The following is a 112491-nucleotide window of genomic DNA, read 5'->3' as shown; positions in this document are numbered from 1 at the left end:
AATCGTAACCTCGAATGCCAGCGCATCCTCATGGAACCGTTCGGCCGCAACACCGCGCCGGCCGTGGCGCTGACCGCGATGATGCTGGTCAATGAAGGCCGTGACGAACTGATGCTGGTGCTACCGGCCGACCACGTGCTGGAAGACCAGAAAGCCCTGCAACGCGCCCTCGCCCTCGCCACCGTCGCTGCCGAAAACGGCGAAATGGTGCTGTTCGGCGTACCGGCGACCAAACCGGAAACCGGTTACGGCTACATCAAATCCACCGGCGATTCGCTGCTGCCGGAAGGCGTCAGCCGCGTCTCGCACTTCGTCGAAAAACCTGACGTCAAACGCGCCACCGAATACGTGCAGTCCGGCGGTTACTACTGGAACAGCGGCATGTTCCTGTTCCGCGCCAGCCGCTTCCTCGAAGAGCTGAAAAAGCATGACCCGGACATCTACGACACCTGCTTGCTGACCCTCGAACGCAGCCAGCAGGACAACGACACCGTGACCTTCGACGAAGCCACCTTCGCCTGCTGCCCGGACAATTCCATCGACTACTCCGTCATGGAAAAAACCCAGCGCGCCTGCGTCGTGCCGTTGACCGCCGGCTGGAGCGATGTCGGTTGCTGGTCGTCGTTGTGGGAAGTCAACGAGAAAGACGCCAATGGCAACGTCAGCAAAGGCGATGTGGTGATTCAGGACAGCAAGAACTGCATGATCCACGGCAACGGCAAACTGGTGTCGGTGATCGGTCTGGAAAACATCGTTGTGGTCGAAACCAAAGACGCCATGATGATTGCCCACAAGGACTCGGTCCAAGGCGTCAAGCAGATGGTCAACACGCTCAACGAGCAGGGCCGCAGCGAAACCCAGAACCACTGCGAGGTCTATCGTCCGTGGGGCTCATATGACTCGGTGGACATGGGCGGGCGTTTCCAGGTCAAGCACATCTCGGTAAAACCGGGCGCGTGCCTGTCGCTGCAGATGCACCACCACCGCGCCGAACACTGGATCGTGGTCAGCGGCACCGCTGAAGTGACCTGCGATGAAAACGTGTTCCTGCTCTGCGAAAACCAGTCGACCTACATCCCGATCGCCTCGGTACACCGCCTGCGCAACCCGGGCAAGATCCCGCTGGAAATCATCGAAGTGCAGTCGGGTTCGTATTTGGGTGAAGACGATATCGAGCGCTTCGAAGATATCTACGGTCGCTCCACCCCGATCGAGCGCGGCGTGTCGGTTAAAACCATCGCGCAGTAACTGATCGATAAAACAAGAAGCCCCCGTCCAGCCCGTTGCGTCCCCTATCCGCAGCGGGTTGGGTGGGGGCTTTTTTTGTCCTGATTCTGTGTCGCCTGAAAGGGCCTCTTCGCGAGCAGGCTCGCTCCCACACTTGAAATGCATTCCCCTGTGGGAGCGGGCCTGCTCGCGAAGAGGCCCGATCAGACACCGCAAGTCCCGATGCCCATCGCCAACCTCACCTGCGCTTAGGTAGGATGACCCTCTCTCTCCTCGAGGTTGTGCGCATGTTCATCGGCATTCTGCTGGTCATCACCTGGCTAATCCTGCTGTTGCGCTATCCGGCCAAGGCCTTGCCGGTTTCGGTGGCGGCGGCGATTGGCCTGGGCTTTGTGGCCATGTGGGTGGTGTGGCTGGACAACCGCGAGATCAAGCAACTGGCGCGCCTTGAGATGCGCATCGCCTACGTTCCAGAACAATGCCCGGCTGATCGTCCGCTGCAACTGAAAATGAAAAACGGCAACGACGTGCCCCTGACCGAACTGCGCTGGCGCATTGCAGCCTATGCGCCGGGTGACACGGTCAATCTGGCCGACAACCAATACACCGCCCCGCGCTATCGCGGTCCCGGCGAATTGCAGGCCGGTGGCGAGTGGGAAGACTGCCTGCCGATGCCGCCGCTGCGTCCCGGTTATCGCCCGCAAACCCTGGAGTTTCGCGCCGAGCGCTTGCAGGGTAGCTTCTCCGACTGATCCCCTTCCCCATTCTGTTGCACAAGGAATGCGCCATGCCCGTTGCGTTGATTACCGGTTGTTCCAGCGGCATCGGCCGCGCCCTCGCCGATGCGTTCAAAGCCGCCGGTTACGAAGTCTGGGCCAGTGCGCGCAAGGCTGAAGACGTGGCGCTGCTGGCATCAGCCGGGTTCACCGCCGTGCAACTCGACGTCAACGACAGTGCGGCGCTGGAGCAACTTGGCGAGCGGATCAACCAGCAACACGGCGGCCTCGATGTGCTGATCAACAACGCCGGTTATGGCGCCATGGGGCCGTTGCTCGATGGCGGTGTACCGGCAATGCAACGGCAGTTCGAGACCAATGTATTTTCGATTGTCGGTGTCACGCGGGCGCTGTTTCCGGTGCTGCGTCGGGCAAAAGGTCTGGTGGTGAATATCGGCAGTGTGTCCGGCGTGCTGGTCACACCGTTTGCCGGCGCCTATTGCGCTTCAAAAGCGGCGGTGCATGCCTTGAGCGACGCACTGCGCATGGAACTGGCGCCGTTCGGCATTCGCGTGATGGAAGTGCAACCGGGGGCGATCCAGTCGAGTTTTGCCAAGAACGCCGGGCATGAAGCCGAGCAGTTGATCAATGAACAATCACCGTGGTTTCCACTGCGCGAAGGCATCCGGGCAAGGGCCAAGGCGTCGCAGGACAAGCCGACCCCGGCCAGTGAGTTTGCGGCTGTGTTGCTCAAGGCTGTGCAGCAGAGCAAACCGCCACGGCTGATCCGGATTGGTAATGGCAGCCGGGCGTTGCCGTTGCTGGCGACGTTGTTGCCCAAGGGTTTGCTGGAATCGACGTTGATGAAGCGGTTTGGATTGCGCGCAAAGCTCTGAGACCGGGTTGACGCTTTCGCGAGCAGGCTCGCTCCCACAGGGGATCTTCTGCATGACAGAGAACCCATGTGGGAGCGAGCCTGCTCGCGAAGAGGCCAGATCAGCCAACGCTCAGCCCCAGCCCTTCATGAAATCAATGAACGCCCGCACCTTCAGCGGCAAATGCCGGGTGTCCGGGTACAGTGCATACACCCCCTGCTGCGCAAACCGGTAATCCACCAGCAAACGCTGTAACCGCCCGGCCTCCAGATCATCCTGAATCAACCATTGCGGCAGTATCGCCACGCCTTGCCCGGTCAATGCAAAGGCCCGCAGCGTCGCCGAGTTATCCGCAACGATCGCGGTGGTTCCCGGTTTTGGCTGATAGAAATGCTCTTTACCGGCCGGATCGCTCACGGTCATTTCCGGCACCCGCCCATGCCCTAACGTCGGCATCGATTCCAGGGTTGCCAACGTGGCAACCGGTGCAAAGCGTGCGACCAACTCCGGCGCCGCCACGGCAAACACCTCGAACGTCGACAACTGCACCGCACGCAGATTGGAGTCGTGCATGCGCCCCAGCCGAATCGCCATGTCAAAGCGCTCGGAAATCAGATCGGCATGGGTCGAAGACGTCGACAAATGAATGTTCAACTGCGGTTGCTGCTGGCGAAACACCTCAAGCGCCGGCACCACCTGAGCCAAGGCAAACTCGACCGTCGTGGTGATACGCAGTGTGCCCTTGAGCTGTGCGTGCTCCGAACGCGCCTCTTCGATCGCCAGCCGCGCCTCATCCAGCGTGCGCAGGCAGCGGCGATAAAAGCGCTCACCGGCATCGGTCAGCGCTAGTTGTCGAGTGTTGCGCGTAAGCAAGGTCACGCCCAATTCCTCCTCCAGGCGCTTGAGGTTGAAGCTGACCACGGCGCGCGTCTGCCCCAACGTGTCGGCTGCGGCCGTGAGGGATCCTGCCTCGACCACGGCTTTGAAGGTGTCAAAACGATCCAGGCTGACCATATCCCCGGCGCTCCTTGTCAAAATAATTTTGACAAACTAGCAGCCAAACCAGCGTTTTCCTATGACCAGAAGCGCCCTACCCTGCACGTCTCATTACAGGGAAGCTGCCATGGCTTATCGCTCGAAAGTCGCGCTGGTGTATTTGTTGGGCTTTGCGCTCGACCTGCTGAACATGTTCGTCGCCAGCATTGCCTACCCCGACATCGCGCAACAATTGCACGCCTCGGTGACGCAATTGGCGTGGATCAGCAACGCCTACATGCTCGGCCTGACACTGATCATTCCGCTGAGCGTGTGGCTGGCGACACGGGTCGGTGAGCGGCGACTGATTCTTGCTTCGCTGTTGTTGTTCGGGATTGGCTCGGCACTGGTGGCGCAGGCGGGATCGATTGAAAGCCTGATTGCCTGGCGACTGCTGCAAGGCCTCGGTGGCGGACTGCTGCTGCCGGTGGGCCAGGCCTTGGCGTATCGACAATTCCCCGCGACGCAACGCGCGCACTTCACCGGTGTGGTGTTGCTGGTGGCGCTGCTGGTGCCGGCACTGTCACCGGCGGCCGGTGGACTGATCGTTCAGGCCCTGTCGTGGCGCTGGATTTTCTACTTGAATCTTCCGGTGACGCTGCTGGCATTCGGGCTGGGCCTGCTCTGGCTGAAAGCCGATCAACCGTTGACTGAACGCCCGCCGCTGGACGCGCGCGGCCTGCTGCTGGCAGCCTCGGCGCTAAGTTTAGTGTTGATCGCCATCAGTCTGTTGAGCGACGCCGACACCCGAACCCTCGGCATCTTTGCCCTGCTGCTGAGCCTTGTAATCCTGGGCATTTACCTTCGCGATGGCTGGCGCAAACCCGGCGCGATCCTCGATCTGCAACTGTTCAAGAATCCGTCACTGCGCTTGGCAATGCTGATCTACCTGTGCGTGCCGGGGGTGTTCACCGGCACCCACATGATTGCCGTGTTGTACCTGCACAACCTCGGTACCGGCGCGGCGCAAACCGGCGCGCTGATGCTGCCGTGGGCAATCGGTTCGGGGGTGGCGATCACGCTCGGCAAACGCTGCTTCAACCGCCTCGGCCCCAAACCATTACTGAGCGCCGGCATGCTCCTGCAATGCCTGGGCATCGTTTTGCTGATGCGCATCGAACAACCGGCGAGCACACCGCTGATCGTCGCCTATGCCCTGATGGGGTTGGGCGGCAGCCTGTGCAGCGTCACCGCGCAGACCTTGGCGTTTGTCGGCATCGCGCCAGAAAAAATGGGCCACTCCAGCGCCCTGTGGAACATCAATCGCCAACTCGGTTTCTGTCTCGCGGCGGCACTGCTCAGTTCGCTGTTGGGCGCGTTGGGTGGTAACGGTTTCCATGAGTGCTTTATCGCCGCCGCGCTGCTGACCCTGTTGCCAATGGTCGCCGTCCTGCGTTTCAACTCGACCCACGTGCTCGCGCTATTGAACCCACCTGCCCTTGAGGAAAAAACTGCATGAACGACGCCACGCCCTACCTGGACGAAGTGATCCAGGCGCACGAAGCCATCGAACGATGGTTTGCCGTAGAAGAAGAGAACGCCGCGCTGCAGCACTTGCTGGGGCGTTTTTCGCCACGTTTTTCCATGGTGACGCCGTCAGGCCGAGCGCTGGATGTCGACGCCTTGCGCCTGCTGTTTCGAGCCGCCGGGGGACAGAAGAAAGGTTTCCGAATCCAGCTCAGTGAATTACGTGTGATTGCCTTGCATCAGCGCGGCGCGACCGTGAGTTACCGCGAACAGCAGAGCGATGCGAGCGGTGTGAAAACGGATCGGCGTGCGACCGTGGTGTTTGAAAAGCTCGAATCCGGGCGGGTGTTGTGGCTGCATTTGCAGGAGACGTTTTGCGCTGAGTGATTGCGCGGTAGTCTCCTGAAATACCGAGTCGCCCTCATTCGCGAGCAAGCTCGCTCCCACATTTGGAATGCATGACCTCTGTGGGAGCGAGCCTGCTCGCGAATGGGAGCGACACGGTCTGTCAGTTGTCCACAGCGCTCTGATTCACCACCACCGTGCAAGTAATCCCCGCCGCCAAAAGAACACCCTCCGGCACTTCATCAATATGAATCCGCACCGGCACCCGTTGCGCCAACCGCACCCAATTGAACGTCGGGTTCACATCGGCAATCAGCTCGCGGCTTTCCGGGTTGTCGCGGTCATAGATGCCGCGCGAGATGCTCTCCACGTGGCCCTTCAAGACTTCGCCGCTCATCAACTGCATGTCGGCCTTATCGCCGACTTTCACGTGGGGCAGTTTGGTCTCTTCGAAGAAGCCGTAGACCCAGAACGAGTTCATGTCGACCACGGCCATTTTCGCCTCGCCGATGCGCGCGTAATCACCGCGATGCACATTGAGGTTGGTCACGTAACCGTCGACCGCCGCACGCACTTCGGTGCGTTTCAGGTTGAGTTCGGCGGCTTCCAGTTGCGCTTGCGCATGTTGGTAATCGGCCAGCGCGGCGTCGGCGATGTTGCTGGCGTCGTCGCGGTTTTCCTTGGAGATCACCAGGTTGTCGAGATCGGCGCGGCGATGGGCGTTGACCTTGCGCATCTCCCACGTTGACTTGCGCGAGGCGACCAGCGACTGCGCTTGTTTGACCGCGATGCGGTAGTGCTCGGGGTCGATCTGCATGAGCAAATCGCCCTTCTTGACCAATTGGTTGTCGCGCACCGGCACGTCAATCACTTCGCCGGTGACGTCGGCGGCGACATTGATGATGTCGGCACGCACGCGACCGTCGCGGGTCCACGGCGTGTTCATGTAGTGCTGCCACAACGTGCGGCCGATCCACAGCGCCAGGGCCAGCACCAGCAGGGTCGCGAGCAGGCTGAAAAACTTTTTCATCAGATCGTTCTCAACGGTAGACAGTCAGCGCCATGGCGCCGAACAGACAGGTAAACAGACTCAGACGCAGCAGCGCCGGGTGCCAGAAAAAGCGGTACAGATCAAACCCGGACAGGAATCGATCCACCGCCCAGGCCAGTGCCGCAGCGATGAAAAACATCAGGGTCATGGTCGGCATGTACACGCCGTGGAAAGCGATTTCACGAGGCATGGGCAAGTCCTTCGGGCTTGGCGATGGCGAACGCGGCAAGCGGTGATTGCGGGTCGAGCAGCGAAGTGCGGATGAAGTGCAGATAGCTCTTCACCCGACGCAATGCGGAGGTATCGAAGTGCGGCGCGAACGGTTCATCGGTGGCAGCGACACGGCTGATTGCATGATCGACCGCGACCAGTGCGCGCTCGAGATTGCTGGAGTTCGGTTGCAGAAACAGCCGCACCAACGCGCGGCCCATCACGCGGATTGCCTGGCGCCACGGCTGTGATTCGGCATAGGCCGGGTGTACCGGCAAAATCGCCTGTTCCTTGCGCAACTCGATGATCGCGTGGCCCACTTCAAGCACCACGAACATCCAGCGCAACAAGTTCTTCTGCACCTTCGGCTGACCGGCCGCGAGACCGTAGGCCTGATGCAGCAAATCGCGGGTGCGGCTCTCGAAACTTGAGGCCAGGCCTTTGAGTTTGCCGCTGATCGCATAAACCACTTGCCCGCGCAGATCCTGCTCCAGCCGTTTCCACAACCAGCGACTGTTCGGCGGCAGAATAATCGCCCCCGCCGCCGCGCAGACCAGCATGCCCATGACCATGGCGATGTAGTCGTTGATAAAGGTGTAGGGGTTGTAGATCGTCAGGTTGTCCGGCACTGAACCGGTGCTGAAAAAGATCAGTAAACCGAGGCCGACACCGGCGTATTGCGGGCGCGAGGTGAGGAACGAGCCAAGCACGATCACCGGCGCGAGCATCACGCACAGCAGCGGGAAACCATCGATCCACGGGAAGATGAAAAACATCTCGACGAAGCCGATCAGCGCACCGAGGAACGTGCCGCAAGCCATTTGAAAAGCCATGCGTTTCGGGTTCGGCGTGGCGGCGGAAAGGCCCACGGTGGCGGCGGCGATCAGGGTCATCGTCGCGCCACTTGGCCATGCCGTGGCGACCCAGTAACTGCCCAGCACAATAAGAATGAACGAGGCGCGAATACCCGATGCAGCGGCTGCCCACCAGTTGGTTTGCGGGGTGAACGGCTCGTCCCAGCGCTCGCGTTCGTGGCGGTGATCAGCCAGGGAAGCGTGGGTCTGTGCATAACTGTGCAGATCATCGACGAACCGATAGAGCAATTCGTAGGCGGTGTGGAAATCCAGTTGCTCGGCATCGCTTGGATCGGTTTCCTGGAAGATGGCTCGCAAGCTTCGAACCCGTGCCGCCAGGCCTTCCTTGTAGATTGCCAGCGCGGTCGCCAAACGGGCGGCGTCGGGGCTGGTCAGGGCGCGACCGCTGAAGCCGTCGAGCACTTCGGCGAGATCCTGCAGGCCCGGTCTGATCGCCGCGACCACATGTTCCTCGCCATTAACGCGCAGGCGTTCGAGCAATTGATGCAGGGCGTTGAACCGGGTGGTGATGCCCATGAACTCGCTGTTCAAACGACTCAGTCGACCATTGCGCCGGCGCATGTGCGGGTCTTCAAACACGGTCACGCTGCGCAGACCTTCGAGGCCTACGGCTTCGGCGATGAAGCGCACGTTGTTGGCCTCGAAAGACTCGGCTTTGCTGCGTCCGCGCAGGCCATCAGTGACGAACAATGCGAACACACCGAAACGCTGATACAAGGCGTTGCGCATGGCGGCGCTGGCGGTTTGCGGGAGGATCGCGGCGCTGATCAGGGTTGAGCAGAGAATTCCCAAAGAGATCTCCAGCACCCGCCAAACGGCAGCCATGAAAGCGCCGTCCGGATGCGCCAAGGCCGGCAAACCAACCATCGCTGCGGTGTAACCGGCGAGAACAAAACCGTAGGCGCGGAAGTTGCGGCAGCGCGCAGCACCGGCAGAGCAGATGCCGACCCAGATCGCCAGCGAGCCAAGGAACAGTTCGGTGTTCTGCGCAAACAATGCGATCAGCGTCACCATCATCGCTGACCCGGCCAAGGTGCCGAGGAAACGATAGAAACTCTTGGCGAACACCTGACCGCTCTGCGGCTGCATGACAATGAACACGGTAATCATCGCCGTGCGTGGTTGCGGCAATTCCAGACGCATGGCCAGCCACAGCGTGAGGAAAGCCGCGATCAACACCTTGAAGATGTAGACCCAGGTCACGCCATCGCTGCGCGCCCAGTCGAAGAAACCGCGGCGCCATTCCAGGGAGTAGAGCCAGCGCAGAGGTGCGGGCAAGGGAGTCATTCAAATGTGCTCAATGAGATTCGGTCTGGTCGCAGAACCTGTGGGAGCGAGCCTGCTCGCGAATGCGTTTTCATATTCAACATCGATGTCGATAGATAAACCGCTTTCGCGAGCAGGCTCGCTCCCACATTGGGTTGTGTGTTCAACGCAGGAGGGTCGGGGTTTTCGGTGCTTGGGTTTTCTCGGCCGTCGGTACATCGTTGCCAGCCCCGAGGCCACCGCCCAACGCGGTCACCAGTTCGGCATGCGCACTCAACCGCGCCGCCTGCACCTGCTGCTGCACTTGCTGTTGCTTGAACAGCAATGTCTGCGCATTGAGCACGTTGAGGTAATCGGTAAGCCCACGCTGATAAGCGATCATCGCGATGTCGTAAGTCTTCTGCGCCGTGGCCACCGACTCGGCGGCAAAACCTTGCTGCTTGTCCATCGACTCACGGCGGATCAACTGGTCGGAGATGTTCTTCAGCGCATTCACCAGCGTCTGGTTGTAATGCGCCACGGCGATGTCATAACCGGCGGAGGCTTCACCCAATTCGGCACGCAGTCGGCCACCGTCGAAGATCGGCAGCGAGATCGCCGGGCCGACGTTGTAGTTGAGTTTCTTGCCGGTCAAAAACTCCAGCGCGCCACCGCCGGTGGCCATGTAGCCAAGGCTGCCGACCAGATCGACGTTGGGATAAAACCCTGCGTGCGCCACATCGATTCCACGAGCCTGCGCCGCCACTTGCCAGCGACTGGCGACCACGTCCGGACGCTGACCGAGCAGTTCGGCGGGCAACGCCGACGGCAGTTTCAACGCCGCACCGAGGGATAAAGTCGGACGCTGCAACTGCGCGGCCTCGCCCGGTCCTTTACCGGCCAATGCGGCGAGCTGATTGCGACTGAGGGCAATCTCTTCATCCAGCGCATCGATTTGCCGATGGGTTTCCGGCAGCGGTGTTTCGGCCTGACTGACTTCGAAATGCGTGCCGATCCCGCCATTCAAACGCTTCTGCGCGAGGTCGAGAATTTGCTGTTGCTGTTTGAGCGTCGCCGCGACGATATCGCGCTGCGCGTAATGCAGCGACAGTTCGATATAGGCGCGCACGATGTTGTTCTGCAATTCCAGCTGCGCCAATCGCGCTTCGGCGGCGCTCATGTGCGCCAGATCCACTGCACGTTCGCTGACGTTGCTTTCGCGGCCCCAGAGGTCGAGGGCGTAGCTGAAACCGAGCGCGGCGTTGTTGTCCCACGTCGTGGTGTTGGCCAACTCGCCCGGGCCGTAGAACTGATCGGTCGGCCAGTTGTGCCGCTTGAGTGTCGACTCGCCATTGATCTGCAATGACTCGGCGGATTCGGCGACACCGGCCATGGCTTTCGCCTGGCGTACTCGCGCGGCGGCCATAGCCATAGTCGGGCTGCCGTGCACAGCGAGGTCGATCCAGCGATTGAGTTGTGGGTCGCCGTAGGCTTGCCACCATTGAGCGGTGGGCCAGTTGGCGTCGCGGGCGGCGTGGGCGATGGCGTCGTCGGTGGCCAGTGTATTGGCCTCCATTGCCTTGCCCCGTGGGGCGATTCCGTCCGTTGAGATGCAGCCGCCAAGACCCAAGGTAAAAGCCAGAACACTGAGCGGCAAAAGCGCTCTGTTGATGCGACGCGGCACAGCTGCGAATTCCTGAGAAGAGGATAAGGCGGGGCTTGTTCTCGGTAGGTGCTGCCGCAGGCTGCGATCTTTTGACCTTGATTCCCTTAAACCAAAATCAAAAGAGATCGCAGCCTGCGGCAGCGCCTACAGGGATCGGCGCAATTCTAGGGAAGGCCCTGTACGGCGATAAGCTGGGATTTCTGTGAATCTTTGTTACGGTTAACGAGATAATCCCTTGGTCGGGGGTCTCGCCCCTGAAACTTCGTGTCACAATTTGCCATCTCCCTTGAGAGCACCCCATGGACACTTTGCAAAACATGCGCGCCTTCAGTTGTGTCGCCGAAGCCGGCAGCTTCACTGCCGCCGCCGTGCAACTCGACACCACCACCGCCAACGTCTCGCGCGCGGTCTCCAACCTGGAAGCCCACCTGCAAACCCGCTTGCTCAACCGCACCACGCGGCGCATTGCCCTCACCGAAGCGGGCAAACGCTACCTGCTGCGCTGCGAGCAGATTCTGGCCTACGTCGAAGAGGCCGAAGCCGAAGCCAGCGACGCCCACGCGCGCCCGGCCGGGCAATTGAAAGTGCACACCATGACCGGTATCGGCCAGCACTTCGTCATCGACGCCATCGCCCGCTACCGCAAAACCCACCCGGACGTCACCTTTGATCTGACCCTGGCCAACCGCGTGCCGGACCTGCTCGACGAGGGCTACGACGTGTCCATCGTGCTCGCCAGCGAATTGCCGGACTCGGGTTTTGTGTCACAACGGCTGGGCATCACCTACAGCATCGTCTGCGCCTCACCGGCCTACGTGAAAGCCAACGGTGCCGCGCAAAAGCCCAGCGACCTGCTCAACCACGCCTGCCTGCGCCTGGTCAGCCCGGTGATTCCCCTGGAAAAATGGGCCTTCGACGGCCCGGAAGGCCAGGAAATGGTCACCATCAACAGCTCGCCGTTTCTGGTGAACTCCGCCGACGCGATGAAAACCGCGATCACCAGCGGCATGGGCGTCGGCGTGTTACCTGTGTATGCGGCGATCGAAGGTTTGCGTAACGGCACACTGGTGCGGGTCATGCCGAACTACCGCTCGCAAGAGCTGAACCTGTATGCGATCTACCCTTCGCGGCAATATCTGGATGCGAAGATCAAGACGTGGGTTGAGTATTTGCGTGGGTCGTTGCCGGAGATATTGGCGGCGCATCAGGCCGAATTGGCCGCTTACGAATTAAGCGGCAGTCTTGCTGGTGTGCGTGTTGCCAACTGAATGAAGCGCTCTGCCGATGTTGCTGAACGGGTGCAATTGGCTTTGGCAGCCCCTCTGACGGTCAATTCTTCTCTACTGTCAACTGTCAACTCTGACAGTTGACAGTGCTCCCCCTCACTCCTAGCTTGAAAACGTCGCCAGACCTTGTCTGGTTCAAGGAACGATCAAGGCCAAGGAGTTCATCATGTTCACCAGGCATCAGTTTCCCATTATCAAGACCTCTCCCAGCATCGGTCGTATGACGGCCCGCATATCGGGTGATCTGGACTTCACCTCGCAAAACTTAGGCTTCGCCTACGACCACTACACCACCGACAACAAACTGCACTTGTCTTTAAACACGGTACAGCTCACTACCGATGCAAATGGAAACGAAATCGAGCGCGGCATTGAAATAGTGTTCCCACCCGACATCTCGAGCGGCACCTATAACTTCGAAGATAAAAAGGTCTGTGCGACTTTTTGGAAGATATGGCAAGTGGAGACCCATATCCGCTTTGAAACCTACAGTGCTGATACAGGTTCCATCACCTTGAGCTTTGATCATGATCAAGAACTGTACAAGGGGAGCTTTCAGTTCAAATCTGCTGGCGCTGAAGGTAAGGAACTGGAGGTCAATGGTGGTACGTTCTCCATCAAAGGGCGGGACAGTATTTCGCTCTGAATCTGCCGCGGCCTGTGGCAGAAGAGCAAAAGCTGACTCTCTTCGCCGCGCAGACTTTTGACCCACGGCTCTCTTCATCGCCCCAACCGTCTCCTAAACAAAACGCCTCACCTCTAGGAGCTGCCGCAGGCTGCGATCTTTTGATCTTGCTGTTTAAAAATCAACGGATCGCAGCCTACGGCAGAGCCTACAAAAACAGGGATTTCGCGGAAGTTTCCAACAGGTTTTGCAGGTTATCCGTCGGAAGTGCGGTGGCTAGGATTTTGGTGTCGCTGACGAATCAGCGACCGGACTTGGTCGTCCGGGTTTAGAATGGCGCACTTTTTCAGCTTGCTTAATGGCGAACTGTGCGTGGGAGGGCTTCGGCCCTGCCGGGTTTCCATTCCCTGGTCGACCAACCCGCGTACAGTTCGCCACCCTACTGCTTGGTCGTAGTACGTGACGAACTCCACATCCCGAATGGAGTTTCACCATGTTCAAACCAACGCCTAATCCGCCCGAAACCGACGACACCACCCCCTACGAATTCCCCGGTTCGAAGAAATTCCACGAAGCCGCCGACCGCGCCCTCGATCACTACCTCAAACCCAACGCCCTCACCCTGGGCTTCCACAAACCCAGCACCATGTTCCAGGTCGCTCCCGATCAGGACAGCGAAAGCCTGCTGGTCCACGCCTGCGAATCACTGGCCCAGGCCAGCGTGATGACCAGCGACATCGCCGCCTACATCGACCTGCCGCAACGGCGCACGATTCTGGCGATTCAGCAGATCATCATGCTCGCCGAACTGGCGGTGAATCGCGTGCTGGATAACCACGAAATCTCCCAATCCCCATCTCATAGCTAAAAGCCCCTCACCCTAACCCTCTCCCGCAGGGAGAGGGGACTGACCGAGGTGTTTTAAGGAGGTACGCCGACGTGAAATACCGAGTCGAATTCAGAATCTGAAAAGCCTAAAAATTGGCTCCCTTTCCCTTGGCAGAGGGCTGGGGTGAGCATCCGCCCCGTCGTCCGCCGACGGACGAAGATTCAACTTTGACGGAATTAATCAAGTCTGAAGAGTTATGGTTGAAGAGCCGACAATAGCCAAATGGCATAGCCCACCTGTCAGATCTGACAGTACCTTTTTATCTATTTCAAGCGAACAATGTCGGTGTAGTCCCTCTGAACTTAAAAGGAGTAAGACATGACCATTACAAAAGACACACTTGAAGGACGTAAAAAGTCAGGCACCGGTTTTGTGAATGCCAGAATCAAAGACTATTTCACGGGCCAATTTGAAGGAAGACCCAACATCTTTGTGAGTGATGGAGAGTTGGTGGCATTAAAGACCACTTATCAAAAATCATCGAGCACTTCATTTACGATTGACTTGTTATTTGCTGCAACAATCAAGAAAGGAAGACATTTCTTCACGGAGGAATTTCCGTGCCCGTTCAGCTTTTCGTATACGGAACACAATCACACCAAAGGCTATACCAGCATTAAAGATGCGGGATTAATTGAGGTAAAAGAGTTCGACATTGCCAAGGGCATTTTCAAAGCCACTTTCAACTTCACCTTTAAGGACTTCGACAATAATAATAAGGAGCACCAGATTCATGATGGTCAGATTGATGTCCAAGGCCTTGAGATTATCGAGGGGTGAAGGCACTGGCCGCTCAGATTGCAAGGCCTGACTCAAGTGGAGGCAAGAGCGGGTATCCGCTAGAGGTTCTTGCCGAACTAACGGTGAACCGCGTGCTGGATAACCAGTAAATCCCACAATCCCCGGCACACAGCTAAAAGCCCCTCACCCTAACCCTCTCCCAAAGGGAGAGGGGACTGACCGTGGTGCTTGGGAGAGATACGCCGACGTGAAATACCGAGTCGAACTCAGATTCTGAATCAGATCAAAAGCCCCTCACCCTAGCCCTCTCCCGGAGGGAGAGGGGACTGACCGTGGTGCTTGGGAGAGTTACGCCGACGTGCGATACCGAGTCGAACTCAGATTCTGAATCAGATCAAAAGCCACCCTAGCCCTCTCCCGGAGGGAGAGGGGACTGACCGTGGTGATTGCGAGAGATACGCCGACGTGAATATCGAGTTGAACGCAAATTTTGAGAGGCCCACCATCGGCTCCCTCGGGAGAGGGCTGGGGTGAGGGGCAGCAAAACGCAAATCAAAAGCCGAACACCCGCTCTTCACCACTCAATAGGCCGAGTGTCAGCTCGCCTGCTTTTGATCTTGATCTTGATCCACGGGCGACGTCGGAAGGCTGAGTGGAGGGATTGATCCGGGCGTGGGAGCGCAGCGACCGTTTGGCGCAGCCAAACACAGCGGGAGTAGGTGCAGCGAAGCAAACCGGAGACGCTGCGCCCGGATCGATCCCGCAGCGAAGGAACCCCGAGCCTCAGCGAGCGGGCCGCACGTAGGAGCAAGCGTTTTTTTGCTTACTTTTTTGAGGCGTTTGTCAAAAAAGTGAGTCGCCGTCAGGGCGAAACCCTAAGCCGCCGTTACCGCAGCAACGGATATACACCCAGCCCCCCAAGAACATGGTCGGCCCAAAGGCCGCCAAGACACCCCAAAACAAAAATGTTAGCGTGCTTGGTATCAAGCCCGAACAAGAGCCAAAAACGATGAAAAAAACTGTCCTGGCCTTCAGCCGCATCACGCCCCCAATGATCGAACGCCTGCAACAGGAATTCGACGTCATCGTCCCCAACCCAAAAGCCGGCGACATCAACGCCCAATTCAATGAAGCCCTGCCCCACGCCCACGGCCTCATCGGCGTCGGTCGCAAACTCGGCCAGGCCCAACTCGAAACCGCCACCAAACTCGAAGTGGTCTCCAGCGTCTCCGTCGGCTACGACAACTACGACCTCGACTACTTCAACCAACGCGGGATCATGCTCACCAACACCCCCGACGTCCTCACCGAAAGCACCGCCGATCTCGCCTTCGCGCTGATCATGAGCAGCGCCCGCCGCGTCGCCGAACTCGACGCCTGGACCAAGGCCGGGCAATGGCAAGCCAGCGTCGGCGCCCCGCTGTTCGGCTGTGACGTCCACGGCAAAACCCTCGGCATCGTCGGCATGGGCAACATCGGTGCCGCTGTCGCCCGCCGTGGCCGTTTCGGCTTCAACATGCCAATCATCTACAGCGGCAACAGCCGCAAAACCGAACTGGAGCAGGAACTCGGCGCGCAATTTCGCAGCCTCGATCAACTGCTCGCCGAGGCCGATTTCGTCTGCCTGGTAGTGCCGCTCAGCGACAAGACCCGCCACCTGATCAGCCATCGCGAACTGGCCCTGATGAAACCCGGCGCGATTCTGGTCAACATCTCCCGTGGCCCGGTGGTCGATGAACCGGCGCTGATCGAAGCCCTGCAAAACAACCGCATACGTGGCGCTGGTCTGGATGTCTACGAAAAAGAACCGCTGGCCGAATCGCCTCTGTTTCAGCTGAAAAACGCCGTGACATTGCCGCACATCGGCTCCGCCACGAACGAAACCCGCGAAGCCATGGCCAATCGCGCTCTGGCCAACCTGCGCAGTGCCCTGCTCGGCGAACGCCCGCAGGATCTGGTCAACCCGCAAGTCTGGCGCGGATAAAAAAATACGGGCAAGTGCAACACTGCACTTGCCCGTTAGTTACTGCCATACACAACTTGAAATTGAACAACAAACCTAATCAAACAACAGCATTATAAGCTCTCACTGGCTTTCGAATTATCGACGAGCACTATGGAGAGCTAAAATCTTGAACACCCTGACTACCGACAAACTTATCCGCTACAGCAAAGTCATATTGATGGCTTACATCAGTTTCTTTGGCCTGCTGGTGATGATCCACAACTTCACCGATTACAATTCAAACTACACTTACGTGGCGCATATCCTGAGCATGGACACCACCACCGCCAGTGAAACCATCAAGTACCGAGCCATCGATTCACCGATGATTCATCACCGGATCTACTGGTTCATCATCACACTGGAAGTCACGTATACCGTGTTGTGCCTGATCGGCACCTATCAGCTCTATCGCAACATCAACGCCCCCGCCGAAGTATTCCACGAGGCGAAGAAATTTTCGATCATGGGCATACTCGCGGCCATCTTCATTTATTACGTGTGCCTGCAAACTGTGGGTGTGGAATGGTTTGACATGGACACTTCGCAATCATGGAATGCCAAGGACTGGGCGCGGCATATCGTTGATTTCATCTTCCCGGTAATGATTTACATCACATTGAAAGTCGAGCGCTGAAGTTCAGCGCTCGTTTATTTCAAGCCAACTTTCCCTGCACCGGTGCCACCCGCGCTTTCGGTTTGCGGAACACCAACACATTACCCAGCATCACTAACACCAACCCGACCAGGGCCGGTGCTGTCCATTGGTAGCCTTCAGCAAACGCCGAGACGTTCAAGGCCACCACCGGGAACAGCACCGTGCAATACGCCGCGCGCTCTGGCCCCATGCGTCCGACCAGCGTCAGATACGCGGTGAAGCCGATGACCGAACCGGGGATCACCAGATACAGCATCGCGCCGACGTAACGCGGACTCCAGTCCATGTCGAACGGAATGCCTTTGACCAGGCACCATACCGACAACATCGCCGCGCCATAGGCCATGCCCCAAGCGTTGGTAGTCAGCGGTCTGAGACCAGCCTTCTGTTGCAGGCTCGACAGCATATTGCCCGCTGAGAAACACAAGGTGCCGCACAAGGCCAGACCAAGTCCCAGCAAGGTTTGCGGGCTGGCCTGATGCCCGGCCAGTTCCGGCCAGAACAGCATGCCCAGGCCAAACAGGCCCAACGCACCGCCCATCAGCACATTGCGCGCGATGCGCTGGCCAAAGAACACCCGCGCATTCAGCGCGTTCCACAGCGTTGCGGTGGAGAACACCACCGCGACCAGACCACTGGGGATCCACTGGCTGGCGGTCAGAAAGCACATGAAGTTGACGCAGAACAGACACAACCCCTGCGCCACGCAAATCAGATGCCCGCGGCGGTTCATCGGTTGCAGCCGACGGCTGAGCAGCAACAGCGCAAACAGCACCAGCGCCGCGAGGCCGAAGCGATAGACGATCGACACCGGAATCGCCACCACGCCCAGTTGCCATTTCAGGGCAATCCAGGTGGTGCCCCAGATCAGCACGGTCAACAAGTACAACGACAGATTCATGGCAAACACTCCTCGATAGGCCTTGAGTGTCTGCCCGAGCCAGGCTTGCGCGCTTGCATAATCTTGCGCTTTTGTCTGGCGGCAGGCTGGCAGCGCGGCGTCTACGGAGTAGGATGCAAGGCGTTGAAGAGAACCGACCATGGCCGCCATCGATACCCTGCAAGTCTTTCAAGCGTTGAACAGCTCGCCGAACGCACGCCTTGTGCACAGCGCCGAGCTCGGTGACGGCTTGTCTGCTGCTTTGTGGACCAACCACCACGATGCGCAGGATTATGAAGCGCCGAGCCACCACACCCTGTCCTGCTACATTGCTGGCGGCACTGGCACATTCCGTCGCGATCAACCCGGTCAAAAAGGCGGGCCGGACAAGTTGTGCATCCTGCCGGCCGATCACGAATCGGGTTGGGTGATCAACGGTGATATCCGTTTGGCCCATCTGTATTTCAGTGCCGAACAATTCGCCCTCGGTTGCGTCACGCTGCTCGATCGCGAACCCCGCGAGATGCAGTTGCGCGAGCAGACCTTTCTCGAAGACCCGCAACAGGCGCAACGCTTCCGGCAGTTGCTGACGCTGAACTGGGACGAGCCTGCCGAGCGTTTGCTGACCAGCAGCCTCGCCCATGAATTGATCAGCCACACCTTGCTCAGTCAGGTTGGCGCGCGTCAGGGTTTGCGTTTGAAGGGCGGACTGGCACCGCATCAACGTCGGCAATTGGTGGATTTTATCGACAACCAGTTAGCCGAGCCGATCAGCCTCGGACAACTGGCCGGATTGTGTGCGCTGTCGGAATACCACTTTGCGCGGATGTTTCGCACCAGTTTCGGCCTGCCGCCGCATCAGTATGTGCTGGCGCGGCGCTTGAGTCGGGCGCGGGAGTTGTTGCGCGGAACGGCGTTGCCGTTGGGCGAGATTGCGCTGGCCTGCGGGTTTGCCAGCGCGAGTCATTTCACTAATCGGTTCAAGCAGGTGTTGGGGGGGACGCCGGGTGAGTATCGGCAGGCGTTTTTGCGTTGAGCCCTTTTTTCCCTCACCCCAGCCCTCTCCCAGAGGGAGAGGGGGCCGATTGGGGGATGCTCAAGCTTTACACCGACCTGAAAGTGCTCTTCTGAATCCATAATCGAATCGATATCTCAGGTCGATGTATCGCTCAAGACACCTCGGTCAGTCCCCTCTCCCTCCGGGAGAGGGCTAGGGTGAGGGGCTTTTGATCTTGCCCTAAAACTCCAACGTGCTGGACAGCGAAACCTGTCGCGAATCGCCCATCGACACAAAGAACCGGCTCGCCGCCGAGGTGTAATACGTGCGATCAAACAGGTTCTTCACATTGAGCTGAAACTTGACCTTCTGCCCTTCGACCTTGGTGTCGTAAGTGGCAAACGCATCGGCCACGGTGTAGCTCGGCAAGTCAAAATCATTCACCGCGTTACCCGCACGCTCTCCGACATAACGCGCCCCGGCGCCGACGCGCAACTGGTCGCCGCCGATCACGCTGCCGAAGTCATACACCGCCGACAACGAGCCGGAATTCTTCGCCACGTTTTGCAGGCCCTTGCCTTTGTAGTCCGGGTCTTCGGTCACTTCGGCATCGGTGTAGGCGTAGCTGCCGATCATGCTCCAGTGATCCGTCAGTTGACCCGTCAGGTCCATTTCCAGACCGCGCGAACGCACCTCACCGGCGGCGCTGTAAATCGTCGTCGGGCCTTCGGAATTGGCCACCAGCACGTTGCGTTTCTTGATGTCGAACAACGCGATGTTGCCGGTGACACGCCCCGGCATGTCGAGCCGCGCGCCCAGTTCCCATGACTTGGCTTCTTCCGGCGCGATGCTGCCGTCGAGCACCGTGCTGCTGCCGCTCAGCGGGGCGATGGTCGAGTTGGGCTTGAACGATTCGGTGTAGCTGCCGTAGAACGACAAGGCGTCGGTGTAGCGATACACCAGACCGGCGCGCGGCACCCATTTCTGCCCGTTGCTGTCGGTATTGGCCTTGAACGGCACGCCTTTGCCGGCGTACTGGTCGTACTCCTGAAAGCGCCCGCCGGCGACCAGAATCCACTGATCGTTGAGGTGAATCGAGTCCTGCATGAACACCGAATCGCTGCGCAATTCATCGGTCTGCGCGCTGTCGGGTGCGCTGACGGTCGTGCCGGCAACTTCACGGCCATATACCGGATTGATGTAACTGAACGTGGTCAGGCTTTTCTGCCGGATCAGGTCCTCGCGGTAGATCTTGCGGTACTCGTCATCAACGCCGAAAACGAGGTCATGCTGCATACCCAGCACGTTGACCTTGCCCTCGAGGCTGGCAGTGGTGAAGCGGTCGGTGCTGATCGCGTTCTGGGTGCCGTCCATGCTGCGGGTCAGCGTACCCTTTTTGGTGTCGATGGCGGTCACGCGGACCTGGCTGGCGTCGTAGGTTTCGCGGTTCCAGCTGTAACCGAAGTGGGCTTTCCAGTCGTCGTTGAGTTCGTGATCGGCTTCAAAGTGATACAGATCCGAGCGCCCTTCCATGTTGTTGAACGGCTCGTCGAGGCGTTCTTTGCGCGAGATGTCCAGCGGGTGATTGGTGCGCGGATCGATCAGCGTGCCACGGTCGAACGGCGTGAGAAATTCGCGGTGTTCGTAGGCGAACAACAGCTTGGTGCTTTCGCCGAACCAGGCCAGCGACGGCGCGATCAGGGTTTCGCGGTGGGTGCCGAAGTTGCGCCAGTAATCTTCGTCTTCGTGATCGAGCACCATGCGATAGGCCAGCCCGGAATCGCCCAACGGACCGGTGCTGTCGAGGGTGCCACCGCTGCCATTTTTGCCGTCGCCATAGGTCGAACCGCGCAAGGTCAGCGCATTGTATTGCGTCAGTTCCGGCTTCTTGCTGACCATGTTGACCACGCCACCCGGGTCTTGAATGCCGTAGAGCAACGAGGCCGGGCCTTTGAGCACTTCAACACGATCGACGGTGGCGTTCATGCCACGGCCCTGCACGATCGGCATGCCGTCACGCATGATCGAGCCGTTGCGGTTGTCACCAAAACCGCGCGTCATTACCGAATCCTGCGTGCTGCCCAAGGTGTTGCCCTGGGTGATGCCGCTGACATTGGCCAGTGCATCGTCGAGATTGCGTGGCGCCTGATCGCGGATGACTTGGGCCGGGATGACGTTGACGGTCTGCGGGACTTCCTGCAGCGAGGCGGAAGAGCGCATCACCGAACTGGTTTCCGGCGGCTGGTAGCTCATCGATTCGTCGCGCACCGAAGTAATGGTTGTGGCGCCGAGGTTCAGTGCGCCGGCGCTAGGCTGCGGCTCAAGTGCCAGCGTGTGGCTGTCGGTACGGCGGAAGCTTAAACCGGAACCTGTGAGCAGGCGTTGCAGTGCTTGTTCAGCGCTCATCTGCCCCATCACCGCTGGAGCGGTGAGGCCGTACGGCGCTTCGTCGGTGTAGACCACACTTTGCCCGGTGACGCGGCTGAAGTCGCTCAAGGCTTGCGGCAGCGGTTTGGCGGCCAGGGAAAAATTGAATTGCTTTTGCGCCTGACTGCTGACGGTTTCAGCGGCCAGAGAAACGCTCATCGGCAACAACGCCAATGCCGAAAAACTTAACGCCGACACGCTCAACCACTGTTTGACCGAACCCGATTTTGCCCTGGACTTCATGACTCAATGACCTGTGTAGAACCGCAACGGATGCGAATGACTCGCAGTTTCAGTCACTACACGGATGGGGCTCGGGTTTACCTCATCAAAATTTGAAAATAATTTTGCAGATGTGTTGTCGGGTCTGACGCCTTCGCGAGCAAGCTCGCTCCCACAGGGGTTTTGTGTCGATCACAGAACCAATGTGGGAGCGAGCTTGCTCGCGAAGAGGCCATCAGCCCTAACGCAAAATAATCAGATGCCCCAACACCTGATGCTGCTCAAACCCCAACACCCCTTGCAAAGAATTCAACACCGCTTGCGGATCCTTGCTCGGAAAACTGCCACTGACCTTGCGCGCCGCCAGTTCATCGTTGAGCAACACAATCCGCCCCGGGTAATAACGCCGCAGATCCTGCACCACATCAGCCAGCGTCGACTTGTAATACGTCAGCCAGCCCTGACGCCAGGCCAATTGCGCTTCGCTGTCCACCGCATGCAGTTTTTCCGCCGCACCATCACCGTAGGCAACTTGCTGGCCGGCCGTAAGAATCTGCTGCTCAGCATCACGATCCGCCGTCACCCCCACGCGCCCGGACAACACCGTGACCTGCGCACCATAGGGCTGCAAACGCACTTCGAATTGCGTGCCGAGCACCCGCGCCTCGCCCTGCTCCGCCGCGACCACAAACGGGTCACCGGTATGGGTGACGCTGAAGAAACCGGCACCTCGGCGCAACTGCACATGTCGCTCGCCACGACTGAAATCCACGGCAATCGCACTGTCGCCATCCAGTGTCACCTGCGATTGATCGGCCAGTGTCACAGTGCGGGTTTCGCCGGGCGCGGAAACGTAATCTGCGCCCAGATCATCGATCCAGCGCTGCGGCTGCCAGCCGGTGCCAAGGCTGACCATCAGCAGCAGACATGCCGCCATTGCCAATGCACCCGACCAACGCAAAAACTGCGGACGGCGCGGGCGGTCCATCGCATTGAGATAGCCTTGCAGAGCAAAGGCTTCTTCATTGGCCAAGGTTCGTGCCGGAGCTTCACTTAACTCCCATACAACTTGAGCCTGCGCATAAGCCTCGGCGTGCGCCGGATCGGCGCGCAGCCATTGGCTGAATGTAAGTTGATCGCCAGCGCTGGGACGATCATGCAACAAGCTCAGCCAGGCAAAAGCCTCTTGCTCCTGAGCAAGCGTCGGGGTGATGGAGTCGGATGGCTTCACGGTGCTTTCCCTGGCAGGCGTGGCGCGGGTTCGCGCAGGCTGGCCTTGCAGGCCTCGAGGGCGCGCATCATATGTTTTTCCACGGCACTTTGGGACAGGCCCATGGCCTTGGCGATTTCCGCGTACTTGCGGCCGTGGATGCGATTGAGCAAAAAGATCTGCCGGGTGCGTTCGGGCAACGCGCGCAACGCCGCTTCGACATGGCGCAGATCATTGCCCGCTTCGAGCGCCGCTTGGGGTTCGCTGCCGTGGCTGTCCGGCGCGTCCGGTTGCCAGCCTTCGTTGACCCGCGTACGGGTGCCTTCGCTGCGCAGATGGTCGATGGCGATGTTGCCGGCGCAGCGTAAAAGATAGGTGCTGAGCTCTTCGACCTGCACCAGCGGCCGGCGCCAGAAACGCAGAAACAAATCCTGCACCAGATCGGCCGCCGTCGCTCGGCATCCGACGCGCCGGTTCACCAGCGCTTCCATTTGCGAACGCTGGGACAGAAACACCTGAAGAAAATGCGCACGCGCACCGCGCGGTTCGTCGTCGCGGGATTCCGGCGGCAGACCGATCAGCACCTCAGCACTGCGCCCATGCGGCGACCGGGCTGGCCAGCAAACTGACCGCGGCCAGCGCCAATGCAAAACGCGGGCGATACGGCAGCAATAACACCAAGGCCAACGCACTGAGCATCAGTACGGCGAACCAGTCGACCAGACCGAAACTCCAGCCGTTGGCAGAAACGGCAGCCCACAGCGACAGACTCAGCATCAACCATCCGGCCAGCGTCAGACCCTGACGGCGGCGCGTGGATGGTTTGTGGCCGAGCAATTCATTATGGTGACGTGGCATCGCCAGGCACAACGCGGTGAACCCGGCGTAGGTGAGCAACAGTGGCAACAGCATCAATTGGCGCCTTGCTCAAGGGTGATCGGCCGAGCCTTTTCGCGCCGTGGCTGTTTAACGCTGACGGTATTGCCGGCGCGCTGCATTTTCCACGCTGCCCAAGCCAGAAACAGACCCGTTGCGAGACACGTCAGATCAACCCCGGCCAACGCCCAATCGCCCTGCATCAGGGCGGCGCCGAGATTCCAGGGGGTGGTCAGTGCATTGACCAGCGGCACCGCGACAAACAATGTGGCGCTCAGGGTGAGTTGCTCAACCCAGGCCTTTCGTCCCGGGCGCAGCAGCGCGTGCAACACACTCAAACCCCAAGCGATAAAGAACGCGTTCACTTCCCAATCTGCGCGCTCGACGAGGCTTACCGGCAACAGACGATTGGCCAGAAAGAACACCGCGACCGCCGACACCAGCCCGGCCATACTGGCGATATTCAGCACTTCCACCAGCCGCAGCTCGAACGGCATCACGCCGCTCTTGGCATGTTTGAGTTGACGCTTGCCGAGCCAGATCACCAGCCCGGTGCCGATCATCGCCGTACCCGCCAGCCCACAGATGAAATACAGCCAGCGCAACACCGGCCCGGCAAAGTGGCCCATGTGCAAACCGTAAAACGCGCCACCCACCGCCATCGCCAGCGGCTGCTCCGGTGTGCTGCCGAGCATCTGCCCGGTCACTCCGTTGAAGGTCACGGCACGGCCGAAATCATGCACCACGCGGTCGCCAGCTCGGGACAGCACCACCGTCGCATTGGCATCCCCCGGATTGCTCACCGACAGACGCGCCGTGCGGCCGCCCGACCATTGCTCGCTGGCCTTGCTCAACAGCGGCGCCATGGCCGCCAATGGCGCAGCGATATCGGCGCGTTCCGGGGTTTTCGAGGCAGGGAAAACTTCGTCATAGAACTTGCGTACGTCGCTGCCGTAAGAAGCGACAATGCTCGCCGGCATGACCATCGACATGAAAATCACCAGGCTGCTGTAGGTGATCATCAAATGAAACGGCAGCACCAGCACACCCACCGCGTTATGCCCGTCGAGCCAGGAACGCTGGCCCTTGCGCGGGCGGAAAGTGAAAAAGTCCTTGAAGATTTTCTTGTGGGTGATGATCCCGGTGATCAGCGCGACAAACATCACCATGGCAGCGATGGTCGATAGCCAACGGCCCCACGGATAAGGCATTTGCAACTGGAAGTGGAAGCGGTAGAAGAACTCGCCGCCCATGCTTTCGCGGCCCTGCACTTCGGCGCCGGTTTGCGCGTCGAGGGTTTTCGACTCGAAGCGCCCGCGCTCACCGGGATTCGCTGGCGCTTGCTGCCAGCGCACGGTCAGGCCAGGGTCACGGGCATCGGGCAAATCAATCAGCCAGCGTGAGGCGCGCGCCGCGTGTTGCTGCAGATAATCCTGGGCCAGCGTCAGGCTGGTCTCGGCACTCACCGAACGCGCGGGGATTTCCGGCTGCATCCAGTGGCTGATTTCATCTTTGAAATAGGCCAGTGTCCCAGTCAGGAAAATCGCGAACAGCAACCAGCCGAACACCAGTCCGGTCCAGGTGTGCAGCCAGGCCATCGCCTGACGAAAGCCCTCTTTCATGCCAGTCCCAAGCCACGCGCCGCGCCGGAAATGGTCGCCAGAATCACGCTCGGCACCAGCAAACCGACCCAGGCCGACCACGCCGTGCGGCAGGCAAAACACCAGAGCACCGCCACCAGATAGACCAGAAAGGAAATGGTCATGCCGGTCACCACCGCTTCGGCACGGCTCAACGGCAGCCACAGCGTCAGCGTGACACTGGCCAGCGCCGCGACCAGATAGCCGCCAAACACCGCGGCCAGCACCCGTGAGGTGACGGCCAGACGATAGGACATGGGAAGTGTGGCGAGTTTGCCTTTCATGTTTCGACCCTGAAACGAAAAACGTCCGACCGATGAGCCGAACCTACAGGCGAGCAATATTAATGATAAATATTCTCATACGCAAAAGCATCTGATTGCCGGACAGTGTAGCTCCACCCTACAATGCGAACAGTTCTTGTTCTCTAACGCATTCTCTACCGCGCCAAAAAAGCGCCCGGAGTCCACCGTTGTCCTCCGCCCATCCCGTCGAATCGCTCTATCAGGCCCATCACGGCTGGCTCACCGGCTGGCTGCGGCGCAAGCTCGGCTGCCCGGACAGCGCGGCGGACCTGGCCCAGGACACCTTCATCAAGGTGCTGACCGCCCGCGAACCGCCGGTGATCATCGAGCCGCGCGCCTTTCTGACGACGTTGGCCAAGCGCGTTCTGTTCAATCATTACCGCCGTCAGGATCTGGAACGCGCCTACCTCGAAACCCTGGCGCAAATGCCGGACATGGTCGCGCCGTCGGAAGAAGACAAAGCGATCATCCTGCAAACCCTGATGGAGCTGGATGAGCTGCTGGACGGTTTGCCGCGTCAGGTCAAACGCGCCTTTTTGCTGGCGCAGGTCGATGGCCTGACCTATCCACAGATCGCCGCCGAACTGGGCATTTCCGTGGCCACAGTCAAACGTCATCTGAACAAAGCGGCCATGCGCTGCTATTTCGCCCTATGAACCGCGCGGCGGATTTTTCCTCCCAAGTGGCTGAGCAGGCTGTGCATTGGTTGATGGAAATGCAGCAAGGCGCGCTCTCCCCGCGCCAGCAACAGGCCTGGCAACAATGGCTGGAGGCGCACAGCGAACACCGCCGGGCGTGGGAGCATATTCAGCGAGTCAATCAGCGTTTGCGCGGTGTGTCTTCGCCACTGGCGCACGCCGCGTTGAACGGGCCGAAGTCCGGCAGTCGTCGTCAGGCGCTGAAACTGCTGTTGATTCTCGGCGCGGGCTCGGCGGTCACTTGGGGCATGCGTGAGCATAATCCATTGCCATCGCTCCTCGCCGATTACCGCAGCCCGATCGGGCAACGGCGCAAGGTGGCGCTTGGTGCCGGCGATCAGTTGCAACTCAACACAGCCAGTGCGGTGGATGTCGACACTTCGGTGCGACTGATTCGCTTGCTCGAAGGCGAAATCCTCCTGACAGCCGCGCAATCCTTTGAGGTGCACACGGCTCAGGGCCTTTTGAAATCTCAGGGCGCACGCCTAAATGTGCGCCAGTTTGCCGATCGCACGCAGGTCGCGCTGTTCGAAGGTCGCGTCGAACTGAGTAGCAATGGACGCGCGCCGATGCTGCTGCCGGTCGCGCGTCAGTTGAGTTTTACTTCGACATCCGTCAGCGAAGCCAAACCGCTGAACGCCAACAGCGGTGCCTGGGCCGACGGCATGCTGGTGGCTGCGCACATGCGCCTGGGCGACTTCCTCGATGAACTCGGCCGCTATCGTCGCGGCCAACTCAACTGCGACAAAAAAGTTGCCGACCTGCTGATCTCCGGGACTTATCCACTAGACGACAGCGAGCGGATTCTCGATCTGCTGGAAATCAGTTTGCCGGTGAAAGTGAAGCGCTTTACCCGCTACTGGGTAACCGTCGAAGCGCGGGTTTGAAAAAACTCAGAAATTGATGAGCCGTTTTTCAGATCTGGCGTGACAGAGAAGGAAAGCCCCCTTGATTCAACCTTCTCAGGATCATCCGACATGCACTCCACCCGCCTCACGCCACTGGCTCGCAGCCTGCGCAATCTTGTCCTCGGCGCCAGTCTGAGTTTCAGTGCCCTGCCCGCCGCAGTGGCTGCCGATGCCAAGGCTTATCACATCGCGCCGTCGTCGCTGGAGAACGCCCTCAACCAGTTTGGTCGTGAAGCAGGCGTGTTGATTTCTTTCGGTTCGCAAGTCACCAGCGGCGTGCAAAGTCGAGGTCTGGAGGGCAGCTACACGCCTGAGCAAGGTTTGAATGCATTGCTCGAAGGCACCGGCCTGCAAGCACGTGCAGAGGGCAACAATGCGTTCAGTCTGCAACCGCTGGCGGATGCCGCGCTGGAACTGGACACTTCGAAAGTCGTCGGCGACTGGCTGGGCGACGCCGCGCAAATCAACGTGTTCGAACATCCCGGCGCCCGCGATGTGATCCGCCGCGAAGAGTTCGAACGCCAGGGCGCCACTCAAGCCCGTGATGTGCTCAACCGTATCCCCGGCGTCAACGCCCCGGAAAACAACGGCACCGGCAGCCACGACATGGCGCTCAACTTCGGCATTCGTGGTTTGAATCCACGCCTGGCCGCGCGCTCGACGGTGTTGATGGACGGCATCCCGGTGCCGTTCGCACCTTACGGCCAGCCACAATTGTCGTTCGCGCCGATCAGCATGGGCAACATGGATGCCGTGGACGTGGTGCGCGGCGGTGGCGCCGTGCGTTATGGCCCGCAGAACGTCGGTGGCGTGGTCAACTTCGTGACCCGGGCGATTCCCGACGAGCCAACGGTCAAGGGCGGTTTCCAGACTGAGACCAGCCCCTCATCGAGCCATGACGGCTTCAAGACCAGCGCCAACCTGCTGGCCGGCGGCACCAACGCCAATGGCCTCGGAGGCGCGCTGCTGTACTCCGGAACCCGTGGCGGTGACTGGCGCGAACATAGCGACACCGAGATCGACGACCTGATCCTCAAGGGCAAATACCAGCTCGACGAGGCCAACAGTTTCAACGCCATGGCCCAGTATTACGAAGGCAAAGCCGACATGCCCGGCGGTTTGAACGTTGCTGATTACGACGCTGATCCGTACCAGTCGACACGGCCGAAAGACCAGTTCTGGGGGCGCCGCACGATGGTCAATTTCGGCTATCGCTATCAGGAAGATCGCCGCGAATTCACCGCCAACACCTTCTTCACCAAGACCCTGCGCAGCGGTTATCTCGATCAGGGCACGTTCCTCTCGCTATCACCGCGCGAGTATTGGGTGCGCGGCCTGGAAACCCGTTTCGCCCAAGGCTTCGACCTCGGCCCGACCAGCCATGAGGTCGGCGTCGGCTACCGCTATATCAACGAGGCCGGCCACGAACTGCGCTATCGCACGCCAATCAGCAGCAACGAATACCCGACCACCAGCAGCCGCAATGACCGCGACACCCGTGGCGGCACCGAAGCCAATGCGTTCTTCGTCGATGACCGCATCGACATCGGCAAATGGACCATCACCCCGGGCGTGCGCTACGAGATGATCGAATCGCAACAGACCAACAACCTGACCAACGTCAAATACAAGGGCGACTACAACACTGCGCTGCCGGCGCTGAACGTGCTCTATCACCTGAGCGACAGCTGGAACCTCTACGCCAACACCGAAGGCTCGTTCGGCAGCGTGCAATACAGTCAGATGCCCAACCGCGTGAGCAGCGGCGAAGTGAAACCGGAAAAGGCGCGCACCTGGGAACTCGGCACCCGCTATGACAACGGCGCATTGCGCGCGGAGATCGGCGCGTTTCTGATCAACTTCGACAACCAGTACGAAAGCAACCAGACCAACGATTCGGTGATTGCCCGTGGCGAAACCCGCCATCAAGGTATCGAGACCAGCGTCAATTACGCACTGGATGATTTAAGTCCTGCGCTCGCCGGTTTCGACGTCTACGCCAGCTACGCCTATGTTGACGCAACCATTCGCGAAGACGGGCCAAACAAGGGCAACCGTGTGCCGTTCTCCTCGAAGCACAAAGGCACGGTTGGCGTCGGTTACACCGAAGGGCCGTGGAAGCTGAATCTGGACAGCAGCTTCCAGAGCGACCAGTTCGCCGACAACGCCAACACCTCGAAGGAAAGTGCTGATGGCAGCACCGGCAAGATCCCGGGTTACATGCTGTTCAGCAGCCGCGCCGGGTATGACTTCGGCCCGCAGTTGTCGGATTTGAACGTGGCGTTGGGCGTGAAGAATATCTTCAACACGCAGTACTTCACGCGCTCGTTTGATGACAATAACAAGGGCAAGTATGTGGGGGAGCCTCGGACAGTGTATGTGCAGACATCCGTTGCGTTCTGAGGATTGAAGAGCCCCTCACCCTAGCCCTCCCGAAACGTCGGACCGCCCGTAGGGAGATGGGACTGATTGGGGGATGCTTGCGAGGTACGCCGACCTGAAGCTGCTGTGCCGAATCCATAATCGACTCGACCTGAAAGTGCTTTGTCGAATCCATAATCGCCCCGGTCTGAAACCGCTTTGCCGAATCCATAATCGACTCGGTCTTTCAGGTCGATATACCACGCCAGACACCTCGGTCGGCCCCCTCTCCCTCCGGGAGAGGGCTGGGGTGAGGGTTCTCGGCTACAGTGAAATATCAAACCCACTTCACAAGGATCGTGAAGCATGCAAACTCGCCCCACCCTCGCCCAGTTCGCCCGCCATCTACGTGTTAATCAAACCGACTGCGAACACCTGCTCTGGCAAAAGCTCCGCTCCCGCCAAATCGCCAATCTGAAATTTCGTCGGCAGTTTCCGTGCCCGCCTTACGTGCTGGATTTTTATTGCGCTGAGCTGAAATTGGCGATTGAGCTGGATGGTAGGCAGCACTTTGAAACGCAGGGACTGATTCATGATCAACGCCGGACGCACTATCAGAATCAAAAGGGTATTGAAGTCGTGCGTTTCACTAATCTGGAGGTGATGCAGCAGATGGACGATGTGCTAGAGCAGATCATAAGAATTGCGGCGAATCGAAAAATGCCCTCACCCTAACCCTCTCCCAGAGGGAGAGGGGACTGATTGGGGGATGCTTCAGAAATACATCGACCTGAAATTATTGAGCTGAATCCATAATCGACTCGGTCAGCGCTCTCCCGGAGAGAGGAGGAACTGATTGGGAGATGCTTGCGAGGCACGCCGACCTGATTCTGCTTTGCCGAATCCATAATCGACTCGGTCTTTCAGGTCGATGTACAGCGCCAGACACCTCGGTCGGCCCCCTCTCCCTCCGGGAGAGGGCTGGGGTGAGGGACCGCTCTCTTATGCCCTGCGCAAAAAAACCCACAAAAAAAGGGACCTGCATTTGCAGGCCCCTTTTCAATGGGTGGCTTATGAAATCAGCGCATCAACTGTTGATCGCTGCCTGTTCATTCTCGTCAAACTCTTCCGCCAACAGTTTGTCATTGGCTTTGCCGGTGAATGGCACCACAGCGGCACGTGGCTTACCTCGCAGTTTGCCGAAAAGGTGCTCCAGGGCGTGCTCGAGTTTTTCGGCGGCACCGTCGATCGCCTGTTCCAGCGAATCGGCCTTGTGGGTCACGGAAATCGGTTGATGGCCTTTTGGCCGCGCTTCCAGTTGGCAGCGCAAGTCATGGGGACCTGGTTTGTCACCGTTCTCGTCACTCAGGTGGACTTCGACACGGGTCAGGTCTTCTTCATAACGGTCGAGCGTGCTCTCAATGGTTGTACGTACCCACTCCTCCAGTCGTTTACTGCCTTGAACATGGTTATCGCTGTTGACTTGGATTTGCATAGTTCATCCCTTATTTCAGCTAGCTCGTGAGAGGCCTTGAGTTGAATTTCCTGACCTCCTGGTTACAACAATCGGCCCGACCGGCGAACATTTCAACCCCTGAAAAAAGATAAATATTCATTCGCAAAAAAAGCCGGACAACCGAGCAAAGCACTGGTAAGGTCGGGAGTTGGGTCGCCTCGCAACCCGGCAAATTTTGCTCACAACTGCCCGTCGTTCAACGGATGCAAACTGCGAAATATCCCCGCCTCCTCGACCAGCCAATCATGCACCGCACGCACGCCCGGATGGCTTAAAGCCCCCGGCGCATACAGCAACACGTAACGTTTGTGATTGGGCACCGACAGGCCGAACGGCACAATCAACGTCCCCCGCTCCAGCTCATCGTTGAGCAACGTACGACGGGCAATCGCCACGCCCATGCCGGCGATCGCCGCTTCGATGGTCAGGTGATTGCGATTGAAGGTATGCCCGCGCCGTACGTCGGCGCCCTCAAAGCCTATCGCATTTAAATAGAACTCCCACTCCGCGTACTCATAACTGCCACGCCACGCAGTGATGTCATGCAGCAACGGAAAATGCATCAGATCCGCCGGTCCGTGCAGTGGCGGTCGTCCGCGTAGCAGGCTGGGCGCACACACCGGGAAAATCTGCTCATCGAGCAAGGCTGTGGATAACAATCCCGGGTAACTGCCGTCGTTCAAATCGATCGCCAGATCAAAGTCGCCTTCGTGCAATGGCACGCTGCTGTCCTCGGCGACCAGTCGTAGCTGAATGTCCGGGTAGCGTTGCTGCAGGCGTGGCAAGCGCGGAGTCAGCCACTTGCTGAGGAACGACGGAATCGAGCGCACGCGCAAAATCCCGCTGATCATCCCGGCGTCCAGTCGACGCAATTCGGCATCGATGCTGCCATACGCCTCGTTGACGGTGATCGCCAGGCGCTGCCCCTCCGCACTCAGCTCCACACCACGCGCACGTCGATGAAACAGACGGAAGCCAAGTCGCTCTTCAAGTTGACGAATTTGCTGACTGACCGCCCCCGGGGTGATGTGCAGTTCTTCGGCACAACGAGTGAACGACAGGTGCCGCGCGGCACAGGAAAATACCTGCAGCCAGACGTACGTCTGGGCATGCAATTGACGACTCATTGTTTAGTCCTGCTAAAGGCTTACTTAGGAAGTTTCGTTAGTCACGTAAGACCGAGGTAGGCAGTATCGCCGACATTGCGCTTGTCCTACAAAAAATGGCAGCGATTCCCACTCCATTGCTTGTAAGGGTTTAGCATGGCTATCAGTGTTTTCGATCTATTCAAAGTCGGCATCGGTCCGTCCAGCTCCCATACCGTGGGCCCGATGCGCGCTGCCGCGACCTTCGCCCAAGCGCTGATTGATCAGCATTTGTTGAACGATGTACGCCGTGTGGAAATCCGTTTATACGGCTCGCTGTCGGCCACCGGCGTCGGTCACGCCACTGACCGCGCCACGGTGATGGGCCTGATGGGCGAATGGCCGGACAGCATCGATCCGGCGACCATCGATCCCCGCATCCAGCAACTGCGCGAGACAGGCCAACTGTCCCTCGCCGGTCAGAGAGAAATTGCCTTCGACTGGCAGCGCGATCTCCTGCTGCTCGACGAGAGCCTGCCCTACCACCCCAACGCCATGTCGCTGACAGCCTTTGGCGAAACTGCCGAGCTGTTCGAGCAAACGTACTACTCGGTGGGCGGCGGTTTCATCATCGAAGCGGCCGAAGCTGAGTCCGGTGTAGCGCCGGCCGGTGACGTGGTGTTGCCGTATGACTTCTCCAGCGCCGCCGAACTGCTGGCACTGTGCAAACAGCACAACCTGCGCGTCTCCGAACTGATGATGGCCAACGAGCGAGCCTGGCGCAGCGACGCGGAAATCCGCCAGGGCCTGCTGCACATCTGGTCGGTGATGCGTGAGTGCGTCGAGCAGGGCCTGCGCCACGAGGGCATCCTGCCCGGCGGTCTGAATGTGCCGCGTCGTGCAGCGAAATTGCATCGCAGCCTGTTGGAAATCGGCAAGCCCAACGTGATCAGTTCGACCCTGTCGGCAATGGAATGGGTCAACCTGTTCGCCCTCGCCGTCAACGAAGAAAACGCTGCCGGCGGGCGCATGGTCACCGCGCCGACCAACGGTGCAGCAGGGATCATCCCGGCGGTTCTGCACTACTACATGAAATTCAATCCGGACGCGTCTGACGATGATGTCGTCAATTTCTTCTTGGGTGCGGCCGCCGTCGGCATTCTGTGTAAGAAAAATGCCTCGATCTCCGGCGCCGAAGTCGGCTGTCAGGGTGAAGTCGGTTCGGCCTGCGCGATGGCCGCTGCTGGCCTGGCCGACGTGCTCGGCGCCACCCCGGAGCAATTGGAAAACGCCGCCGAAATCGGTCTGGAACACAACCTCGGGCTGACCTGTGACCCGGTCGGTGGCCTGGTACAAGTGCCGTGCATCGAGCGCAACGCCATCGCTGCGGTGAAGGCGATCAACGCCACGCAAATGGCCCTGCGCGGCGACGGCAAACACTTCATTTCCCTCGACCGGGTCATCCGCACCATGCGCGATACCGGCGCCGACATGCACGACAAATACAAAGAGACTTCACGGGGCGGCCTGGCCGTGAGCTGGGTGGAATGCTGAGGCGCATTCCCTGACCGCCCCGGCAGACCGCACCCGACGGTCTGCCAACCGTGAGCCCGAGCAAAAATAATAACGAGGCGATACCGATGACCGATGTACGTACACCTGCTGCCGAAAATCCCACTGTAGACCGCATACGCAATGCAGAAACGGCCCACAAGGGCTGGAACAAATTCGACACCACCTGGATGCTCGGCCTGTACGGCACCGCGATCGGTGCCGGCACCTTGTTCTTGCCGATCAATGCCGGCGTCGGCGGTTTCTGGCCGTTGCTGATTCTGGCTGTGCTGGCCTTCCCGATGACGTTTTTTGCCCACCGGGGCCTGACCCGCTTCGTGCTGTCCGGGCGCTCCGGGGACATCACCGAAGTGGTCGAAGAGCACTTCGGCATCGGTGCCGGCAAGCTGATCACGCTCCTGTATTTCTTTGCTATCTTCCCGATCCTGCTGGTGTACAGCGTCGCGCTGACCAACACCCTGAGCAGTTTCCTCGAACACCAGCTGCACATCGCCCCGCCGCCTCGGGCGATCCTCTCGCTGGCGTTGATTCTGGGTCTGATGGCCATTGTCCGTTGTGGCCAGAGCGTGATCGTCAAAGCCATGAGCGTGCTGGTTTATCCGTTTGTTGCCGCGTTGCTGCTGCTCGCGCTTAGTCTGATTCCAAACTGGAACGGCGCGTTCTTCGCCAGCGCCAGCGACGCGATGCCGATGTCTGATTTTCTCAAGACGCTGTGGCTGGCAATCCCGGTGATGGTGTTCTCGTTCAACCATTCGCCGATCATCTCCGCGTTTGCCGTTGATCAAAAACAGCGCTACGGCGAACAGGCCGAACGCAAGAGCAGCGGCATCCTCGCCATGGCTCACGGCATGATGGTCGTCACGGTGATGTTCTTCTGTTTCAGCTGTGTGCTGGCGTTGTCGCCAGCCGATCTCGCAGCGGCGAAAGCGCAGAACATTTCGATCCTGTCGTACCTGGCCAACCACTTCCAGACCCCGGTCATCGCGTACGCCGCGCCGCTGATTGCGCTGGTGGCAATCACTAAATCCTTCCTCGGCCACTACATCGGCGCCAGCGAAGGCTTTCAGGGCATGATCGTGAAAAGTCTGCGCAGCCGTGGCCGGGTGATGTCGGCGAGCTGGCTGAACCGTGCAACCGCCGTGTTCATGATTCTCAGCTGCTGGGCCGTGGCGACTTTCAACCCGAGCATCCTCGGGATGATCGAGGCTTTCGGTGGGCCAGTGATTGCCTGCCTGTTGTTCTTGATGCCGATGTACGCCATCCGCCGCGTGCCAGCCTTGCGCCAGTACTCTGGCCAAGCATCCAACGTGTTTGTCGTGTTGATCGGCCTGATTGCACTGTCAGCGATCATCTACCTGGTTCTGCCCTGAAAACGGGCCATTAAAAAAGGCGAGCCCTGTGGCTCGCCTTTTTTATCCCCGTGTTCATTGTTCGACAATTTTCCCGGCACAGCCCTTGCTACTCCTACCCGAAGCAACAGACCACGGAATGGCCGGTGATCCGGTTGGGCGAACCAACCCGATCACGGCCGGTCAACAACTGCACGTTCAATCAGGCGGTGACGCATCATGGACAATCCATTTCAGATCATTACCGATGCCTTCGCGCCGGACTATCAGATCAACCTGAGCATTCAGGGCCTGGACGGCAGCATCATGCTGACCCTGTCCAACAGCGGGCGAATTGTGGCCAAACGCATGATCAGTGCCGAACAGCGCAACGATCCCGCGCGGCTCAAACGGCTGGTGCAAAGCATCCAATTCGGCATCGCCATCGAACAGGGCCACAGCGCCATGGCGATTCTCGAAGCGATGACCAGTGGCGCCGGGCTGACCCCGCCACCGCCAAGTGTCAACGGCCAGCCCCGACCAGCGGCCGGGCTTTAAAGCTCGCCTTTCTCGACCTCGGGATGCTCGCTGGAACCGGCGCCGAGTTTGCGTTGCGGTTTCTCGATCTTCACCGAAGGAAATTGTGACGAGGCGTAACGCACCACCAGAATCGAGAACGCCAACAGCAGAATGCCGCCGCACAGGTAGATGATGCCCATGTCTGGCGGGTTGTGGTGCGAGACGTTGGAGATCAGCAGGCGGGTCAGCGCGGTGATCGCCACATAGATCAGGAAGCGCACCGGCATGTGGTTGGTCTTGAAGTAAATCCCGACCATCGCGCCCAGTTCGAGATAGATGAACAGCAACAGAATGTCATCGATCTTGATGTGGCCTTCCTCGAGCATCCCGAGGAACTCCATCACCGCCGCCCACGCCGTCACCGCACCGATGGCGAACAGCGCCAGATAGTGGAAGGTTTCGACGAACAGGTTGCCCAGGGACTCGGCCAGTTGATGCACATTTTGCCGCAGTTTCTCGGCCCAGTTGATTTTCACGATGATGTTCCTTAGCTCGAATGCGAGCGGATGATGCGTGTTGGACGTGACGGTTTTCTGCACGTAACGGTTTTCATGCAGAAAAGAGGCCACGCCATCATGGCGAGCCGCCGCCAAACCCGCGCCGTGGCGTTTGGTCGCAGGTGTAAGCTTTACGCTGAACCTGTGGGAGCGAGCCTGCTCGCGAATGCAGCGACTCGGTGTCCCTGACAAACCCGAAATCCGGTCTACATTGAAAAGCCACTACCCATGGCGCAGGGATTCGCTTATCCTTTTCGCTGTATATGGATACAGTAGTCGTCAAGACAACTTAATGTGAAGGCATGTGAGGTGGTGAATGGCCGTCGAAGTGGTATACCGCAGCAGCCGAGATCTGGAGCGCTTGTTCATGGATAAAGCCGAAGCTGACCGTCATGACAAAATGCTCGAACTGGCCGAATATCTGGCCGATGTGCTGCAAAAAGCCGTTCCGTCGCTGACTGAACAGCAAGTGGAAGAAGCCGGGATCTACATGGCGAAGAATCGCGATGTATTCGCCCGGGCATTCAAGAGCCAGCCGGATGCACTGTCCGAGCTGCTCAATGCACCGGCAGAACCTGCTGAACAAGCTGAAATGGCGGAACCTGGTGAAGCACCGGCCAAACCTGCCAAAGCGGCAAAAGCTGCAAAGTAAGCGATGACCGAATTGAATAGGCCCTGAGTCGAATGGCTCAGGGCCTTTTTCATGCCTGTGAAACTCAGCGATACAAAACTTTTTCCGCCAACTCATCCGCCACCCGCGCCGGTGAACGCTTTTCCGCCTGCGCGTGAGCGAACACTTCGGTTAGCCGTGAACTGATCTTGGACAGATGCGCCGTAATTGTCGGCAATTCTTCACCACGATGTTTCAGCGAAACGTAGATCAAGCCCCCGGCGTTGATCACATAGTCCGGCGCATAAAGAATCCCGCGTCGCTCCAGCTGATCTGCCACGTCCAGATGGGTCAGTTGATTGTTCGCCGACCCCGCCACCGCCGAACAACGCAGCTGCGTGACGCTATGGCTGTTCAACACTCCGCCCAGACCGCACGGCGCAAGAATGTCGCACGGTGTACTGAGTAATGCATCGTTGGCAATCGGGTGCGCGTTGAGCTGCTCCATCGCCAGTTGCACCTTGCCATGGTCGATATCGCTGACCAGCAGTTCAGCCCCAGCGGCGTGCAGTTGCTCGGCCAAGGCAAAACCGACATTGCCCAAACCCTGAATCGCGATGCGCAGGCCCTCGAGATTATCGCTGCCCAGCCGTGCCATGGCCGTTGCGCGAATGCCGGCAAACACGCCCATGGCGGCATGCGGTGCCGGGTCGCCGGCCGATGTGGTGCTGGTGACATGTTGGGTCTGCTGGGCGATGCAATCCATGTCTGCGACCGAGGTGCCACTGTCGATGGCGGTGATGTAGCGGCCATCGAGCTGATCGATGCAACGGCCAAAGGCCTCGAACAGTGCGCCACGATTTTCCACATGGGCCGGGCGCACAATCACCGCGACGCCGCCGCCCTGAGCCAGCCCTGCCAACGCGGCTTTGTAACTCATGCCCTGAGCCAGGCGAATGGCGTCCTCGACGGCGGATTCGTCATTGGGATAGGCAAGATAACGACATCCGCCCAAGGCTGGCCCGAGGCGACTGTTATGGATGGCAATGACCGCCTTCAACCCGGAGACCGGATCAACGCTTAGGTGCAGCGATTCCAGGCGAGTGCTTTGCATGAGCGCAAACATCGTTGGGCTCCCGAATCACTTCTTGTAGAACGCCAGTATAGGCCTGCACCTGAAAATTGCTGGAGCGCACCGGAATAAACGCCCGCGCAGACAATGGCTTTGCGGCATAACCAGGCGCCTGCGCACCGGGGCACTGGACGAATCTCGCGCACGGGGCTAAAACGAGGCATTCCCCGGAGATTTCGATGAGTCCGCGTCAACGTTTTTTCGAATGTTTGCACCGTTCGCCGCCCGCGCTGTTCGAAGCAGCGCTGTGGATGGCGGCCGAGCACGAAAAAGCGGTCGATCCCGACGCGTTGTTGCAGGACTTCAAAGACCTGCAACAACGGGTCAGCTACGGCTTGCCGATGCTGCCGGTGAGTGAGCTGGCGCAACCTTTGTTACGCCGCATGACCGATCTGGGTTTTGCACAGGACGATTTTCTGCCACTACGCCCGCAGGCTGCGCTGCTGCACAAAGTGTTACAGACCCGTCGCGGCCAGCCACTGGCATTGGCGTTGATTGCTCTGGAGCTGGCGCGTGGCCTGGAGATTCCTCTGGTCGGGGTCAACTTCCCCGGGCACTTCCTGTTGCGGGTGCCCGGGGCCGATCATTTGCTTGATCCGTGCGGAGGCCGGCGTTTGTATCCCAATGACTGCCGCGAGCTGCTGCAGCGCCAATACGGCCCGAACATGAAACTCAATGCCGAGCATCTACTGACCGCCTCTCCCCAGCAGATGCTTCAGCGGCTGTCGCGCAACCTGCGGCAGTTGTACCTGACCCATGATGATTTCATTGCCGCGCTGATCGACGCCGAACGCGTGCTCGAACTGGGCGACGCTGGCGTCGCCGATTATCTGGCCCGCGCCAGCCTGTATCAGCGGCTCGACTGCCCGAATGCCGAGCGCTTCGATCTGGAGCGCGCATTGTTGCTGAGTGACGATCCGATTCAACGCCTGCGCCTGACTGAGCGACTTGGGCACCTGCCGCCCAACTCCGTCGTCCACTGAAAACGCTCGCGATAGCGGTGTGTCAGGCAACGAATGTACTGACAGAAACACCGCCTTCGCGAGCAAGCTCGCTCCCACAGGCTTGGTGTGGACCTAAATTATCGGCTCGGCACACATCACTGTGGGAGCGAGCTTGCTCGCGAAGCAGACGGCTCGGTCTTTCAGTTAAACCGCGTTATCGTTCTTCGCGAGCAGGCTCGCTCCCACATTGGATTGGCGTGTGTCATTGGGTGAACGCACCTGAATGATCAACAGTGCAGCAATCACTGCGGGGATCGCGCAGAAGAAGAAAATCTGCGCCACCGGAATGTGCATCGCCAACAACAGGCTGCCGAACAGCGGCCCGAGAATCGAACCAAAACGTCCCACACCCAACGCCCAACCGGTGCCGGTCGCACGCACATGCGCCGGGTAGAAATTACTGGCGAAGGCATTCAGCGTCAGTTGCCCGCCGATGATGCAGAACCCCGCAGCGAATACGCAGGCCACCAGATAGCGCGGATTGTCGTGATTGAGCCCAAGCAGAATCGTGCACAACGCCGCACCTGCCAACACCGCCGACAGCAAACGAACCTTGCGCTTCAAGCGATCAGCAAACCAGGCCATACAGATAGCACCCAAGGTGCCGGCGAACAGGAACATCGACGTCACCAGATTGGCTTCGTTAAGTTTCAGGCCACTTTCAAGAAGTAGCGTCGGCAGCCAGCTGATCATGAAATACAACAGAATCAAACTGACGAAAAACGTCGCCCAGATCAGCAGGGTCGGTCGCGCGTAGCCATTGCGGAACAGTTCGACCACGGTCAGTTTGCTGCCCTGCTCACGCTCGTTCTGCTCGACAGTCGCCACCGGCGGTTGCCAGTCCGGCAGCATGCGCGCGGTGACTTTGCGCAGGCGCGCATACGGTGGCGCATCACGCAGCAGACGTGGCAACGATTCCGGCAGCATCCACCAGAGAAACGGAAACAGCAGCAACGGCGTGACGCCACCGGCGAGGAACACCGCTTGCCAACCGAACTGGTCGATGAACCCGGCGGCAACGAAACCACCCGCTGCGCCACCGAAAGAGAAACCGCAGGCCGCCAATGTCACCATCAAAGTGCGTAAACGCGGGGGCGAATATTCCGACATCAATGCCATGGCACTGGGCATCGCTCCGCCCATGCCGATGCCGCAAATAAAACGCGCGATGATCAGCGTGTTCAGCGAATCGGCGAAGACCATCAGCACGGTCAGCGTGGCGTAGATCAGCACGCAGGCGAGCAGAATCCGCCGCACGCCAAAGCGGTCGGCGAGCGGCGTGACAGCCAAGGAACCAAGGGTGAGGCCGAGCAGGTTGGCACTGAAAACAGGCCCGAACGCAGACCTTTCCAGGCCCCAGTCCTGCGCCAGGGCGGGCACCACGTAACCGAGCACTTGGGCGTCATAGCCATCGGTGACCAGCAGCAAGGCGAGCAGGATCAAGAGCAACCACTGATAACGGGACACAGGACGGGCGTCGAGTGCCGCCCGGAAGCTGGCAATCTGGTTGTGCATCGCAAGGTACCTGTTTTGTTTTTATGATTTTTTGCTGTGGCAACCGGATCGTTCCCACGCTCCGCGTGGGAACGCCGCCGGGGACGCTCTGCGTCCACTGTGATGCAGAGCGTCACGGGATGCGTTCCCACGCAGAGCGTAGGAACGATCAGTTACGGGGTGTCTGGTTGATTGGCAGGATGGGCCTTGATGAACGCCGGATGTTCAGCTGCCAGCGCGGCAACGCGACGGACTTTCGGGTAGGCATCCAACGAGACATTGAACCGCTCTGCCGCATACAACTGCGGTATCAGGTAAACATCCGCCACGCACGGCCACTCGCCGAAACAGAAACCCTCGTCGCCAATCAATTGCTCCACCGTCGCCAGCCCTTGGCCGATCCAGTGACTGATCCACTCCACCACCTGCGGCTCGTCGTGCCCCAACTGGCGCAGGCGGTTGAGCACGCTGACGTTATGCAGCGGATGTACATCGCAACCGATCACCGCCGCCACGCCGCGCACTTGTGCACGGGCGAGCAGATCTTCAGGCAGCAACGGCACCTGTGGATAACGTTCTTCCAGGTACTCGATGATGGCCGGAGACTGAATCAGCAAACCACCTTCGTCAGTGCGCAAGGCCGGCACTCGACCCTGTGGATTAATCGCCAGATACGCCGCTTGCCGATGCTCGCCACCCGGCGGCGCGATCAGATTGACCGGCAACGCCTGATGGTCGAGGCCCTTCAGCGCCAGCGCGATTCGCACCCGATACGACGAGGTTGAACGGTAATAGGTATAGAGATCCATAAACCGCTCCTGTCAGCGCGCCGCCAGCACTTTGCCACGGCATTCGCCGAAGCCGATCGAGGCAAAACCTTCGCGAGCGCAGCGTGCGCGCAGGATGATTTCGTCGCCGTCCTCAAGGAATTTACGCACCTCGCCAGAGGCCAGTTCAATCGGCTTTTTGCCGCCCTCGGTGATTTCCAGCAGACTGCCGAACTGGCCGTTCTCAGGGCCGGACAAGGTGCCCGAACCGAACAGATCGCCGGCCTGCAACTGGCAGCCGTTGACGCTGTGGTGCGCGACCATTTGCGCGACGGTCCAGTACATGTAGCGGGTGTTGCTCAGGGTCAGGCGATGGGCGGGCAGGTTCTGCTCGCGCATGGCTTCGGTCAGCAGCAACACTTCCAGTTCGATGTCGAGGGCGCCGCCGTCCTGATCGCGTTTGTCGAACAGGTACTGCAGCGGCTGCGGATCACCTTCAGGACGCTTTGGTTGCGCGGTGCGGAATGGTTCCAGCGCTTCAGCGGTGACCACCCACGGCGAGACGCTGGTGATGAAACTCTTCGACAGGAACGGACCCAGTGGCTGGTATTCCCAGGCCTGGATATCCCGCGCCGACCAATCGTTGAGCAGGCAGAAACCGGCGATGTGATCGGCCGCATCACCGATGGCGATCGAGTCACCCATCTCGTTGCCCTGACCGATCCAGATGCCCAGTTCCAATTCGTAGTCCAGACGTGCGCACGGACCGAACACAGGCTCGGTCTGACCGGCCGGCAAGGTCTGGCCTTTCGGACGACGCACGTCGGTGCCGGAGGCACGCACGGTGGAGGCGCGACCGTGGTAACCGATCGGCACGTGCTTGTAGTTCGGCAACAACGGATTATCCGGACGGAACAGTTTGCCAACGTTCTGCGCGTGCTCGATGCCGACGTAGAAGTCGGTGTAATCGCTGATGCGTGCCGGCAGATGCAATTGGCAATCGGCGGCCAGTGGCAGCAGTTTCGCGCCTTGGGCTTCGATGTTGCCGCGATGTGTGCTGCCTTCGCTGAACAGTTCCAGCAGGCGCGTACGCAGAGCCACACGAGCCTCGCGACCGAGGTCGAAGAACGCGTTCAACTGGCCGCCGTGCATGGCTTCCACAGCAGTGCGCGCGGCGCCGTCAAACAGGCCAGCCTCCAGCGCTACTTGCAGATCGAAGATGTGTTCGCCAATCGCCACGCCAGCGCGCGGTGCCGAACCGTTGCTGCTGAACACGCCCAACGGCAAGTTCTGCAGAGGAAAATCAGCGTGGCCGTTGGCCGAAGCGACCCAACTGCGGGTGATGGAATTCTGCGTCATGGGTTATCTCCGGGTCGGGTCGAACGTGGCGGGCAACGTGGCCCAGCAGGCGTCGTAAGTGGATTGCAGTTGCGGGCAGTCGAGGGCGAAGCGGCTTGGTCGCAGCACTTGGCTGGTCTCGAACATGAAGGCCATGGTGTTGTCGATTTTTGCAGGTGCAAGTTCGGCGTTGATTGCTTTGGTGCAGGTCTCGCCATCCGGGCCGTGAGCGCTCATGCAGCTGTGCAGCGACGCACCGCCGGGCACAAAACCTTCGGCCTTGGCGTCGTATTCGCCCTGGATCAGGCCCATGAACTCGTTCATCAGGTTGCGGTGGAACCACGGCGGCCGGAAGGTGTTTTCAGCAACCATCCAGCGTGGCGGGAAGATCACGAAGTCGAGGTTGGCCAGACCGTGCACACTGGTCGGCGAAGTCAGCACCGTGAAGATCGACGGATCCGGGTGATCGAAGCTGACCGTGCCGATGGTGTTGAAGCGGCGCAGGTCGTATTTGTACGGCACGTTGTTACCGTGCCAGGCGACCACGTTCAGCGGCGAGTGATTGAGCTCGCTGGCCCACAACTGGCCGAGGAATTTCTGCACCAGCGTGGTCGGTTGCTGCAGGTTTTCGTAGGCGGCGACCGGGGTCAGGAAGTCGCGCGGATTGGCCAGACCGTTGCTGCCGATCGGGCCCAGATCGGGCAGACGCAGCGGCGCGCCGTGGTTCTCGGCGACATAGCCGCGTGCTTGCGGGTCGAGCAGTTCAACGCGGAATTTGAGGCCGCGTGGCAACACCGCAATTTCCAGCGGCGCGACTTCCAGCACACCCAGTTCGGTGGCGATGCGCAGACGGCCGAGTTGCGGCACCAGCAGCAGTTCGCCGTCGGCATTGAAGAACACGCGTTCCATCGAACGGTTGGCGGCGTAGTTGTAGATGCTGATGCCGGCGGGTTTCTCGGCCCCGGCGTTGGCGGCCATGCTCACCAGACCGTCGATGAAATCGGTCGGATCGGCCGGGATCTCCAGCGGATTCCAGCGCAGGCGATTAGGCGTCACTTCACCCAACGGCCCACCGGCCAATTGGCGTTCCAGTTTGACGAAGGCCGGGTGATTGGCAGACGGCTGAATCCGGTACATCCAGGTGCGCCGCGCTTCACTGCGGGTCATGGTGAATGCGGTGCCGGAAAATAATTCTGTGTAGAGGCCGTAAGGAGCTTTTTGCGGGGAGTTTTGGCCGACGGGCAGTGCGCCAGGCAACGCCTCAGAGCTGAATTCGTTGCCGAAACCGGACTGATACGCCAGCGCCTGGGCGGTTGAATCGAGGTTCATGGAGCCTCCTGAACAGGGAGTCGGCAGTGGCCCATCGCTCTGGCTCAGAGGTTTCGGCACGCCGGGGTTGTTATTATCGTAATCCGATTACGCATAACGTAATTTGCTCGCTATCCAGCGTCAAGCTATAAAGACGCCCATTCGTATCGGAACCCGGCCGCACCATGGAAAAAACCAGCGACAGTAACGGCAAACAGAAAGTGCGCTCCGCCGAAGTCGGCACCGACATCCTCAAGGCACTGGCCGAGTTGTCGCCCTCGACTTCGCTGTCGCGTCTGGCCGAACACGTGCAGATGCCGGCGAGCAAGGTTCATCGCTACCTACAAGCGTTGATCGCCTCGGGATTTGCCGAGCAAAACCCCGCCACCAACCATTACGGTCTTGGCCGTGAGGCGCTGCGCGTGGGTCTGGCTGCACTCAACAGTATGGACGTGCTGAAAGTCGCCGCCCTGCCGTTGTCCGAACTGCGCGACGAACTCAACGAAACCTGCTTTTTGGCGGTGTGGGGTAATCAGGGTGCGACCGTGGTGCACATCGAGCCCGCGGTGCGTGCGGTGACGGTGGTGACGCAACTGGGTTCGGTGTTGCCGCTGCTCAGTTCATCGACCGGACTGGTGTTCAGCGCCTACTTGCCGCATCGGGAAACCGATGAGTTGCGCGAGCAGGAAATCGCCATGGTGGATCATCCGTTGAAGGACGAAAAAGCCTACGCAACCCTGTGCGAACAGATCCGCGAACGCGGTCTGCATCATGTGCATGGTTTGCTGATGCCGGGTGTGGATGCGTTGTCCGCACCGGTATTCAACGCCGTCGGCCAGGTCGCAGCGGTGCTGACCATCGTTGGCCCGACCTCGCTGTTCCACGCCGACGAACACGGCCCGGCGGCGCAACGGTTACTGGCTGCGACGCGGGCCGTGAGTTGGCGGATGGGGTATGAACGATAAACGCTATACGCATTGAGCGAGCAGCGAGTGCTCAAAAACGGTCAATGAACCGTTGTTTTACTCAGCCCGGAATCGGCACCTTCCATCAATGTCTTGAAGAACTCGACCAGCATCTCTTTCGACTCCTCCTGGCCTGTGTAATAAGTGACCAGTTCCGCGACCGTCCGCGCGTCCTCGAACAAACTTAGAAAAGACCGTTGTGCCTGGGTAATTTCCTTGACGGGGTCACCCGCCGCTGCGGCCTTGCCCAACGTCAGCAGCCCGGTCAGCGCTTCCTGGACATGTCCCAGCGCGGCGCGATAGTCCCCTCGTTTGTCCGACTGTGAGGCGTCGTAGATGCTTTTCATCAACTGCACAGCCACCACGACAGTGCCCACGGGAGGCACCAGCAAGCTCACGATGTTCGCGGCCTTCAACAGGTTGTCGTAAACAAGACCGGCGATTATTTCATTGAGGCTGGTGGTGCGTTCGTCGATATCACTCAATACACGGCGCACTCGCTCGTCATGGAAAGTAAACAGATCAGGCATTAACGAACGCTGCTGCGTGCGAATGTCCTGTCTGGTATCAACGGTTGCGACCAGCCTGTCGAAATAGTCGTTGATCACCTTTTGGTCGACGAGCAGTATCCGCCCACTGTAGTAGGTCCTGAACGGGCCGTATCGAAAACGAATCGAAGGAATGAACTCAGCGATTGGCCGGAAGCTGACCCGATCCGGCGCGTCAGGCGTATAGAGCAAATCGAAAAGCCCTGCAGACAACTTCAGTCGAAAAATATAAACGTCGCCAACCGTGCGGTCCCCGGCAGCGGTCAAACCCAGCGCGCCGATATTGAATTTATATAGCCCGACACCCCCTTCGGAAACGCTAGCCACAATTGACTGGTAGCCGCCACTTTCTTTCAGATTATCGATAACCCGTTGGATAGCGGAGAAAGACTCTGTTGATAATCGGCCATTGGTGAAGTCGGCAAAAGCATTGCAGTACATTTCACTGCGGATTCTTCGGGCGTGTACCGCGCGTTTGAAGGCGTAGTCAGGATGAGCCTTGTTTTGATATTGCGCTTTCAACATCGCGGTATATCTGTCGCCGGGACGGAAAGTTTTCGACAGCGAGGACAGGTCTCGGATATCCAGTTTTTCAACGATGGGATGGCCATTCACCAAGTAGTATTTGGGGCTGAATTTCGTTGCGTAGGCCGGATGTGCCGCTTCAAAGGTGAGTCCTTCGAGCAGAACGTCGGTAACGCTCTTACGAAACTCTTCGGTTTGAACAATGATCTGGTCTGGATTGACCGAAATTTTGCTCCCGCGATTACGCAAAATGTCCTCTATCTGAGCTTTCACCGAGTCATAAGTGAACTGCTCGAATGTCGGAAAACCATTGTCTCGCGCATCAACCGTGGTTAGTGCCTTGAGCTCGGTTGTCAGACGCGAATAGCGCTTGCGGCCTTCGACGCCCAGCGCCCGATACCCTACCGGAGCAATAGCCTTGTGCAGCGCAACTTCGGCTCGGTACGCGATATTCACGTAGTCCGCCAACGGTGCTTTGAGATTCAGGCCAAGATCGACTGGCCGGCCATCAAGCGTGTAGCGGTAGCTGAGTTGTGCTGGATCGCTACCGAGCAACTTGCCTGCATCGTGCAGGTAGTCGGGATGGATCAGCAATGCAGCATATTCACGATCTGCGGACAATGCTGTCTCCAGCCAGCGGTTCGCCGCGTGAACATCGGAAAATTTCAGCAGTTCAAATTCACCGCCGGGCGTTTTGACCAACATCAGCGACGGTACATATTCTCTGGCTGAAATAATCAGGACATCTTTCAACGCGGGTACTTGATCACTGATTCTCAATCCCTTAATAGTCACCGAAGGGTCATTGGCCATGGCTCGCGAGATGATATTCGCATCATTTGAATCCAGCTTCCCAGAGTGGCGAGCAACAAAAACTGCAAACTCCATCTGGCTGAAGAGGTAGTTGCGATAAGCCTCCTGGTAATCAGCCGAGGCCGAGGATGCAAGGCTGCCGGCAAATTCCAGTCGCAGGTTACGGCTCTCCAACCACTGTTCGAGGGCCGCCGTCGTCAGCCGACTTCCGTCGGGAGCGCCGATAATAGTCAGGGTAGCTTTATAACCATTGTCATGTAGACCGAAGACAATAAATTCCGTCAGCGTGCGGGTTTCTTCCTGTTCGATAGTACGTCCGGCAATTTGCAGCTTGTAGGAGCTATGGACACTTATCGCTTCTGGATCCAGGTGTTCACCGAGCACCCGGTCCGCCCATTCAGCGAAGGTACGCACCACATAGTCTTTAAAAGAAAAGTACGCATCGAATGCACTTGAAAACGCAGCCTGATATTGATCCTTGGATTCTTCAAGCTGGTTATACCGTTGTTGAATATCGGTACCGGCGGCCTCAAGCCAAAGTGGCCAGTCGGTACGTTTCAATGCAGCCAAAAGCAGAGAGAAGCGGGTGTTGATACCGTAGCGCAGCACATGCAGGCGTTGATTCTCCTGCAGCATGGAGGTGAGCGATTTTTCAATTTTCCCCCGGCCACTGAACAATGACGACACGCTCTCAAGTTGACCTCTGAGATGAGTCTCGACACAAAAGGCGTGAGGACTTTGCGTGGCTTTCAAATATCTGATCTGGCCACTACCCAGGGATAACCGCTGCTGAAGTTTGCGGTGCAAATCGGTATTTCTTTCAAAAAACTCAAAGCCGTTCGCCGGCGTGTGCAGGAGATAGGCAGTCGACTCATTGACCAGCGGCATTTCTGCATCCGGACGCTCGGCGTTGTCCAGGACGAAGCACGGCTGGCGCGCGAGCAGGTAATCCTGCGGCGGTTGCAGGTTGACTTCGAACGCTGCGCGACCGCCGTCCGCGTCGAGCAGATGAGCGAAATGCTCACCCAGCCGGGCATCAAATTTGTTGGCCATGACCGACAGGGACAGCTCTGCGCTCATGACCACAGCGTACGCTTCGATGAAAGTCTGCTTATTCGATAGCGGCGCAGTGTTCGCGCGCAAGGGTTTCGCTGGCGCTGCCCAGAACTTTGCGATCTCGGTTCGCAACGTTTTTTCCAGTCCGGCAGATACAGCAGCGATCAGATCTTCGACAACAAGGGTATTGAGGGTATTGACTTTGAACTGTGCACTGAACGTGTCTGGCAGAAAAAAAACACCATCGCCGCCGACAATGTAGGCGGGACTCACATTGTTATTCAGACAATAAACAGCCACATCCCAAAGAGAGCCCGAAGGCCGATTTTCATTGGCAGGAAAAGCAGGATCCGTATTGACATAGACCTTATCAATATCGACTGTTTTGCCCAAACGCTTTAATTCACTTTCAAGCATATTGCGAAGAACATCCAGTACGCTCGGCATGGCGTCGATGATCCTGAAAAGACCTGCTTTTGCATGGTTTGCCTTATCCCACTCTTTAGCCCAGGTAACTTGTTCACCCAAGGAACCACGCATCAAACTTTTAAATAACTTAGCCACAACATTTCCTTACTTACCATCCAGAGCAGCGAGTGCAGCCCTGCAGATAGTCGCAAGGTAGTTTTTTTATCAACCAACATGAAGCACGAACAATTTACAAAACATGCCACACAACAACTACAACCATTTTCACCCGCGAAAAATCACAAGGCTAAACCAATATCCCCATCAACTTTGCTTTCGCCACAGCCTGAGTTCTGCGCTCCACACCCAACTTCCCGTTAATCCGTCTCGCATGCGTTTTCACTGTATGCAATGAAATAAAAAGTTGTTCTGCAACTTGCTGATTCGAAGCACCTTGAGCAATCAACATCAGCACTTCGCACTCGCGCCGACTGAGGCCAGACGCAAGATCACGGTTGTCACATTGCCCGGCAGGAAGCGGTTTCTCAGACACTGGGCCTCGGCGTAACTCCCACTCACGCATGGCTTGCTGCAATTGGCAGCGTTCCACCAGCGTTCCGGCTCGCTGAAAAGCTTGCTGCGCCGCCACCGCGTCACCGTTCGATTCGGCCAACTGGGCGAAGGCCAGCAGCAACTCCGTTTCCGCCGCTAACATGCCGCTGGCCTGGGCCTGATTCAACAATCGTTCAATGGTCGACAGACCGTTTTCATCCGGATTCAATTGCGCATGCGCGCAGGCCAGCAGGTATTCAATGCGGATAATCAGCTCGAACGTCGCGGGCGGCGCCTGGAGTGCAGAGGGTCCGCGGTAATGCCGTAACAACCGGCCCAACGCCTCTTGCACCAATTGTGGTCGGCCCTGTTGCAACCAGAGCTGGCTGCTGACCTGAAGCAGGACACCACGGTAGACGGTATCGGGAATCTGCCGCTGCTGCATGACCCTTTCGGCCTCGCGCAGGCGTTCGAAAGCGCAAGCATAATCGCCTCGATTGCCGGCCAGTTGAGCCTGCCCCAGGTAGCCATACAAGGCCCGTTTGTCTTCACTGCGCAAGCAATCTTCAAGGCCTTGGCGGAACAGATCCGCAGCCTGCTGTTCACGTCCCATGCACAGCGCCAGGCGTCCTCGTCGCAGAGCAATACGGCCCAACAGTGGCGTGGGCACCTGGGTGCGCTGGCGCAGCAAATGCTCAATGTCCACCAGCAGACTTTCGGCACGCACTGGCGCTCCTCGCTGCTCAAGCCATTGCGCATGATCAAGCTCGAGCAACCCTTCGAACAACAGGGAGCCATGCGCGCGCGCCAGGCACAGCGCCTCGCGGTTGAGGGCATGGGCCTGATCGAGTTCACCGCACAGTAACGCCTGCTGCGTGAGTCCCGACAAACACATCAAACGGGCCTGCCAGGCATCATCAGCCAGCACTGAGAATGCCTCGCGAAAACAGGCACGCGCCGGCTCCATTTGCCCTTGCAGGTGGCACAGCCAACCTTGTTGTGCCTGCCAACGCGCCAGCAATTGCTGCTCCAGGGCCGCCGTCGGTTGTGGCATGAAGCGGGCGAGATGGGACATGCATTGCGCGGCCTGTTCGAATCGGCCGGCGAACAGTAATGCCCCCGTGACCAACCCGATCAGTTGCGGTGTCATCAAGGTCAGTTCCCGACTCTGCTGTTCATGCAAGCGCAACAGCAGGACGACCGTCTGATCTTCCAGCAAGTCCTGGAAGCTCATATGCTGCAACAGGCTCACGGCAGTTTCGTATTCTTCGGCCAACAACGCTTGCTCGAACGCTGCTCGCCAATCCTGCGCCGCAGTGAACCACTGACAGGCGCGCCGGTGCCACGAACGCGCACATGGCCAACACGACGCCTGCATGATTCGCGACAGCGGGCGGAAGACCTGCAGCCAATCGCCGGACTCCTGCCATGGCTCGATAAAGCAGCCCAGCACTTGCAGATCGTGCAATAGCTGTGCGCCTTCGCCGGGGCCGAACAAGTGCTCGCATAATGGCGCGTTAAACCGTGGCAGGTGGGCCAGAACACGCCATGCCTCGTCCTGCTCTGGGGTCAGGTTGCTGAAGAGTTCGTGTTGCAGATAATCGAGCAGGGTGTCGACACGCTGCTGCGGCTGCAGGTTTTGCGACCAGTCGCACTTTTGCAGGAGCGCCATGCGGACACCCGCGCACCAGCCGCCGGTACGCTGGATGATACGGGCGGCGACACGGTCTGCCTGGTCTGGCGGCAAATGGCGCAACACCGGTACAACCTCATCATGGGTCAGCGCCAGGCTGGCGCGCTCGGATTCGTAGAGTTCGTCATCGAGCAACAGACGCGGCCAGTTGCACTGCGGCCGGCGGCGAGTGCTGATCCACCAGGTGAGCGCCGGGCTGCTGACCGCCAGCAAACGATCCAGTAAAGCATCCAGAGCCGGATCCGGCAGACGACTGTAATCGTCGATAAACAGCGAAGTCGGCCTGGACCAACCTGCCAGTTCCGCCATCAGCTGCGTAACGTCAAGGCCTTCACCCAGCCCGAGTGCCCGAGTCAGACGCAGGCAAAATTCCTCGCGGCTGAGCGCTGCTCCCGCCAGCGGCAGCCAAAGCGTCTCGCAGTCTGCACGCACCTGCAGAAGACACTCGGTGAGCAGTGCGGTTTTGCCACTGCCAGCGGGTGCGCACAGCAACCTGACCCGCGTGTTCGATGCCAGCAGAGGTGCACTCAAGCGACTGCGAAGCTGATGGTGTGAAGAAAGCCTTGGCAAAAATCCGGAGCGATCCAGGCAGGCAGTCATGGCGGTCATCGGGTGAGCCTTTTTATCGTTGTGCCCTCACCCTAGCCCTGTCCCATGCACTTGTTGACGAGTATTCAGCGCGCTGATTGGCGCCCATAAAAAAGGCGACCGAGCGGTCGCCTTTTGTCCAACCGATGTATCAGAACCGTTACCGCACACCCTCTGCACGCAGGGCCGATGGCGTGTAGTCGGCTGCCTTGGCTTCGAAGCCGAAAATATAACTGTGCTTCTCTTCGTTCTTCATCCCCAGGGCAATGTAGCGGCCGGCAATGATGTCGTAGAGCGCTTCGAGGGTGTAAGCCTGTGCCTGATGCTCGTAGTGATATTCAGAGTGACCTTCGGCGACGCGCCAGAGTTGTCCGCGACCGTCGTAGTGGTCGACCAGTGCAACCTGCCAACTGTCCTCGTCGATATACATGTGGCGTTTGGCGTAGATATGCCGCTCATTCGGTTTGACGGTGCCGATCACTTCCCAGACCCGGTGTAACTCATAGCGCGTCAGGTCCTGATTGATGTGCCCGGCCTTGACGATGTCATCGTACTTGAGGCTCGGCGAATCGAGTTTGTAGCTGTTGTACGGGATGTACATTTCCTTTTTGCCGACCAGTTTCCAGTCGTAGCGATCCGGTGCGCCGGAAAACATGTCGAAGTTGTCCGAAGTACGCAGGCCATCCGCCGCCGTGCCCGGGCCGTCATACGCCACTTGCGGCGCACGACGTACACGGCGCTGACCGGCGTTGTAGATCCACGCCAGACGCGGCTCCTTCACCTGATCGAGGGTTTCGTGCACCAGCAACACGTTACCCGCCAGACGCGCCGGCGCGGTCACCGACTGCTTGAAGAAGGTCAACACGTTGGCAGCTTTTTCCGGATCGATATCCTTGATCAGTTGCGGCACCGCGATCTCTTCTTCGAAGCGGATCGGCGTGTAGCTGCCGTTGGTCTGTGGGGTGACCTGGGTGATGATGCGTTTGACGTTGCCGCCGTGATACCGGGTGATGTGATTCCACAACACCTCCACGCCGTTCTTCGGAATCGGGAAAGCGTAATAGCGATTGCCGGTGAAATTGGCCAGGCCGTTACCGTCGTTGATCGTGGTGACGTTGAGCGCACTGCGCTTGGCTGACTCGTAGATTTCCGCCGGTGCGGCGACCGTGCGGTGGGTGGTGTAGACCGGAATTTTGTAAGTTTCCGGGTAACGTTTGAACATCGCCACCTGACCGTCGGAGAGCTTGTCCTTGTACTTGTCGACGTTGGCCGCTGTGATGGTAAACAACGGTTTTTCATTGGCGAAGGGGTCGGCAAGGAAACCTTTGCTGTCCACCGCCGCGGCATTTTTCGGGATGCCACCAGTCCATGCCGGAATCGAACCGTCAGCGTTGCCGGCCTTCTCGGCGCCGAGCGGCGTCAGGCTGGTGCCAAGCTTGTTGGCTTCGTCCGGCGACACCGCCGCCATCACGTTGGCGGCCAGCAGACTCAGGGCCAGCACGCCACATTGCAGAATCATTTTGCGCATTGCAGTCATCCTTCTTGGGCAGATCAGAAGTTCACGCCGAAGCTCAGGGCCACGAAGTCACGGTCTTCGAGGACGTTGTAGTCACCACCGAAAAAATCGGTGTAACTGAGGCTTGCGGTGTAGGTGTTGCGGTAGTCGGCATCGACGCCGACGCTGATCGCTTTCGCGCCTTCGTTGAACAGGCCGTTAGGGCCGTAACCGGCGACGTCATGCGACCACGACAGGTTGGGTTTGAGGTTGATCCCGCCGATCACGTTGGCGTAATCGAGGATCGCCCGGGCGCGGTAGCCCCACGAGGTTGAGGTGACGAAACCGTCGGTGTCGCCGCCGAAACCGTATTGCCCATACACCGAATCGCGGCCATAACGCAGCTTGTTGCGCGACTCCAGTCCACCGACCCGCACCACCGCCGCTTCGCCGACCAGGGTCAAACGTTGAGCGCCCCAGACCTGATCGAAGAAGTGCGTGAGGGTGCTCTGGATTTGTGTGACTTCCTTGCGGCGATAGCCCTTGTTGTCCGCACCCGGTGACGTCGAAAGTGGCGACGCCGTGCCACCGGCAATCGGGTTGAGCAGTGCCAGCGTCAGGTCGTTGGTGTTGACCTGCACCGGAGCGTTGGGCCGGTAACTGATCTCGCCGGTCCATGCGGTGCCGGTAGGCAATGTGGTGGAGAAACTGGCGCCGTACAGACGGATGTCTTCCGGATACTCGAGGTAGTACTGGCCGCGTCCGAGCATCACGCTCTGGGCCAGGCCGGAACCACTGCCGGGGGCCAGGCCATTGGCGATACCGACCATGCCCGGCAGTGCCGCCAGCGTCGACAGGCCTGCGGTGGTTGTGCCGACGGCCGGCGTGCGGCTGTGATAGTTCATGAAGTAGAGACCATACTCGGTGTCGTCACCGAGCCAGCGCAACGCCGTACCCCATTGCCCGGAATCCCGCGCATCGCGGTCGCCACCACGGGGAATCACTACACCCTCAGGTGTGACCTGAATGCCTTGACCAAAGGCCTGAGTCAGCGGCACAAACGGTGCGATCGCCGGGCTGCCGACGGTGTAGCCGTTGTTGCACCCGTCCGCCGCCACGTCGACACCGAAGAAGGTGCCGCAGTTGTCGAGAACGGTCTGATCCCACTCCAGTTGATAGAAGCCTTCAACGGTCAGTTGATCGGTCAGGCCTTGCGATCCAAACAACATGTTGACCGGAATCAGGCCTTCCTTGATCTCCGCACCGGGGCGACGAAATGCTGAAACGTCGATCGGGTTGATGCTGTTGATCGAGTTACCGATGAAGGTACTTTCGCCCCAGCTCACTACCTGCTTGCCCGCGCGCACGGTGCCCGGCAGGTCGGCGATGGAATAGTTGTGATAGACGAATGCATCGAGAATTTCCGCGCCGGAAGACTTCGCACCTTCCTTGCGGCCGCTGTCGCTGATCGGCTTGAACTCGCGGCCCTCGTCCTTCAGCTCGAAGTCATACCAGTACTTGCCCCGCACGAAGACACCGGTGTCGCCGTACTTGAGTTCGAGGTCGTGAATCCCTTTGAAGATTTTCGAGAAGGTCTCGCCCTTCTTGAAATTCAAACGCCCGTCATCACCGGTCGAGGACTGCCCGGTACCACCATTGACCGTGCCGACCAGCGATTTGTCGGCATCGCGCATGCCCCAGCTCGCACCGATCGACAGCGACGAATCGAACGTGCCCTCGATTTCGCCAATGTTGAACGCAACCGCTTGCGCCTGGGCGCAGCAACCCAGAGCCACCGCGGCTGCCAGCGCCTGCGGTGTGAAGATGGCGCGCATTGTTGTTTTTGTCATGCGTCTTCCCCGGTGAGTGACAGAAGGCCCCACCCTACTGCCGGGCAACCGCGTCGATAAGCGCACCAAGGAGGTATTCGTGTTGTCGCTCGAAAGGATGAATGACCTTGCGCGGCGGGGCTTTGCGCGGTTCATGGATTGGCTGGATGGAGGATCATCAGTACAGCGCATGGTGCGCATTGGTTCATCGGACTGTTGCATGCCCCGCAACAGTGCATGTCCGGAATCGGTATTTTTCCTACGCACTCAAGACCTTATTCTGAACGCGCTTTCACGGGACACGCCGTGAAGCACGAAGCACTGGCCTTTGAGCAACTCAGGCCATTGCTGACAGATTTCAGATGAATCGAAGACTTCGGTTTATCGCCCCTGTGTTCACTGACGTTGATTTGTAGCTCCTTGATCCAACGTCTTACCTTGGCCGCTGCGTTTGCAGCGGCCTTTTTTATGCCTGTTGAAAAGTCATCCCTACAACCTGCAAACACTTTCCGAGAACAACGTAGGAACTTTCCTGCGGCGCAGAAGAATTCTCCTTGCTTTGTTATTAGCCTGCGAAAAACCTCTCGAAACAACGCCCTGTTACTTACGGGCTTCTCAGATTTTGTAACTGCAAGTCTGATGTAACTTGAAACACCTCAACCCCTCGCTGGTGACACGGACGTCACTATCGGCCGCGCTGACTTGCCAGCGAGTTATCACGCACATTCAAAAGGACATGAATATGCAAAAGCCTCCACCCTTTGTGTTAACCGAAGCTGTTCATACGACAGCAACAGCACCCCCCAACACACCTTTGATTCGAGGGACATCACCGAACCTCTCCCAAAGCGGCACGTTTGCTATTCCCAACAATGTTCAAGTCAACTCTCGGGAGTTTACTGCCCACAGCCTGAGAACTGCTCGTGAGTTTCAAACTCGAACAGAGCAACTGCCCCAATCAATCGAGCAGGATCTGGCCGCAACGCGGCTGGAAGGCGCAACCCACCCACTTCCTCCCGCGCAAGCAATCATTCGTGAACTGGGTGTACGGCATACCCTGATTCAAAGAAAAACCGCTGAATTTCATCAAAAAACAGCACAAGCCAATCAGTTCTTTGGAGATGACCCACTTAATAAAGACTTCCATGCCTACTTTCGAAAAGCCCAAAGCATCGATAGAACCGTTAATGCGCGGGGAATTGCGATGCAGACCTGGGCTGCCTCGTACAGAGCCGCACACGAAGCGAAATTGCTGGCGCAATCAATTCAGATGCTCAACCAGCAACAGGTCAACGTGCAGAACTGGCTTACCGCCGTTCAGGCAAATGATCAGGCGCAAGCACAAGCGGCGGCAGAGGCTCAGCGATTGGCAGCAGAACGTGCGCGAATCGCGGCCGAACAGCGACGTCAAAGAGAACTCGCCGAAACAGCACGTGTGGAGCAAGCAAGACTTGCTGCTCTGGCAGAGGCTCAGCGGTTGGCTAAGGAACGCGCTCGCACCGAAGCAGAAACAAGGCGAAAGGCTGCTGAAAAGGCAAGACTTTCCGAACAGCGTCACCAGCAGGCATTGGTCGAGGCGACAAGACGCACAAAGGAAGAGGAGCTGATACGCACGCCTGAACAGGCCCAACTTGCAGAGTTGGCAAAGAAACAGGAACTGGCTGCCAGTTTGGCAAGATACTCTGAAATCTTGACACGATTGATTGCTGAAGCCCGGGCCCAATCGCAGGAGACATCTCGGATTGCAGCAACGAAGACCGCGGTGGATGGCGCAGATTCCAAAGCTGAAGCAGCTGAGCAGAAATTGGCAACCGAGGAGCCCCAACCTAAAACGAAACCGGAACAACCTATCGAGAAGTCGGAACAGCAAGAACGCGGTGCGACAGAAGTTCAGCATGTCTACCCGGCTAATGGAGCACTGGCGAGCAACAGTCCGGCGGTATCATTTGCTTCTAAAGCTACGCACCTTCCTCCAGCAACATCTTCCGCGATCCTTACCTCTCTGCGGGCGGGGTTACTGACCGTGAGAGCGGCAGGGGCTGCGCTGATCAGCGGTCCGGTGCTGGTAGGTTTCGCGGCACTGTTAATGCCATCACGCTTGGGCAACGGCGAACGCTTTTCCATGAGCGTTCCACTTGCGGAGTTGTCGCCGGAGTCTCCTCAGACATTGCGCGAAATAGCAGATCGGCAAGGCACGCTGGAGTTGCCCGTGGGATTGGGTGTAAGGCGGCTCGGGGCTGGCGCGGAATTCTTCGTCGCCACAAGCGATGACTTCCATATCCGCTCGAGTGTGCTGGTTCTGAATGCGGCCTATGACTTGCTGAATGATGTCTATGAGGCAGCGCTGCCAGATTCGCCGACGGATTTTCTCACCTGGACGCCCGCTATCTCGCCGGGTGACAGCTCGACTGAATCGCCCATAGTAGATACCGACGCCACTGCATATACGGGCGCTCCGATTGTTCCGATTGAAGGACGGCTGGACCTGAATCCGATTCTGATCGAAGGCTGGGAACGATTCATCATCGTGTTTCCCGATGACTCGGGGATTGCGCCGCTTTATGTGGTGTTTAGCAGTCCGTACGGGGGTGTCGAGGACGGAGAACACAGCGGGCGAGATTTCAACCCCGAAGAAACAGGGTTACCGGTTACAAGCTCGGACTGGGCACCGTCCATCATCGCAAAAAACGGAATTAATATCGTGAGGCTACACACTTCAAAGTTCCCCGATTCTGATGCGAATAAAATAATGATCGATCGCCTAGAACGAATTTTTCGAGGAGAACTAGAGGTAACCGATACCGACAAACGCTTCTACACTCATGAGATCAGAGAGTTCGAAAGGCTTAAAGCCTTGGGATATGGGGACACGGAAATGCCCGACAAAGACTCTTCCGTATGGAACAACGTCCACACTGCAACACTGGAGGATTACAAGCTTAAAGATGATCCAACGTTGTTATATACGCCAGAGGCGCTGGAAGCTGCCAGGCGGCAAGAAGAGCGTGAGTATCAGAAGTTGCTTAAGGAGATGTGGTAATGAATACCATTGAACAAATTGTAAAAAATGAACCATTGGATGACATCGTGACCGTATTTTCACTGTTCAAACCAAACCCGCACCTGGACATGATGATCAGACAATACAACCGAGATTTGATCAGTCAATATGGAGCCCTTGAGGGTGCCTACACTCGACTCATTGCGTCTGGAGTACTGGCACACGGAGATAAAGGCTTAGCTATTAAAGGCCCCAACTGGAAGGCTCCAAAATTCATGACCGAAAAACGATACGTTTAATGGTTTGTTGGCCGCCAAGCCCGAGCTTGGTGGCCTCACCCCTTAAAGCGAATGCTTCTGCAAATTCGCCATCTTCTCTTTCAGCGCCTCAATATTGCCCTTCGGATGCGCCGCCCCTTCGAAATCACAAATCTGCTGCCAATGTTTCGGATAAATTATTGCGCAGCCATGCACTAACGGTGATTTGTCGCTCCTTGATCAAACGTCTTACCTTGGCCGCTGCGTTTGCAGCGGCCTTTTTTGCGCGCCGTTTTACCCATGCCATCTGCATCAGCGGGAAAATCCCCTATTGTTGTAGGAAATCTCCTTTTTTATCTTCTAATGCCAAGCTATCAAACCGCCTTCCACATTATTCATACAACCAAGCAGGTCATTACTGACGATTGATGCAGATATTTCCGCTCGAAAGCTGATGTAGGTTAATTGCTCCGCAAACCGAAAAATTCGCAGTGAGTAAAACGAATGTTGGAGCAAAGTTTTGTTGACGGAGCCGAAACAAAAATTGAAGGAAAAGGGTCTGCAGCCGACCTCATCATGACCAAGCGTCTTGATGCGATATTGGAGCGCAAGCTCGAGATGACCGATACTGATCGACGGTTCTATGCCTATGCGCTTCGAATGATGGAGCGATTCAGAGCGATGGGATTCGCCGACGACTACATTCCCAAAAGTAATCCGTCCCTCTGGAATAACCTTCATACGGCAACACTTGAAGACTTCAAACTGAGCGACGATGAGTCATTACGCTATACAGACGAGGCAATCGAAGCGGCGAAAAAACAAGAGTTGGAAGCATTTGAATGCGTCAGCGGAGCTAAGAGTTCGATTGCCAAACTCGAACAAGCCGTCAGGCAAGAAAATCTCAGAGACTTGTTATCAGTTTTGGCTATCGGTTTGGCATTTCCCTCTATCGACACACTGTTCGGACGTTATCGTTTTGAAGTTATCGCGCGCGGTAAATTGTGGAGAACATACGAGGAATTATTTCGTGAGGGCGTATTGGCTGAGGGCAATGCGGCTGTCGCCATTCCGGGTCCAAACTGGAGAATCCCGGAGTTCATGATTGATAAACGGTACAAGGAATAATGGAACGAGCCTCGCCGCATCCAGAACGCAGCGAGGCTCGAACGTTTCTTAAAGCGAATACTTCTGCAAATTCGCCATCATTTCCTTCAGCGCCTCAATGTTGTCCTTCGGATGCGCCGCCCCTTCGAAATCACAAATCTGCTGCCAGTGCGCCGCGACATCTTCCGGCGAGAACCCTTCGCGAGGGTCGAAGCCGGCACCGAGGCTGCGTTCCCAACGCACCTTGCCCATCCAGCCGCCCCCGACCTCGAACAGCCCTGACGTTTCCTGGCATTGTTCACTGGCCAGATACACCACCAGCGGGCTGACCAGTTCCGGTTTCAGTTGTTCGAACACTTGCGGCGGAATCAGGCCTTCGGTCATGCGCGTGCCGCCGGTAGGCGCGATGGCATTGACGAGGATGTTGTTCTTGCGGCCTTCGATGGCCAGGGTGCGGGTCAGACCGTAAAGGCCCAGTTTGGCCATGCCGTAGTTGGACTGGCCGAAGTTGCCGTAGATGCCTGAAGTCGAGGCGGTGAAGATCACGCGGCCGTAGTTTTGCTCGCGCAGGTGCGGCCAGGCGGCGCGGGTGACTTTGTAGGCGCCTTCGACGTGGACGCGGTAAACCAGATCCCAGTCGGCGTCGTCCATTTTGTGGAAGGTCTTGTCGCGCAGGATACCGGCGTTGTTGACGACGACGTCGACACGGCCGAAGGCGTCGAGGGCGTTCTGCACCAGTTTGTCGCCGTCGGTAACCGAGTCGTGGTTGGCTTCGGCGATACCGCCAGCCGCGCGAATTTCCGCGACGACGCGGTCGGCAGCGGAAGCATTGGCGCCTTCGCCCTGGGTCGAGCCGCCTAGGTCATTGACCAACACTTTGGCGCCCTGTCTGGCAAACAACAATGCGTGGGCGCGTCCGAGGCCGCCACCGGCTCCGGTGACGATTACGACTTTATCTTCGAAACGCACAGACTCATTCATCGCAGCAACTCCAGCAGGCCAGTATTGATCCTGAGTGTCAGGCACAGGGCTTTTGGTCACAACGAATACGGCTGAGGCTGAATGGTGTGCAATAAGGTTGGGGGATGATGAGGGCGTCAAAGAAACAAAAGAGCAAAAGATCGCAGCCTTCGGCAGCTCCTACACAAATCTAATGTAGGAGCTGCCGGAGGCTCGGGCCGCGTTCGGACGATCTTTTGATCTGTCAGGAGCACGCCACTTTGCGCGGTGGCAGCACAAAACGCTCACGAAACTCCAGATAGTGCTTGAGCACCTGCACCGGCGCCTCGGTCTGTGGATAGTGGCCGATACCCGGCAACAACACCGTGTCCGCGTCGGGGATCAATTCGCGGTAACGCTCAACCATGTGCGCCCCGGAAATCGGATCGACTTCGCCATCGATCACCCGTAACGGAATCTCGCCGCGCTGCATCGCCGTCACCCAGCGATCGCGTTGCACCCGGCGTTCGGGAATGTAGCTGATCAATTTGTGCATGATCCGTGGCCCGCGATTGCTGTCGACCAGGCTCCAGAAATCGTCCAGTTCACTTTCAGTGGGACGGGTCTGCGGGCCAAAGATCTGGCGGAAGCTTTTCACCAAAGCATCGCGGGTGAACGCGCGGCCGATCATCCAGCCCAACGGGCTCAACAACAGTTTTTGCATCAGCACTGGCCGATGGGTTTCCGGAAACAGTCCGCCGTTGAGAAACACGCAACTGGCCACCTCGATCTGGTCTTCGTAGTGGCGAGCGAGCAGTTCCTGGGCAACGCTGTCACCGTAATCATGCGCCAGCACATGCACCGGTTGTTCAACGTGCAAGTGTGCGAGCAATGCCTGCTGCAAGTCAGCCTGCTCGAGCAGGCTGTAAGTGTGGTTGATCGGCTTGGCCGAATCGCCAAAACCGAGCATGTCGCAGGCGATCACCCGATAACGCTGGGCCAGTGGCTGCCACAGGTAATGCCAATCCCAACTGGCGGTCGGGAAGCCGTGGATCAGTAGCAGTGGCTCACCCTGCCCCGCCGTCCAGTAGCGAATCGGCTGGCCACGAAAGACAAACGTCTGGCTGCGTTTACGCCAGACACACAGAGGAATCTCGGCAAGAGGCATTAGAGTTTATATCCGGGGTCTTGTTTATCGAGTTTGCGTAGCAACGCCGGCCAGGCCAGCGCGCCACCCATGCCTTGAGCACTTTTGGTGACGCCGGCGATCATCGCTTTGGCGCCTGCCAGAATTTGCGGTTCGATGGCGATGAGCTCAGCACCACCGGTTTGCGCCATGACCTGAATGTCGCAGGCGCGCTGGAAGGTGAACATCATCAGAAAGGTATCGGCGATGGTGCCGCCACAGGTCAGCAGACCGTGGTTGTGCAGCATCAGGAAATTGTTTTCGCCCAGATCGGCCTGCAAGCGCGCCTTCTCTTCGTGGTTCAGCGCCACACCTTCGTAGGCGTGATAGGCCAGGCTCGACAGCACGAACAACGATTGTTGGCTGATCGGCAGCACGCCCTGCTTTTGCGCCGACACCGCAACACCGGAGGCAGTGTGCGTATGCAGCACGCAAACCACATCATGCCGCACTTCGTGCACGGCGCTGTGGATGGTGTAACCGGCGGGGTTGATCTCGTAGGGGCTGTCCATGAGCTTATTGCCGGCCTGATCGACTTTTACCAGGCTCGACGCGGTGATCTCATGGAACATCAGACCGAACGGGTTGATCAGGAAATCTTCGGTGCCCGGCACCTTGGCGGAAATATGGGTGAAGATCAGATCGTCCCAGCCATGCAGCGCGACCAGACGATAACAAGCGGCGAGATCGACGCGGGCCTGCCACTCTGCGGCGCTGACCTGGTCTTTGACATTAAGGGACGATTGGACGGGGGCTACGCTCACTGTATGCACCTCTGCGTTCTTATTGTTCTGCACGTGTGAGCAGTCTAGTCAGGCGCAGAGGATCGCGTAGTTGCATTGGCAGCCAGCTTGATGACTGATCGAGTCAGCGATGCAAACAGCTTGGATCCATGTCAAAGCAACGACGCCAACAATGGCGCGGCGAACAGATTGAGCAACCCGGTCAAGACCATCACCAGCCCGGCGACAGAGCCTTCTTCGCCGCCCACTTCATGGGCCCGGCTGACCCCGGCACCGTGCGCGCCAACCCCGAACAGCGCGCCACGCGCCAGGGCACTGCGCAACGGCAACCACTTCAACAAAACGCCGCCAAGCATCGCGCCGAACACACCGGTGAACATCACGAACACGGCGGTCAACTCCGGCACGCCGCCAAGGTTCTGCGCCAGCGGCATGGCGAACGGTGTGGTGATCGAACGTGGCACCAGCGACATCGTCACCGAACTGTCTAGCGCCAACGCCTTGGCCAATCCGAATGAAGTGCCAATCGACGCCGCACTGCCGGCAATCATGCCCAGCAGGAGTGCCGACCAGTGCTGCATCAACAAACGGCGCTGCTGCCAGATCGGCACGGCGAAAGCCACGGTGACCGGCCCGAGCACCAGCATCAGCCAATGGGTGTTGCTGGAATATTCGGCATAAGCGGTGTGCAGAGGCACGGCGAGCGCCAGCAGCAACGCCGGCACCAGAATCAGCGGCGACAACACGTAGCGCCCGGTGCGTCGATACAACCAGCGGCTGAACAGGTACGCCAACAGGGTGAAGGCCAGCCAGAACATCGGCATCCATTCAAGCTTCATGAGATCGCCTCATGCGCACCGCAAGTTCGACGGTGAACGCGGTGACCAGCATCACCATCAACGTGCTGGCGGCGATCACCAACAAGATCCGCCAGCCGTCATTGCGCAACAGCGCGCCATAGTCGAGCAGACTCATCAGCGCCGGAATAAAGAACAACAGCATCTCGGCCATCAACAATCCTGCGCCCAATTGCAGCGCCGCCGGTTTGACCCAGCCAAAGGCAAATGCCAGCAGCAAAAGCGCCATGCCAATCACGCCGCCGGGAATCGGCCAGGCTAGCCATGCGGCGAGTTGGCAGCCGAGCAAGTAGAGACCGAGTAACACGGCGAGTTCGACGAAAAGACGGGAAAGATGTTTGAAGCGGGCGGCGTTCATGAGGTTGGCTCCTTACATAAGCCTATTTTACGAAGTGACCTGCCATCCCCGAAGCGAATTGTTAGACTAAAACCCATTCCAAAATGGAATCAGGCAATGGAATTCAAACAGCTGCGCAGTTTTGTCGAAGTCATGCATCAGGGCGGTTTCACCCAAGCCGCGAAAACCCTGCACATCAGTCAATCAGCGGTCAGCAAACAAATCGCGCAGCTGGAGCAAAGCCTCGGCACGCCACTGCTCGAACGGCTCGGTTCGCAATTGCGTCTGACCGCCGCTGGCAGCGTGGTACTGCAACGGGCCGAGGGCATGCTGCGTTTGCGCAACGAACTGCTCGCGGAACTGGACGACCTCAGTCATCTGGCGCGTGGTGAACTGCGCCTCGGCCTGCCACTGCTCGGCAGTGACGCGCTGTTCGCCGGATTGTTTGCCGAATACCGGCGACGCTATCCGAATATCAGCGTGCAATTGCTCGAGGGTGGCAGTCGCAACATCGAGCAGGCCGTGTTGAGCGGGGAACTGGAGTTGGGCGGCAGTCTGTTGCCCAAGGATCCGCAATTCGACTGTCAGCCGTTTTGCGATGAGCCACTCGACGCCCTGCTGCCGGTGGATCATCCGTTGGCCGAGCGGGGTGAGATCGGGCTGGAGGAATTGGCCGAGACGCCTTTTCTGCTTTACCAGCGCAGCTTCGTGCTCAACGACCGCTTGCTGCAGGCATGCCAGCAATTGGGCTTCACGCCGAAGGAAGGCGGACGCAGCGGTCAGGCAGACTTTCTTGCGGCGCTGGTGGCCGCCGGGCAAGGCGTGGTGCTGTTGCCCAGCGTGGTCGCACGCGGTCTGGTGCGGCCAGGCGTAGTGCGCCTGACCTTGCGCGCGCCAGATTATCTGCGTTGGGATATCGCGTTCATCTGGCGTCGGGGCGCGTATCTGTCGAACGCGGCGCAGGCGTGGCTGGCGCTCTTGGGTGAGCGCGCAATCAGCCCTTGAGCGCGGCGATCAACTGCGCCAGCCAAGGCTCGGCGTCGGTTTCAGGGGTGACGCTTTCACTGGCATCGATGCGCAACATGTCTTGCACTTCACGCACGCCGAGTTCGCCGAACAGTTCACGCATTTGCTCGCCACCGCCGCAGAAAGTGTCGCCATAACTGGCATCGCCCAAGGCAATCACGGCGCCCGGCAAGCCCCGCCACGCGGCTGGCAATTGGTCGCGAATCGTTGAGTACAGCGGTTGCAGGTTGTCGGGCAATTCGCCCATGCCGGTGGTCGACGTCACCGCGAGAAACGCCTCGGGACCGAAGGTATGAATGTCCGCCAGGCTGGCGCGCGAGTTGTAGAAGGTTTCAAAGCCAGCGGCTTTCAACAGGTTCTGGGCGTGACGGGCGACTTCTTCGGCGGTGCCGTAGACCGAACCGGAGAGGATGGCGACTTTCATCAATCTGATCCTGAAACTGAAAAAAATGAGCGGCGATAGTAACAGCCTCCGACGCAAAGCTGCGATTGGATCTCAATTGGCGGTAATGGCCAGTAGACAGCGCGTGCGGTTCTTCTAGAATGCGAGCCACTGACAACTCTGAAAGGATTCAAAGATGATCAATGCAAGTCTGCTGCAAATGGTGATCAACGCGTCGAACGATGGAATTGTGGTCGCCGAGAAGGAAGGCGATCAGGACAATATCCTGATTTATGTGAACCCGGCGTTTGAACGTTTGACCGGGTACACCAGCGAAGAAATCCTCTATCAGGACTGCCGCTTTCTTCAGGCCGGAGATCGTGACCAAGAGAGTCTGGAGCTGATTCGCGATGTCTTGCGCAACAATGGATCGTGTCGGGAAATCCTGCGCAACTACCGCAAGGACGGCACACCATTCTGGAATGAACTGTCGCTTTCAACGGTAAAAAATGTCGACGACGGGCAGACCTATTTCGTGGGCGTGCAGAAGGACGTGACTGTTCAGGTCAAGGCTCAGGAGCGCTTGGTACAGCTGGAAGCCGAGGTTACTGCCCTCAAAGCAGAACTGGCTGCCCTTAAAGCGACAAACGGTCAAAACAAAATCGCGAACTAATTGTCATTAACTACAATCACCAATGACTTTGTAACTATATCTTTCGAGTTAGCCATGCAGCGCGACGCCCTCCTCACTCAGGATGAGCTGGATTTTATCCAGACCATGCAGCACAACCCGCAACTGAACGTGCGGGATGCGACGTCGAGTCTGCTGGTCAACGGCGGTTCGCAGATCCGTGATCTGCTCACGCGCCTGGCCGCTCACGAACAAGTGACCATTCAGGCCAACTTCGAAAATCAGCAGATGACCTTCCCGCTGCATCTGGTGGAAGACGAGTTTCACGCGCTGCATCTGCGCCTCGGCGTGCCGAGTATTTACGAAGATGGCCCGATGGTGCGGCCATGGCGCCTGGCTCTCGAAGAGCCGGTAGCCCTGGAAAACGCCAAGGGTCAGCCGGGCACGTTGTGGGTCCACGAGGTGTCGCACAAAGGTGTGCTGCTGGAAGTGCGTAACAAGACCAAACCGCCCAAGCACTTCGCGCTGTGGTTCAGCCCTTCGGGTTACGAGCGGATTTCACTGCGTGGCAATTTCGAACGGGAAACCGAAAGCGGTTTCTACGCCTACGAATTGAGTCAGACCGATACCGACGAAACCGAACGTCTTCGTCAGTTCATCCTGCAGCAACATCGTTTGACGCATCCCGCCCTTCACACCTGAGTTTCAGGTATCCAGATTGCCGGCCAGAAACTGCAACATACGCTGACGCATGTTCGCCCCTTCATTGCCCAGACAGGCGACAGAGGAGCCGGCCAGGCTGTCCTGCGCCAGATCTGAAGCATCGCCCGCCAGCATCAGCTGACAGTCGAGGCTCAACGCCAACCGGTTCAAACGTCGAGGCAATTCGGCACTGGGCGCGTGATTGGAAAACAGCACGAGTGCATCAGGTTTGATCTTTTCGCACACCAGCGTCAGTTCATCGAACGGCTGACCTGTCGTCAGCACCCGAACACCGGAATTGCTTTCGCTAAGAAACAACGCCGCCACCAACAACTCCAGCTCTCGACATTGTCCGGCCAGCGCGCTGACAATCACACGACGCGGTTCGGTGCCACGCAGCATGACGATCCGTTGCAACACCCGCGCCCGCAAGAACCCATCAAAGAACAGCCACTCGCTGGTTTGCCCGAAAGCCTCTTGGCGCTGCAATAATTGCAGCCACAACGGCATGAGGATGTCCTGAAACACCACAGGCAATGCGTAGGAAGAGAAAATCTGTCCATAAACCCGATCCAGTTGCTGGTCATCGAACGCACTGACCGCCTGCTGGATCTGTTCCTGCCATTGCAGGTAGTCCGCCTGCACCAGATCATCGGAAATGATGTGCGCCAGCACTTTCTTCGGTTCGGTTTTAGCCAGGATCTTGCCAACCTTGCTCACGGCGACACCGCGATCAATCCAGTCGACGATGCTGCGCACGCGCTCGATATCAGTCATCGAATAGAGTCGATGCCCACTTTCGGTGCGTGTCGGCTGAATCAAACCATAGCGCCGCTCCCACGCGCGCAAGGTCACCGGATTGACACCTGTCAGTCGCGCGACTTCACGGATCGGGAACAGATCAGCGCGTTCAAGCGCAACAGAGGCCTGCGTAGCGGGGTTAGCGTCCGTGATGACAGGCATATGGCGTTCAACTTCCATGTCGGTTTGATTGGATCCCATTCTAACGCTTATGCCCCGATCTCGATCAAGTGATGAAATGCGACGAAAGTCGCTGGTTTAATCGTGAAAAACCGGAATAATCCTTGCTTGTTGAAAAACGCAGGCCTCTACCCCGGCCCTGCGTCAGGCGAAATTCCTACCCGGAGTGACGCAATCGAAATACGGAGATACAAAATGTCTACTTCCCCCGTCACGCTGATGGTTGCCCGTCGCGTCGCTGATGGCCGCTATCAAGACTTGATCGCCTGGCTGCGCGAAGGCGAACAACTGGCCACGGATTTCCCTGGTTACCTGGGTTCGGGCGTGCTCGCTCCGCCACCCGGCGATAACGAATTCCAGATCATTTTCCGCTTTGTCGATGAGCAGACGCTGCATGCATGGGAACATTCGGCATCGCGCACCGCGTGGTTGAGCCGCGGCAGCGATCTGTTCGCCCACCCGAAAGAGCACCGGGTCAGCGGTATCGAAGGCTGGTTCGGCGCTGCCGGTCAGCGTCCACCGCGGTGGAAGCAGGCCGTCGCGATCTGGCTGGCGTTCTTTCCAGTGTCACTGCTGTTCAACTTTGTCCTCGGCCCGTTGCTGGCTGAAATGTCTCTGTTGCCGCGTGTGTTGATCAGCACGGCGTGCCTGACGCCGTTGATGGTTTACTTCTTTATTCCGCTGTCGACCCGATTGCTGGCGAGCTGGCTGAACAGCATGCCGGTGCGTCCGGTGCCTGCCGAGCCGGCCTCTCAAAACCGATGATTTCCTGTGGGAGCGAGCTTGCTCGCAAAGGCGGTGTGTCAGTTACCGGCAATATTGAATGGCGCACCGCATTCGCGAGCAAGCTCGCTCCCACACAAACACACCACACAGCACCCGTTCTGCAATAGGTGAGCAACCCGTGTCGCTGTTATAGTTTTTGCTCCCACCGCGATGCGAGCCGTTCATGCCTGATTCCTCAGCCCCGATCCTCATCACCGGTGCCGGCCAGCGTGTCGGCCTGCATTGTGCGCAGCGGCTGCTCGAGGACGGCTATCGCGTCATCTTCACTTACCGCAGCGAACGCCCCGGCGTACAAACGCTGCGCGATCTCGGCGCCATCGGCGTGTTCGCCGACTTTTCCAGCGAAGCCGGGATTCTCGCGTTCATCAGTGAACTGAAAACCCACACTGATAGCTTGCGCGCCATTGTGCACAACGCTTCCGAATGGCTGGCCGAAACCCCGGGCAGCGAAGCCGAAGCGTTCACGCGCATGGTCAATCTGCACATGCTCGCGCCGTATCTGATCAACCTGCACTGCGGTGAATTGCTAAAGCGCTCGACGCTCGCCGACATCATCCATATCAGCGACGATGTCACCCGCAAGGGCAGCAGCAAGCACATCGGCTATTGCGCCAGCAAAGCCGGGCTCGACAGCCTGACCCTGTCCTTCGCCGCCCGCTATGCGCCGAACATCAAGGTCAACGGCATCGCGCCGGCCCTGCTATTGTTCAATCCCGACGACGACGCGGCGTACCGCGCCAAGGCCCTGGCCAAATCCGCGCTGGGCATCGAGCCCGGCAGCGAAGTGATTTATCAAAGCCTGCGCTATCTGCTCGACAACCCTTATGTCACCGGTACGACCCTGACCGTCAATGGCGGACGGCACATCAAATAACGCCTGCCCGCGAGGATTTTCATGACCCGCTCACTGCCCGAGAATTACCGCGAAATCCTCATCGGCCTCGGTGAAGATCCCGACCGCGAAGGACTGCAAGACACACCGGTGCGCGCGGCCAAAGCCATGCAATACCTGTGTCACGGTTACGACCAGAGCGTTGAGCAGATCGTCAATGGCGCGCTGTTTGCCTCGGACAGCGACGAGATGATCATCGTCGCCGACATTGAGCTGTACTCTTTGTGCGAACATCACCTGCTGCCCTTCATCGGCAAGGCCCATGTGGCTTATATTCCGACGGGCAAGGTGCTGGGGCTGTCGAAGATCGCGCGGCTGGTGGACATGTTCGCCCGGCGCCTGCAGATTCAGGAAAACCTCACCCGACAGATCGCCGATGCAGTGCAACAGGTCACCGACGCTGCCGGTGTCGCCGTGGTCATCGAAGCCAGACACATGTGCATGATGATGCGCGGCGTTGAAAAACAGAATTCGACCATGAACACCTCGGTCATGCTCGGCGCCTTCCGCGAGTCGAGCAATACCCGCCAGGAGTTTCTGCAATTGATTGGACGGAGCAAGTAAATGCCACAACTTCAACCGGGAATGGCGCGCATCCGGGTCAAGGATCTGCGCTTGCGCACCTTTATCGGGATCAACGAGGACGAGATCCTCAACAAGCAGGATGTACTGATCAACCTGACCATTCTGTACGCCGCGCAGGAAGCGGTGCGTGACAACGACATTGATCACGCGCTGAATTACCGCACGATCACCAAAGCGATCATCGCCCACGTCGAGGGCAACCGTTTTGCCTTGCTCGAACGCCTGACTCAGGAATTGCTCGACTTGGTGATGAGCAACGGCTCGGTGCTGTATGCCGAAGTCGAAGTCGACAAGCCCCATGCGCTGCGGTTTGCCGAGTCGGTGTCAATTACGCTTGCAGCGAGCCGCTAGCTTCAAGCTTCAAGCGGCAAGCTGTAAACTTCGCGTCACCGCCACTTATCTTGCAGCTTGAAGCTCGCCGCTCAAAGCTGTCTCGCAGAGACCTCCATGACTGATCAACAACGCCTCGAACTCGAAGCCGCCGCCTTCCGCCGGCTGGTCGCCCACCTGGACAGCCGCAAGGACGTGCAGAACATCGACCTGATGAACCTCGCCGGCTTCTGCCGCAACTGCCTGTCGAAGTGGTACAAGGCCGAAGCGGACGAGCGCCAGATCGAAGTCAGCCTCGACGACGCCCGCGAAGTGGTTTACGGCATGCCGTACGCCGAGTGGAAAGCCCAATACCAGCAAGAAGCCAACGCTGAACAACAAGCAGCGTTCGCCAAAGGAAAAACCCATGAGTGATCTGAACACCCTGCGCGCCAGCCTCAAAAGCGGTGAACACGCTTTCGCCGACACCCTGGCGTTCATTGCTGCCGGTTACGACTACCAGCCGCAAGCCTTCAACAACGGTGGCGTGGAAAACGCCGCCGGGCAGAACGAAGGCTCCTGCAAGACTCTGGGTCTGGCACTGCTGGAAGGTCTGAGCGATGAAGAAGCGCTGTTGGCGTTTGGTGAGCATTACCGCTCGGTAGTGGCCACGCCAGAGGGCAGTGATCACGGCAACATTCGTGCGTTGATCAAGCACGGTCTGGCCGGTGTGAAATTCACCGCACAGCCCCTGACTCGCCGCTGATTAAGATCAAAAGATCGCAGCCTTCGGCAGTTCCTACACCCTGATCGTTCCCACGCTCTGCGTGGGAATGCAGCTGGGGACGCTCCGCGTCCCAACGGACGCAGAGCGTCCAGATGAGGCATTCCCACGCAGAGCGTGGGAACGATCATCACGTAGCTGAAATTGCGGGCACAAAAAAACCGGCCAATCTGGCCGGTTTTTTTATGCCTGCGATTTAGAACGAAGCGTTCTGCAGACCGTCCAGGTAACGCTCGGTGTCCAGTGCCGCCATGCAGCCGGCGCCGGCCGAGGTGATCGCCTGACGGTAAACGTGGTCCGCCACGTCACCGGCAGCGAAGATGCCTTCGACGCTGGTCGCAGTGGCATTGCCTTCTCGGCCGCCGTGCACCACCAGATAACCGTCTTTCAGGGTCAACTGGCCTTCGAACAGCGAAGTGTTCGGGGTGTGGCCGATGGCGATGAACACGCCGTCGACGGTGATTTCGTCGAAGCTACCGTCGTTGTTCTTCAAACGCGCACCGGTCACGCCCATGTTGTCACCCAGCACTTCGTCGAGGTTGGCGTTCAACTTGAGGATGATCTTGCCTTCAGCGACGCGAGCGTTGAGCTTGTCGATCAGGATCTTCTCGGCGCGGAAGGTTTCGCGACGGTGGATCAGGGTCACGGTGCTGGCGATGTTGGCCAGGTACAGTGCCTCTTCAACTGCAGTGTTGCCGCCGCCGACCACTGCAACGGGTTTGTTGCGGTAGAAGAAACCGTCGCAGGTTGCGCAGGCCGAAACGCCTTTGCCCATGAACGCTTCTTCCGACGGCAGACCGAGGTAACGAGCGCTGGCACCGGTGGCGATGATCAGAGCGTCGCAGGTGTAAGTCGCGCTGTCGCCGGTCAGGGTGTAAGGCTTGGCGGCGAAGTCGACGGCGTTGATGTGATCGAAAACGATCTCGGTTTCAAAACGCTCGGCGTGTTCGCGCATACGTTCCATCAGGGCTGGACCGGTCAGACCGTGGACGTCGCCCGGCCAGTTGTCGACTTCGGTGGTGGTGGTCAGTTGACCGCCAGCCTGCATGCCGGTGATCAGCAGTGGCTTGAGATTGGCACGGGCCGCGTATACCGCAGCGCTGTAACCGGCAGGGCCGGAACCGAGAATAATCACTCGCGAATGACGGACTTCAGACATGACCTGCTCCTGTTGACCGGGCCGAAAAAAATGGCGCGGATCGCCGGACTGCCGGCGGGAATAAAAAAGGACTGTGGAAAACCTTGGGGAAGGCTTGAGCTCGACAGTCCTGTAAAAAGTTGGGTGCAGCGTATCGAGGGGGGCAAGATTAAGGAAATACGGTTTAACAATCCAGCTCATAGGTGGTCTCTATGCCGACACACTGACGAGATGGACGTCTTTGTTACAGTGAATGTCGATCGCTCTACCGCGCTTTCGCCGCCGTTGCAAAGTCGGTAAGGTCGGCGCGTTTTCCCTTGCTCGGAGCACCTTATGCCCGCCCCTGTTCTGTCCGGCCCGCAATACCTGCGCGAAGGCCTCAAACTGGTCTTGAGCCCTGGCTTGCGCCTGTTCGTGTTGTTGCCGCTGGCGATCAACCTGGTGCTGTTCGTCGGATTGATCTATCTGGCCGGCCACCAGTTCAGCCTGTGGGTCGATACTCTGATGCCGTCGCTACCCGAATGGCTGAGTTTCCTCAGCTACATCCTCTGGCCCCTGTTCGTGGTGCTGGTGGCGTTGATGGTGTTCTTTACCTTCACCATGCTCGCCAACGTGATCGCGGCACCATTCAACGGTTTCCTCGCGGAAAAAGTCGAAGTGGTCGTGCGCGGCACCGATGACTTCCCGGCGTTCAGCTGGGGCGAACTGATCGCCATGGTCCCGCGCACCCTGGCCCGGGAAATGCGCAAACTCGGTTACTTCCTGCCCCGCGCCATCGGCTTGTTCATCCTCTCGTTCATCCCGGTGGTGAACATCATCGCCGCGCCGCTGTGGCTGCTGTTCGGTGTATGGATGATGGCGATCCAGTACATCGACTACCCGGCGGACAACCATAAACTGGGCTGGAACGAGATGCTCGCCTGGCTGCGGCAGAAGCGCTGGCAGAGCATGAGCTTCGGCGGGATTGTCTATCTGGTGCTGCTGATTCCGGTGGTGAACATCCTGATGATGCCGGCCGCCGTGGCCGGGGCGACGTTGTTCTGGGTGCGTGAGCGCGGTGCCGAGAACCTCGTGACTCAGCGCTAACGCGGCGTCACAAATCCATCATCCGAACGTCACAACGACGACATAGCTTCAGTCGACACTGAGGCCATGACGACAGCTCTACATATCACCCTCATCAGCGAAACCTTCCCTCCTGAAATCAACGGCGTGGCCAATACCCTTGGCCGCTTGTGCGACGGCTTGCGCGCGCGCGGGCACCGTGTCGATCTGGTGCGCCCGCGTCAGGCCAGCGATCCACAGCGCAGTGAAGATGACGCGCTGCTGCTGCTGTGCCGAGGCTGGCCGTTGCCGGGGTATCCGGGGCTGCAATGGGGTCAGTCGTCGATGCACAAACTGCTGCGTCGCTGGAAGCGTCAGCGCCCGGACGTGTTGTACATCGCCACTGAAGGGCCGCTGGGCCTGTCGGCGCTGCGTGCGGCACGGCGTTTGGGGATTTCCGTGGTCAGCGGTTTCCATACCAATTTTCAGCAATACACCAGTCAGTACGGCCTCGGCTTGCTGACGCGAATGCTCACGCATTATCTGCGCTGGTTTCACAATCGCTCGGCCATGACGCTGGTACCGAGTGTCAGCCAACGCCTGGAACTGGAGCGGCGGCATTTCGAGCGGTTGGCGCTGTTGTCACGTGGAGTCGACAGCCAGCTGTTTCATCCGAGCAAACGGCTGAATGCATTGCGTGAGCAGTGGGGTCTGTCCGAGCAGGACATTGCGGTGATTCATGTCGGACGCCTCGCGCCAGAGAAGAACCTTGGCTTGCTTAAACGTTGCTTCGAAAAACTGCGCGACACTTATCCACAACACAATCTGAAACTGATCGTGGTTGGCGACGGGCCGCAACGGCTAGCGCTGGAAAAGGAACTGCCCGAGGCAATTTTCTGCGGGGCGCAGCGCGGTGAAGCGTTGGCGGCGCACTATGCGTCCGGGGATCTGTTTGTATTTCCGAGCCTGACGGAAACCTTCGGCAATGTGGTGCTCGAAGCGCTGGCTTCAGGGCTGGGCGTGGTGGCTTACGATCAGGTTGCGGCGGCGCAACATATTCGCCATGGCTACAACGGCGTGCTGGCGATGCCCGGTGATGAGCAGGCGTTTTGCGAGGCGGCGGCGTGGTTACTGGAGGAAGATGAGACGTTGCGCTGTGTGCGCCTGAATGCGCGGCAGCATGCGAGTCGCCAGGGGTGGGCGGCGATTATCGAGCAGTTTGAAGGGCACTTGCGCGGGGCATGTTTGGGGGAGTTGGTGGTGCCGAATGCGCAGACATTGCCATGAGTCTGTGCTGACCTGACAACCGCCTTCGCGAGCAGGCTCGCTCCCACATGGAATCTTCAGTGGACACAAATTTTGTGAACAGCAGAGAAACTTGTGGGAACGAGCTTGCTCGCGAAGAGGCCAGTGAAGGCGCCGCTTAAACCAGCGTCATCAACGCCTCACGGCTGAACGGCAAGATGTCCTGCTCACGCCCTTCGCGGACTTTCTGCGCCCAGTCCGGGTCGACCAGCAGTGCACGCCCCACCGCCACCAGGTCGAATTCCTCTTTGTTCAGACGCTCCAGCAGGTTCTCCAGACTGGCCGGTTGCGCGACCTTGTCGGTGTTGACCATGAACTGCAGGAACTCGCCATCCAGCCCCACGCTGCCGACGGTAATGGTCGGCTTGCCGGTCAATTGGCGTGTCCAGCCGGCCAGGTTCAAGTCAGAGCCGTCGAACTCCGGCTCCCAGAAACGCCGCGTCGAGCAGTGGAAAATATCCACGCCGGCATCGGACAGCGGCTTGAGGAATTCACCCAACGCTTGCGGGGTTTGCACCAGACGCGCGGTGTAATCCTGCTGTTTCCATTGCGAAAAACGGAAGATGATCGGGAAACCCTCACCGACCGCTGCACGTACCGCTTGAATCAGTTCGATGGCGAAACGCGAACGGTTGGCCAGGCTGCCGCCGTATTCGTCGGTGCGCTGGTTGCTGCCTTCCCAGAAGAACTGGTCGATCAGGTAACCGTGAGCGCCGTGGATTTCCACGCCGTCCATGCCGATGCTTTGTGCATCTTTGGCTGCTTGAGCGAACGCGGCGATCACGTCCTGAATGTCTTGTTTGCTCATGCCGTGAACCACGACCTGACCGTCCTTGAGTTTTTCCGACGGGCCGTAAGCCGGCACGCTGGCGTCCGGCTCGGTGCCGATGCGGCGCACGCTACCCACATGCCAAAGTTGCGGAACAATCTTGCCGCCCTCGGCGTGAACGGCGTCGACGACTTTCTTCCAGCCGGCCAACGGCGCTTCACCAAAGAATTGCGGCACGTTCGGGTAACCGTTGGAAGCAATGTGGCCGACGGTGGTGCCTTCGGTGATGATCAGGCCGACACCAGCCGCGGCGCGACGACGGTAGTACTCGATGACTTTCGAACTAGGCACGCCGCCCGGGGAAAACGAGCGGGTCATTGGCGCCATGACCACGCGGGTCGGCAGTTCGAGGGCACCGAGTTGGAACGGTTTGAACAAGGCTTGAACGGGCATCGAAAGGCTCCACGAAAACGTTATCGACAGGGCATAAAACCATATGACGGCGATAATATGCGCAGCGGAGCCAGCGCGATAGCACTATTGATCTGAATGATTAAGGGTCAAAAGGCAGGCAAAAAAATCGCCGCCCGAAGGCGACGATTTTCGTGTATCAGCTCAGCGCTTTTTCAATCGCATGAACAATGGTCGGATCATCCGGCGCCGTGCGCGGCGAGAACCGGGCCAGCACCCGGCCGTCCTTGCCGAGCAGAAACTTCTCGAAATTCCAGGTGATGTCACCGGGAAATTCCGCGCCCTCGCCCGCCAGCAGACGGTAGAGCTGGTGCCGCTCGTGACCGTTGACTTCGAGCTTGCTCGACAACGGGAATGTCACGCCATAGTTGAGGCTGCAGAACTCTTGAATTTCCTTTTCGCTGCCCGGTTCCTGGCCGGCAAACTGGTTGCACGGCAGGCCCAGCACGCTGAAGCCTTTGCCTTTAAATTGCTGATAGAGGTTTTCCAGCGCCGCGTACTGAGGCGTCAAGCCGCACTTGGAGGCGACGTTGACCACCAGCACGACTTGGCCCTTGAACGGCGCCAGCGGTAGCTCCTGACCATCCAGGGCTGTCAACTTAAGGTCGTGAAAAGCACTCATGACGAACTCCAAGATTCCCGTGTTCTACTCGAAACAGCCACTTGGCGAGGTCACCAAGGACAGCCGCGGACTAAAAAGGCGCCCGCAGGCGCCTCTCCAGTACTCGAAGCTTAGCGCAGAAAATCAGTGGTGATGGCCACCTTCGCCATGGACGTGGCCATGAGCGATTTCTTCCTGGCTGGCGTCACGGATGTCAACGATCTTCACTTTGAAGTTAAGGCGCTGACCGGCCAGTGGGTGGTTGCCATCAACCGTCACGTCGTCGCCGTCCAGATCACGGATGGTGACGATCTGCATCTGGCCGTCCGGCGCCGAAGCGTGGAACTGCATGCCGACTTCCAGCTCGTCAACGCCTTCGAACATGCTGCGGCTCAGGGTGCTGACCAGCTCGGCGGCGTATTCGCCGTAAGCGTCTTCCGGCTCAACGGAAACTTCCAGTTCGTCACCAACAGCTTTGCCATCCAGAGCTTTTTCCAGGCCCGGGATGATGTTGCCTGCGCCTTGCAGGTAGACCAGCGGAGCGCCGCCGGCGGAGCTGTCGATGACCTCACCAGCGTCGTTGGTCAGGGTATAGTCGATGGAGACAGCCTTATTGGCGGCGATCAGCATGGGGCGAGACCTTTTGCAGAAGAATATAGAAAGGCCAAGTTTAGCGAAGCAATCGCGCGAAAGCGAACACAACCCGGACAAACGGGTTTCGACGATTACCGGTTTCCATCAGGACGAGGAAGGTCACTGGGTTGCCGAACTTTCCTGTGGCCATACCCAACACCTGCGCCATCAGCCGCCATGGCAAACCCGGGCGTGGGTACTCGACCCGGCGCAACGTATTGAAAAAATAGGCCAACCCTTTGCCTGTGGTTGGTGCGCACAAGGCTCGGTTAGCGCTAACCTTGGCGACTGAATTTCGGCAGATTGTCAGAGATAGATGATCGCCATTGCCATGCAACTTTAGAGAATTCGCATGCAAACTTTTTTTATCGCACCCACCGATTTTGGCGTGGGTCTGACCTCCATCAGCCTCGGGCTGGTGCGCACGCTTGAGCGCGCCGGGCTGAAAGTCGGCTTCTTCAAACCGATTGCCCAACCACACCCAGGCGACACCGGCCCTGAGCGTTCCACCGAGCTGGTGGCGCGCACCCACGGTCTGAAACCGCCGCAACCGTTGGGTTTGGCCCACGTTGAGCGGATGCTCGGCGACGGTCAGCTCGATGAGTTGCTTGAAGAAATCATCACCCTGTATCAGCAAGCCGCCATTGGCAAAGACGTGTTGGTCGTCGAAGGCATGGTGCCGACCCGCAGCGCCAGCTATGCCGCGCGGGTCAACTTGCACCTGGCCAAAAGCCTCGATGCCGAAGTGATTCTGGTCTCGGCCCCGGAAAACGAAGTGCTTGCCGAGCTGTCCGGCCGTGTCGAATTGCAAGCGCAATTGTTCGGTGGCCCGAAAGACCCGAAAGTCCTCGGAGTCATCCTCAACAAGGTCAAAACCGAAGAAAGCATGGACGCCTTCGCCACGCGTCTGAAAGAGCATTCGCCGTTGCTGCGCAGCGGTGATTTCCGCTTGCTCGGTTGCATCCCGTTCCAACCCGAACTCAACGCACCACGCACCCGCGACGTTGCCGACCTGATGGGCGCGCAAGTGCTCAACGCAGGTGATTACGAAACCCGCCGGATGACCAAGATCATCATTTGCGCACGGACCATGCGCAACACCGTCGAGCTGCTCAAGCCCGGCGTGCTGGTGGTGACCCCAGGTGATCGCGACGACATCATCCTCGCCGTCAGCCTCGCGGCGATCAACGGCGTGCCGCTGGCCGGTCTGTTGCTGACCAGCGACACCCTGCCCGATCCGCGCATCATGGACTTGTGCCGAGGCGCGTTGCAGGCCGGTTTGCCGGTGTTGTCGGTGAGCACCGGCTCCTACGACACCGCCAACCTGCTCAACGGTTTGAACAAGGAAATCCCCATCGATGACCGTGAACGCGCGGAGATCATCACCGATTTCGTCGCCAGCCACCTCGACGCCAAATGGTTGCACCAACGCTGCGGTACACCTCGGGAAATGCGCCTGTCGCCGGCGGTGTTCCGCTATCAATTGATCCAGCGTGCGCAAGCGGCGAACAAGCGCATCGTCCTGCCCGAAGGCAGCGAGCCGTTCACCGTGCAAGCGGCGGCGATCTGCCAGGAGCGCGGGATTGCCCGTTGCGTGTTGCTGGCCAAACCGGAAGACGTCGAAGCGGTCGCTCGCGCCCAAGGCATCGTTTTGCCGCCGGGCCTGGAGATTCTCGATCCGGATCTGATCCGCGAGCGCTACGTCGAGCCGATGGTCGCCCTGCGCAAGACCAAAAGCCTCAATGCACCGATGGCCGAGCAGCAACTGGAAGACACCGTGGTGATCGGTACCATGATGCTCGCACTGGACGAAGTCGACGGCCTGGTATCGGGCGTGATCAACACCACCGCCAACACCATCCGCCCGGCCCTGCAGCTGATCAAGACTGCGCCGGGCTGCACCCTGGTGTCGTCGGTGTTCTTCATGCTGTTCCCGGAAGAAGTGCTGGTGTATGGCGACTGCGTGATGAACCCGCATCCAAGTGCCACCGAACTGGCCGAAATTGCCCTGCAAAGCGCGGATTCGGCTGCGGCATTCGGCATCACCCCGCGCGTGGCGATGATCAGTTACTCCAGCGGCGAATCGGCCACTGGCGAAGAGGTCGAGAAAGTCCGCGAAGCCACCCTGCTCGCCCACGAACAACAGCATTCGCTGCTGATCGACGGCCCGCTGCAATACGATGCCGCAGCCAACGCCGAAGTCGCCCGGCAACTGGCGCCGAACAGTCAGGTAGCCGGTCGCGCCACGGTATTCGTCTTCCCCGACCTGAACACCGGCAACACCACGCACAAAGCCGTGCAACGTAGCGCCGACTGCGTCAGCCTCGGGCCGATGCTGCAAGGCCTGCGCAAACCGGTGAATGACTTGCCGCGCGGTGCGCAGGTCGATGACATCGTCTACACCATCGCCCTCACCGCGATTCAAGCCGCCAACCGACCTATGGATGTGTAAATGCTGGATTTTCTACCTGCACCGCTGCGCGGCGTGATTGCCTCGCTGCTGTTGGCACTTAATACGATTCTGCTGTGCTCGTTTCTGTTCTGTGTGGCGCTGATCAAAGTGTTGCCGTTCGACCTTGCCCGACGCGCCTCGCTGTGGCTGATGAGCCACACTCACGAAGCGTGGATCAGCAACAACAAGGGCTGGATGAATCTGGTGCGGCGCACGCGCTGGCACATCAGCGGCCTGCAAGGACTCGATTACCAACACTCATATTTGATCACCAGCAACCACCAGAGCTGGGTCGATATTCTGGTGCTGCAATACGTGCTCAATCGCCGGATTCAGCCGCTGAAATTCTTCCTCAAACAGGAGCTGATCTGGGTGCCGGTGATCGGTCTGGCGTGGTGGGCGCTGGGCTTTCCGTTCATGAAGCGCTACTCCAAGGCGTATCTGGCCAAGCACCCGGAGAAGAAAGGCAAAGACCTGGAAACCACGCGCAAGACCTGCGCGAAGTTTCGCGACAATCCGGTGGGGATTTTCAACTTCGTCGAGGGCACGCGCTTCACCGAAGGCAAGCATGCGCAGCAGCAGTCGCCGTTCAAGTACCTGCTCAAGCCTAAGGCCGGCGGGATTGCCTTTGTACTCGATGCGATGGGTGAACAGCTGGAATCGATCGTCAACGTGACGATTCACTATCCGGCCGGGCGTCCGGGGTTCTGGGATTTGCTCTGCGGCAATGTGCGCGATGTGGTGGTGCACTTTGAAGAGCTGAAGATTCCCCAGCAATTCATCGGCAAGAACTACGATCAGGACGGTGAGTATCGTTTGCAGTTTCAGGGCTGGATCAATCAGCTGTGGCTGGATAAGGATGCGTTACTGGAACAGATGCACCGCGAATACCCTTCCGTATGATCGTTCCTACGCTCCGCGTGGGAATGCCTCACTGGACGCTCTGCGTCCGCTTTAGATGGGACGCGGAGCGTCCCGGGCTGCGTTCCCACGCAGAGCGTGGGAACGATCACGAATCGCCTATGCCCGAATAAAAAAGCCCGCCGATGATCACTCATCCGCGGGCTTTTTCTTGCAGCTAGAAACTCGAAGCTTGCCGCTGCTTTATTGCTTAGATCGCGCCACGCTGACGCAGCAGATCCAGCACTTGCTTGACGCTTTCTTCCACACTCAGCGTCTGCGTGTCGATCACCAGATCGGCATTCAGCGGCACGTCGTACGGGAAGGATTCGCCCGGGATGTTGTCGCCAGCGGCGGCATACAGACCTTGCGGATCACGCTCGGCGCACACGGCCGGCGAGGCCTGCACGTAGACCGTCAGCAGACGATCCTTGCCGATCAGTTCCTTGGCTTGCTCACGCCCTTCAGCGCTTGGCGCGACGAACGAGGCCAGGGTCAGCAGACCGGCTTCGTTGAACTGACGCGCGACATGCGCGGCACGGCGCCAATTTTCAGTGCGACCGGCACGATCCTGTGGCAGGCCTTTGTTGAGATCCTGACGCAGGTTCTGACCATCCAGCACAAACACCGCACGGCCCATGTCGAACAGCTTGCGCTCGACTGCGTAAGCCAGCGTGCTCTTGCCCGCGCCCGACAGGCCGCTGAACAGCACGGTCGCCGGTTGCTGGCCGAAACGCTGAGCACGTTCTTCAGTGGCCACATGCGCCAGCTTGCCGTGATGCGTGGCAGTGCCGTGCGTCACAGGCTGCGCGACGATCATGCCGGCGCCGACGGTGCCGTTGGTCAAACGGTCGATGATGATGAACGCGCCGGTGGTGCGGTTGCTTTCGTAGCCGTCAAGGGCGATCGGCGCGTCGAGCGCGATCTTCACCTTGCCGATTTCGTTGAGCTGCAACGCGCTCGCCGGGCCTTCTTCCAACGTGTTGACGTCGACCTTGTTGACGATGCTGGCAATCGAGCCCGGCACGTAACTGGTGGCGCGTTTGATGTCGTATTTCTTGCCCGGCAGCATCGGCTCTTCAGCCATCCACACCAGCATCGCTTCGAAGCTGTCGGTGACCGGCGGCACGTTGTCGGCATGCACCAACAAGTCGCCACGGGAGATGTCGATTTCGTCTTCCATGGTCAGCGTGACCGCCTGACCTGGACCTGCGTGCTCCAGCTCACCTTCGAAGGTAACGATGGATTTTACGCGGCTGCTCTTGCCCGACGGCAGCACCACGACTTCATCGCCCTTGTGCACGATGCCGCTGGCCAGGGTGCCAGCGAAACCACGGAAGTTCAGGTTCGGACGGTTGACGTACTGCACCGGGAAACGCAGATCGGTGAAGTTGCGATCGCCCGCGACTTCCACAGTCTCGAGGATTTCCATCAGCGACTGGCCTTTGTACCAAGGCGAGCGCTCGGACTTGTTGACCACGTTGTCGCCTTTGAGGGCAGACATCGGCACGAAATGCATGCTGGTCGGCTTCATCTTCAAGCCTTCAGCGAACTTCAGGTAGTCAGCCTTGATCGACTCGAACACGCCTTCATCGAAGCCCTTCAAGTCCATCTTGTTGATGGCAACGACGATGTGTTTGATCCCCAGCAGGGAAGCGATGAAGCTGTGGCGACGGGTCTGGGTCTGCACGCCGTAACGGGCGTCGACCAGAATGATCGCCAGGTCACAGGTGGACGCACCGGTGGCCATGTTGCGGGTGTACTGCTCATGGCCGGGGGTGTCGGCGATGATGAATTTGCGTTTCGCGGTGGAGAAATAGCGGTAAGCAACATCAATGGTGATGCCCTGCTCGCGCTCGGCCTGCAGACCGTCGACCAGCAACGCCAGGTCGATGTCGTCACCGGTGGTGCCGACTTTCTTCGAGTCGCGGGTGATCGCTTCGAGGTGATCTTCGTAGATCATTTTCGAGTCGTGCAGCAGGCGCCCGATCAGGGTGCTCTTGCCGTCATCGACGTTACCGCAGGTCAAAAAGCGCAGCAGTTCTTTACGTTCGTGCTGGCCCAGGTAGGCGAGGATGTCCTCGCTGATCAAATCAGATGCGTGGCTCATTGCATTCAAGCTCCGAGCTGTAAGCTTCAAGCGGCAAGCTTGTCGGCGTACAGCTAGTCAGAAATTTTGTTGATCAACCCGCCCAGCATTCTAGAAAGCTCACGGGTTTCCATAATCCAATTTTCAGCCAGCGGTTCTGCGATGTAAGCGATATCTCGGCCTATCAGGATCTGGGTGCGCAACTCTCCGCAAGAAGCCTTCGCGATCCAAAGAAAGTGCACCTTTTCTTTGCAACTCCGACGCTCCATGCCTTCAGCAATATTGGAAGGCACTGACATTGCAGAGCGGGTGATCTGATCCTTGAATCCAAAATCCCCGCATCGCGCAAACTCTCTAAAAATCCCCACCGCTAAACATTTGCTTCGCTGCCAAACAACCAGTTTCTCGAAATCCATTACGAGTCATCCGATTCCGGCTCGCAGCAACCGGCCGCAAGCGCCAAGCCGCAAAGTTACGCATACCGCCTTTAACTTGCAGCTTGGCGCTTGTAACTCGAAGCTTAAAAGTACCCCTGACGTTTTTTGTCTTCCATCGAGCCGGCGCCATCGTGGTCGATGACACGGCCCTGGCGCTCGGAAGTTCGCGTCAGGAGCATTTCCTGAATGATGTCCGTCAGGCTTTCGGCCTCGGACTCCACCGCGCCCGTCAACGGGTAGCAGCCAAGGGTACGGAAACGCACTTTCTTTTTGACGATGCGCGCTTTGTCTTCGTCGGACAGGTGCTCGAGGATGCGCTCGTCGTCGATCATGATCAGCGTGCCGTTCTTCTCGATCACTTCGCGTTCGGCAGCGAAGTACAGCGGCACAATCGGGATGCCTTCGAGGTAGATGTACTGCCAGATGTCCAGCTCGGTCCAGTTCGACAATGGGAATACACGAATGGATTCGCCCTTGTTGACCTTGCCGTTGTAGACGTTCCACAACTCGGGACGCTGGTTTTTCGGGTCCCAGCGGTGCTTGCTGTCGCGGAACGAGTACACGCGCTCTTTGGCACGGGATTTCTCTTCATCGCGACGGGCGCCGCCGAAGGCTGCGTCGAAACCATGCTTGTCGAGGGCCTGTTTCAGGCCTTCGGTTTTCATGATGTCGGTGTGCTTGGCGCTGCCGTGGGTGAACGGGTTGATGTTCTGCGCCACGCCATCGGGGTTGATGTGGGTGATCAGGTCCAGGCCCAGTTCTTCGACCATCTTGTCGCGGAACTTGTACATCTCCTGGAATTTCCAGCGGGTGTCGACGTGCATCACCGGAAACGGCAGTTTGCCCGGGAAGAACGCCTTGCGTGCCAGGTGCAGCATCACGGCGGAGTCTTTACCGATGGAGTACAGCATCACCGGGTTATCGAACTCGGCGGCCACCTCGCGGATGATGTGGATGCTTTCCGCCTCCAGCTGTTTCAGATGCGTCAGTTTGTCGACCATGGCTACTCACGAAAACTTTCTTATGAACGGCCAGCGGGCCGTGTTCGAGCGGGGAATCCTAGCACAGCGACCTTCTTCTAATCAGGACGCGAGCTAGAACGAAAGGGCATATGAATATGCCCACTCGTTTGGGCGATGACGGTCCTGTAGGAGCTGCCGAAGGCTGCGATCCTTTGATCTGGCCTTTTAAAAAACAAGATCAAAAGATCGCAGCCTTCGGCAGCTCCTACACAGGGGAGTGGTGCTCGTCAGATCGGGTTCGGGATGTCGATGAAGATGTGTTCGACGGCAAAGCGTTTCGCCAGATAGTCGCCCAGTGCCTGTACGCCGTAGCGCTCAGTGGCGTGGTGACCGGCGGCGATAAAACTGATGTCGTTCTCGCGGGCGCTATGGAAAGTCTGCTCGGAAGCTTCACCGCTCAGGTACAGATCGACGCCCGCCGCGACGGCTTGATCGATATAGCCCTGACCGCCGCCGGTGCACCAGCCAACCCGGCGAATCATCGGATTACCCTCAATCAGCAACGGCTCGCGCCCCATCACTTCCTGTACCTTGCGGGCGAAATCGCGGGCGGTCAGCGGTTCTTTCAGCGAGCCAACCAGACCGACGATTTTCAGGTTGTCCGGATCCAGTGGCCCTTCGACGGTGATATCCAGCTGCCGCGCCAACTGCACGTTATTGCCAACGTCCGGATGCAAATCCAGCGGCAAGTGATACGCCAGCAAACTGATGTCGTGTTTGAGCAGCGTCTTCAGTCGACGCTGCTTCATGCCGGTGATGCACGGGCTCTCGCCCTTCCAGAAATAACCGTGATGCACCAGCACCAGATCGGCTTCGGCCTCGACGGCGGCATCCAGCAACGCCTGACTGGCAGTGACGCCGCTGACGATACGCATCACCTGCGGCCGGCCTTCGACCTGCAAGCCGTTGGGGCAATAATCGGCAATTTTCGCACTGCCAAGGTAACGGTCGGCTTCTTCGACGAGGGTGCTGAGGGCAACGGCCATGAAAGACTCCTAAATATCCCGTTCAGAGGCACGCGCGGCCTCGTATAATGCGCGACATTATGGGCGGTCTGACCCCGCCTGCAACTTTTCCAGGACGTGCTTAATGTTCAAGGCGCTGCGTTTTATGGGCTGGCCGCTGTTGGCCGGCGTGCTTATCGCTCTGTTGATTATTCAGCGTTACCCGCAGTGGGTCGGGCTGCCGAGCCTCGACGTCAACCTGCAACAGGCCCCGCAAACCACCAGCGTGCAGCAGGGGCCCGTGTCCTATGCCGATGCGGTAACCATTGCCGCACCATCGGTGGTCAACCTGTACACCACCAAAGTCATCAACAAACCGGCGCATCCGCTGTTTGAAGATCCACAGTTCCGGCGCTTCTTTGGTGACAACTCGCCGAAGCAGAAACGCATGGAGTCGAGCCTCGGTTCCGGCGTGATCATGAGCCCGGAAGGCTACATCCTCACAAACAACCACGTGACCAGCGGCGCCGATCAGATTGTGGTCGCCCTGAAGGACGGCCGCGAAACCCTCGCCCGCGTCATCGGCAGCGACCCGGAAACCGACCTCGCGGTGTTGAAAATCGATCTGAAAACCCTGCCGGCCATCACCGTCGGCCGCTCCGACAACATTCGCATCGGCGACGTCGCGCTGGCCATCGGCAACCCGTTCGGCGTCGGCCAGACCGTGACCATGGGCATCATCAGCGCCACCGGGCGCAATCAGTTGGGCCTGAACAACTACGAAGACTTCATCCAGACCGACGCGGCGATCAACCCGGGTAACTCCGGCGGTGCGCTGGTCGATGCCAACGGCAATCTCACCGGCATCAACACGGCGATCTTCTCCAAGTCCGGCGGCTCGCAAGGCATCGGCTTCGCGATCCCGGTGAAACTGGCGATGGAAGTGATGAAGTCGATCATCGAACACGGTCAGGTGATTCGCGGCTGGCTGGGAATTGAAGTGCAGCCGCTGACCCAGGAACTGGCCGAGTCGTTCGGTCTGTCCGGGCGTCCGGGGATTGTCGTTGCGGGGATCTTCCGCGATGGCCCGGCACAGAAGGCTGGCCTGCAATTGGGGGATGTCATTCTGAGCATCGATGGCGAGCCGGCCGGTGATGGTCGTCGTTCAATGAACCAGGTTGCACGGATCAAACCGACTGACAAAGTGACGATTCAGGTGATGCGCAACGGCAAAGAGATCAAGCTCACCGCAGAAATCGGCCTGCGCCCACCACCGGCGCCAGTGAAAGAAAAAGAAGAATAAAACTTTGTTCGCGCCAAATGCGCGAATAAAAGAAATTCTCAACAGGCATGTTATATTGTTTCAATTCTAGCAATTGGAACAACATAACATGTCGTCTCGAACAAAGGCTTCCCTGCTCGGCCTAAGTCTTGGTCTGCTGGTCGATCCAGCCTTCGCTGAAGAACCCAAACCGCTTGAACTGGACGCCATCAGCGTCATCTCCGACTACGAATCGCCGACCGGACCGGTCAAGGGCTACCGCGCCACGCGTTCGTCCAGCGCGACCAAAACCGACACCGCTATCCGCGATATCCCGCAGGCGATCAGCGTAGTGCCCGCGAGCGTGCTCAAGGATCTGGGCAGCACCAGCGTCGAGCGCGCACTGGATTTCGCCGGCGGCGTGTCGAAGCAAAACAATTTCGGCGGCCTGACGCTTTATGAATACAGCGTGCGCGGATTCACCACATCGGAGTTCTACAAGGACGGCTTCAGCGCCAATCGCGGCTATCCGAGCACACCGGATGCAGCCAACATCGAGCGCATCGAAGTACTCAAAGGCCCGGCTGCCAGCCTTTACGGTCGGGGCGATCCCGGCGGCACGGTGAACATTGTCACCAAGAAACCGCAGCCCGAAGCCTTCACCACTTTGCAAACCAGCGCTGGCAGTTGGGATCGCTATCGCACCGCGCTGGACGTCAACACGCCACTCGATGAACAAGGTGATGTGCTGTCGCGGATCAACCTTGCGGTCGAAGACAACCACAGTTTTCGCGATCACGTCGACAGCCAACGCGTATTCGTCGCGCCCTCGATCAGTTGGCAACTGAACCCGGACACTTCGCTGTTGGTGGAAAGCGAAATCGTCCGTCACAGCTCCACTTTCGATCGCGGCATCGTCGCGCCGAACAACAAGTGGAGCGGCGTGTCGCGCTCAACCTTCCTCGGCGAACCCAACGACGGCAACATCGATAACCACAACAATCTGCTCCAGGCGACCCTCGAACATCATCTCAACGACAACTGGAAGCTGCGCCTGGCCAGCCACTACAAGGAAGGCAAACTCTGGGGCGACGCCTCGGAACAACGGGCGCTGAACGCCGACGGCCACACGGTCAACCGTCGCTATCGCGAGCGCGATACCAGTTGGCACGACAGCATTACCCAACTGGAACTGCGTGGCCTGTTCGACCTTGGCCCGTGGCAACACGAACTGCTGATCGGCACCGAATACGAAAATTTCCGCAAAAACGAGCGCGTCACCACGATTGCCGGCGGCCCTTACGCCATCGACATCTACAAGCCGATCTACGGCCAGCCAAAACCCAACGGCGCACGCTCAGGAAGCGACTTCTTCGAACACGTCGAAAGCCACGCGCTGAACCTGCAGGATCAGATCGTCTTTACCGACAAACTGCGCGGGATGATCGGCGCGCGTTTCGAGCATTTCGATCAGCACATCGACGACCACAGTCGCAACGCCACAAGCGACCAACGCCACGATGCGCTCACCCAGCGCGCCGGATTGCTCTACCAATTGACGCCGCAAACGGGCGTATTCGCCAACGCCTCAACCTCGTTCAAACCGAACAACGGCCTCGACGCCTCAGGCAAATCCTTCGATCCGGAAGAAGGCGTCGGTTACGAAATCGGCATCAAGAACGAGCTGTTCGACGAGCGCCTGAGCAGCACCCTCGCCTTCTTCCACATCGACAAGGAAAACGTCCTCGCCCTCGACCCGGCCAGCGATACCAGCCGCGCCATGGGCAAGGCGCGCAGTCGCGGTTTCGATTGGCAAGTCACCGGGCAAGTCACCGACGCCTTGCGCGTGATCGGTGCGTTCGCCTACATCGATGCCGAAGTGACCCAAGGCGACGCGGTGATTCCCACCGGCAGCCGCATCCTCGGTGTGGCCAAGCGCAGCGGCAGTCTGCTCGGGGTTTATGAATTTCAGGATGGCCATCTGCGCGGCTCGGATGTCGGCGCCGCGTTCACTTATGTCGGCGACCGCTCGGGTGAATCCGGCAGCGACTTCGAATTGCCGGCCTATCACACCGTCGACCTGCTGGCCCATTACAAGGCCAGCGACAACGTCACGGTAGGCCTGAACCTGAACAACGTCTTCGACGAAAAGTACTACGAGCGCTCTTACAGCAACTACTGGGTCAATCCCGGTGAGCCGCGCAATTTCACCGTCAGCCTGACACTCAACCTGTAAAAGGAGGTCACCATGCAATACGGCAAAACCTTTGTGCTCTTCGCCGCGCTGTTCGCAGGCGAAGTTTCGGCCCATGGTCTATGGACCGAAGAGCGTCGCGGCAATATCGAAGTGGTCTACGGTCACGGCGCTGAGGACAATGCGTTCAAAGCGCAGAAGATCAGCGGCGCCTGGGCTTACGACGTTGCCGGCAAGATGATCCCGGTCAGCGTCGAGCGCCTGACGGATCATGCTCGTCTGAAACCTTTGAAATCGCCGGCGGTGATGGCCGTGGCACTGAACAATGGTATGTGGTCGCAGACCGCTGACAAGAAGTGGGTCAACGAAGGCCGCAGCAAAGTGCCGGGCGCTGTCGAGGCGACGGAGACGTTTAAGTACAGTCTGGCGATTTACCAGCCGGGGGCGAAGTTGCCGAAGCTTGATCAGATCAAATTGCTGATTGTGCCGGAGGTTGACCCGTTGACTGTGGGGCCGGGGAAATCATTGCCGGTGCGGGTATTGCTCGATGGCAAACCGGCAGCGGGGGTGAGGTTGATTGGCGATTACCGCAGTGCGCCGAACACGTTGAGTACCGAGACTGACAAGGATGGTCGGGCACAGGTGTTGGTGAGGAATGAAGGGTTGAATGTGATTGCGGCGCAGGTTGAGGTGCCGGTGACGGACAGTGTGGATGTGAATAGTCGTGGGTTGTTTAGTTCGCTGACATTCCTTGGCGAGCCGCATCACGAATAAGAGCAGACCCTCACCCCAGCCCTCTCCCAGAGGGAGAGGGAGCCGACCGAGTTGTCTTGTGAGGTACATCGACCTGAAAGACCGAGTCGATTATGGATTCGGTAAAGCAGCATCAGGTCGGTGCAATTCAACAGCATCCCCCAATCAGTCCCCTCTCCCTCTGGGAGAGGGTTAGGGTGAGGGGCTTTTGCTTTTAGAGGTCGCCAAGCCCATCAATCAGCGCCTGATTCTGCTCCGGCGTACCAATCGAAATCCGCAGGAACTGCGCAATCCGCTCCTGCTTGAAGTGCCGCACGATCACACCCTGCTCACGCAGCTTGGCCGCCAGCCCCGCCGCATCATGCCGTGGATGCTGCGCGAAGATGAAGTTCGCCGCCGACGGCAACACGTCAAACCCCTTGGCCTGCAACTGCGCAACCACCCACTCACGGCTCTCGATCACCAGACGGCAAGTCTTGTCGAAATGCTCGCGATCTTCGAACGCCGCCGCCGCACCGACAATGGCCAGACGATCCAGCGGATAAGAGTTGAAGCTGTTCTTGATGCGCTCCAGCGCCTCGATCAGATCCGGATGCCCGACCGCCAGCCCCACGCGCAAACCCGCCAGCGAACGCGACTTGGACAGGGTCTGTGTCACCAGCAGGTTCGGATAACGGTCCACCAGACTGATCGCGGTTTCGCCGCCAAAGTCGATGTACGCCTCGTCTACCACCACCACCGAATCCGGGCTGGCCTTGAGGATTTGCTCGACAGCATCCAGTGCCAGCAGGCAACCGGTCGGCGCGTTCGGATTCGGGAAGATGATCCCGCCATTCGGCTTGGCGTAGTCCGCCGGGTTGATCTGGAACTGCGCGTCCAGCGGCACCGCATCAAACTCGATGCCGTACAAACCGCAGTAAACCGGATAAAAGCTGTAGCTGATGTCCGGGAACAGCAGCGGCTGACCGTGCTGCAGCAAGCCGTGAAAAATGTGCGCGAGCACTTCGTCGGAACCGTTGCCGAGGAACACCTGATTGCTCTGCACGCCGTAATACTCGGCGACCGCATTTTTCAGCAGGTCGCTGTTCGGATCCGGGTACAGACGCAGGTTGTCATTCAGTTCGACCTGCATCGCTGCCAAGGCTTTTGGCGACGGGCCGTACGGGTTTTCGTTGGTGTTGAGCTTGACCAGTTTGGTCAGTTTCGGCTGTTCGCCCGGCACGTAGGGCACCAGATCCTTGACGAATGGGCTCCAGAATTTACTCATCGCTCAGTTCCCCTGCCCTTTTAGAAAGTCTTCGTCTTTGATGCGGTATTCGGCGCTGCGCGCGTGGGCGCTCAACGATTCGCCACGGGCCAGAACCGATGCAGTTTTCCCCAACTCGGAAGCACCGGCCTCGGAGCAGAAGATGATCGACGAACGTTTCTGGAAGTCATACACACCCAGCGGCGAGGAGAACCGCGCGGTGCCGGAAGTCGGCAATACGTGGTTCGGACCTGCGCAGTAATCGCCCAGCGCTTCGGAAGTGTGGCGGCCCATGAAGATTGCGCCAGCGTGGCGGATCTGCGGCAGCCAGGCTTGCGGGTCAGCGACCGACAACTCGAGGTGTTCCGGGGCGATGCGGTTGGCGACTTCGATGGCTTGGGCCATATCCTTCACGTGAATCAGCGCACCGCGACCATTGATCGAGGTTTCGATGATGGTCGCGCGATCCATGGTCGGCAGCAGTTTGTCGATGCTCGCGGCGACCTTGTCGAGGAACTCGGCGTCCGGGCTGACCAGAATCGCCTGCGCGTCTTCGTCGTGCTCGGCTTGCGAGAACAGGTCCATGACGATCCAGTCCGGATCGGTCTGGCCGTCGCACACCACTAGGATTTCCGAAGGACCGGCGATCATGTCGATGCCGACCTGACCGAACACGTGACGCTTGGCGGTGGCGACATAGATGTTGCCCGGGCCAACCACCTTATCCACTTTCGGAACGCTTTCGGTGCCGTAGGCCAACGCAGCGACGGCTTGCGCACCGCCGATGGTGAACACCCGGTCAACGCCGGCGATGCACGCGGCCGCCAGCACCAGTTCGTTGATTTCACCGCGCGGGGTCGGCACGACCATGACCACTTCGGTCACACCGGCGACCTTGGCCGGAATCGCGTTCATCAACACCGACGACGGGTACGACGCCTTGCCGCCCGGCACGTACAGACCGGCGCGATCCAGCGGCGTGACCTTCTGGCCCAGCACCGTGCCGTCGGCTTCGGTGTAGCTCCAGGAATCCTGTTTCTGTTTTTCGTGGTAGCTGCGCACGCGGGCGGCGGCTTTTTCCAGCGCTTCGCGCTGCGCCACGGTGATACGCGTCAGGGCCAGTTCCAGACGCTCGCGCGGCAGGATCAGGTCGGCCATCGAAGCGACTTCGAGGCCGTCGAATTTCTGGGTGAACTCGACCAGCGCCGCGTCACCGCGTTCGCGCACAGCCTTGATGATGTCCAGCACCCGCTGATTGACCGAGTCGTCAGACACACTTTCCCAGCTCAGCAGATGATCCAGATGATGCGCGAAATCCGGGTCAGCAGCGTTGAGTCGGCGAATTGCAGTCGTTGCGGTCATAGCGAGAGCCTCATAGGAATGGCAAAAACTCAGGCGCCCGAAACTATCATTCGATCCGCTTAGGCACCTGAGAATTCTGGCTATGAGGCGGATAGACGGCGCGACCTCGGGTCGCGCAGGTAAATCAGCCGCGGTGTCGCGATTCCACTGCGTTGCGCAGGGTATCGATCAACGCCTGGATTCGGGCGTGTTGCATTTTCATCGAAGCCTTGTTGACCACCAGGCGCGAGCTGATCGTGGCGATCAGTTCCTGAGGTTCCAGGCCGTTGGCGCGCAGGGTGTTGCCGGTGTCGACCACGTCGATGATCTTGTCGGCCAGACCGATCAGCGGTGCCAGCTCCATCGAGCCGTACAGCTTGATGATATCGACCTGACGGCCCTGCTCGGCGTAGTAACGCTTGGCGACGTTGACGAACTTGGTCGCCACGCGCAGACGGCCCTTGGGCTCCGGCGCGCCGATCTTGCCGGCGGTCATCAGTTTGCACTGAGCAATTTGCAGATCCAGTGGCTCATAGAGGCCCTGGCCGGTGTATTCCATCAACACGTCTTTACCGGCCACGCCGAGGTCAGCCGCGCCATGCTCGACATAAGTCGGCACATCGGTAGCACGCACGATCAGCAGACGAACGTCGTCCTGCGTCGTGGGAATGATCAGCTTGCGGCTCTTGTCCGGATTCTCGGTCGGCACGATGCCCGCTTCGGCGAGAAGCGGCAGGGTGTCGTCAAGGATGCGGCCCTTGGACAGTGCGATGGTCAACATGGGAAACGTCAGTCCTTATCAAGGTACTCATGTCCGGTCGCAATCGGCGCCGGACACACATCGAGCCGGAAACCGGCTCGACTCTTAAACTCAGTGGACACGTCCCTGTGTCCCAATGCAGCAATCAGCCCGGAACGCGACGGATCTTGGCGCCCAGCATCTGCAGTTTTTCTTCGATGCACTCGTAACCACGGTCGATGTGGTAGATGCGGTCGATCAGCGTGTCGCCTTCGGCAACCAGTGCCGAGATCACCAGACTGGCCGAAGCACGCAGGTCGGTGGCCATCACTGGCGCGCCCTTGAGGACTTCAGTACCGGTAACGATGGCAGTGTTGCCTTCGACCTGGATCTTGGCGCCCATGCGGTGCAGTTCGTAGACGTGCATGAAACGGTTTTCGAAGATCGTCTCGATCACCGCACCAGTGCCTTCGGCAATGGCGTTGAGCGAGATGAACTGCGCCTGCATGTCAGTCGGGAATGCAGGGTACGGCGCGGTGCGCACGTTGACTGCTTTCGGACGCTTGCCGTGCATGTTCAGCTCGATCCAGTCTTCACCACAGGTGATTTCTGCGCCGGCTTCGCGGAGTTTCTCCAGAACGGCTTCGAGGATGGTCGGATCGGTGTCCTTGACCTTGACACGGCCACCGGTCACGGCAGCGGCGACCAGGTAGGTGCCGGTTTCGATACGGTCAGGCATGACCTTATAGAAAGCCGAACCCAGACGCTCGACGCCATCAATGGTGATGGTGTCGGTGCCAGCACCGGAAACCTTGGCGCCCATGGCGTTGAGGAAGTTGGCCAGGTCGACCACTTCAGGCTCGCGAGCGGCGTTCTGCAATACGCTGCGGCCCTTGGCCAGAGCAGCAGCCATCATGATGTTCTCGGTACCGGTCACACTGACGGTATCGAAGAAGAAGTGTGCACCGCGCAGGCCGCCTTCAGGCGCCTTGGCCTTGATGTAGCCGCCTTCGACGTCGATGACCGCGCCCATGGCTTCGAGGCCACGGATGTGCAGGTCGACCGGACGTGAACCGATGGCGCAACCGCCAGGCAGTGCGACTTCGGCTTCACCGAAACGGGCAACCATCGGGCCCAGTACCAGGATCGACGCACGCATGGTTTTCACCAGTTCGTACGGGGCGATCAGGGTCTTGATGGTGCGCGGGTCGATTTCGACGCTGAGTTTCTCGTCGATCACCGGCTCGATGCCCATGCGACCGAACAGCTCGATCATGGTGGTGATGTCGTGCAGGTGCGGCAGGTTGCCAACGGTCACCGGGCCATCGCACAGCAGGGTGGCGGCCAGGATCGGCAGGGCAGAGTTCTTTGCCCCGGAAATGCGGATCTCGCCATCAAGACGAGCGCCACCGGTAATAATCAATTTATCCATAAGAATCTCGACGCCCTTAGGCTCAGGTGCGCTCGGCCCAGGCCGCGCTGCTGAAAAATTTCATAGTGACCGCATGGATGCTGCCATCGGTGATCCATGGGTTCAAATGGGCATAGATCTGCTGCTGACGCTTCACCGGGCTCAACGCCGCCAGTTCATCGCTAATCACGTTCAGCTGGAAATTGCAGCCTTCGCCCTCAACTTCTACCAACGTTCCGGGCAGCTTTCCTTCAAGGAAGCTCTTCACTTCTACGGCCTGCATGCTCAACCTCAATCGGCGCCCTGTGCGCACGGGTCGGACATCATACAAAAAAGCCCCGCGCCTGCGAACCCCGCATGGCAGGACTCTGACGGGGGGCTTCTTTATAGATGTGGGTTCAGGGGTGCGCCAACAGTTCGGTCAGTTCACTGACCTGAGCGATTTCGCGCATGTCTTCGGGCATCGCACGGATGCTGACAGCCTTGCCGGCCGCATTCGCATCGCGCATGAAGCACAGCAGCAACGACAAGCCGACGCTGCTGGACTTCTTCACCGCCGAGCAGTCGATCACCAGCGAAGAGGCCTTGCTGGATTTGATCAGCGCCTGGCCTTCCTTGCGCAGGTCGGCGCCGGTTCGGTAATCCAGCACTCCGCTGAGCAGAAGCTCGTCGACATCACTCATACGAACTGCGGCCTCATTCATTGCGCGGGGTTCTTTTCGGTGGCTTCTTTGGCCTTGGCCACTTCACCGGCCCAACCATTGATGGTCTTGTCCAGATCGTTGCCGTTGCGCTGCATGGCGTCGGCGAACTGATCACGGAACAGTTTGCCGATGTTGATGCCATTGATGATCACGTTGCGCAGTTTCCACTCGCCGTTGATCTTCTCCAGCGTGTACTGCACAGGGTAGATTGCGCCGCTGCTGCCCTTGACGGTCATGTTGACGCTGGTGCGGTCGCCCGATTCGTCCTTGGCAGGATCAACGGTAATACCTTGGTTGTTGTACTCGAGCAAGGCGTTGCCGTAGAACTGAAACAGGCCTTTCTTGAAGTTTTCCTGAAAAGTCTGCATCTGCGCGGGCGTGGCTTTGCGCGAGTACTTGACCGTCATGATGCTCTTGGAGATGCCTTCGGCGTCCACCACTGGCCCGACGATGCTGTTGAGCGCCGCGTAGAAATCAGTCGGATCCTGCTTGTATTTCTCTTTGTTGGCAGCCAGATCGGCCAGCAACCGGGTGGTTGTATCCTGAACCAGATCATGCGCGGATTGCCCAGGCGCAGCGTTAGCCATCAGAGGCAATGCCGCGAGCAACACCAACAGGCCACGTCGCAAGGTAGAAATCATTCAAAAGCTCCTCATTTGGCGTCTTTGCTAACGGTATTGAGCAGGAATTTACCGATCAGGTCTTCCAGTACCAGAGACGACTGGGTGTCGTGGATGGTTCCGCCATCCTTCAGCGGTTTGTCTTCCCCGCCGACGCTGATACCGATGTACTTCTCGCCCAGCAGACCAGCGGTCAGGATAGACGCTGTGGAGTCGGTCGGCAGGTTGTCGACCTTTTTATCCACTTGCAGGGTGACTCGACCGGTAAAGCTGTCGCGATCCAGATCGATCGCCGTGACCTTGCCGATGGTCACACCGGCCATGGTCACTTTGGCTCTGACCGTCAAACCGGCGATATTGTCAAAGTAGGCATACAGTTTATAGGTGTCGGTGGTCGACGTCGGAGACAGACCACTGACCCGCAAAGCAAGCAGCAACAAAGCCAGGATCCCTGCCAGCAGGAACAGGCCGACACCGATTTCCAGGGTGCGGTTTTGCATCAGAAATCTCCAAACATCAAAGCGGTCAGAATAAAGTCCAGGCCGAGCACTGCCAGCGAGGCAAACACTACGGTCTTGGTGGTGGCACGACTGATCCCCTCGGAAGTGGGCTCACAGTCATAGCCTTGGAATACGGCAATCCAGGTCACTACAAAGGCGAAAACAATACTTTTGATCACGCCATTGAGCACGTCACTGGTGAAATTCACGCTGTTCTGCATGTTTGCCCAATAAGAGCCTTCATACACACCCAGCCAGTCGACAGCCACCCACGAACCGCCCCAGATGCCCACGACGCTGAAAATCATCGCCAGCACCGGCAGGGAAATGAAGCCGGCCCACAAGCGCGGGGCAATGATGTACTTGAGCGGATCGACACCGATCATTTCCAGACTGGACAGCTGTTCGGTGGATTTCATGTTGCCGATCTCGGCAGTCAGTGCCGAACCGGCACGACCGGCGAACAACAGCGCTGTCACCACCGGGCCGAGCTCACGCAACAGGGTCAGCGCAACCATCTGCCCCACGGCCTGTTCCGAACCGTAGCTCGACAGAATGCTGAAGCCCTGCAGCGCCAGCACCATGCCAATGAAGATCCCGGAAACGACGATGATCACCAGCGACATCACGCCGACCGAATGCAGTTGCTTGACCAGCAAGCTGAAACCGCCGCTGATCCCGCCACGCCCCAGCAGGGCATGAAACAGGAACAGCGTCGCACGACCGAACACCGCAACGGCGTCGATCGCCGCCTCGCCGAATCGACGCACGCGTTCTATTAATGAAATTCTGCGCATCAGCGCTTCCCCAGAAGATCTGCGCGGTAATCCGTCGCTGGAAAATGGTACGGCACCGGGCCATCGGGATCGCCGGTCATGAACTGACGGATACGCGGCTCGTCCGAGTTCATCAACTCGTCCGGCGTACCCTGCCCCAGCACCTGACCATCACCGACCAGATAGATGTAGTCAGCGATGCTCGCGGTTTCAGCCAGATCGTGGGACACCACGATACTGGTGATCCCCAGCGCATCGTTGAGCAGACGGATCAGACGGACCAGCACGCCCATGGCGATCGGGTCCTGGCCGACGAACGGCTCGTCGTACATGAGAATCTGCGGATCGAGCGCAATCGCCCGCGCCAGTGCGACCCGACGCTTCATGCCACCGGACAGCTCATCCGGCATCAATTCGATGGCACCGCGCAGACCGACCGCCTGCAATTTGAGCAGGACGATGTCGCGGATCATTTCTTCCGGCAAATCGGTATGAACGCGCAGGGGGAAAGCCACGTTCTCGAACACATCGAGATCGGTGAACAGTGCGCCGCTTTGAAACAGCACACCCATGTGCTTTCGCGCATCGAACAGATCGCTGCGCGAAAGCGCAGGCAGGTTCTGGCCGTTGACCCAGACTTCGCCGCTGGCTGGACGCAGTTGTGCGCCCATCAATCGCAGCAGCGTGGTCTTGCCACACCCGGAAGGTCCCATGATGCCGGTGACCTTGCCGCGCGGTATGCGAATATCGACGTTATTGAAAATGCTGCGCGCACCGCGCTTGAAGGAGACTCCCTTCAGCTCGACCGCGTAGGCGTTATCGGCACTCATCTAAACTCCTTGCGATGCAGCCTCTCACTCGGACGCCTGTCTTTACTTGAAAAGTACGTACATCCCGGGCAGGCCGAACTGGCGGCGAACTATATCACTGCAAAGGCTACGCGCCCAAGGCTTGTACCAGCCTGTGTTCGGCGATTTGACAGGTCCGCAGGCTCTTTTCCCGGGTTTTGGTAACGAGGAATGACAAAGCACGACGAACTTGCGTGAGGCTTTGCAACATAACCGCTATAATCGCCGCCTTTTCATCGGGCTATACGATTTCTGACATGAGCCAATCCAGCGACCTGATTCAATCGGCACAACGCACCATCCAACTCGAAGTGGAAGCCGTACAAGGCTTGTTGCCCCATATCGACGCCGATTTCGTACGCGCTTGCGAGATGATTCTGGCCAGCAAGGGCCGTGTAGTCGTGGTCGGCATGGGCAAATCCGGGCACATCGGCAACAAGATCGCCGCGACCCTGGCCAGCACCGGCACTCCTGCTTTTTTTGTGCACCCGGCCGAGGCCAGCCATGGCGACATGGGCATGATCACCCGCGATGACGTGATCCTGGCCCTGTCGAACTCCGGCTCGACCAACGAAATCGTGACTTTGCTGCCGTTGATCAAACGTCTGGGCATCCAGTTGATCAGCGTCACCGGCAACCCACAATCGCCACTGGCCAAGGCTGCCGAGGTCAATCTCAATGTTCACGTCGAACATGAGGCTTGCCCGCTGAACCTGGCGCCGACCTCCTCGACCACCGCAGCGCTGGTCATGGGTGATGCGCTGGCCGTCGCGCTGCTGGAAGCACGCGGTTTCACCGCAGAAGATTTCGCTTTCTCGCACCCGGGGGGCGCGCTCGGTCGTCGTCTGTTGCTGAAAGTGGAAAACGTCATGCACGCCGGGCAGGAATTGCCGCAAGTACAACGCGGCACGCTGCTCAAAGACGCATTGATGGAAATGACCCGTAAAGGTCTGGGCATGACCGTCATCCTTGAAACTGACGGTAAACTGGCCGGAATCTTCACTGACGGCGACTTGCGCCGCACGCTCGATCGCAGTATCGACATTCGCAGTGCCACCATCGACCAGGTCATGACGGCGCACGGCAAGACTGCACGGCCCGAGATGCTGGCCGCCGAAGCCCTGAAAATCATGGAAGATCACCGAATCAACGCATTGGTAGTCGTAGATGAGGAAGATCGCCCGGTCGGCGCCTTCAACCTCTCCGATCTGCTGCGCGCAGGAGTCATGTAATGAGTAACGATCTGCTGCAACGCGGCAAAGCGATCAAACTGGCGGTTTTCGACGTCGACGGCGTCCTCACCGACGGGCGCCTGTATTTCCTTGAAGACGGCAGCGAATTCAAGACATTCAATACCCTCGACGGCCAAGGCATCAAAATGCTGATGAACGCTGGCGTGCAGACCGCTATCATCAGCGGCCGCAAGACCCCGGTGGTCGAGCGTCGAGCGAAAAACCTGGGGATTCCCCACCTGTTTCAGGGGCGTGAAGACAAATTGGTCGTTCTCGACGGTCTGCTTGAGCAACTGGGCCTAAGCTATGAAGAGGTCGCCTATCTCGGTGACGACCTGCCGGACCTGCCGGTAATCCGCCGCGTAGGGCTGGGCATGGCCGTGGCCAACGCTGCCGACTTCGTCCGTGAACACGCCCATGGTGTTACCCGCGCCCGTGGTGGCGAAGGTGCCGCCCGCGAATTCTGCGAATTGATCCTGCGCGCCCAGGGCCGCCTCGATGCGGCCAACGCCGCGTACCTGTGAGCCAAGCCATGTTCAGCAAAAAATTTCGTAACTTCCTGCTGTTCGGCTGCATCGCTGCGATTTTCGCCGCGGTCGGCTATTGGAACATCAGCCCGGAACGCTTCCTCGACAAGCCTCCGGTCTCTTCCATCGAAACACCTATCGACTGGTATGCGACCAACACGCATACCCTGCAATATTTGCCGGACGGCAAAGTGCAGTATGAGATGACCTCCGACAAGGCCGAGCATGTCAAGGCAACCGATATCACACTGGTCACCAAACCCGACCTGAACATGTATCGCGGAACCGAGTTTCCGTGGCATGTGACCAGTGAGCGCGGCGAAGTGAATTCGGGCGGCACCCAAGTGGAATTGATCGACTCGGTACGCATCAAGCGCACCGATGAACAGAACCGCGACCTGCTGGTTACTTCCACGCGCATGACAGTGTTCCCGCAGGAGCAATATGCGCAGACCGAGCAACCCGTTAGAATCGACGGCGCTGGCGGTGTATCGACTGGCGTTGGAATGAAAGCGTACCTGAAGGAAAGCAGGATACACCTGCTATCGAACGTAAGAGGACAGTATGAGGCTCGTTAAAACCCTCCCTATTTTGCTCAGTCTGGGCGCAGCACTGGGAAGCGTGAGCGCCTGGGCTCTGCCGAACGATCAGCAGCAACCTATCCGCATTCAGGCCGACGACGCCCAACTGGACGACAAGAACGGCATCGCCACTTATAAGGGTGATGTCATCATCACTCAGGGTTCGATGAAGGTGACCGGTAATACCGTGACCATCACCCGCACCCCGGCCGGCGATATCGACGTGGTGACGTCGGTGGGCAACCTTGCCTACTTCGAACAACTGCAAACCCAAGGTGACGCCAAGCCTGTACAGGGCTGGGGCGTGACGATCCAGTACCACGCCGCGCAAAACCGCGTTGTGCTGATCGACAAGGCCAAGGTTGTCGACAAGGACAACAACACGACTCAGGGCGAAAAAATCGTCTATGACACCGTGAAGAAACTGGCCAGCGCCGGTCGCGCTACCGGCAGCAAGGTCACCGAGGCGCGCCCGCGCATCGATATGGTGATCCAGCCGAAGAAGAAAACCGACGAGAAAACCCAGTAATGGCAACTCTGAAAGCTCAGCACCTGGCCAAGGCCTATAAAAGCCGCCAGGTCGTGCGTGACGTCAGCCTGTCGATCGACAGCGGCCAGATCGTCGGCCTGCTCGGCCCGAACGGCGCCGGCAAGACCACATGCTTCTACATGATCGTCGGCCTGGTTCAGGCCGATCAGGGCCGTGTGCTGATCGACGATCTGGACGTCAGCCACCAGCCGATGCACGGTCGTGCGAAGGCCGGTATCGGCTATCTGCCGCAAGAAGCGTCGATCTTCCGCAAACTGTCGGTGGCCGACAACATCATGGCCATCCTCGAGACCCGTCAGGAACTCGACAAGGCCGGCCGTCGCAAGGAGCTGGAAAGCCTGCTTCAGGAGTTCCACATCAGCCATATCCGCGACAACCTCGGTATGAGCCTGTCGGGTGGTGAACGCCGCCGGGTGGAAATCGCTCGCGCACTGGCCACGGCACCAAAATTCATCCTGCTCGACGAACCGTTCGCCGGTGTCGACCCGATCTCGGTCGGCGACATCAAGCAGATCATCCACCATCTTAAGGCCAAGGGTATCGGTGTATTGATCACCGACCACAACGTCCGCGAGACGCTGGATATCTGCGAAACCGCTTATATCGTCAACGATGGTCAACTGATCGCCGAAGGCGACGCAGAAACCATCCTGGCCAACGATCTGGTCAAGGAAGTGTATCTGGGCCACGAGTTCCGCCTGTAAGCGCGACAGTGCCCGGTGCGCCGCCGGGGCGCCGTATCGATTCAAGCAGGAATTAATACGCTTTAATTGTTACAGCGCTCTAGGCAAACACTTCAGTTTCAGGCATATAATTTGCTTAAGTTTGGCGCTTCGGCGCCCTGTAGTGGATGGCGCATAGCGCCGGCGAATAAGGTGTTAAGCCCCTGCCATGAAACCATCGCTAGTCTTGAGAATGGGCCAGCAGCTGACGATGACACCGCAGCTGCAACAGGCCATCCGCCTGCTCCAATTGTCGACCCTGGATCTGCAACAGGAAATCCAGGAGGCTCTGGAATCCAATCCGATGCTCGAACGCCAGGAAGAAGGCGACGACTTCGACAATTCCGACCCCATGGCCGACAACGCCGAACAGAAGCCCAACACCGAGATCCAGGAACCTTCGTATCAGGAAACCGCCCCGACGGTGGACAACCTCGAGGAAGGCGAATGGAACGAGCGCATCCCTAACGAGCTCCCGGTCGACACGGCTTGGGAAGACGTCTATCAGACCAGCGCCAGCAGCCTGCCCAGCAACGATGATGATGAGTGGGACTTCACCACCCGCACCTCTGCTGGCGAAAGCCTGCAAAGTCACCTGCTTTGGCAACTGAACCTCGCACCGATGTCCGACACCGATCGCCTGATCGCCGTGACCCTGATCGATTGCATCAACAATCAGGGCTACCTGGACGAAACCCTCGAAGAGATCCTTGAGGCGTTCGACCCGGAACTGGACATCGAACTGGACGAAATCGAAGCCGTCCTGCACCGCATCCAGCAGTTTGAACCGGCCGGTATCGGCGCCCGCAACCTTGGCGAATGCCTGCTGCTGCAATTACGTCAGCTGCCGGCCAAGACGCCTTGGCTGATTGAAGCGAAACGCCTGGTCAGCGATTACATCGACCTGCTCGGCGGCCGCGACTACAGCCAGTTGATGCGCCGCATGAAGCTCAAGGAAGACGAGCTGCGCCAGGTGATCGAACTGGTACAAAGCCTGAATCCGCGTCCGGGTTCGCAAATCGAATCCACCGAAGCCGAGTACGTCGTGCCTGACGTTATCGTGCGCAAGGACAACGAGCGCTGGCTGGTCGAGCTCAATCAGGAATCCGTGCCACGCCTGCGCGTCAACGCCCAGTACGCCGGTTTCGTCCGTCGCGCCGACACCAGCGCCGACAACACTTTCATGCGCAATCAGTTGCAGGAAGCCCGCTGGTTCATCAAGAGCCTGCAGAGCCGCAACGAAACCCTGATGAAAGTTGCCACCCAGATCGTCGAGCATCAACGCGGTTTTCTGGAGTACGGCGACGAAGCCATGAAGCCGCTGGTTCTGCATGACATCGCCGAAGCTGTCGGCATGCACGAATCGACGATTTCCCGGGTGACCACGCAGAAATTCATGCATACCCCGCGCGGTATTTATGAGCTGAAATACTTTTTCTCCAGCCACGTCAGCACCTCCGAAGGCGGCGAATGCTCGTCCACAGCGATCCGCGCGATCATCAAAAAACTGGTTGCCGCGGAAAATCAGAAAAAGCCGTTGAGTGACAGCAAGATCGCTGGTTTACTGGAGGCACAAGGCATTCAGGTGGCTCGCCGCACCGTCGCCAAGTACCGCGAATCCCTCGGGATCGCGCCTTCGAGCGAACGCAAGCGGTTGATGTAAGCCACGTTACAGCGTTCCAGTGGCAGGCTATCCAGCCTGCCGCTTTATGCACTGGCAACGAAGGAGAAGCTGTATGCAAGTCAACATCAGTGGACACCAACTGGAAGTGACCCAACCTCTGCGTTCCTACATCGAGGAAAAACTCCAACGACTGGAGCGACATTTCGACAAGATCACCAACGTGCAGGTCACGATGTGCGTCGAAAAGCTGAAGCAGAAAATCGAAGCCACCTTGCATATTCCCGGCAGCGAAGTGGTCGCCAACGCAGAAGATACTGATATGTATGCTGCGATCGACTCACTGACCGACAAGCTGGATCGCCAACTCAAAAAGCATAAGGAAAAGACCCAGAGCCTCCTCCAGGGCGCAACCGGTCGATAACCCCCCATTCCATGATCCGACTTGAAAGTATCCTGACCCCCGGCCGTTCCCTCGTGAACGTGCCGGGCGGCAGTAAAAAGAAAGCCCTCGAACAAATTGCCAACCTGATCGCCCGCGAAGTGCCGGCTCTGGAGATGCAAGATGTCTTCGAGGCGCTGATTGCCCGTGAAAAACTGGGTTCTACCGGTTTTGGCAACGGCATCGCCATTCCGCATTGTCGCCTGAAGGGTTGCACTTCGCCCATCAGCGCGCTGATGCACCTTGAAGCCCCTATCGATTTCGACGCCATCGATGGCGCGCCGGTTGACCTGCTGTTCGTTTTGCTGGTCCCGGAGGCTGCCACCGATGCGCACCTGGAGTTGCTGCGTCAGATCGCCAGCATGCTCGACCGCAAGGAGGTGCGTGAAAAACTGCGCAGCGCGGCGAGCAACGAAGCCTTGTATCAGGTTGTCCTGGACGAGCAGAACGGGCACTAATCATGCGCTTGATCATCGTCAGTGGCCGTTCCGGCTCGGGTAAAAGTACCGCACTGGACGTCCTTGAAGACAACGGCTACTACTGCATCGACAACCTGCCGGCTGGCTTGCTGCCGGAACTGGCCGAACGCGCGCTGATTCACACTGAGCTGGCGCAGCCGCTGGTGGCCGTGTCAATCGATGCGCGCAACCTGCCGAGCCACCTGTCCCGTTTCCCCGAACTGCTTGAGGATGCCCGCAGCAAGCACATCCAGTGCGATGTCCTGTATCTGGATGCCGACGAAGAAACCCTGCTCAAGCGCTTTTCCGAGACCCGTCGTCGTCATCCCCTAAGCAACGCCAACCGCTCGCTGGCCGAGGCTATACAGGATGAAACCGCACTGCTCGGCCCTATAGCCGATCTCGCTGATCTGAAAATCAACACCACCAATCTGAACCTGTACCAGTTGCGCGACACCATCAAGCTGCGCTTGCTGAACCAACCCGAGCCAGGCACCGCGTTTCTGGTCGAGTCATTCGGTTTCAAGCGCGGCATGCCAGTGGATGCGGATCTGGTCTTCGATGTGCGCTGCCTGCCCAATCCGTACTGGAAGCCGGAACTGCGCGCGCAATCGGGTCTTGATGCGCCAGTGGCCGAGTACCTGGCCGCGCAGCCGGAAGTTGAAGAAATGTTTCAGGACATCTTCACCTACCTGCACAAGTGGCTACCGCGCATCGCCGCGAGCAACCGCGCCTACGTCACCGTTGCCATTGGCTGCACCGGGGGGCATCACCGCTCCGTCTACCTGACCGAACGCTTGGGTCAGGCCCTGCAGAAAACCCTGAAGAACGTCCAGGTTCGCCACCGCGACCTCACTTAAAGGATTCACACCGCGATGCCTGCTCTGGAAATCGAAATCATCAACAAGCTGGGCCTGCATGCCCGCGCATCGGCCAAGTTCGTCGGGGTGGCCGGGCAATATCCGGATTGCACGATCAGAGTGGGCCGCACGCCAGAGACCACGGTCGATGGCAAAAGCATCATGGCGATGATGATGCTGGCGGCTGGCAAGGGCACCAAAATCTATCTGAGTACTGAAGGACATCAGGAACAGGAAGCGCTGGATGCGCTGGTGGCGCTGATCAACAACTGCTTCGATGAAGGCGGTTGATCCGCCAATGAGGGAGCTTGCTCCCTCACCTTGTTCAGCCCAACGCGGTATCCATCACCATCATCAAACAAAACCCGATCAATAAACCAAGACTGGCCAGTTTGTCATGACCGTGGCGCCGTGATTCCGGGATGACCTCGTGGGTCACCACCAGCAACATCGCTCCCGCCGCCAGTGCCAGACCCAATGGCAACAACACCTGCGCCAGACTGACCAGCCAGGCACAAAGCAGGGCAAACACTGGCTCGACCAGACCTGAGGCTGCACCGATCAGGAACGCCTTGACCCGCGACATCCCCGCACCGGCCAATACCAACGCAATCACCAGACCTTCCGGTACATCCTGCAAGGCGATGCCCATGGCCAGACTGTCCGCATCCGGCATGCCGCCGCCGGCAGAAACGCCGACGGCCATGCCTTCCGGGATGTTGTGGGCAATGATGGCGAACACGAACAACCAGATGCGCGGCGGAATCACCGGATGCTCGACGGTGCCGACGAGCATTTCCGGTGAAGCACCGGAAACTTTGCGATCGACCAGATACAACCCGAAAGCACCGAGCATGATGCCGAAGCAGATCAGGCCGCTGGATGACCACGGTGTCAGGCCAAGGCTTTCGGCAGCAGCGATGCCCGGCACGATCAGCGAAAACGCTGTCGCCGCCAACATCACCCCGGCACCAAACCCCAGCAAGGTATCGCTGAGTGCCTGCGGCATGCGCCGAATCACCAGCACCGGGACCGCGCCAAGCGCCGTGCCGAGGGCGCAGATCGCGCCGCCCTGCAACGCTCGCGACAGTCTCGGTTCCAGATTCAGCCATTCCAGTCCGTGGGCAACCAACAAAGTCATACCCGCCAACAGCAACAGCGATCCCACTGCGTAACGAAACATACGCCCACTTCCGATCGCCAGTGTTTCAGTGCCCATAGTCAGCCTTGGATTGTTTTTATAGAAGACTTAAACCAGTGCGGCCTGATAGCGCGCAGCCACTTCAGGCCAATTGATCACGTTGTAGAACGCATTGATGTATTCCGGGCGACGGTTCTGATAACGCAGGTAGTAGGCGTGTTCCCAGACGTCGAGACCGAGAATCGGCGTGTTGCCGTTCATCAGCGGGCTGTCCTGGTTGCCGCTGCTTTCCACAATCAGTTTTTTCTCCGGGGTCACGCTCAGCCAAGCCCAGCCGCTACCGAAGCGGGTCAGCGCGGCTTTGGTGAAGGCCTCCTTGAAGCTGTCGAGCCCGCCCAGTTGCTCATCAATCGCCTTGGCCAGAGTGCCGTCAGGTTTGCCGCCACCGTTGGGCACCATCACTTCCCAGAACAGCGAGTGGTTGGCGTGACCGCCGCCCTGATTGATTACCGCCGCACGGAGTTTTTCCGGCAGCTCCTTGACACTGGCGACCAGTTTTTCCACCGGCCAGTCAGCGTATTCAGTGCCTTCCACGGCGGCGTTGAGGTTATTGATGTAGGTCTGGTGATGCTTGGTGTAGTGAATCTCCATGGTTTGCGCATCGATATGCGGCTCGAGAGCGTCGTAGGCGTAAGGCAAGGCAGGCAAGGTAAAAGCCATTTCAATGGACTCCATGGTGATGTGGGGCAGGCGCGCGACGCGCATTGCCGGTATCCGGGTGCAGCAGACGCTGGGTGCGCGGGTATTCGCCGTGTTCGCTGATGAAATTCAGCAGCTCTACATAGGTCTTGCTGCTCTGGCGCAACGCCGCCTCACGCAATGCCAGGCGCTGACGTTCGTCCTGCATGGTCTGCAACAGCCGTTGATGGATGGCGCAGAGGTATTCAGCGCTTTCCTCCGGCTGATTCAAGCGCAAGTGCAGGTCCGCCAGGTTGTGATGGGAGATGACGCAGGCCGCCACCGCTTCGTCGGCATCCGCCCAGCGTTCGAATAACACTTGCGCCAGGGCCAGGGCTTGCAGGTAAGCCTCACGGGCGTCGATCAGTTCGCCCAGCATGAAGCAGCGATTGGCCCGTTCGATCGTGCGTTTCCAGTGCTCCATGATGAGCCTCCAAAGCGGTTGCGGGGTTTACACGCCGCCGGCGGTGAGTTTCTCGGGATTGAGCAACTCTTCCAGTTGGCTGCGCGACAGATCGGTATGTTCCAGAGCAACGTCGATCACCGCGCGCCCTTCCTTGTAGGCCTGCTTGGCGATTTCGGCGGCTTTCTGGTAACCGATGATCGGGTTGAGCGCGGTGACCAGGATCGGGTTGCGCGACAACGCCTCTTTCAAGCGCGACTCGTTGACCTTGAAGCTGGCGATGGCTTTGTCGCCGAGCAAGCGGCTGGAATTGGCCAGCAGCTCGATGCTGCTCAACAGGTTCTGCGCGATGATCGGCAGCATCACGTTCAGTTCGAAATTGCCCGACTGGCCGGCGATGGTGATCACCGAGTCGTTGCCGATCACTTGCGCAGCGACCATGGCAGTGGCTTCCGGAATCACCGGGTTGACCTTGCCCGGCATGATCGACGAACCCGGTTGCAGGGCTTCGAGTTCGATTTCACCGAGGCCGGCGAGCGGACCGGAGTTCATCCAGCGCAGGTCGTTGGCGATTTTCATCAGCGACACTGCGGTGGCTTTAAGCTGGCCAGAGACGGCGACGGCGGTGTCTTGCGAGCCAATCAGCGCAAACAGATCCTTGCCCGGGGTGAACTGCACGTCGGTCAGTTGGCTTAACTGGCGGCTGAAACGTGCAGCGAACTCTGGATGCGCGTTGATCCCGGTGCCGACTGCCGTGCCGCCCTGCGCCAGGGATTGCAGACTTGGCAATAAATCCTGCAGATGACTGATGTTGGCCTTGAGCTGCTGCGCCCAACCGTTGAGCACCTGACTCATGCGCACCGGCATTGCGTCCATCAAATGTGTGCGACCGGTTTTGACATGGTGATGCACTTGCTCAGCTTTTTGCTCAATCACTTGCACCAGGTGCAGCAGCGCCGGCAGCAATTGTTCGTGCAAAGCCAGCGCCGCGCTGACATGGATGGTGGTCGGGATGATGTCGTTACTGCTCTGGCCGCAGTTGACGTGATCGTTGGCGTTGACCGGCCCATCGAGCAGGCGGCTGGCCAGGGTGGCGATCACCTCGTTGGCGTTCATGTTCGAACTGGTGCCAGAACCGGTCTGGAAGATATCCACCGGAAAATGCTGCATGAAATCGCCTTCGAGCAGGCCTTGTGCAGCATCGCTGATGGCTTTGCCCTGAGCGGCAGTGATCTGGTTGAGTTCGACGTTGGCGCGGGCAGCCGCAGCCTTGGCCAGGATCAGTGCGCGAATGAATTGCGTCGGCATTGGTTTGCCGCTGATCGGGAAGTTATCCACTGCGCGCTGGGTTTGCGCGCCGTAGAGAGCGTCCACCGGCACCTGCAGTTCGCCCATGCTGTCGCGCTCAATACGTGTCTTGGTCATCTGAAAATCCTTGCACCAGTTCAATAAGAGGAATCGAGGGAAGCAGTTCGCAAGTGGCGAGCTGCCAGGTGTAGCGTTGCCAGCGCTTGAGCCGGCATTTGCACAGGGAGAGGCGTTCCATTTCACGCAACGGGCGCCAGGCTTGATCGAGGCAGAGGCTGCGCCAGTGCCACGGCAGTGCGATGTCGGTGGCCGTGTCGAGCAGCAAACGGAAGGAGGTTTCGGCGACCGTCCAGGGTGAGGTCGCGGTGCAACAGGACAGATAGCGGCCTTCGGCGAGGTAGTGTTCGATCAGGCGCGGTTCGTCAGGATCCATAGCGCAACGGATCTGGCGACTCATCCAGCGCCAGCTTTCGAGGTACGGCTGCTCGTGCAAGGCAGAACTCATGATCCGGGGCTCATCCGATAATGAGATTTATTATTAGATGATAATGAGAACCAAAACAAGGGCGCCGAGCGATGCAGATTTCAGGGTGGGAGCGAGACTGCTCGCGAAGGCGTCGTGTCAGTCACCATGACGGTCGACAGTTAAACCGCTTTCGCGAGCAGGCCCGCTCCCACATGGGTTTCGTGTGAAGCCAATAAAAAAGGCGCGCTACCCGGTGGGGTGGCGCGCCTTTTGTGTGACAGTTGCAGTTTAGCTGCCCGCGACAGTCATCCGCTCGATCAACACCGAACCGGTGCGAATGTTGCTGCGCAACTCTAGGTCATTCCCCACCGCAACAATCTGCTTGAACATGTCACGCATGTTGCCGGCGATGGTCACTTCCTGCACCGCGAACTGGATTTCACCGTTCTCGACCCAGAAACCCGCCGCGCCACGCGAGTAGTCGCCGGTAACCATGTTCAGGCCATGGCCCATCAATTCGGTGACCAACAGGCCACGGCCCATGCGTTTCAACAGCGCCGCCTGGTCTTCATCACCATGGGTGACGAACAGGTTGTGCACGCCGCCAGCGTTAGCCGTGCTCGGCATGCCGAGTTTGCGCCCGGAGTACGTGCCGAGGATGTACGACACCAACTCGCCTTTTTCGACGAACGGTTTGGCATACGTCGCCAGACCATCACCGTCATAAGAGGCGCTACCCATCGCACGCATCAAATGCGGACGCTCGTCGATGGTCAGCCATTCCGGAAACAACTTCTGCCCCAGCGTGCCCTCAAGGAACGACGATTTGCGGTACAGGCTGCCACCGGATACCGCCGAGAGGAAACTGCCGAACAAGCCACCTGCCAACTCTGCAGAAAACAGCACAGGCACTTCACAGGTTGGCACCGGCCGCGCGCCCAGACGACTTGCCGCCCGTTGCGCAGCACGCTGGCCGATGCTCACAGGATCCGCCAGCAAGCTACCCTGACGGCTCACGTCATACCAGTAATCGCGCTGCATCTGCCCGTCAGCCTCGGCGATCATCACGCAACTCAGGCTATGCCGGGTCGACGCGTAGCCACCAATGAACCCGTGACTGTTGCCGTAAACGCGGCAGCCCTGATGAGTGCTGAGTGTGGTGCCGTCGGCGTTCTTGATCCGCGTATCGGCGTCGAATGCTGCCGCCTCACAGAGCAGAGCTTTCTCGATGGCTTGCTCCGGAGTGATATCCCATTCATGGAACAGATCGAAATCCTGCTGCTCGCGGGCCATCAGCGCAGCGTCAGCCAGACCCGAGGCTTCGTCTTCCGAGGTATGTTTGGCAATCGCCAGTGCGGCCGCGACGGTTTCGCGAATGGCGTCCGGTCCGGTGGCAGAGGTGCTGGCCGAGCCTTTTCGCTGGCCCACATACAGCGTGATGCCAAAGCCCTGATCACGGTTGAATTCTACCGTTTCGACTTCGCGCTGACGCACCGAGGTCGACAGACCCTGCTCGAGCGACACGGCTACTTCGCAGGCACTGGCGCCCTGACGCTTGGCTTCGGCGATGATCTGCTCGACTTGTTCCTGCAGTGCCGGCAATGCCTGCGGGCCGACGCTTTCAACTGCACTCATGCTCATCTCCACTCAAATTCTGCTTTCGGCTGGGGTCATCGAGCGACCGGGCCGGACAAGCGGCCCCCGACTGGTTATCATGGCGGCGTTTCTTTGCGGACTGCCACCATGGTTGATTCTTACGACGACTCCCTCGATACGGGAGAAAAAAGCAAATCTCAGGTCAAACGCGAGCTGCATGCTCTGGTTGACCTCGGCGAGCGCCTGACAACACTCAAGCCTGACTTGATCGCTAAACTGCCGCTGACCGACGCCATGCGCCGGGCTTTGGCGGATGCGCCCAAGCACACCGCGAACATCGCGCGTAAACGGCACCTGCAGTTCATCGGCAAACTGATGCGCGACCAGGACACGGACGCCATTCTCACGTTGCTCGATCAACTCGATGCCTCTACTCGTCAGTACAACGAGCGCTTCCACAATCTCGAACGCTGGCGTGATCGCCTGATCGCAGGCGACGACGCCGTGCTGGAGAAGTTCGTCGTCGAGTACCCGGACGCCGATCGCCAACAACTACGCTCCCTGATCCGTCAGGCTCAGCACGAGGTTGCGCAAAACAAACCTCCTGCTTCCAGCCGCAAGATCTTCAAGTACATCCGTGAGCTGGACGAGACTCAACGCGGTCTGCGTTGATATTCGCCACCGGGTGGTCGCCCTGCGCGCCACCCGAAGCTCCACCCTTTCTTATGCGCCCGTGCCGCCCACGGTGATCGCATCGATTTTCAGCGTCGGCTGACCCACGCCTACCGGCACCGACTGCCCATCCTTGCCGCACGTGCCCACACCGCTGTCCAGCGCCAGATCGTTACCGACCATCGACACCCGGCTCATCGCCTCGGGACCGTTGCCGATCAACGTCGCACCTTTGACCGGTGCGGTGATCTTGCCGTCTTCGATCAAGTACGCCTCACTGGTGGAGAACACGAACTTGCCACTGGTGATGTCGACCTGACCGCCACCAAGGTTGGCGCAGTAGATGCCCTTCTTCACCGAAGCAATGATTTCCGCCGGGTCGCTTTCGCCGCCGAGCATGTAGGTGTTGGTCATGCGTGGCATCGGCAGGTGTGCATAGGATTCCCGACGACCGTTACCGGTGCGGGCCACGCCCATCAGGCGCGCGTTGAGCTTGTCTTGCATGTAGCCCTTGAGTACGCCGTTTTCGATCAGCGTGGTGCACTCGGTCGGGGTGCCCTCGTCGTCGACGCTCAGCGAACCGCGACGGCCGCTCAAGGTGCCGTCATCGACGATAGTGCAAAGTTTCGAGGCAACCATTTCACCCATGCGCCCGCTGTAGGCCGAGCTGCCCTTGCGGTTGAAATCGCCTTCCAGACCGTGACCGACCGCTTCGTGCAGCAGTACACCCGACCAGCCCGAACCCAATACCACCGGGAAGGTCCCGGCCGGTGCCGGAATCGCCTCCAGATTCACCAGCGCCTGACGCAGCGCCTCGCGGGCGTAGCCCATGGCGCGGTCTTCGGCGAGGAAATAACGGTAGTCGGTACGCCCGCCGCCGCCATGCCCGCCACGCTCGCGACGGCCATTCTGCTCAACGATCACACTGACGTTAAAACGCACCAGCGGACGCACATCCGCCGCCAGCCCACCGTCGGTGGACGCCACCAGAATCCGCTCCCAGACCCCGGCCATGCTGACGCTGACCTGCTGGATACGCGGATCGAGCGCGCGGGTAGCCACATCGATGCGTTTGAGCAGCTCGACTTTCTCGGCGCGGCTCAATACTTCCAGCGGGTTGTCCGGCGCATACAGTTGCGCGACATCCTGCGTGGTGAACGCCTGCACCGTGCCGTTCTGCCCGGCCCGGGAGATCGAACGCGCGGCACGGGCCGCTGCGCCAAGGGCTTCGAGGGTGATCGCGTTGCTGTAGGCAAAACCGGTTTTCTCACCGGACTGCGCACGCACGCCGACGCCCTGGTCGAGGTTGAAGCTGCCTTCCTTGACGATGCCGTCTTCCAGCGCCCACGACTCGGAAATCTGCCCTTGGAAATACAGGTCGGCCGCATCGATGCCAGGACCGGCCAGATCACCGAGCACGCCTTGCAGGCTCTCGATCGTCACGCCGCCGGGCGCCAACAGGTGATCACTGACTGAGGACAACAACTCGCTCATAGGTTTACGCCTTAAATTCGTGTTCTGAAGCAGGCCGCTGTGCGCCCTGCGAGAAAAACCGCCGATGACGCGTCACCGGCATTCGCGCCCTGATGGACGCTTGTTCATTGCTATCGCGCTCGGCCAACAACACCGCTTCGCCTTGATCCTGACTCGCCAGCACGCGGCCCCACGGGTCGATGATCGCCGCGTGACCGAAGGTTTCCCGCGGTCCTGGATGGGTCCCGCCCTGCGCTGCGGCCAGCACATAACATTGTGTCTCGATGGCCCGCGCGCGAATCAGCACATCCCAATGCGCTGCGCCAGTCACCGCAGTAAACGCCGATGGAGCGGTGATCAGTTCAGCACCGGCAGCACGCAATTCACTGTACAGCTCCGGAAAACGCAAGTCGTAACACACGGTCAGACCGAGCCGACCCACCGGCGTATCGGCAACTACGACGCCACTGCCATAAGCATAGTCATCGGATTCGCGGTAACGCCCGCGATTGTCCGCCACATCGACATCGAACAGATGCAACTTGTCATAGCGGGCGACGATTTCGCCCTGATCATCGACCAGCAGCGAGCAGGCATTTGCCTTGGCCGTCGGCTGATCCACCGGCGGCAGCGGCAAGGTGCCGGCCACTATCCATAACTTGAGGTCGCGAGCGGTCTGTTTCAACCACGGCAGGATCGGCCCTTCGCCCATGGCTTCGGCGCGGCCGAGGTCAGCGATGTCGCGACGGCCCATGGCGGCGAAGTTTTCCGGCAGTACCGCCAGCTTCGCACCGCCGGCTGCAGCCTGTTCGAGCAGGCGCCGGGCCTGAGCCAGATTGGCCAGCACGTCGCTCTGACTGACCATTTGAATCACCGCTAAAGACATGGCGAACTCCGCAAGAGGTATGCGGCCATGCTACTCCATCGGTTCAGGGGCTGGCTGTTCAAAAAGGCTTGTCGAAGGTGATTTTCGGCTCTTTCCATGGGCCTTTGACGGTGTACTTCACACTGGCAAAGCGCGCCACGCGGTCACCGATCAGCTTGTCGATGAGAAACAAGGCACCGCCAACTGCCGGAGCGCCGACGATCAGCGCAGCGATCGGCAGGTTGTTGGTCACGGGCAACGTCACCAGCAACTTGGCATCGACCTTGTCGCCGACCAGATCCAGCGTACCGTCCAGCTCAAGGTTGCTCGAAGGACCGGTCAGACGGATCGGTTCGCGGGTCACGTAGACACCGTTGGTCGCGACCAGCAAACCTTTGACCCGGTCATAACTCAAGCCTTTGCCGAACAGATCAGAGAAATCCAGACGCAAACGGCGGCCGATGGAGTTGAAGTTGAGCAGGCCAAACACCCGCAACGCCTGCGCACCGCCCTCCACTTCAACAAACTGACCTTTGTTCAGCGACGCATCGAGCGTGCCGGAGAAACGCTTGGTCGCCAGCCATGCCGGTGAGCCTGGCCAGCGGCCATCGACGTCCATATGAAATTCTTCGCTGGTCACGCTCGGTGCAAAGCCCCAGCCCTTGAGGACATCGGCAAGGTTCTTGCCGCCAATCCGGCCTTTGAACCAACTGTTGGTTGCCCCCGGTGTACCCTCCCAACCGCCATTGCCCTGCAACAGGATGCCCTTGAGCCCCATGTCGAGGTTATTCAGCGCAATGCCTTTGGCGGTCGGTCGCACCTTCAGCGACCAGCCACCGACCAGATCCGGCCCCAAAAACAGTTGATTGATGGTGATATCCAGCGCCGGAATCTTCGTCGGATCAACCGACACCAACGGGTCTGGCGAATTCTCGTCAGCCTGCACCGTCGGGTCTGGCGCCGGCAGTTTCACATATTGCAGATTGACCGC

110 protein-coding genes and 2 pseudogenes (2 of these 112 cut by a window edge) are annotated in these 112491 nt (G+C 58.9%); 53 read left to right on the top strand and 59 right to left on the bottom strand.

Annotation, left to right across the window (positions count from 1 at the left end; all coding sequences use genetic code 11):
• From ACZZ0G_RS16845 to ACZZ0G_RS16835, 3 genes are all read left to right on the top strand, one after another.
• Positions 1-1248, top strand: partial view of a mannose-1-phosphate guanylyltransferase/mannose-6-phosphate isomerase gene (locus ACZZ0G_RS16845; RefSeq protein ID WP_463556875.1) — the 3' portion only. It extends 204 nt beyond the left edge of the window; 1248 of the gene's 1452 nt are visible here — the last part of the coding sequence; its start codon lies beyond the left edge, outside the window; it ends in the stop codon at positions 1246-1248.
• Between the two features lie 266 nt (positions 1249-1514).
• Entirely contained in the window at positions 1515-1979 is a 465-nt protein-coding gene (locus ACZZ0G_RS16840; protein ID WP_463556874.1) for a multidrug transporter, read from the top strand.
• A gap of 35 nt (positions 1980-2014) precedes the next feature.
• Entirely contained in the window at positions 2015-2839 is an 825-nt protein-coding gene (locus tag ACZZ0G_RS16835) for an SDR family oxidoreductase (protein WP_463556873.1), read from the top strand.
• A 111-nt stretch (positions 2840-2950) separates the two neighbouring features.
• Here ACZZ0G_RS16835 and ACZZ0G_RS16830 read toward each other — a convergent pair whose 3' ends face one another.
• Complete coding sequence (locus ACZZ0G_RS16830; protein WP_463556872.1) at positions 2951-3832, bottom strand: LysR family transcriptional regulator; 882 nt, start codon at positions 3830-3832, stop codon at positions 2951-2953.
• 109 nt (positions 3833-3941) lie between these two features.
• Between ACZZ0G_RS16830 and ACZZ0G_RS16825 the strand changes: the two genes are divergently transcribed.
• Positions 3942-5312 carry an MFS transporter gene (locus ACZZ0G_RS16825; RefSeq protein ID WP_463556871.1) on the top strand — a complete coding sequence of 457 codons (1371 nt, stop codon included), beginning with the start codon at positions 3942-3944 and terminating at the stop codon, positions 5310-5312.
• Positions 5309-5707 carry a DUF4440 domain-containing protein gene (locus tag ACZZ0G_RS16820; RefSeq protein ID WP_463556870.1) on the top strand — a complete coding sequence of 133 codons (399 nt, stop codon included), beginning with the start codon at positions 5309-5311 and terminating at the stop codon, positions 5705-5707. Before ACZZ0G_RS16825 ends, ACZZ0G_RS16820 begins: the two co-directional genes overlap by 4 nt.
• A gap of 121 nt (positions 5708-5828) precedes the next feature.
• Here the strand turns inward: ACZZ0G_RS16820 and ACZZ0G_RS16815 are convergent, their stop codons facing one another.
• The 4 genes from ACZZ0G_RS16815 to ACZZ0G_RS16800 all read right to left on the bottom strand — a co-directional run bounded on the left by ACZZ0G_RS16815 (position 5829) and on the right by ACZZ0G_RS16800 (position 10730).
• Positions 5829-6695, bottom strand: a complete 867-nt coding sequence (locus tag ACZZ0G_RS16815) for an efflux RND transporter periplasmic adaptor subunit (protein WP_463556869.1) — start codon at positions 6693-6695, stop codon at positions 5829-5831.
• Between the two features lie 10 nt (positions 6696-6705).
• Positions 6706-6906, bottom strand: coding sequence for a DUF1656 domain-containing protein (locus ACZZ0G_RS16810; protein ID WP_007914106.1), 201 nt, complete (start codon positions 6904-6906; stop codon positions 6706-6708).
• Positions 6896-9088 carry an FUSC family protein gene (locus ACZZ0G_RS16805; protein ID WP_463556868.1) on the bottom strand — a complete coding sequence of 731 codons (2193 nt, stop codon included), beginning with the start codon at positions 9086-9088 and terminating at the stop codon, positions 6896-6898. Before ACZZ0G_RS16805 ends, ACZZ0G_RS16810 begins: the two co-directional genes overlap by 11 nt.
• A 142-nt stretch (positions 9089-9230) precedes the next feature.
• Entirely contained in the window at positions 9231-10730 is a 1500-nt protein-coding gene (locus tag ACZZ0G_RS16800; protein WP_463556867.1) for an efflux transporter outer membrane subunit, read from the bottom strand.
• 281 nt (positions 10731-11011) lie between these two features.
• Here ACZZ0G_RS16800 and ACZZ0G_RS16795 point away from each other — a divergent pair, with 281 nt between their 5' ends.
• The 6 genes from ACZZ0G_RS16795 to ACZZ0G_RS16770 all read left to right on the top strand — a co-directional run bounded on the left by ACZZ0G_RS16795 (position 11012) and on the right by ACZZ0G_RS16770 (position 16895).
• The gene (locus tag ACZZ0G_RS16795) at positions 11012-11980 is read left to right on the top strand and encodes a LysR family transcriptional regulator (RefSeq protein ID WP_102900633.1); all 969 of its coding nucleotides are present in this window, start codon (positions 11012-11014) and stop codon (positions 11978-11980) included.
• 184 nt (positions 11981-12164) lie between these two features.
• A complete protein-coding gene (locus ACZZ0G_RS16790; RefSeq protein WP_463556866.1) occupies positions 12165-12644 on the top strand; it encodes a hypothetical protein in 480 nt (159 codons plus the stop codon).
• 472 nt (positions 12645-13116) lie between these two features.
• Positions 13117-13491, top strand: a complete 375-nt coding sequence (locus ACZZ0G_RS16785; RefSeq protein ID WP_463556865.1) for a DUF6124 family protein — start codon at positions 13117-13119, stop codon at positions 13489-13491.
• Positions 13492-13830: 339 nt separating this feature from the next.
• Positions 13831-14292, top strand: a complete 462-nt coding sequence (locus tag ACZZ0G_RS16780; RefSeq protein WP_463556864.1) for a hypothetical protein — start codon at positions 13831-13833, stop codon at positions 14290-14292.
• Positions 14293-15262: 970 nt separating this feature from the next.
• Entirely contained in the window at positions 15263-16237 is a 975-nt protein-coding gene (locus ACZZ0G_RS16775) for a 2-hydroxyacid dehydrogenase (RefSeq protein WP_463556863.1), read from the top strand.
• 148 nt (positions 16238-16385) lie between these two features.
• Entirely contained in the window at positions 16386-16895 is a 510-nt protein-coding gene (locus tag ACZZ0G_RS16770) for a DUF2165 family protein (RefSeq protein ID WP_463556862.1), read from the top strand.
• Between the two features lie 19 nt (positions 16896-16914).
• Here the strand turns inward: ACZZ0G_RS16770 and ACZZ0G_RS16765 are convergent, their stop codons facing one another.
• On the bottom strand, positions 16915-17817 hold the full coding sequence (locus ACZZ0G_RS16765) for a DMT family transporter (RefSeq protein ID WP_463556861.1): 903 nt from the start codon (positions 17815-17817) through the stop codon (positions 16915-16917).
• Positions 17818-17956: 139 nt separating this feature from the next.
• Between ACZZ0G_RS16765 and ACZZ0G_RS16760 the strand changes: the two genes are divergently transcribed.
• Complete coding sequence (locus ACZZ0G_RS16760) at positions 17957-18832, top strand: helix-turn-helix domain-containing protein (RefSeq protein WP_463556860.1); 876 nt, start codon at positions 17957-17959, stop codon at positions 18830-18832.
• Between the two features lie 201 nt (positions 18833-19033).
• Here the strand turns inward: ACZZ0G_RS16760 and ACZZ0G_RS16755 are convergent, their stop codons facing one another.
• The 6 genes from ACZZ0G_RS16755 to ACZZ0G_RS16730 all read right to left on the bottom strand — a co-directional run bounded on the left by ACZZ0G_RS16755 (position 19034) and on the right by ACZZ0G_RS16730 (position 25452).
• A complete protein-coding gene (locus ACZZ0G_RS16755; protein ID WP_463556859.1) occupies positions 19034-21463 on the bottom strand; it encodes a TonB-dependent siderophore receptor in 2430 nt (809 codons plus the stop codon).
• A gap of 220 nt (positions 21464-21683) precedes the next feature.
• Positions 21684-22673: a FecR family protein gene (locus tag ACZZ0G_RS16750; RefSeq protein WP_463556858.1), complete on the bottom strand. Its 990-nt coding sequence runs from the start codon at positions 22671-22673 to the stop codon at positions 21684-21686.
• On the bottom strand, positions 22670-23236 hold the full coding sequence (locus tag ACZZ0G_RS16745; protein WP_016986983.1) for an RNA polymerase sigma factor: 567 nt from the start codon (positions 23234-23236) through the stop codon (positions 22670-22672). Before ACZZ0G_RS16745 ends, ACZZ0G_RS16750 begins: the two co-directional genes overlap by 4 nt.
• Before the next feature lies 1 nt (position 23237).
• Positions 23238-23564, bottom strand: a complete 327-nt coding sequence (locus tag ACZZ0G_RS16740; RefSeq protein WP_463556857.1) for a DUF3325 domain-containing protein — start codon at positions 23562-23564, stop codon at positions 23238-23240.
• Positions 23564-25150 carry a PepSY-associated TM helix domain-containing protein gene (locus tag ACZZ0G_RS16735; protein WP_463556856.1) on the bottom strand — a complete coding sequence of 529 codons (1587 nt, stop codon included), beginning with the start codon at positions 25148-25150 and terminating at the stop codon, positions 23564-23566. Before ACZZ0G_RS16735 ends, ACZZ0G_RS16740 begins: the two co-directional genes overlap by 1 nt.
• Complete coding sequence (locus ACZZ0G_RS16730; RefSeq protein ID WP_016986986.1) at positions 25147-25452, bottom strand: DUF3649 domain-containing protein; 306 nt, start codon at positions 25450-25452, stop codon at positions 25147-25149. The genes ACZZ0G_RS16735 and ACZZ0G_RS16730 overlap by 4 nt, the downstream gene beginning before the upstream one ends.
• Before the next feature lie 188 nt (positions 25453-25640).
• Between ACZZ0G_RS16730 and ACZZ0G_RS16725 the strand changes: the two genes are divergently transcribed.
• The 4 genes from ACZZ0G_RS16725 (at position 25641) to ACZZ0G_RS16710 (ending at position 30175) form a co-directional block, all read left to right on the top strand.
• Complete coding sequence (locus tag ACZZ0G_RS16725) at positions 25641-26129, top strand: sigma-70 family RNA polymerase sigma factor (protein ID WP_463556855.1); 489 nt, start codon at positions 25641-25643, stop codon at positions 26127-26129.
• The gene (locus ACZZ0G_RS16720; protein WP_463556854.1) at positions 26126-27058 is read left to right on the top strand and encodes a DUF4880 domain-containing protein; all 933 of its coding nucleotides are present in this window, start codon (positions 26126-26128) and stop codon (positions 27056-27058) included. Before ACZZ0G_RS16725 ends, ACZZ0G_RS16720 begins: the two co-directional genes overlap by 4 nt.
• 90 nt (positions 27059-27148) lie before the next feature.
• Positions 27149-29482: a TonB-dependent Fe(3+) dicitrate receptor FecA gene (gene fecA, locus ACZZ0G_RS16715; RefSeq protein ID WP_463556853.1), complete on the top strand. Its 2334-nt coding sequence runs from the start codon at positions 27149-27151 to the stop codon at positions 29480-29482.
• A gap of 324 nt (positions 29483-29806) precedes the next feature.
• Positions 29807-30175, top strand: coding sequence for an endonuclease domain-containing protein (locus ACZZ0G_RS16710; protein ID WP_463556852.1), 369 nt, complete (start codon positions 29807-29809; stop codon positions 30173-30175).
• Positions 30176-30527: 352 nt separating this feature from the next.
• Here ACZZ0G_RS16710 and ACZZ0G_RS16705 read toward each other — a convergent pair whose 3' ends face one another.
• Both ACZZ0G_RS16705 and ACZZ0G_RS16700 read right to left on the bottom strand, forming a co-directional pair.
• A complete protein-coding gene (locus ACZZ0G_RS16705) occupies positions 30528-30935 on the bottom strand; it encodes an HPF/RaiA family ribosome-associated protein (RefSeq protein ID WP_064119419.1) in 408 nt (135 codons plus the stop codon).
• A gap of 200 nt (positions 30936-31135) precedes the next feature.
• The gene (locus ACZZ0G_RS16700; RefSeq protein ID WP_122605967.1) at positions 31136-32083 is read right to left on the bottom strand and encodes a LysR substrate-binding domain-containing protein; all 948 of its coding nucleotides are present in this window, start codon (positions 32081-32083) and stop codon (positions 31136-31138) included.
• A 135-nt stretch (positions 32084-32218) separates the two neighbouring features.
• Here ACZZ0G_RS16700 and ACZZ0G_RS16695 point away from each other — a divergent pair, with 135 nt between their 5' ends.
• The 3 genes from ACZZ0G_RS16695 to ACZZ0G_RS16685 all read left to right on the top strand — a co-directional run bounded on the left by ACZZ0G_RS16695 (position 32219) and on the right by ACZZ0G_RS16685 (position 35499).
• Positions 32219-33595 (top strand): L-serine ammonia-lyase, encoded by a 1377-nt coding sequence (locus ACZZ0G_RS16695; protein WP_463556851.1) that lies wholly within the window; start codon positions 32219-32221, stop codon positions 33593-33595.
• A gap of 86 nt (positions 33596-33681) precedes the next feature.
• The gene (locus ACZZ0G_RS16690; protein WP_463556849.1) at positions 33682-34983 is read left to right on the top strand and encodes a serine/threonine transporter; all 1302 of its coding nucleotides are present in this window, start codon (positions 33682-33684) and stop codon (positions 34981-34983) included.
• A 198-nt stretch (positions 34984-35181) separates the two neighbouring features.
• Positions 35182-35499: a DUF3509 domain-containing protein gene (locus tag ACZZ0G_RS16685; protein ID WP_397483044.1), complete on the top strand. Its 318-nt coding sequence runs from the start codon at positions 35182-35184 to the stop codon at positions 35497-35499.
• Here the strand turns inward: ACZZ0G_RS16685 and ACZZ0G_RS16680 are convergent.
• Positions 35496-35996, bottom strand: coding sequence for a phosphate-starvation-inducible protein PsiE (locus ACZZ0G_RS16680; RefSeq protein ID WP_026000737.1), 501 nt, complete (start codon positions 35994-35996; stop codon positions 35496-35498). The two genes, ACZZ0G_RS16685 and ACZZ0G_RS16680, sit on opposite strands and share 4 nt — an antisense overlap.
• A gap of 337 nt (positions 35997-36333) precedes the next feature.
• Between ACZZ0G_RS16680 and ACZZ0G_RS16675 the strand changes: the two are divergent.
• Positions 36334-36588, top strand: a pseudogene (locus ACZZ0G_RS16675) (YebG family protein); the annotation flags it as partial.
• Positions 36589-36733: 145 nt separating this feature from the next.
• Here ACZZ0G_RS16675 and ACZZ0G_RS16670 read toward each other — a convergent pair.
• The gene (locus ACZZ0G_RS16670; protein ID WP_463397623.1) at positions 36734-37753 is read right to left on the bottom strand and encodes a Glu/Leu/Phe/Val dehydrogenase family protein; all 1020 of its coding nucleotides are present in this window, start codon (positions 37751-37753) and stop codon (positions 36734-36736) included.
• A gap of 185 nt (positions 37754-37938) precedes the next feature.
• Here ACZZ0G_RS16670 and ACZZ0G_RS16665 point away from each other — a divergent pair, with 185 nt between their 5' ends.
• Positions 37939-38742 carry a SirB1 family protein gene (locus tag ACZZ0G_RS16665; protein ID WP_463556848.1) on the top strand — a complete coding sequence of 268 codons (804 nt, stop codon included), beginning with the start codon at positions 37939-37941 and terminating at the stop codon, positions 38740-38742.
• A 165-nt stretch (positions 38743-38907) separates the two neighbouring features.
• Here ACZZ0G_RS16665 and ACZZ0G_RS16660 read toward each other — a convergent pair whose 3' ends face one another.
• The 4 genes from ACZZ0G_RS16660 to hmgA form a co-directional block, all read right to left on the bottom strand.
• The gene (locus ACZZ0G_RS16660; RefSeq protein WP_463556847.1) at positions 38908-40278 is read right to left on the bottom strand and encodes an MFS transporter; all 1371 of its coding nucleotides are present in this window, start codon (positions 40276-40278) and stop codon (positions 38908-38910) included.
• 152 nt (positions 40279-40430) lie between these two features.
• Positions 40431-41066, bottom strand: coding sequence for a maleylacetoacetate isomerase (gene maiA / locus ACZZ0G_RS16655; protein WP_463556846.1), 636 nt, complete (start codon positions 41064-41066; stop codon positions 40431-40433).
• A gap of 12 nt (positions 41067-41078) precedes the next feature.
• Positions 41079-42383, bottom strand: a complete 1305-nt coding sequence (gene fahA / locus ACZZ0G_RS16650; RefSeq protein ID WP_463556845.1) for a fumarylacetoacetase — start codon at positions 42381-42383, stop codon at positions 41079-41081.
• 3 nt (positions 42384-42386) lie between these two features.
• Positions 42387-43691 carry a homogentisate 1,2-dioxygenase gene (gene hmgA / locus ACZZ0G_RS16645; protein WP_463556844.1) on the bottom strand — a complete coding sequence of 435 codons (1305 nt, stop codon included), beginning with the start codon at positions 43689-43691 and terminating at the stop codon, positions 42387-42389.
• 164 nt (positions 43692-43855) lie between these two features.
• Here hmgA and ACZZ0G_RS16640 point away from each other — a divergent pair, with 164 nt between their 5' ends.
• Entirely contained in the window at positions 43856-44635 is a 780-nt protein-coding gene (locus ACZZ0G_RS16640) for an IclR family transcriptional regulator (protein ID WP_463556843.1), read from the top strand.
• Between the two features lie 41 nt (positions 44636-44676).
• Here the strand turns inward: ACZZ0G_RS16640 and ACZZ0G_RS16635 are convergent, their stop codons facing one another.
• The 4 genes from ACZZ0G_RS16635 to ACZZ0G_RS16620 all read right to left on the bottom strand — a co-directional run bounded on the left by ACZZ0G_RS16635 (position 44677) and on the right by ACZZ0G_RS16620 (position 54163).
• Positions 44677-48141, bottom strand: a complete 3465-nt coding sequence (locus ACZZ0G_RS16635; protein ID WP_463556842.1) for a dermonecrotic toxin domain-containing protein — start codon at positions 48139-48141, stop codon at positions 44677-44679.
• Between the two features lie 151 nt (positions 48142-48292).
• On the bottom strand, positions 48293-50839 hold the full coding sequence (locus ACZZ0G_RS16630) for a LuxR C-terminal-related transcriptional regulator (protein WP_463556841.1): 2547 nt from the start codon (positions 50837-50839) through the stop codon (positions 48293-48295).
• 139 nt (positions 50840-50978) lie between these two features.
• Entirely contained in the window at positions 50979-52346 is a 1368-nt protein-coding gene (locus ACZZ0G_RS16625; RefSeq protein ID WP_463556840.1) for a DUF1329 domain-containing protein, read from the bottom strand.
• A gap of 23 nt (positions 52347-52369) precedes the next feature.
• A complete protein-coding gene (locus ACZZ0G_RS16620) occupies positions 52370-54163 on the bottom strand; it encodes a DUF1302 domain-containing protein (protein ID WP_463556839.1) in 1794 nt (597 codons plus the stop codon).
• A gap of 721 nt (positions 54164-54884) precedes the next feature.
• On the opposite strand from ACZZ0G_RS16620, the gene ACZZ0G_RS16615 reads away from it, so the two are divergent.
• Together ACZZ0G_RS16615 and ACZZ0G_RS16610 are read left to right on the top strand one after the other, a co-directional pair.
• The gene (locus tag ACZZ0G_RS16615) at positions 54885-57182 is read left to right on the top strand and encodes an S-type pyocin domain-containing protein (RefSeq protein ID WP_463556838.1); all 2298 of its coding nucleotides are present in this window, start codon (positions 54885-54887) and stop codon (positions 57180-57182) included.
• A complete protein-coding gene (locus tag ACZZ0G_RS16610) occupies positions 57182-57442 on the top strand; it encodes a hypothetical protein (protein ID WP_150792367.1) in 261 nt (86 codons plus the stop codon). The genes ACZZ0G_RS16615 and ACZZ0G_RS16610 overlap by 1 nt, the downstream gene beginning before the upstream one ends.
• 42 nt (positions 57443-57484) lie before the next feature.
• Here the strand turns inward: ACZZ0G_RS16610 and ACZZ0G_RS16605 are convergent.
• A pseudogene (locus tag ACZZ0G_RS16605) lies at positions 57485-57586 on the bottom strand (serine/threonine protein kinase); the annotation flags it as partial.
• A gap of 318 nt (positions 57587-57904) precedes the next feature.
• On the opposite strand from ACZZ0G_RS16605, the gene ACZZ0G_RS16600 reads away from it, so the two are divergent.
• Positions 57905-58528 carry a hypothetical protein gene (locus ACZZ0G_RS16600; RefSeq protein ID WP_463556837.1) on the top strand — a complete coding sequence of 208 codons (624 nt, stop codon included), beginning with the start codon at positions 57905-57907 and terminating at the stop codon, positions 58526-58528.
• Between the two features lie 48 nt (positions 58529-58576).
• Here the strand turns inward: ACZZ0G_RS16600 and ACZZ0G_RS16595 are convergent, their stop codons facing one another.
• The 5 genes from ACZZ0G_RS16595 to ACZZ0G_RS16575 form a co-directional block, all read right to left on the bottom strand.
• Complete coding sequence (locus ACZZ0G_RS16595; protein ID WP_463556836.1) at positions 58577-59488, bottom strand: SDR family oxidoreductase; 912 nt, start codon at positions 59486-59488, stop codon at positions 58577-58579.
• 223 nt (positions 59489-59711) lie between these two features.
• On the bottom strand, positions 59712-60614 hold the full coding sequence (locus ACZZ0G_RS16590) for an alpha/beta fold hydrolase (protein ID WP_463556835.1): 903 nt from the start codon (positions 60612-60614) through the stop codon (positions 59712-59714).
• Positions 60614-61396 (bottom strand): class II aldolase/adducin family protein, encoded by a 783-nt coding sequence (locus ACZZ0G_RS16585; protein ID WP_134174652.1) that lies wholly within the window; start codon positions 61394-61396, stop codon positions 60614-60616. The genes ACZZ0G_RS16590 and ACZZ0G_RS16585 overlap by 1 nt, the downstream gene beginning before the upstream one ends.
• A gap of 131 nt (positions 61397-61527) precedes the next feature.
• Positions 61528-62214 carry an LrgB family protein gene (locus ACZZ0G_RS16580; protein ID WP_463556834.1) on the bottom strand — a complete coding sequence of 229 codons (687 nt, stop codon included), beginning with the start codon at positions 62212-62214 and terminating at the stop codon, positions 61528-61530.
• Positions 62204-62590, bottom strand: a complete 387-nt coding sequence (locus ACZZ0G_RS16575) for a CidA/LrgA family protein (RefSeq protein ID WP_397483027.1) — start codon at positions 62588-62590, stop codon at positions 62204-62206. Before ACZZ0G_RS16575 ends, ACZZ0G_RS16580 begins: the two co-directional genes overlap by 11 nt.
• A 96-nt stretch (positions 62591-62686) precedes the next feature.
• On the opposite strand from ACZZ0G_RS16575, the gene ACZZ0G_RS16570 reads away from it, so the two are divergent.
• A complete protein-coding gene (locus tag ACZZ0G_RS16570) occupies positions 62687-63574 on the top strand; it encodes a LysR family transcriptional regulator (protein ID WP_463556833.1) in 888 nt (295 codons plus the stop codon).
• Here ACZZ0G_RS16570 and ACZZ0G_RS16565 read toward each other — a convergent pair.
• Positions 63564-64019, bottom strand: a complete 456-nt coding sequence (locus ACZZ0G_RS16565; RefSeq protein ID WP_463556832.1) for a flavodoxin — start codon at positions 64017-64019, stop codon at positions 63564-63566. The genes ACZZ0G_RS16570 and ACZZ0G_RS16565 overlap by 11 nt on opposite strands.
• Positions 64020-64173: 154 nt before the next feature.
• On the opposite strand from ACZZ0G_RS16565, the gene ACZZ0G_RS16560 reads away from it, so the two are divergent.
• A complete protein-coding gene (locus ACZZ0G_RS16560) occupies positions 64174-64650 on the top strand; it encodes a PAS domain-containing protein (protein ID WP_463556831.1) in 477 nt (158 codons plus the stop codon).
• A 54-nt stretch (positions 64651-64704) separates the two neighbouring features.
• Positions 64705-65310, top strand: a complete 606-nt coding sequence (locus ACZZ0G_RS16555; protein ID WP_122606005.1) for a hypothetical protein — start codon at positions 64705-64707, stop codon at positions 65308-65310.
• Positions 65311-65313: 3 nt separating this feature from the next.
• Here ACZZ0G_RS16555 and ACZZ0G_RS16550 read toward each other — a convergent pair whose 3' ends face one another.
• Positions 65314-66273: a MerR family transcriptional regulator gene (locus ACZZ0G_RS16550; RefSeq protein ID WP_463397643.1), complete on the bottom strand. Its 960-nt coding sequence runs from the start codon at positions 66271-66273 to the stop codon at positions 65314-65316.
• Between the two features lie 213 nt (positions 66274-66486).
• On the opposite strand from ACZZ0G_RS16550, the gene ACZZ0G_RS16545 reads away from it, so the two are divergent.
• From ACZZ0G_RS16545 to ACZZ0G_RS16520, 6 genes are all read left to right on the top strand, one after another.
• Entirely contained in the window at positions 66487-67056 is a 570-nt protein-coding gene (locus tag ACZZ0G_RS16545) for an antibiotic biosynthesis monooxygenase (RefSeq protein ID WP_463556830.1), read from the top strand.
• Between the two features lie 184 nt (positions 67057-67240).
• The gene (gene folM, locus ACZZ0G_RS16540) at positions 67241-67951 is read left to right on the top strand and encodes a dihydromonapterin reductase (protein ID WP_463556829.1); all 711 of its coding nucleotides are present in this window, start codon (positions 67241-67243) and stop codon (positions 67949-67951) included.
• Positions 67952-67972: 21 nt separating this feature from the next.
• Positions 67973-68533 (top strand): GTP cyclohydrolase I FolE, encoded by a 561-nt coding sequence (gene folE, locus ACZZ0G_RS16535; protein ID WP_463397646.1) that lies wholly within the window; start codon positions 67973-67975, stop codon positions 68531-68533.
• A complete protein-coding gene (folX, locus tag ACZZ0G_RS16530; RefSeq protein WP_007914273.1) occupies positions 68534-68905 on the top strand; it encodes a dihydroneopterin triphosphate 2'-epimerase in 372 nt (123 codons plus the stop codon).
• Between the two features lie 96 nt (positions 68906-69001).
• Positions 69002-69298, top strand: coding sequence for a DUF1244 domain-containing protein (locus ACZZ0G_RS16525; RefSeq protein ID WP_064387982.1), 297 nt, complete (start codon positions 69002-69004; stop codon positions 69296-69298).
• Positions 69291-69629, top strand: a complete 339-nt coding sequence (locus ACZZ0G_RS16520) for a HopJ type III effector protein (RefSeq protein WP_102900671.1) — start codon at positions 69291-69293, stop codon at positions 69627-69629. The genes ACZZ0G_RS16525 and ACZZ0G_RS16520 overlap by 8 nt, the downstream gene beginning before the upstream one ends.
• A 214-nt stretch (positions 69630-69843) precedes the next feature.
• On the opposite strand, the gene trxB is transcribed toward ACZZ0G_RS16520, so the two are convergent.
• The gene (gene trxB / locus ACZZ0G_RS16515; RefSeq protein WP_007912350.1) at positions 69844-70806 is read right to left on the bottom strand and encodes a thioredoxin-disulfide reductase; all 963 of its coding nucleotides are present in this window, start codon (positions 70804-70806) and stop codon (positions 69844-69846) included.
• Positions 70807-71118: 312 nt separating this feature from the next.
• On the opposite strand from trxB, the gene cysZ reads away from it, so the two are divergent.
• Both cysZ and ACZZ0G_RS16505 read left to right on the top strand, forming a co-directional pair.
• Positions 71119-71871, top strand: a complete 753-nt coding sequence (cysZ, locus tag ACZZ0G_RS16510) for a sulfate transporter CysZ (protein WP_007912358.1) — start codon at positions 71119-71121, stop codon at positions 71869-71871.
• A 42-nt stretch (positions 71872-71913) separates the two neighbouring features.
• Positions 71914-73116 carry a glycosyltransferase family 4 protein gene (locus ACZZ0G_RS16505; protein WP_463558864.1) on the top strand — a complete coding sequence of 401 codons (1203 nt, stop codon included), beginning with the start codon at positions 71914-71916 and terminating at the stop codon, positions 73114-73116.
• A gap of 136 nt (positions 73117-73252) precedes the next feature.
• Here ACZZ0G_RS16505 and ACZZ0G_RS16500 read toward each other — a convergent pair whose 3' ends face one another.
• The 3 genes from ACZZ0G_RS16500 to ACZZ0G_RS16490 all read right to left on the bottom strand — a co-directional run bounded on the left by ACZZ0G_RS16500 (position 73253) and on the right by ACZZ0G_RS16490 (position 75605).
• Entirely contained in the window at positions 73253-74356 is a 1104-nt protein-coding gene (locus tag ACZZ0G_RS16500) for an NADH:flavin oxidoreductase (protein WP_463556828.1), read from the bottom strand.
• A gap of 157 nt (positions 74357-74513) precedes the next feature.
• Positions 74514-74996 (bottom strand): glutathione peroxidase, encoded by a 483-nt coding sequence (locus ACZZ0G_RS16495; protein ID WP_463556827.1) that lies wholly within the window; start codon positions 74994-74996, stop codon positions 74514-74516.
• 123 nt (positions 74997-75119) lie between these two features.
• Positions 75120-75605 (bottom strand): FKBP-type peptidyl-prolyl cis-trans isomerase, encoded by a 486-nt coding sequence (locus tag ACZZ0G_RS16490; RefSeq protein ID WP_008085027.1) that lies wholly within the window; start codon positions 75603-75605, stop codon positions 75120-75122.
• Between ACZZ0G_RS16490 and ACZZ0G_RS16485 the strand changes: the two genes are divergently transcribed.
• The 3 genes from ACZZ0G_RS16485 to ACZZ0G_RS16475 are packed head-to-tail and all read left to right on the top strand — an operon-like array spanning position 75574 to position 78963.
• The gene (locus tag ACZZ0G_RS16485) at positions 75574-75900 is read left to right on the top strand and encodes a DUF3565 domain-containing protein (protein ID WP_463556826.1); all 327 of its coding nucleotides are present in this window, start codon (positions 75574-75576) and stop codon (positions 75898-75900) included. The two genes, ACZZ0G_RS16490 and ACZZ0G_RS16485, sit on opposite strands and share 32 nt — an antisense overlap.
• Positions 75901-75960: 60 nt before the next feature.
• A complete protein-coding gene (gene pta / locus ACZZ0G_RS16480; protein ID WP_463556825.1) occupies positions 75961-78060 on the top strand; it encodes a phosphate acetyltransferase in 2100 nt (699 codons plus the stop codon).
• A complete protein-coding gene (locus tag ACZZ0G_RS16475; RefSeq protein ID WP_463556824.1) occupies positions 78061-78963 on the top strand; it encodes an acyltransferase in 903 nt (300 codons plus the stop codon).
• A gap of 208 nt (positions 78964-79171) precedes the next feature.
• Here ACZZ0G_RS16475 and cysN read toward each other — a convergent pair whose 3' ends face one another.
• The 4 genes from cysN to ACZZ0G_RS16455 form a co-directional block, all read right to left on the bottom strand.
• Entirely contained in the window at positions 79172-81070 is a 1899-nt protein-coding gene (gene cysN / locus ACZZ0G_RS16470) for a sulfate adenylyltransferase subunit CysN (protein ID WP_463556823.1), read from the bottom strand.
• A gap of 53 nt (positions 81071-81123) precedes the next feature.
• Positions 81124-81465, bottom strand: a complete 342-nt coding sequence (locus tag ACZZ0G_RS16465) for a four helix bundle protein (RefSeq protein ID WP_322845923.1) — start codon at positions 81463-81465, stop codon at positions 81124-81126.
• Between the two features lie 104 nt (positions 81466-81569).
• Positions 81570-82487, bottom strand: a complete 918-nt coding sequence (gene cysD, locus ACZZ0G_RS16460; RefSeq protein ID WP_007912374.1) for a sulfate adenylyltransferase subunit CysD — start codon at positions 82485-82487, stop codon at positions 81570-81572.
• A 248-nt stretch (positions 82488-82735) separates the two neighbouring features.
• Entirely contained in the window at positions 82736-83494 is a 759-nt protein-coding gene (locus tag ACZZ0G_RS16455; RefSeq protein WP_463556822.1) for a Nif3-like dinuclear metal center hexameric protein, read from the bottom strand.
• Between the two features lie 103 nt (positions 83495-83597).
• On the opposite strand from ACZZ0G_RS16455, the gene algW reads away from it, so the two are divergent.
• The 3 genes from algW to ACZZ0G_RS16440 all read left to right on the top strand — a co-directional run bounded on the left by algW (position 83598) and on the right by ACZZ0G_RS16440 (position 87681).
• Positions 83598-84755: a Do family serine endopeptidase AlgW gene (algW, locus tag ACZZ0G_RS16450; RefSeq protein ID WP_016987037.1), complete on the top strand. Its 1158-nt coding sequence runs from the start codon at positions 83598-83600 to the stop codon at positions 84753-84755.
• 88 nt (positions 84756-84843) lie between these two features.
• Positions 84844-86949 (top strand): TonB-dependent siderophore receptor, encoded by a 2106-nt coding sequence (locus ACZZ0G_RS16445; RefSeq protein WP_463556821.1) that lies wholly within the window; start codon positions 84844-84846, stop codon positions 86947-86949.
• A 12-nt stretch (positions 86950-86961) separates the two neighbouring features.
• Positions 86962-87681 (top strand): DUF4198 domain-containing protein, encoded by a 720-nt coding sequence (locus ACZZ0G_RS16440; RefSeq protein WP_463556820.1) that lies wholly within the window; start codon positions 86962-86964, stop codon positions 87679-87681.
• 193 nt (positions 87682-87874) lie between these two features.
• Here ACZZ0G_RS16440 and hisC read toward each other — a convergent pair whose 3' ends face one another.
• From hisC to ACZZ0G_RS16390, 10 genes are all read right to left on the bottom strand, one after another.
• Positions 87875-88927, bottom strand: a complete 1053-nt coding sequence (gene hisC, locus ACZZ0G_RS16435; RefSeq protein ID WP_463556819.1) for a histidinol-phosphate transaminase — start codon at positions 88925-88927, stop codon at positions 87875-87877.
• Between the two features lie 3 nt (positions 88928-88930).
• Positions 88931-90268 carry a histidinol dehydrogenase gene (gene hisD, locus ACZZ0G_RS16430; RefSeq protein ID WP_463556818.1) on the bottom strand — a complete coding sequence of 446 codons (1338 nt, stop codon included), beginning with the start codon at positions 90266-90268 and terminating at the stop codon, positions 88931-88933.
• Positions 90269-90392: 124 nt separating this feature from the next.
• Positions 90393-91028 carry an ATP phosphoribosyltransferase gene (gene hisG / locus ACZZ0G_RS16425; RefSeq protein ID WP_007912384.1) on the bottom strand — a complete coding sequence of 212 codons (636 nt, stop codon included), beginning with the start codon at positions 91026-91028 and terminating at the stop codon, positions 90393-90395.
• 124 nt (positions 91029-91152) lie between these two features.
• Positions 91153-92418: a UDP-N-acetylglucosamine 1-carboxyvinyltransferase gene (murA, locus tag ACZZ0G_RS16420; protein WP_007912385.1), complete on the bottom strand. Its 1266-nt coding sequence runs from the start codon at positions 92416-92418 to the stop codon at positions 91153-91155.
• A gap of 22 nt (positions 92419-92440) precedes the next feature.
• The gene (locus ACZZ0G_RS16415) at positions 92441-92680 is read right to left on the bottom strand and encodes a BolA family protein (protein WP_007912386.1); all 240 of its coding nucleotides are present in this window, start codon (positions 92678-92680) and stop codon (positions 92441-92443) included.
• Between the two features lie 115 nt (positions 92681-92795).
• Complete coding sequence (locus tag ACZZ0G_RS16410; RefSeq protein WP_242205265.1) at positions 92796-93101, bottom strand: STAS domain-containing protein; 306 nt, start codon at positions 93099-93101, stop codon at positions 92796-92798.
• Entirely contained in the window at positions 93098-93742 is a 645-nt protein-coding gene (locus ACZZ0G_RS16405) for an MlaC/ttg2D family ABC transporter substrate-binding protein (RefSeq protein ID WP_463397660.1), read from the bottom strand. The genes ACZZ0G_RS16410 and ACZZ0G_RS16405 overlap by 4 nt, the downstream gene beginning before the upstream one ends.
• A gap of 11 nt (positions 93743-93753) precedes the next feature.
• Entirely contained in the window at positions 93754-94221 is a 468-nt protein-coding gene (mlaD, locus tag ACZZ0G_RS16400; protein ID WP_007912400.1) for an outer membrane lipid asymmetry maintenance protein MlaD, read from the bottom strand.
• On the bottom strand, positions 94221-95018 hold the full coding sequence (gene mlaE, locus ACZZ0G_RS16395; RefSeq protein ID WP_007912402.1) for a lipid asymmetry maintenance ABC transporter permease subunit MlaE: 798 nt from the start codon (positions 95016-95018) through the stop codon (positions 94221-94223). Before mlaE ends, mlaD begins: the two co-directional genes overlap by 1 nt.
• Positions 95018-95827 carry an ATP-binding cassette domain-containing protein gene (locus tag ACZZ0G_RS16390; protein WP_463556817.1) on the bottom strand — a complete coding sequence of 270 codons (810 nt, stop codon included), beginning with the start codon at positions 95825-95827 and terminating at the stop codon, positions 95018-95020. The genes mlaE and ACZZ0G_RS16390 overlap by 1 nt, the downstream gene beginning before the upstream one ends.
• 275 nt (positions 95828-96102) lie before the next feature.
• Between ACZZ0G_RS16390 and ACZZ0G_RS16385 the strand changes: the two genes are divergently transcribed.
• The 10 genes from ACZZ0G_RS16385 to ACZZ0G_RS16340 all read left to right on the top strand — a co-directional run bounded on the left by ACZZ0G_RS16385 (position 96103) and on the right by ACZZ0G_RS16340 (position 103129).
• Positions 96103-97077 carry a KpsF/GutQ family sugar-phosphate isomerase gene (locus ACZZ0G_RS16385; protein WP_007912405.1) on the top strand — a complete coding sequence of 325 codons (975 nt, stop codon included), beginning with the start codon at positions 96103-96105 and terminating at the stop codon, positions 97075-97077.
• Positions 97077-97601 carry a KdsC family phosphatase gene (locus ACZZ0G_RS16380; protein ID WP_007912407.1) on the top strand — a complete coding sequence of 175 codons (525 nt, stop codon included), beginning with the start codon at positions 97077-97079 and terminating at the stop codon, positions 97599-97601. Before ACZZ0G_RS16385 ends, ACZZ0G_RS16380 begins: the two co-directional genes overlap by 1 nt.
• 8 nt (positions 97602-97609) lie before the next feature.
• Entirely contained in the window at positions 97610-98182 is a 573-nt protein-coding gene (gene lptC, locus ACZZ0G_RS16375) for an LPS export ABC transporter periplasmic protein LptC (protein WP_463556816.1), read from the top strand.
• Positions 98169-98714: a lipopolysaccharide transport periplasmic protein LptA gene (gene lptA / locus ACZZ0G_RS16370; protein ID WP_397484279.1), complete on the top strand. Its 546-nt coding sequence runs from the start codon at positions 98169-98171 to the stop codon at positions 98712-98714. The genes lptC and lptA overlap by 14 nt, the downstream gene beginning before the upstream one ends.
• The gene (gene lptB, locus ACZZ0G_RS16365) at positions 98714-99439 is read left to right on the top strand and encodes an LPS export ABC transporter ATP-binding protein (protein WP_008085069.1); all 726 of its coding nucleotides are present in this window, start codon (positions 98714-98716) and stop codon (positions 99437-99439) included. Before lptA ends, lptB begins: the two co-directional genes overlap by 1 nt.
• Positions 99440-99626: 187 nt before the next feature.
• On the top strand, positions 99627-101120 hold the full coding sequence (locus tag ACZZ0G_RS16360) for an RNA polymerase factor sigma-54 (RefSeq protein WP_463556815.1): 1494 nt from the start codon (positions 99627-99629) through the stop codon (positions 101118-101120).
• A gap of 73 nt (positions 101121-101193) precedes the next feature.
• Complete coding sequence (gene hpf, locus ACZZ0G_RS16355; protein WP_007912419.1) at positions 101194-101502, top strand: ribosome hibernation-promoting factor, HPF/YfiA family; 309 nt, start codon at positions 101194-101196, stop codon at positions 101500-101502.
• Between the two features lie 11 nt (positions 101503-101513).
• Positions 101514-101978, top strand: coding sequence for a PTS IIA-like nitrogen regulatory protein PtsN (gene ptsN, locus ACZZ0G_RS16350; RefSeq protein WP_463556814.1), 465 nt, complete (start codon positions 101514-101516; stop codon positions 101976-101978).
• Positions 101979-101980: 2 nt separating this feature from the next.
• Positions 101981-102838 (top strand): RNase adapter RapZ, encoded by an 858-nt coding sequence (gene rapZ, locus ACZZ0G_RS16345; protein WP_463556813.1) that lies wholly within the window; start codon positions 101981-101983, stop codon positions 102836-102838.
• A 15-nt stretch (positions 102839-102853) separates the two neighbouring features.
• The gene (locus ACZZ0G_RS16340) at positions 102854-103129 is read left to right on the top strand and encodes an HPr family phosphocarrier protein (RefSeq protein WP_463556812.1); all 276 of its coding nucleotides are present in this window, start codon (positions 102854-102856) and stop codon (positions 103127-103129) included.
• A gap of 34 nt (positions 103130-103163) precedes the next feature.
• Here ACZZ0G_RS16340 and ACZZ0G_RS16335 read toward each other — a convergent pair whose 3' ends face one another.
• From ACZZ0G_RS16335 to pmbA, 6 genes are all read right to left on the bottom strand, one after another.
• A complete protein-coding gene (locus ACZZ0G_RS16335) occupies positions 103164-104057 on the bottom strand; it encodes a ZIP family metal transporter (protein ID WP_463556811.1) in 894 nt (297 codons plus the stop codon).
• A gap of 30 nt (positions 104058-104087) precedes the next feature.
• The gene (locus ACZZ0G_RS16330; RefSeq protein WP_463558863.1) at positions 104088-104699 is read right to left on the bottom strand and encodes a superoxide dismutase; all 612 of its coding nucleotides are present in this window, start codon (positions 104697-104699) and stop codon (positions 104088-104090) included.
• Position 104700: 1 nt separating this feature from the next.
• The gene (locus ACZZ0G_RS16325) at positions 104701-105141 is read right to left on the bottom strand and encodes a hypothetical protein (RefSeq protein WP_016984162.1); all 441 of its coding nucleotides are present in this window, start codon (positions 105139-105141) and stop codon (positions 104701-104703) included.
• 27 nt (positions 105142-105168) lie between these two features.
• Positions 105169-106545: a class II fumarate hydratase gene (locus ACZZ0G_RS16320; RefSeq protein WP_463556810.1), complete on the bottom strand. Its 1377-nt coding sequence runs from the start codon at positions 106543-106545 to the stop codon at positions 105169-105171.
• On the bottom strand, positions 106526-106933 hold the full coding sequence (locus ACZZ0G_RS16315; RefSeq protein ID WP_159812153.1) for a FagA protein: 408 nt from the start codon (positions 106931-106933) through the stop codon (positions 106526-106528). Before ACZZ0G_RS16315 ends, ACZZ0G_RS16320 begins: the two co-directional genes overlap by 20 nt.
• A 249-nt stretch (positions 106934-107182) precedes the next feature.
• Positions 107183-108529, bottom strand: a complete 1347-nt coding sequence (gene pmbA, locus ACZZ0G_RS16310; RefSeq protein WP_463556809.1) for a metalloprotease PmbA — start codon at positions 108527-108529, stop codon at positions 107183-107185.
• Between the two features lie 108 nt (positions 108530-108637).
• On the opposite strand from pmbA, the gene yjgA reads away from it, so the two are divergent.
• A complete protein-coding gene (gene yjgA / locus ACZZ0G_RS16305) occupies positions 108638-109162 on the top strand; it encodes a ribosome biogenesis factor YjgA (protein ID WP_007915377.1) in 525 nt (174 codons plus the stop codon).
• A gap of 51 nt (positions 109163-109213) precedes the next feature.
• Here the strand turns inward: yjgA and tldD are convergent, their stop codons facing one another.
• The 3 genes in view from tldD to ACZZ0G_RS16290 are tightly spaced (at most 58 nt apart) and all read right to left on the bottom strand, a layout consistent with a single transcriptional unit that may run on beyond the window.
• Positions 109214-110656, bottom strand: coding sequence for a metalloprotease TldD (gene tldD / locus ACZZ0G_RS16300; RefSeq protein WP_160055865.1), 1443 nt, complete (start codon positions 110654-110656; stop codon positions 109214-109216).
• A gap of 4 nt (positions 110657-110660) precedes the next feature.
• On the bottom strand, positions 110661-111521 hold the full coding sequence (locus tag ACZZ0G_RS16295; RefSeq protein ID WP_463556808.1) for a carbon-nitrogen hydrolase family protein: 861 nt from the start codon (positions 111519-111521) through the stop codon (positions 110661-110663).
• Between the two features lie 58 nt (positions 111522-111579).
• Positions 111580-112491 carry the 3' portion of a YhdP family protein gene (locus ACZZ0G_RS16290; protein WP_463556807.1) on the bottom strand. The gene runs 2895 nt beyond the window's last position, so only the last 912 of its 3807 coding nucleotides appear in the window; its start codon lies beyond the right edge, outside the window; it ends in the stop codon at positions 111580-111582.

The organism is Pseudomonas sp. AC169 (assembly GCF_979258515.1).
Note: the sequence above shows the minus strand (reverse complement) of the source record. Positions and strands in the feature narration are given on the sequence as shown.

Excerpts from the sequence above, each read along its gene's own strand:
- ACZZ0G_RS16670 (WP_463397623.1), bottom strand. The coding sequence starts at position 37,753 with ATGTTTGCGCTCATGCAAAGCACTCGCCTGGAATCGCTGCACCTAAGC.
- pta (WP_463556825.1), top strand. The coding sequence starts at position 75,961 with ATGCAAACTTTTTTTATCGCACCCACCGATTTTGGCGTGGGTCTGACC.
- algW (WP_016987037.1), top strand. The coding sequence starts at position 83,598 with ATGTTCAAGGCGCTGCGTTTTATGGGCTGGCCGCTGTTGGCCGGCGTG.
- ACZZ0G_RS16720 (WP_463556854.1), top strand. The coding sequence starts at position 26,126 with ATGAACCGCGCGGCGGATTTTTCCTCCCAAGTGGCTGAGCAGGCTGTG.
- ACZZ0G_RS16705 (WP_064119419.1), bottom strand. The coding sequence starts at position 30,935 with ATGCAAATCCAAGTCAACAGCGATAACCATGTTCAAGGCAGTAAACGA.
- ACZZ0G_RS16455 (WP_463556822.1), bottom strand. The coding sequence starts at position 83,494 with ATGGCCGTTGCCCTCAGCACCCTCGTCGAAGAAGCCGACCGTTACCTT.
- ACZZ0G_RS16640 (WP_463556843.1), top strand. The coding sequence starts at position 43,856 with ATGGAAAAAACCAGCGACAGTAACGGCAAACAGAAAGTGCGCTCCGCC.
- ACZZ0G_RS16810 (WP_007914106.1), bottom strand. The coding sequence starts at position 6,906 with ATGCCTCGTGAAATCGCTTTCCACGGCGTGTACATGCCGACCATGACC.
- ACZZ0G_RS16565 (WP_463556832.1), bottom strand. The coding sequence starts at position 64,019 with ATGAAAGTCGCCATCCTCTCCGGTTCGGTCTACGGCACCGCCGAAGAA.
- ACZZ0G_RS16835 (WP_463556873.1), top strand. The coding sequence starts at position 2,015 with ATGCCCGTTGCGTTGATTACCGGTTGTTCCAGCGGCATCGGCCGCGCC.
- yjgA (WP_007915377.1), top strand. The coding sequence starts at position 108,638 with ATGGTTGATTCTTACGACGACTCCCTCGATACGGGAGAAAAAAGCAAA.
- ACZZ0G_RS16495 (WP_463556827.1), bottom strand. The coding sequence starts at position 74,996 with ATGAGTGCTTTTCACGACCTTAAGTTGACAGCCCTGGATGGTCAGGAG.
- ACZZ0G_RS16295 (WP_463556808.1), bottom strand. The coding sequence starts at position 111,521 with ATGTCTTTAGCGGTGATTCAAATGGTCAGTCAGAGCGACGTGCTGGCC.
- ACZZ0G_RS16340 (WP_463556812.1), top strand. The coding sequence starts at position 102,854 with ATGCCTGCTCTGGAAATCGAAATCATCAACAAGCTGGGCCTGCATGCC.
- ACZZ0G_RS16700 (WP_122605967.1), bottom strand. The coding sequence starts at position 32,083 with ATGAGTCGTCAATTGCATGCCCAGACGTACGTCTGGCTGCAGGTATTT.
- ACZZ0G_RS16590 (WP_463556835.1), bottom strand. The coding sequence starts at position 60,614 with ATGCCTCTTGCCGAGATTCCTCTGTGTGTCTGGCGTAAACGCAGCCAG.
- cysZ (WP_007912358.1), top strand. The coding sequence starts at position 71,119 with ATGCCCGCCCCTGTTCTGTCCGGCCCGCAATACCTGCGCGAAGGCCTC.
- ACZZ0G_RS16840 (WP_463556874.1), top strand. The coding sequence starts at position 1,515 with ATGTTCATCGGCATTCTGCTGGTCATCACCTGGCTAATCCTGCTGTTG.
- ACZZ0G_RS16360 (WP_463556815.1), top strand. The coding sequence starts at position 99,627 with ATGAAACCATCGCTAGTCTTGAGAATGGGCCAGCAGCTGACGATGACA.
- tldD (WP_160055865.1), bottom strand. The coding sequence starts at position 110,656 with ATGAGCGAGTTGTTGTCCTCAGTCAGTGATCACCTGTTGGCGCCCGGC.
- ACZZ0G_RS16795 (WP_102900633.1), top strand. The coding sequence starts at position 11,012 with ATGGACACTTTGCAAAACATGCGCGCCTTCAGTTGTGTCGCCGAAGCC.
- ACZZ0G_RS16790 (WP_463556866.1), top strand. The coding sequence starts at position 12,165 with ATGTTCACCAGGCATCAGTTTCCCATTATCAAGACCTCTCCCAGCATC.
- ACZZ0G_RS16710 (WP_463556852.1), top strand. The coding sequence starts at position 29,807 with ATGCAAACTCGCCCCACCCTCGCCCAGTTCGCCCGCCATCTACGTGTT.
- trxB (WP_007912350.1), bottom strand. The coding sequence starts at position 70,806 with ATGTCTGAAGTCCGTCATTCGCGAGTGATTATTCTCGGTTCCGGCCCT.
- ACZZ0G_RS16690 (WP_463556849.1), top strand. The coding sequence starts at position 33,682 with ATGACCGATGTACGTACACCTGCTGCCGAAAATCCCACTGTAGACCGC.
- cysD (WP_007912374.1), bottom strand. The coding sequence starts at position 82,487 with ATGGTCGACAAACTGACGCATCTGAAACAGCTGGAGGCGGAAAGCATC.
- ACZZ0G_RS16735 (WP_463556856.1), bottom strand. The coding sequence starts at position 25,150 with ATGAAAGAGGGCTTTCGTCAGGCGATGGCCTGGCTGCACACCTGGACC.
- hmgA (WP_463556844.1), bottom strand. The coding sequence starts at position 43,691 with ATGAACCTCGATTCAACCGCCCAGGCGCTGGCGTATCAGTCCGGTTTC.
- ACZZ0G_RS16575 (WP_397483027.1), bottom strand. The coding sequence starts at position 62,590 with ATGAACGCCGCCCGCTTCAAACATCTTTCCCGTCTTTTCGTCGAACTC.
- ACZZ0G_RS16765 (WP_463556861.1), bottom strand. The coding sequence starts at position 17,817 with ATGAATCTGTCGTTGTACTTGTTGACCGTGCTGATCTGGGGCACCACC.
- lptB (WP_008085069.1), top strand. The coding sequence starts at position 98,714 with ATGGCAACTCTGAAAGCTCAGCACCTGGCCAAGGCCTATAAAAGCCGC.
- ACZZ0G_RS16740 (WP_463556857.1), bottom strand. The coding sequence starts at position 23,564 with ATGCTGTTGCCACTGTTGCTCACCTACGCCGGGTTCACCGCGTTGTGC.
- ACZZ0G_RS16830 (WP_463556872.1), bottom strand. The coding sequence starts at position 3,832 with ATGGTCAGCCTGGATCGTTTTGACACCTTCAAAGCCGTGGTCGAGGCA.
- rapZ (WP_463556813.1), top strand. The coding sequence starts at position 101,981 with ATGCGCTTGATCATCGTCAGTGGCCGTTCCGGCTCGGGTAAAAGTACC.
- ACZZ0G_RS16610 (WP_150792367.1), top strand. The coding sequence starts at position 57,182 with ATGAATACCATTGAACAAATTGTAAAAAATGAACCATTGGATGACATC.
- ACZZ0G_RS16695 (WP_463556851.1), top strand. The coding sequence starts at position 32,219 with ATGGCTATCAGTGTTTTCGATCTATTCAAAGTCGGCATCGGTCCGTCC.
- murA (WP_007912385.1), bottom strand. The coding sequence starts at position 92,418 with ATGGATAAATTGATTATTACCGGTGGCGCTCGTCTTGATGGCGAGATC.
- ACZZ0G_RS16445 (WP_463556821.1), top strand. The coding sequence starts at position 84,844 with ATGTCGTCTCGAACAAAGGCTTCCCTGCTCGGCCTAAGTCTTGGTCTG.
- folE (WP_463397646.1), top strand. The coding sequence starts at position 67,973 with ATGACCCGCTCACTGCCCGAGAATTACCGCGAAATCCTCATCGGCCTC.
- ACZZ0G_RS16665 (WP_463556848.1), top strand. The coding sequence starts at position 37,939 with ATGAGTCCGCGTCAACGTTTTTTCGAATGTTTGCACCGTTCGCCGCCC.
- ACZZ0G_RS16760 (WP_463556860.1), top strand. The coding sequence starts at position 17,957 with ATGGCCGCCATCGATACCCTGCAAGTCTTTCAAGCGTTGAACAGCTCG.
- ACZZ0G_RS16315 (WP_159812153.1), bottom strand. The coding sequence starts at position 106,933 with ATGAGTTCTGCCTTGCACGAGCAGCCGTACCTCGAAAGCTGGCGCTGG.
- ACZZ0G_RS16415 (WP_007912386.1), bottom strand. The coding sequence starts at position 92,680 with ATGCAGGCCGTAGAAGTGAAGAGCTTCCTTGAAGGAAAGCTGCCCGGA.
- ACZZ0G_RS16755 (WP_463556859.1), bottom strand. The coding sequence starts at position 21,463 with ATGAAGTCCAGGGCAAAATCGGGTTCGGTCAAACAGTGGTTGAGCGTG.
- ACZZ0G_RS16630 (WP_463556841.1), bottom strand. The coding sequence starts at position 50,839 with ATGACCGCCATGACTGCCTGCCTGGATCGCTCCGGATTTTTGCCAAGG.
- ACZZ0G_RS16380 (WP_007912407.1), top strand. The coding sequence starts at position 97,077 with ATGAGTAACGATCTGCTGCAACGCGGCAAAGCGATCAAACTGGCGGTT.
- ACZZ0G_RS16500 (WP_463556828.1), bottom strand. The coding sequence starts at position 74,356 with ATGCCCGTTCAAGCCTTGTTCAAACCGTTCCAACTCGGTGCCCTCGAA.
- ACZZ0G_RS16330 (WP_463558863.1), bottom strand. The coding sequence starts at position 104,699 with ATGGCTTTTACCTTGCCTGCCTTGCCTTACGCCTACGACGCTCTCGAG.
- ACZZ0G_RS16825 (WP_463556871.1), top strand. The coding sequence starts at position 3,942 with ATGGCTTATCGCTCGAAAGTCGCGCTGGTGTATTTGTTGGGCTTTGCG.
- ACZZ0G_RS16320 (WP_463556810.1), bottom strand. The coding sequence starts at position 106,545 with ATGACCAAGACACGTATTGAGCGCGACAGCATGGGCGAACTGCAGGTG.
- ACZZ0G_RS16685 (WP_397483044.1), top strand. The coding sequence starts at position 35,182 with ATGGACAATCCATTTCAGATCATTACCGATGCCTTCGCGCCGGACTAT.
- ACZZ0G_RS16475 (WP_463556824.1), top strand. The coding sequence starts at position 78,061 with ATGCTGGATTTTCTACCTGCACCGCTGCGCGGCGTGATTGCCTCGCTG.
- ACZZ0G_RS16325 (WP_016984162.1), bottom strand. The coding sequence starts at position 105,141 with ATGGAGCACTGGAAACGCACGATCGAACGGGCCAATCGCTGCTTCATG.
- ACZZ0G_RS16520 (WP_102900671.1), top strand. The coding sequence starts at position 69,291 with ATGAGTGATCTGAACACCCTGCGCGCCAGCCTCAAAAGCGGTGAACAC.
- ACZZ0G_RS16820 (WP_463556870.1), top strand. The coding sequence starts at position 5,309 with ATGAACGACGCCACGCCCTACCTGGACGAAGTGATCCAGGCGCACGAA.
- ACZZ0G_RS16775 (WP_463556863.1), top strand. The coding sequence starts at position 15,263 with ATGAAAAAAACTGTCCTGGCCTTCAGCCGCATCACGCCCCCAATGATC.
- ACZZ0G_RS16580 (WP_463556834.1), bottom strand. The coding sequence starts at position 62,214 with ATGAAGCTTGAATGGATGCCGATGTTCTGGCTGGCCTTCACCCTGTTG.
- hpf (WP_007912419.1), top strand. The coding sequence starts at position 101,194 with ATGCAAGTCAACATCAGTGGACACCAACTGGAAGTGACCCAACCTCTG.
- ACZZ0G_RS16335 (WP_463556811.1), bottom strand. The coding sequence starts at position 104,057 with ATGGGCACTGAAACACTGGCGATCGGAAGTGGGCGTATGTTTCGTTAC.
- maiA (WP_463556846.1), bottom strand. The coding sequence starts at position 41,066 with ATGGATCTCTATACCTATTACCGTTCAACCTCGTCGTATCGGGTGCGA.
- ACZZ0G_RS16485 (WP_463556826.1), top strand. The coding sequence starts at position 75,574 with ATGGAGACAGCCTTATTGGCGGCGATCAGCATGGGGCGAGACCTTTTG.
- ACZZ0G_RS16465 (WP_322845923.1), bottom strand. The coding sequence starts at position 81,465 with ATGGATTTCGAGAAACTGGTTGTTTGGCAGCGAAGCAAATGTTTAGCG.
- ACZZ0G_RS16595 (WP_463556836.1), bottom strand. The coding sequence starts at position 59,488 with ATGAATGAGTCTGTGCGTTTCGAAGATAAAGTCGTAATCGTCACCGGA.
- cysN (WP_463556823.1), bottom strand. The coding sequence starts at position 81,070 with ATGAGCCACGCATCTGATTTGATCAGCGAGGACATCCTCGCCTACCTG.
- ACZZ0G_RS16785 (WP_463556865.1), top strand. The coding sequence starts at position 13,117 with ATGTTCAAACCAACGCCTAATCCGCCCGAAACCGACGACACCACCCCC.
- ACZZ0G_RS16385 (WP_007912405.1), top strand. The coding sequence starts at position 96,103 with ATGAGCCAATCCAGCGACCTGATTCAATCGGCACAACGCACCATCCAA.
- mlaD (WP_007912400.1), bottom strand. The coding sequence starts at position 94,221 with ATGCAAAACCGCACCCTGGAAATCGGTGTCGGCCTGTTCCTGCTGGCA.
- ACZZ0G_RS16545 (WP_463556830.1), top strand. The coding sequence starts at position 66,487 with ATGTCTACTTCCCCCGTCACGCTGATGGTTGCCCGTCGCGTCGCTGAT.
- ACZZ0G_RS16815 (WP_463556869.1), bottom strand. The coding sequence starts at position 6,695 with ATGAAAAAGTTTTTCAGCCTGCTCGCGACCCTGCTGGTGCTGGCCCTG.
- ACZZ0G_RS16405 (WP_463397660.1), bottom strand. The coding sequence starts at position 93,742 with ATGATTTCTACCTTGCGACGTGGCCTGTTGGTGTTGCTCGCGGCATTG.
- ACZZ0G_RS16490 (WP_008085027.1), bottom strand. The coding sequence starts at position 75,605 with ATGCTGATCGCCGCCAATAAGGCTGTCTCCATCGACTATACCCTGACC.
- lptC (WP_463556816.1), top strand. The coding sequence starts at position 97,610 with ATGTTCAGCAAAAAATTTCGTAACTTCCTGCTGTTCGGCTGCATCGCT.
- ACZZ0G_RS16410 (WP_242205265.1), bottom strand. The coding sequence starts at position 93,101 with ATGAATGAGGCCGCAGTTCGTATGAGTGATGTCGACGAGCTTCTGCTC.
- ACZZ0G_RS16805 (WP_463556868.1), bottom strand. The coding sequence starts at position 9,088 with ATGACTCCCTTGCCCGCACCTCTGCGCTGGCTCTACTCCCTGGAATGG.
- ACZZ0G_RS16615 (WP_463556838.1), top strand. The coding sequence starts at position 54,885 with ATGCAAAAGCCTCCACCCTTTGTGTTAACCGAAGCTGTTCATACGACA.
- ACZZ0G_RS16600 (WP_463556837.1), top strand. The coding sequence starts at position 57,905 with ATGTTGGAGCAAAGTTTTGTTGACGGAGCCGAAACAAAAATTGAAGGA.
- folX (WP_007914273.1), top strand. The coding sequence starts at position 68,534 with ATGCCACAACTTCAACCGGGAATGGCGCGCATCCGGGTCAAGGATCTG.
- ACZZ0G_RS16560 (WP_463556831.1), top strand. The coding sequence starts at position 64,174 with ATGATCAATGCAAGTCTGCTGCAAATGGTGATCAACGCGTCGAACGAT.
- ACZZ0G_RS16440 (WP_463556820.1), top strand. The coding sequence starts at position 86,962 with ATGCAATACGGCAAAACCTTTGTGCTCTTCGCCGCGCTGTTCGCAGGC.
- ACZZ0G_RS16620 (WP_463556839.1), bottom strand. The coding sequence starts at position 54,163 with ATGACAAAAACAACAATGCGCGCCATCTTCACACCGCAGGCGCTGGCA.
- fahA (WP_463556845.1), bottom strand. The coding sequence starts at position 42,383 with ATGACGCAGAATTCCATCACCCGCAGTTGGGTCGCTTCGGCCAACGGC.
- ACZZ0G_RS16660 (WP_463556847.1), bottom strand. The coding sequence starts at position 40,278 with ATGCACAACCAGATTGCCAGCTTCCGGGCGGCACTCGACGCCCGTCCT.
- ACZZ0G_RS16525 (WP_064387982.1), top strand. The coding sequence starts at position 69,002 with ATGACTGATCAACAACGCCTCGAACTCGAAGCCGCCGCCTTCCGCCGG.
- ACZZ0G_RS16780 (WP_463556864.1), top strand. The coding sequence starts at position 13,831 with ATGACCATTACAAAAGACACACTTGAAGGACGTAAAAAGTCAGGCACC.
- ACZZ0G_RS16625 (WP_463556840.1), bottom strand. The coding sequence starts at position 52,346 with ATGCGCAAAATGATTCTGCAATGTGGCGTGCTGGCCCTGAGTCTGCTG.
- ACZZ0G_RS16730 (WP_016986986.1), bottom strand. The coding sequence starts at position 25,452 with ATGAAAGGCAAACTCGCCACACTTCCCATGTCCTATCGTCTGGCCGTC.
- hisC (WP_463556819.1), bottom strand. The coding sequence starts at position 88,927 with ATGAGTAAATTCTGGAGCCCATTCGTCAAGGATCTGGTGCCCTACGTG.
- hisD (WP_463556818.1), bottom strand. The coding sequence starts at position 90,268 with ATGACCGCAACGACTGCAATTCGCCGACTCAACGCTGCTGACCCGGAT.
- ACZZ0G_RS16390 (WP_463556817.1), bottom strand. The coding sequence starts at position 95,827 with ATGAGTGCCGATAACGCCTACGCGGTCGAGCTGAAGGGAGTCTCCTTC.
- ACZZ0G_RS16550 (WP_463397643.1), bottom strand. The coding sequence starts at position 66,273 with ATGCCTGTCATCACGGACGCTAACCCCGCTACGCAGGCCTCTGTTGCG.
- fecA (WP_463556853.1), top strand. The coding sequence starts at position 27,149 with ATGCACTCCACCCGCCTCACGCCACTGGCTCGCAGCCTGCGCAATCTT.
- pmbA (WP_463556809.1), bottom strand. The coding sequence starts at position 108,529 with ATGAGTGCAGTTGAAAGCGTCGGCCCGCAGGCATTGCCGGCACTGCAG.
- ACZZ0G_RS16570 (WP_463556833.1), top strand. The coding sequence starts at position 62,687 with ATGGAATTCAAACAGCTGCGCAGTTTTGTCGAAGTCATGCATCAGGGC.
- mlaE (WP_007912402.1), bottom strand. The coding sequence starts at position 95,018 with ATGCGCAGAATTTCATTAATAGAACGCGTGCGTCGATTCGGCGAGGCG.
- lptA (WP_397484279.1), top strand. The coding sequence starts at position 98,169 with ATGAGGCTCGTTAAAACCCTCCCTATTTTGCTCAGTCTGGGCGCAGCA.
- folM (WP_463556829.1), top strand. The coding sequence starts at position 67,241 with ATGCCTGATTCCTCAGCCCCGATCCTCATCACCGGTGCCGGCCAGCGT.
- ACZZ0G_RS16555 (WP_122606005.1), top strand. The coding sequence starts at position 64,705 with ATGCAGCGCGACGCCCTCCTCACTCAGGATGAGCTGGATTTTATCCAG.
- ptsN (WP_463556814.1), top strand. The coding sequence starts at position 101,514 with ATGATCCGACTTGAAAGTATCCTGACCCCCGGCCGTTCCCTCGTGAAC.
- hisG (WP_007912384.1), bottom strand. The coding sequence starts at position 91,028 with ATGTTGACCATCGCACTGTCCAAGGGCCGCATCCTTGACGACACCCTG.